Raw genomic sequence first — 112,810 nt, 5'->3', positions numbered from 1 at the left:
GATATCGCCAGGCTGCAACAGCGCACCAAACAGGAGCGTATTGCGGCTATTCACGGCCGTTCTGATCTTAATCCAAAATGGACATTCGCTAATCTGGTTGAAGACAGTGAAGATGTGATCGAAGCCGTGTCGATAGCGCAGTCGTTTATTGCTGCCCATGACGATCCGGCGTGGCGTCAGAGTGGATCGCACATGATGCTGTTTTACGGCGATTACGGGCGCGGAAAATCTCATATTGCCGGCGCCATTGCCCATCAGCTGATTGAACAATACGAAATTTCTGTGCTGTACCGTCAGCTGTCTACACTACTGGAAATGCGCTACTTCTCATACGACTACAGCGCAAAAGACAACATCGGCCAGAAGTTTCGCGAAGCCAATCAGGAATTACTGGATGTCGACTTACTGATTCTGGACGAAGTCTGTGTCAATGAGACGATGCTCAAGAAGAATACGCAGAGCTGGCTGGGAAATCTGTTACGTCAGCGCCTGGTCAACAAGAAAAACTGCATTCTGATCACCAATCATAACCTGGCTGAGCTGGAAACAGCCGTGGGCCGATACTGTTTCGAGTCAATAAAGGAATATGACACCTATAAAGTGCGCTTTTCCGGACCCAGCAGACGCACCGGTATTAGTGCCGATCCCACCGAATCCAGTGCGCCGGTGTCAGGCTATCAGCCTAATCAGGTAAAATAATTCCGCCCGTTTAAACCCTTTTCACTGCATTTGCGACATAGTCAGTAATACTGTTATTACACCCTAACAAGGAACACACTATGTCAGCATTTAAACACACGACCGGCCTGCTTTTGCTGGCAGGCTTACTGATTACCCCTGCCGCCCTGGCCAAACGTATTGAACGAAGCTTTTCAGCAACGCCCGGCGATCAACTGGTTATCCGCACCCAGGTCGGGAGTATCGATGTCGAAACCCATAACAGCGATGAAATCCTGGTGGATATCAGGCTGGAAGGTGACGGCGAGGACGACATTACCGTACGGTTCGAAGAAGGCAGTGACGGTCTGACAATCATTGGAGAGCGCAATGACGACGCCGGCTGGTGGAATGGCAACTGGACAAAGGCAGAGTTCACTGTCACCGTGCCCGCCCAGTACAACGTCGATGTCGACACCGCCGGCGGCAGCATCAGTGTCGCGGACCTGACAGGTAACATTGACGCAAGAACATCAGGCGGCTCTATCCGTGTTGGCAACGTTACCGGTGATGTGGATCTGCAAACCTCCGGCGGCTCGATACGCACAGATGACATCTACGGGGAAATTGATGCGCATACCTCAGGTGGCAGCATTAACGTGACGTTCGCCAGACAACCAGAACAGGATGCGACGCTGAAAACATCCGGCGGAACGATCCGTGCCCGTTTTCCTGCCGATGTACGAATGGATTTGGACGCCTCAACCAGTGGTGGTCGGGTATCGACTGAATTTGATATTGATGGCAACGTAAAAAAACGCAGTATTCGCGGACGAGTGAACGGCGGCGGTCCTGAGATCACGCTGCGGACCTCTGGTGGCAGTGTCAGTGTGGATAAGATCTAATCCACAGTCAGATCGGCGATCAAGCCCGTGAACAGCGGGCTTTTTTGCGATCCTGCGATCACTATCGCGAACAAGTTATCCCCATCACGATCACATCTTGATCAGTCCTGTGAATAAGATCCCCCAGAGCACTGTGTATAAGCTCTGATCAGTCATAGCATGAAAATTTCGGCATGTTCCAATGTGGATAACCCAGGCGGTTATACACAAGATCCGATCGCGGTTATGGATCGGGGTATACAGAAGTTATTGATCTCCCAGTGGCATGAAAAATAAAGGGAAATTGCTGTTATCAACAGATCTTCGCGATCCTAATAATGATAAATATAAAAGATCTAAAAGAGATCTTAAGATCGTTATTCCCGATCGCCCTGTCCAATTGAGGAAAATTTAACCGTTTTCATCAGTCAATAAGTCAGATAAAATACGCGCCCTTTTTCTTCAGCCCTGATGAAGAAACAGCGCGTTTAAGTGTTTAACGAGGTTAACTATGTTTTATCAGCAAGCCTTTGATGTGATTGTTGTCGGTGGTGGTCACGCTGGTACCGAAGCGGCACTGGCATCGGCCAGGATGGGCGTAAATACACTATTGCTCACCCACAACATTGACACGATCGGGCAGATGTCCTGTAACCCCGCGATCGGCGGTATTGGTAAAGGTCACCTGGTAAAAGAAATTGATGCACTCGGCGGAGCGATGGCACTGGCAGCCGATCAGGGCGGGATCCAGTTCCGTACACTGAATGCAAGTAAAGGTCCGGCGGTAAGAGCAACGCGCGCGCAGGCAGACCGTACCCTGTATAAAAATGCGATTCGTAAAATTGTTGAGTCACAGCCGAATCTGACGTTGTTTCAGCAAAGTGTCGACGATCTGATCGTTGAGAACGATCGTGTTACTGGTGTGGTGACACAAATGGGGCTGAAATTCCGTGCAAAAGCAGTGGTACTGACCGTAGGGACGTTTCTTGGCGGTACTATTCACATTGGCCTGGAAAACTTTTCTGGCGGCCGTGCCGGCGATCCGCCAGCGATTGCGCTGGCCAAACGTCTTCGCGAGTTACCTTTCCGTGTTGACAGGCTGAAAACCGGTACACCAGCGCGACTGGATGCACGCTCACTGAACTTTGATGTGATGCAGGCTCAGCCTGGTGATGATCCCACGCCTGTATTTTCATTTATGGGCAGCCGCGACATGCAGCCACGGCAGATCCCTTGTTACATTACGCATACCAACGAGCAAACCCATGAGATCATCCGGAATGGATTGGACCGCTCACCCATGTATACCGGCGTGATTGAAGGGGTTGGACCGCGTTACTGTCCGAGTATTGAAGACAAAATTACCCGTTTCGCTGATAAAACATCACACCAGATCTTTGTTGAGCCTGAGGGGCTGAACAGCATGGAGGTATACCCAAATGGTATCTCCACCAGTCTGCCGTTTGATGTACAGATGGCATTGGTTCGTTCAATCCGTGGTTTTGAAAACGCGCATATCGTGCGACCCGGTTATGCGATTGAGTATGACTTTTTTGATCCGCGCGATCTGAAACAAACGCTGGAAACGAAATTTATCGACGGTCTGTTCTTTGCTGGCCAGATTAATGGCACCACAGGCTATGAAGAGGCTGGTGCACAAGGGCTGGTCGCCGGTGCCAATGCTGCGCTTCAGGTGCAGGATAAATCGCCGCTCATCTTACGTCGTGATCAGGCATACGCAGGTGTTCTGATAGACGATCTGGCCACCATGGGGACCAAAGAGCCTTACCGGATGTTTACCAGCCGGGCTGAATACCGGCTGTTACTGCGTGAAGATAACGCTGACATGCGGCTGACGGCACTGGGCCGGGAGATCGGCCTGGTTGATGATGCGCGCTGGCAGGCGTTTAACACCAAAATGGAGCTGGTTGAGCAGGAAACGCAGCGTCTGCGCGCTGAATGGATCCACCCGGACCATACCGCGACAGCCAGCCTCAATGACATGCTGAAAACACCAGTCAGCCGCGAGCATTCTCTCGAAGAGCTTATTCGTCGTCCGGAAATGACGTACGAGAAGTTGATGTCGATTGAAGGGATCGGACCGGGTCTGGCAGATCCCGTTGCCGCGCAACAGGTGGAAATCCAGATCAAGTATGCGGGGTATATTGCGCGACAACTGGATGAAATAGCCAAAGCGCAGCGACATGAAAATACCCTGCTGCCGGCGGATATGGATTACAGCAAAATCTCCGGGCTGTCGAACGAAGTGGTGAATAAACTTACCGACGCGCGACCGGAAACGATTGGCAAGGCGTCGCGTATCTCCGGTATCACACCCGCTGCGATATCGCTGTTGCTGGTGTATCTGAAAAAGCATGGCATGCTGAGAAAACAGGAGTCACTGAGCGCGTGAGTAGTCCAACCGCTATGAACTCTGAGTTACGACGTTTACTGGATGAGGGCTGTGAAGCCCTCGCCCTGTCGCTAAGCGACACCCAGAAGCAGCAACTGACAGACTATGTGCTGCTTATCGATAAGTGGAACAAGGCATATAATCTGACATCGGTCCGCGATCCAAAGGACATGATGGTAAAACACATTCTTGACTCACTCGCAGTCGTCCCCTTCATCGACGGTCAGCGTGTTATTGACGTTGGCACCGGTCCGGGTTTGCCGGGCATTCCGCTGGCGATTGCCTTGCCTGATCGTGACTTTACTTTGCTCGATAGCCTGGGAAAACGGGTACGTTTTCTTAAGCAGACGGTATTCAGTCTGGGTATTAAAAACGTCACGCCGGTGCAGGCGCGTGTTGAGCAGCACCCGGCAACCCCACCCTACGACATTGTGATCAGTCGCGCTTTCGCTTCGCTAAAAGATATGTTGCACTGGTGTGAGCATCTGGTAGATTCAAAAGGGCAGTTTTTCGCGCTGAAAGGTCAGTTTCCGCAGGAAGAAATTGACGAAGTGAGCGATCACTTTCGGATCAACGGCACAGAAGATTTGAAAGTCCCTGGACTCGAAGGGGAAAGACACCTGGTTTTTATCAGTAAAGCGTAACGGGATTCAACGTGGCAAAGGTAATCGCAATTGCGAATCAGAAAGGTGGCGTGGGAAAAACCACGACGGCAGTCAACGTTGCCGCATCGATGGCAGCGACCAAGCGAAAAGTCCTGCTGATTGATCTGGACCCACAGGGTAATGCAACCATGGGAAGCGGCGTTGACAAGTATGACGTAGACGCCACCGCGTACGAGTTGCTGATAGAAGAAATGCCGGTCAAGGACGTGGTCGTGTCCGGCACGACCGGAAAATATGATCTTATCCCCGCGAATGGCGATGTGACCGCCGCAGAAATCAAGCTGATGGAAATGTTCGCCCGCGAGGTCCGGCTGCGAAACGCATTACAGCCTGTGCTTGATTATTACGATTTTATTTTTATCGACTGCCCGCCGTCGCTGAACCAGCTCACTGTAAATGCACTGGCCGCAGCCGATTCGGTCATGGTGCCTATGCAATGTGAATACTACGCGCTGGAAGGACTGACCGCGCTGATGGATACTATCCAGAAACTGGCTTCTGTGGTGAACCCGCAATTGAAGATAGAAGGCGTGCTGCGAACCATGTATGATCCACGCAATCGCCTTGCCAACGATGTCTCAGAGCAACTTAAACGGCATTTTGGTGAACAGGTCTACCGCACGGTAATTCCGCGTAATGTGAGACTGGCCGAAGCGCCAAGTTTTGGTGCACCCGCCATGTACTACGACAAGTCATCAACCGGTGCCAAAGCGTATCTGTCCCTGGCAGGTGAAATATTACGGCGGCGTGACAAAGCGTCACCTCCGCCAGCCAAAGCCAGCTAATAACAAAAATCACGAGCAGCCGACGCTAACGTCAGTGTCATAGAGGAAACGATGTCAGCAAAAAAACGTGGATTAGGACGGGGTCTGGACGCGCTTCTGGCCACCAGTCAGTCATCATCACGGGCAGACGGCGATACCGCCGGTGACAGTCGCAGTGAACTGAGCAAGCTGCCTATTGAGTATCTGGTTCCCGGTAAATACCAGCCGCGAAAGGATATGTCCCCGGAAGCCCTTGAGGAACTGGCATCATCGATTCGCTCTCAAGGTGTGATTCAGCCCATCGTAGTGCGTCAGACAGACCACCACCGGTATGAAATTATCGCTGGTGAGCGTCGCTGGCGTGCTGCTCAGCTTGCCCAGCTCGATGATGTCCCGTGTCTGATTAAGAACGTCGCGGATGAAGCGGCGGTGGCCATTGCGCTGATAGAAAACATTCAGCGTGAAGACCTTAATGCGATGGAAGAAGCCACCGCACTGGACCGCCTGATGAACGAGTTCGAACTCACTCACGCCCAGGTGGCTGAGGCGGTGGGGAAATCCCGCACCACGGTAACCAACCTGCTGCGTCTGAATAACCTCAACGATGACGTAAAGCTGCTGGTTGAGCATGGTGATATTGAAATGGGTCATGCGCGAGCACTGCTTGCCCTGGAAGGTGATTTGCAGTCACAGGCAGCACAAACAGTATCCGGCAAGGGACTGACCGTGCGTGACACCGAAAAATTGGTAAAAAAGCTGCTTGAGCCGCCAAAAGAAAAGCCTGAAAAACACATCGACCCGGATGTAAAAAGTCTGATTAACCGTTTGTCAGAAACGCTGGGCGCACAGGTCACTATTGACCATAATGCAAAAGGCAAAGGCAAAATGGTCATCAGCTTCAATGACCTCGACCAACTGGATGGAATTATTTCTAAAATTCAGTAGGTTACAATCTTCCTCATCGACCGCTAAGGCGTGTCCTTCTTATGGTTACAGGGCACGCTTTTTCAGGTACACTAGCGCAGACTTAATTCGTTATCAGAACAGAAAATTTTCAGGATAACTTTCAAAAAGCGTTGGGTTGTTGAAAATAATCGGTAAAACAGTATACTTCTGACGCTTTTTATTGGACGAGAATACGCAGTGATCCACCGTGAATAATAAGTTAGCTCAGCCGGGGCGAAACCTTGCTAAAAAATGCCTTATTATTCAAGTTTTTACAGCTGTATTTCTTGTTCTGGTGGCCGCAGGTTCAGGGTCCTGGCACAGTGCGACGTCGGTCGCTGCCGGGGCGGTAATCAGCATACTGCCGTCATTTATTTTTGCAGGCTTCGCGTTTCGCTATGCCGGTGCAACACAAAATAACCTGGTCAACAAGAGTTTCGGCCAGGGCGTCAGGGTAAAACTGGCGCTGACAATCGTATTATTTATCATCGCGTTTGCCGGATTAAAAGCATCGCCGGTCGAGGTATTTATTGCATTCGCGCTGACAACCGCAAGCCAGGTGTTTGCGCTGTTCCGGTATGGTTCCGACAGAACGGAATAAAACCATAGCGCCAAAAAGGCACGACACAAACGTTGCGTCGCCGGAACAAAAAACGAATTACACTTTACAACTTGGGTTTAACAATGGCATCTGAATACACTACCTCAGAATATATCAAGCACCACTTGACCAATGCCACGATGTGCTCAACCGACAGCGGCGTTGCGTTTAACAGCAACTGTGCTGATGCCGGTTTCTGGGCATTACACATCGATACACTGGGCTGGTCTGTGGGTTTAGGCATTCTTTTCCTGTGGCTGTTCGGGCGTGTTGCTAAAAAAGCAACCACCGGCGTACCGGGTAAAATGCAGGCGTTTGTCGAAATGATCATTGAGTTCGTTGACGACAACGTTAAAAGTACCTATCACGGCAAGAGCGGACTGATTGCGCCGCTGGCACTGACCATTTTCATGTGGGTGCTGCTGATGAACCTGATGGATTTGGTTCCTGTCGATTTGATCCCATGGATTTCTGGCCAGATTGGATCGCTGGCATTTGGTATGGATCCGCATGATGTTTATAACAAAGCGGTACCTACTACTGACCTGAACCTGACATTTGCTCTGGCTGCAGGCGTATTTATTCTGATCCTGTACTATTCAATCAAGATGAAAGGCATTGGCGGTTTCACCAAAGAACTGACCATGCAGCCTTTCGGTCACCCGGTATTTATCCCGGTCAACTTTATTCTGGAAACGGTTACGTTACTGGCTCGCCCGTTGTCTCTTGCACTGCGTTTGTTCGGTAACCTGTACGCCAGTGAACTGATTTTTATTCTGATTGCGACAATCGGACTGGCGCAGCTGCCACTGCATTTCATGTGGGCTGTGTTCCATATTCTGGTTCTGCCGCTGCAGGCGTTCATTTTCATGATGCTGACCATCGTGTATCTGAGCCTGGCCAGCGAGGACCATTAAGAAGTACTGGCAGCGTAAGTCAGACCTGGAAATGACCTACGCTGCTTTTTAACGAGTTACCCTTTTAACTTTAACTATTAATAACTTAAATCGGAGACGTAAATGTTATACATCGCTGCTGCACTACTGATTGGTCTGGGTGCCCTGGGTACCGCTATTGGTTTCGGTCTGCTGGGTGGTAAATTCCTGGAATCTGCTGCTCGTCAACCAGAACTGGCCCCTCAACTGCAAGTTAAAATGTTCATCGTAGCGGGTCTGATCGACGCCATCGCGATGATCGGTGTTGGTATCGCTCTGTACCTCTTGTTCGCTGTTGGTGCATAAACCTGACAACCATAACTGCGAACTTTATTGAGGAGGGGCGATTGTGAACTTCAATGCCACTTTTATAGGTCAATTGATCGCCTTCGTTGTTTTCGTGGTGTTCTGCATGAAATATGTGTGGCCACCGCTGATTGCAGCGATTGAAGAACGTCAGAAGAAAATCGCCGATGGGCTGGAAGCTTCTGAACGTGCTGAGAAAGATCTTGAGCTCGCACAGGCGAAAGCCACCGAGCAACTGAAAGATGCGAAAGCGCAAGCAGCTGAAATTATCGAGCAGGCCAAAAAGCGCGCCAACCAACTGGTTGACGAAGAAACGCAGAAAGGCCATGCGGAACGCGAGAAAATTATCGCGTCCGGTTATGCCGAGATTGAAGCTGAACGCAATCGTGCCAAAGAAGAACTGCGTAAGCAGGTTGCCGCTCTGGCGGTGGCTGGTGCACAGCAGATTCTTCAGCGCGAAATCGATGCCAATGCACAAAACGACATTGTTGAAAAACTTGTCGCTGAGCTTTAATAAAGGAGATGAGCCATGTCTGAACTGACAACCGTCGCTCGTCCCTATGCTAAAGCTGCTTTCGATTTTGCCGTCGAGCACAGCGCCGTAGACAAATGGCAGCACATGCTGACCTTCGCCGGCGCTGTCGCAAGCAATGAGGAAATCCATAACCTACTGACCGGTGCAATTGCCGCTGAGTCACTGGCTGAGATTTTCATCAAAGTTTGTGGTGAAGAACTCGATGAACATGGTCAGAACCTGATTAAGGTACTGGCTGAAAATAAACGTTTAGCCGCACTGCCCGCTATTTGCTCGTTGTTTGACGCCTTCAAGGCCGACTACGACAAAACAGTGGATGTCACAGTGACGTCAGCGTCAGCGCTGACCGACGCGCAGCAAAATGAACTGAGCAGCGCGCTGGAAAAACGTTTGGCACGTAAAGTGAAGCTTAATTGTAACGTGGATCCTGACCTGATTGCCGGCATGATTGTCAAAGCCGGTGACACAGTGATTGATGGTTCCGTGAAGTCGAAACTGAACCGTCTATCAGACGCGTTGCAAGCATAACGGGGATAAGAGCATGCAACTTAATTCCACTGAAATTGCAGAACTGATCAAAAAGAGAATTGAACAGTTCAATGTAACCAGTGAAGCACGCAACGAAGGTACCATTGTCGCAGTAACCGACGGTATTATTCGTATTCATGGCCTTGCAGATGTCATGCAGGGTGAGATGATTGAGCTTCCTGGCGGACGCTACGCAATTGCACTGAACCTCGAGCGTGACTCGGTTGGTGCGGTTGTAATGGGTCCTTACGCTGACCTGCAGGAAGGCGTAAAAGTACAATCTACAGGCCGTATTCTTGAAGTACCGGTTGGTCGTGCCCTGCTTGGTCGTGTTGTTAACACGCTGGGTGAGCCGATTGACGGTAAAGGCGCGATTGACGCGGACGGCTTTGAGCCGGTTGAGAAAATTGCCCCTGGCGTAATCGAGCGTCAGTCAGTTGATCAGCCAGTGCAGACCGGTTACAAGTCGGTTGATTCGATGATTCCAATCGGCCGTGGCCAGCGTGAGCTGATCATCGGTGACCGTCAGACCGGTAAAACCGCTATGGCTGTTGACGCCATCATCAACCAGAAAGGTACAGGCATTAAGTGTGTGTACGTAGCAGTTGGTCAGAAAGCGTCAACCATTTCTAACGTAGTACGTAAGCTGGAAGAGCACGGCGCAATGGAACATACCATTGTGGTTGCGGCTTCTGCGTCTGAATCTGCTGCACTGCAGTACCTGGCGCCTTACTCTGGCTGTACCATGGGTGAATACTTCCGTGACCGCGGTGAAGATGCCCTGATCGTGTACGATGACCTGTCTAAGCAGGCTGTTGCATACCGTCAGATTTCACTGCTGCTGCGTCGTCCGCCGGGCCGTGAAGCCTATCCTGGTGACGTATTCTACCTCCACTCACGCCTGCTTGAGCGTGCTGCCCGTGTAAACGAACAGTACGTTGAGAACTACACCAAAGGCGAAGTGAAAGGACAAACGGGTTCACTGACTGCACTGCCAATCATTGAAACTCAGGCAGGTGACGTTTCTGCGTTCGTTCCGACCAACGTAATTTCGATTACTGACGGTCAGATCTTCCTGGAAACTGACCTGTTTAACGCCGGTATCCGTCCAGCGGTTAACGCTGGTATCTCGGTATCGCGTGTTGGTGGTGCTGCACAGACCAAGATCATCAAAAAGCTGGGTGGTGGTATCCGTCTTGCGCTTGCACAGTATCGTGAACTGGCAGCGTTCTCGCAGTTTGCTTCTGACCTGGATGAAGCAACGCGTGAACAGCTTGAGCACGGTCAGACGGTAACCGAGCTGATGAAACAGAAACAGTATACGCCACTGTCTATTGCAGACATGGGTGTATCCCTGTTCGCAGTTGAAAAAGGCTTCCTGAAAGGTGTTGAGCTGAACAAGGTTCTCGACTTTGAATCAGCACTGCACGCTTACATGAACAGCGAACACGCTGACCTGATGAAGACTATCAACGAAACAGGTAATTACAACGACGAGATTGCTGCGCAACTGAACGACGCTCTGACGAAGTTCAAAGAAACGCAAACGTGGTAATCGATGGGCCGGCATTGTCTTAGACACTGCCGGCATCAACGTATGTAATTGGAGAGATAGTCATGGCCAGCGGTAAAGAAATAAAAGGTAAGATTGGGAGTATTAAAAATACTCAAAAGATTACCAGTGCGATGGAAATGGTTGCTGCGTCCAAAATGAAAAAGGCGCAGGAACGCATGGCTTCTGGCCGTCCGTACGCACAAAATATGCTTAAAGTGATTGGTCACATTGCCAACGGTAACCTCGAATACCGCCATCCTTATCTGGAAGAGCGTGAGGTAAAACGTGTTGGTTATATCGTGATTTCCACTGACCGGGGCTTATGTGGTGGTTTAAACACAAACGAGTTCAAACTGGTAACCCAGGACGTCAAAAAATGGCGCGACCAGGGTGTAGAAGTGGATTTCGCCGCACTGGGAGCGAAAGCATGTGCCTTCTTTAATCGTTTTGGCGGTAAGTTACTTGCTGCTGAATCGGGATTAGGTGATGCGCCTTCAGTGAGCGATGTGGTCGGGGTTGTTCGCGTTATGCTGAAAGCATACGACGAAGGTCAGCTGGATCGGGTTTTCCTGGTCTATAACGACTTTGTGAACACCATGACACAGTCACCGGTGATCAATCAGTTATTGCCTTTGCCAAAGTCAGAAGACGAAGACTATCAGCATCGCTGGGACTACATATACGAGCCAGACCCGAAAGAAATTCTCGAGTCACTGATGGTTCGTTACATTGAGTCTCAGGTGTACCAGGGTGTTGTAGAAAATGCGGCTGCAGAACAGGCAGCGCGAATGGTTGCCATGAAGGCAGCAACCGATAACGCCGGCAACCTTATTGATGAGTTGCAACTGGTTTACAACAAAGCACGTCAGGCCGCAATCACACAGGAAATCAGTGAGATTGTTGGTGGTGCCGCAGCGGTGTAGGCAAAGGTTTAAAAGAGATAACGAGGACAAATTATGAGTCAAGGTAAGGTCGTCCAAATCATTGGCGCCGTTGTGGACATCGAGTTTCCACAGGATGCGGTACCAAAAGTTTACGACGCACTGAAAGTTACCGAAGGTGACTTGGCCGGGTTGACCCTGGAAGTGCAACAGCAATTAGGTGGTGGCGTTGTTCGTGCCATTGCTCTGGGTACTACTGATGGTCTGCGTCGCGGTCTGACAGTAGAAAATACTGGTGAGCCTATTATGGTTCCGGTCGGTACAGCAACGCTGGGCCGTATCATGGACGTACTGGGTAACCCGATTGATGAAGCAGGCCCGATTGGTGAAGAAGAGCGTATGTCTATTCACCGTGAGGCGCCAAGCTATGAAGATCAGTCTAACGCCGTTGAGCTGCTGGAAACCGGCATCAAGGTTATCGACCTGATCTGCCCGTTCGCGAAGGGTGGTAAAGTTGGTCTGTTCGGTGGTGCCGGTGTTGGTAAAACCGTAAACATGATGGAGCTTATCCGTAACATCGCTATCGAGCACAGCGGTTATTCAGTATTCGCAGGTGTTGGTGAGCGTACTCGTGAGGGTAACGACTTCTATCACGAAATGAACGAATCAAACGTTCTGGATAAAGTATCTCTGGTTTATGGTCAGATGAACGAACCACCGGGTAACCGTCTGCGTGTTGCTCTGACCGGTCTGACCATGGCTGAGAAGTTCCGTGATGAAGGCCGTGACGTACTGTTCTTCGTCGATAACATTTATCGTTATACGCTGGCAGGTACCGAAGTATCGGCACTGCTTGGTCGTATGCCATCAGCGGTAGGTTATCAGCCTACTCTGGCTGAAGAGATGGGTGTACTTCAGGAACGTATTACCTCAACCAAGACAGGTTCTATCACGTCAATCCAGGCCGTATACGTACCTGCGGACGACCTGACTGACCCGTCACCAGCAACCACGTTTGCTCACCTTGATGCAACGGTTGTACTGTCACGTGATATCGCGTCTCTGGGTATCTACCCTGCGGTAGATCCACTGGACTCTACATCACGTCAGCTTGATCCGCTGGTAATTGGTCAGGAACACTATGACGTTGCACGTGGCGTGCAAACCGTGCTTCAGCGCTATAAAGAGCTGAAAGACATTATTGCTATCCTGGGTATGGACGAGCTGTCAGAAGACGATAAGCTGATCGTATCCCGTGCACGTAAGATCCAGCGCTTCCTGTCTCAGCCGTTCTTCGTTGCTGAAGTATTTACCGGTGCACCTGGTAAGTACGTATCGCTGAAAGACACCATTGGTGGCTTTAAAGCAATTCTGGACGGTGAGTACGATCACCTGCCAGAGCAGGCCTTCTACATGGTTGGCTCAATCGACGAAGCCGTGGAAAAAGCCAAGAAAGCGTAAGTGTGAAGCGGCTGGTGTAACGCCAGCCTTTTCCCTCGCTTAGGTACCTAATCAGGAGGTTCTTATGGCAGCAATGACAGTACATCTGGATGTGGTAAGCGCAGAGAAGCAGATCTTCTCTGGTCGCGTAGAGCATATTCAGGTGACGGGCAGCGAAGGTGAACTGGGTATCTACCCGGGCCACGCGCCACTTATCTCTGCTATCAAGCCTGGTATGGTGCGTTTGGTAAAACAGTTTGGTGACGAAGAGTTAATCTATGTTGCTGGCGGACTTTTAGAAGTTCAGCCTGGCACCGTTACCGTGCTGGCTGATACGGCAGTCAGGGCAGATGACCTTGACGAGCAGGCCGCGGAAGAAGCCAAACGTCGTGCCGAAGAGCACATCGCCAATCCAGGCGCTGACTTTAACTATGCTGAAGCCGCTCAGGAGCTGGCCGAAGCAATTGCCCAGCTTCGTCTTATTAAAAAGCTGCGCGGTTAAGCGTCAGATAGCCACGAAAAAGCCCGCCTTCAGGCGGGTTTTTTATTGCAATGACAGACTTTGTTACAACTCTCTTTCCCACGCCTCCTTCGGCCGGCTTGGTTTTCTGATAGTGTCACACTACACTCGGTAACATTATCGGCCTGATTCAGACGATTACACGACGCACTATGCTCGATAACAAAACATCGATGAGTATCAGTAACTACAACGGTCGCCTGACCCCCGGGAATATCTGGCTGTTCCCCGTTTGTTTTATGCTGCTGGCGTTCTGCTTTCACCTGTGGACAGATGCTATTCGCTGGCCAGTCGAAAATGAAGCTCAACAGCGCGACATGAATACTGCTATCGCGATGACGCTGCTGACCGGCGTCTTCTGGGCCGGCGTGCGGGCAGTTCACCAGAACATTGCGAGTACGCTGCTACATATTCTGACGCTACAAAAACAGAGCGGGGAATTTGAGCATCACCGAATAACCTTAAGCCGAAAATTTGTTTCTCAACTGCTGGTGGTGGGATTTATCGCGCCGTTGATGCCGTTGTTTTACATCATCAGCGAAGGCCTGTTTACCCGTATGGACGAGGCGGCCGTTTTTGGCATAACACTGGTGGCAATTCCTTTCTGGCTGTTTTTTCTTTTATTTATTACACAGGTGACCACCAATACAAACTACGTCTTTTCTGTGGCATTTAAAGGCAGTCGTCAGGCCCCCGAAGACGTGCCGATATACAACGCGGTATTCGATATGGCACTGAGAAACACGCACTTTGCGTTGATTGTCATCGCGATTATTCCGATATTCTGGTTCAACCGCACTATCACCCCCCTCGACTCTATGCTGGTGGTGATGACCGCTGGCGTGCTGGTGCTTTATCTGTTTATTCCGGTAATCCGTAGTTACGTTAAAATACGGGCGCTGGGACGCCTGGCACGCGCCGCCATCGATGAAAAAGTCAATACCCTGATCCGCCATGAGGGACAGGGTTTTAGCGCTTCCAAACGGCTTGAGTTGCTGCAGTGTCAGCGTGAGCAGACTAAACACGTGATAAAGCGACGGCAGAAGCGCACCTTAGTATTCAGCCTCAGTCTGTTGCCACTGTCATTGTTTTTGATTTTCCTGCTTGAAAAGCTTGGTTAATTGGCAAACTGCCGGTAACGTTCAGAAACGACACTCTCACAGTGGAACCTGACAATGCGGATATACGGCGACCGGCGCTCCGGTAACTGTTACAAGCTGGTACTACTGCTGCATCTGTTGCAGCGTGAGTATGAGTGGACAGACGTCGACATCATGAAGGGCGAAACCCAGAACCCGGCGTTCCTGGCGCTGTCAGCAAACGGCAAGATACCCATTATTGAGCTGCCCGACGGCCGGGTACTCGCTGAATCTAACGCGATCCTCTATTTCCTCGACGACAAGGCCATATTTACCCCGGCATCGCGGTATGATTTTGCCAAAATGCTGGAGTGGCAGAACTTCGAACAATACAGTCATGAACCGGCTATAGCGGTAGCCCGTTTTATCAAAGTTTACCTCGGGCTGCCGGCGTCCCGCCGAGATGAATATGAAAAGAAAGTTGCCGCGGGTTACCGGGCACTGGAAGTGATGGAGCAGCATCTTACCAGCCATCGTTTCTTCGTCTCGGACCGCCCCACACTTGCCGATATTTCGCTATTTGCCTATACCAGCGTGGCGCATGAGGGAGGCTTTGATTTGGCTGCCTTTCCTGCTGTACGTCACTGGCTGGAACGTATCTCGGCGCTTCCTGGCTTTGTCCCGCTTGGTCATTAACGACGGTGTGCAGCGGGGCCCTGCCAGTTCTTTATCATGGCGTTCTGTAGCTGTATCAGTGGTGCCGTATCCACGGAGAAAAGCTGCTCAAGGCTGTAGGCAACCGCCTCCAGCGTAGACAGGCTGTCGTCGCGTGCCGTATGACGGATGCTGTACTGTGAGGAAGGTGCGGTTGTAAAGTGATAGCCAGGCAGGGCCGCCAGCCATGGATGCTGCTGAAAAATGGCATAGGCCTGTCGCCAGCTGCCATCGATGAGGACCAGATGAGTAAGCTGGCGGGATGTTTCATGTGAAACGCTTTCAATAGGACGACTGTCGTCCGACGGATAAATCAGTACACTGTTACCAGCGGTCAGTTGCCCGGCGAATTCGGCTAACGTCTCGCTGTCGTCGCTGGCAATAAGGTGAGCCTGCGGTAAAGCAAGGGGCAGAAGCCGTGCGGTATTTTTCGCGTGCTGCTGCTCTTTAGGGTGTTGAATGACCACAATGTCTATCGGGCTGTGCTGCGGCAGGACGGCATCACAGACACAGGTAGAAAGCGGGTATTCACAATGTGAACAATAACGTCGCATAGGCACTTAACTCGTTAAAACAGGAGCAGTATGCCCAAGCAGGACCCCTGTTATCAAATAAAACAAACACTGAAACTGGTACCTGCAGGCCATGTGGTGGGGTACGGACAACTGGCCGATTACGCCGGGTTGCCCGGCCGCGCACGTCTGGTTGGGCGGTGCCTAAGGCAAGCCGGTGAGCCTGATCTTCCCTGGCACCGGGTCGTGCGTGCTAACGGTCAGATTGCCTTTGCCCCAGGCAGTAATGCGGCCGAAGAACAGCGAGCGCGTCTGACCGCAGAAGGTGTGGTCGTGATGCACTATCGTGTAGCAATGTCACGCTTTGCCTGGCAGCCCCGTCTGGATGAATTGTTGGGCGTACTACGTTACTAAACTATTTGCCTGCCGGGATATTTTTGGGTAGCTTAGCCTGAGTAGTTTAGGTTTAATTAATATGACGGACACTTCACTTAAAGTCATCACCATTGATGAACTCGAACCCGGTATGTATGTTCAGGAGATCCTTGAGCAGTCGGGTCAGCTCAAGGTGAAAAGCAAAGGACGCGTTACCCGACAGGCTATCGTTGCCGGATTAAAAGCCAAAGGGGTGAAATCCGTAGTGATTGACCCCTCCAGGGCGTTTGTCCCTGACGAAGAGCCCGCCCCGGTTGTCGCTCAGGCTGAACCTGCTCAGGCAGAGCCTGAAGAGCCAAGCCCGCCACTTGAAGAAGAGCTTACGCGCGCGAAAAAACTGCATTCGCAGGGCAAGAATATTCAGAAACAACTGCTTCGGGCGGTACAAAATGGCCTGCCATTTGATGACACTATTCCCCGTGAGTTTTCGCAGAATCTGGTGGCTTCGATTGATCGCAATCCTGATGCCCTGCTCTGCCTGACTAAAATTCGGGAAAAAGACGACTATCTGCTGGAACATTCACTGAATGTAGCTATTTTATTGGCGAATTTCGGGCGTCATCTCGGAATGAGTGACCAGGAGGTCGAAGATCTCGCCTATTCCGGTTTTTTACATGATATCGGCAAAATTCAGATCCCGGATGAAATTCTGCATAAGCCGGGCCGGCTGACGGATGAAGAGATGCAGGTCATGAAAGACCACGTCAGACATGGTGTCGAATTTCTTAAAGAGATGGACATTGATGCCGCGCTGGTCAGAACTGTAAGCGAGCACCATGAACGTCTGGATGGTCTGGGTTATCCGGCAGGCGTTAAGGGCGATAATATCAGCCGACAGGGCCGTATGCTGGCGGTTGCTGACATGTATGACGCGCTGACCGCAGATCGTTGTTACAAGGCCGGTATGCCCAGTCAGAAAGCGTTTGCCATTCTGATGGCCGACAGCCCCGAACGGCTCGATAAAGAACTCGTTCAGCAGTTTATTAAGTGCATGGGGGTTTATCCTGTCGGTAGCCTGGTGCTGCTTAATAATGAGCGTCTGGCGATGGTGATTGAACAGACCGCATCTGCGCTTGCACCGATCGTTCGCGTATTTTATTCGGTGAGAAACGGGCACTTTCTGGAGCCCAAAGACGTCGATTTGTCGTCAGACACTGCGCTTCGTATCGTCAAAGCGGCACTGGGCAGTGATTACCGCATCGATGTTAACGCCTTCTTCAACCGCGCGGTGGCGGTAGCGTAACCTGTCTCTTTTTGGCAACATGCCAGTGGTTCCACTGGCATCCATTTCCCGCACAAAAACGCTGGCTGTTTAACTTACGTTCAGCTTTGCTGGACTATGCTAAGGATAGTGTTATCAATGCGATGACATGGAATGACAATTGCTGGTCGTGGTGAACAACTCGTAGGAATAAAGAGGTATTTATGAAATCAACATTACTCGTCGGCGCGCTTGCTTCTGCCCTGGTACTGGGCGGCTGCGCAAATAACCCGTCCAACACACAAAAAGGCGTTGCTATTGGCGCGGTAGTGGGAGCGATTCTGGGTAAGGCAACCGGCGATCATGATAAGAGTCGCTACGTCTGGGGTGCCGCGGTCGGTGCCATTGCGGGTGGTGCCATTGGCAGTTACATGGACAAACAGGAAGAAGCGCTGCGCGAAGAACTGGCCGATACCGGTGTGGATATTGTCCGCGAGGGCGACAATCTGCGTCTGATCATGCCGGGCGACATTACCTTTGCCACCGACAGCGCAGCCGTCAGCCCGAATTTCAACCCGGTGCTTAACGATGTGGCGACCGTTGTGAACCGATATGAAAAGACCATCCTGATGATCAAAGGACACACGGATGATACCGGCAGTGAGCAGTACAACCAGGCACTGTCAGAGCGCCGTGCCAAAGCCGTTGAGAGTGTGCTTATCACTTACAGTGTGAATCCACAGCGCATTACGTCTGTGGGGATGGGTGAATACCAGCCCAAGGTGCCAAATGACACGCCGGCCAACCGGCAAATGAACCGTCGGGTGGAGCTTGAGATCCAGCCTATTCGTGAAAGCGATGTCTGAATCAAAACGTAAAAAAAGGGCATCCTGTGATGCCCTTTTTTATTACCAGTCGTAATTCAGGCTAATCATTATCCGGCGGGGTAATCCCGGAAAATAACGGTCACCGGTAAAGCCCGTAAAGTCAGCGCGTTCTGCATAGCGGGTATCGGTCAGGTTCAGAACCCTCGCGTACACGGTCAGTGCATCGGTCAGACTGGCTGAGGTGCGCAGGTTGAAGACATCGTGGCCGGCATAGCGATGCAGGTTTTCAGGATCCGTGTAGTAGTTACCCACATGCTGCCATTCCAGTTCAGCCCGTGAGGTGCTGGTGATGTTCCAGCCGACACGCAGATTGGCAAGGTTACGCGGGGCCGTGTCAATATCATTGCCACGAATGTTGATACCGTTCAGCACGTCGTCATAGTCGTAGGTATGCCTGGCGTGGGTAGCGGCAACGGTGAGATCCCAGGCCGCTGACATCTGGTAGCGGGCTTCCACCTCAATGCCGCGATGGCGGCTCTTGCCGTTGTCTACATTGAAAAAGTCACTGTCACGGAAAATCACATTGTCTTTATACATGCTGTACAGGGCAATGCCGTAACGCAGCGCCGCATGGTGTCCTTTCAGGCCAATCTCCAGGTTGGTCGCTTTCTCACTGTCTAAGTCCGCCACCTGCTGTTCGCGTTGCAGACGATATAATTCGGTGGCCTGTGGCGCCCGGTACCCCTTTGAAAGATTGGCATAGAGACGGGTCGAGGCTGAATAGCGGTAAGACACACCCAGCTTGGGACTCAGGTTATGGTAACGATTTTCACCGCTCGGCGGTCTGGAATAGCGACAGCCCCCAAAACCACATGCCGAACCGTCATCGCGGGTGCGACCGTCCAGCATATTATTGGTGTAGTCATAGTGCATGGTCTCATAACGTGCACCGACGGTGACCGTCCAGGCCGACTGCTGCCAGGCAAGTGATGCAAAGGGCGCAATCTGTGTTGCATCGACATCGTAATCATACTGCAACCCCTGTGGCACCGTCTCGGCAAGGAAGGCTGACCCGCTGACCGGGTTTTCCTGAAACTGCCGAAGACCGCCACGGGTCATTTCTGCATCCAGCCCCACCTCAAGTTGCCAGTGTTGTGACAACTGCTGTTGGTATTGCGACTGAATCCCTACCCCGTGCTGGTCATTGGTTTCCAGCGGGGTACCGGGTAAAAAGTGCATCAGAAAGGTCATATCCTGATTGCGATAATATGGCGTGACCGACAGCTGCTGGGTGTCGCTCAGCGTCCACGCAATGTTGCTCCACAGTCGCAGCGCACGGTTTTTCCTGAAGGCCTCCGGGTTTTCGTTACCCTGTGCAAGCTGTTCATCTTTATAGCTCTCAAAGCCGGTAATATAGCCCGCGGTATCCTGATCAAGGTGTGTATAGGTGAGCCCGCTGGTTACCGACACATTGTCAGCGTCATAGCGGTAACGCAGATTCACCTTTTCCTGATCAACGCCCTCATCCACGCGGTAACCGTTGTCGCGGGTGATACTGGCATTGATGCCGATCCCCTGGTTGCCAAAATCTTTGCCCTGGCGGAACTTTGCCCGGGTGTACCCGTACGATCCATAGTCAATGCCGGCAAAGCCGCTGTCGCGGGTGGTGTCAGGCGTTACCACATTAATCACACCATGGACGGCGTTTGAGCCATAAAGTACCGTGCCGGGGCCTTTCAGAACGTCTATCCGCTGGGCCATTTCACTATGGGCTTCAAACAGTTCGTTAATGTTACAGAAGCCGGCAGCCCGCAGCGGGATCCCGTCTTCTGCTGTCAGCAAGCCGCCACAGGCACCAGCGCCGGTGAACACCTGTGAACGTAACGCGGGTAAATATTCCTGCCCGTTACCCCGCTGCACGCCGGCGCCGGCAATAAACTTCAGGACTTCTTCAATGTGTGCCGGTGATACACGAACAATGTCGTCTTCGTCAATCTCACTGATAGTCAGCGGTATGCTGGTGGCGGACGCCTCAAGCCGGGATCCTATAGTGGTAATACGCTCAATGTCGCTGACATCGGATTGTGCTGTTGCTGAACCGGACAGGCAGGCATACAGACTGATGCTGCTTATCGCCGTGATGAGTGAAAGTGAAGAACAACGAAGATGGCGGTCATCACGCAATGTCATGGAGTCCTCTTTACTACGGAGCGGGCCTGTCGCTTGCGGCAGACAGACACAGAGTGAACAGATGGTTTAGCGGTATTATACGGATGAATGTGCGATCAGGACGTCACGGCATCGCATTTCTATAGGCATTAATCTCAGCGCTGATATCGCGCGCCAGCGCATTAGGAATGGGAATGGTCAGATGATACTGCACCAGCTTCCAGTTACCCTGCTGACGCAGCAGGACACCGGTACCCCGGGTTATTCCGTAGGTAGCATGTTCGAGCACTTCATCAAACCAGGCTGTGAGTCCGTCGTCAGAAAAGTAGATGTGCCGGGTTTTCGGATGGTATGTCCAGCCTTTGCCCTGCTCAAAATACGGCATCGCGTAGGCTTTAAATTCCTCTACCGACCACACCTCACTGACATCAGTACCGATGAAGGTGGCATTCTTCGCAAACAGCGAAAAATACTGGCTTGCGTCAGCCCTGGCAGCGGCCTCATGCAGCGTATCCAGCACCTGACCGACTTGCTCTGACTGTGCCTGCGCGGGCATTCCGGCCAGACAGGCTAACGCCACCAGCACCCGGCATACGCCGGACAAAGGATTACTCAATATTCTGAATTTGTTCACGCATTTGCTCTATGAGTACTTTAAGCTCCACCGCTGACTGGGTGATCTCCGGGTTAATCGACTTTGACCCCAGCGTATTCGACTCGCGATTAAACTCCTGCATCATGAAATCCAGCCGACGTCCGCACGCGCCACCTTTATTGAGGATGTTACGGGTTTCTTTGACGTGGGTGGTCAGACGGTCCAGTTCTTCCGCCACGTCCACCTTTTGTGCCAGCAAAATCATTTCCTGCTCGAAGCGACCCGGATCCAGTTCAACCCTGGCTTCTTCAAAGCGAGCCTGAATTTTCTCTCGTTGCCAGGTGAGCACGTCCGGCATCAGCGCGGAGACTTTGTCTACTTCGGCCACGATGGCGTCAAGGCGCTGCTCAATCAGTGTTTTCAGTGATGCCCCTTCGCTGGCGCGGGCACTGATGAAATCGGTCAGTGCTTTATCAAAAGCCTCCAGCATGTCGGCCTGGATCGCATCCATATCGGTTTCTTCGGCAGCAATGACCCCCGGCCAGCGCAATACATCCAGCGGGTTCACGCCGGTAGACTGGCCATGCGACTGAACCCAGTCAGCGGCATGCAAAACCTGCTTAGCCAGTGCTTCATTCAGGTTCAGTTTGGTCACCGCGCCTTCATTGGTGGTAAAGCGCAGCGCACATTCCACTTTGCCCCGGGTCAGCCGCTTTTTAAACCGCTCGCGTAATACCGGCTCAAGCGCACGGAACTGCTCTGGCAGGCGGAAATAGGTTTCCAAAAAGCGCTGGTTAACTGACCTGACTTCCCAGGTGACGGTGCCCCATTGGTGTTTTTCTTCGTGGCGGGCAAAGGCTGTCATGCTATGGATCATGTGCGTTTCCGAATTAACTGACTGGACGGTTAAGACTACCATAACCTGGCTAACAGTGTGCATGGGAGACGAAAAAACTCGTGCTGTCGCACAGTAGTGGTTTTTTCTGTTTATTTTATGATTTAATGCTATCGGGACATGGAGCCCACACCAATAATGAAAAATGTTATAGGGATATAATAATGATGCGCGCTGCATTTATTGTACTTTTCTTGTTTGTTAGTCACTGCGTTAACGCAGATGTCGCTCTCAATCCTGCCGATCTGGCAAAAACCAGCCTTTATAGTGAAGCCAAACTGTCACCTGACGGTAAGAAACTGGCGGTTGGTGTGATGGTTGAAGGTGTCCGTAAACTGGTCATTTTCGATGTAAATACCTTTAAAAATATCGGTGGCGTCAGTCTGGGCGACAGAAATGAAGTCGGCAATTACTACTGGGCGACCAATGAACGTCTGGTAATGGAAATGCTGGTCCGGCGTCCATGGAAAGAAGAACCGGAAGATTATGGCGAGCTGTTTGCTGTCGACTATGATGGCGGGCGCCCTGAGATTATCTATGGCGCCAGGGCTGGCCGGGACGAAATGCAAACGGGGTCACTGACGAAAAAGACCGTTGCAGAGTATGGCTGGGGCGACATTATTCACGTTCTGCCTGATGATCCTGATCATATCCTGATTTCCTCTACGCCCATGAGCGAAGATCATTCGAACCTTCCGCGCGTTCATCGTCTGAATATTTATAACGGCCGCATGTCGCGCAAAATTACTACGGCCCCTATTCAGGACGCCGCTTTTATTACCGACCGTGCCGGCGAGCTTAAAATGGCAACCGGTGAAGATGAGAATAACCAGCAACGTACCTATCGCTATACTGGTGATACCTGGGAAGAAGTGTCTGCTGACTTCGGCAGCCGTTTTTCGCCACTGGCGTTAAATGATGACGAGACCAGGTTATATTTCCTCGATAACAAAGACAGTGACAAGCTTGGCCTGTATACGCTCGATTTGACCTCCGGCGAACGTAAGGAAATTTACACCGACAAAAATGTCGATATTTCCGGTATCAACTTCACGCCGGATAAGAGCTCGGTGTATGCACTGCGGGTGGATGACGGCTATCCGTCGTACATGATGTTCAATGACAGTGGCAAAGAAGCCGGGCTGTTCAAAGCGCTCCTGTCGACCTTTGAAGGATATCGGGTCAGTCTGACGAGCAGCTCAGATGACGGTGACAAGTGGATTGTGTATGTCAGCAACGACATTGATGCCGGCAGCTTCTACCTGTTTGACAGTAAAAAGCAGCACCTGACACAACTGTTTGCCAATCTGCAGCACCTTGATATCAACCTGATGGCTGAGTCCGTGCCGGTGAGCTTTGAAGCGCGTGATGGCATGATGATTCATGGTTATATCACCTATCCGGTTGATATGACTGAAACTGACAAAGTGCCGCTGGTGACGCTGGTACACGGTGGTCCGCACGGTCAGCGTGACTACTGGTTGTTTGATCGTGAGGTGCAACTGCTGGCATCACAGGGCTACGCCGTACTGCGCGTGAATTACCGCGGCTCTGCAGGCTACGGTGATAATTACCAGCGTGCCGGTTATCAGCACTGGGGCGATACCATGCAGTTCGACGTGATCGATGGCACGCGCTGGGCGGCCGCTCAGCCAAACATCGACGCTGATAAGGTTTGCATCATGGGTGGCAGCTACGGTGGCTATGCCTCGGTCATGTCTGCCACACTGGCCCCTGACCTGTACAAATGCGTCATTGCCAATGTCGGCGTGTATGACCTGGCGCTGATGAAGCGTCTTGGTGACATTCCTGACATGCTGTATGGGCCGGCGTATCTGAACAAGGTGCTGGGTGACGATGATGAACGCCTGAATGCGTTTTCACCGGTAAACCGCGTAAGCAGTCTCAAGGCGCCGGTACTGATAGCCCATGGTAAGCAGGATCGCCGGGTGCCTTTTGAGCAGGCACAGCGACTGGAGCAGGCGCTCCAGGCCGCAGACAAACGGTATGAAACCTTTTACAAGGAAACCGAATCTCACGGTTTTCGGGATGAAGCTAATCGTGCGGCCTATTATGATCGGGTTGCCAGCTTCCTGTCTGCGCATCTGAAGTAACCTTTCTTTCTCTGCTGCAATCTGGCTATCAGGCCGGTTGCAGCAGGCTATTTTCACACATTCCCTTCTACCCGTCCTGTCTGGTGCGTTATACTTGCCGCTGAACTGCAGGCAAATACTGTCCAAACCAACTTTCAGGAGATTACTATGCGTCCAAGCGGCAGAACCGCAAGCCAGATCCGTCCGGTCACCCTAACCCGTCAATACACCTGTCATGCAGAAGGGTCCGTACTGGTTGAATTCGGCAATACCAAGGTGCTGTGTAATGCGACAGTAGAAGAAGGCGTGCCACGTTTTATGAAAGGCCAGGGTAAAGGCTGGATCACGGCGGAATACAGCATGCTTCCGCGTTCTACCCACACCCGCAGCGCGCGCGAAGCAGCGCGGGGCAAGCAGGGCGGACGTACGCTTGAAATTCAGCGTCTTATCGCGCGCTCACTGCGTGCGGCAGTTGACCTGAAATTATTGGGTGAAAACACCATTACGCTGGACTGTGATGTGCTGCAGGCGGATGGCGGTACGCGCACGGCGTCAATTACCGGAGCCTGTGTCGCGCTGGTAGATGCGCTGACACACATGCGCAGCAAGGGCATGATCAAAGCAAATCCGCTGAAACATATGATTGCCGCGCTGTCGGTAGGTATTTACAAAGGTACGCCGATTGCTGACCTGGAATACCTTGAAGATTCGGACGCCGAGACTGACATGAACATCGTGATGACCGAAACCGGCCACCTGATTGAAGTGCAGGGTACGGCAGAGGGTGAACCGTTCTCGTTTGATGAAATGCAGGAAATGCTGGAACTCGGCAAACACGGCCTGCGCGAGCTGTTTGATATCCAGAAAGCCGCACTGGCATAAGGAGCAGACATGAAAGCGTACCAACGCGAGTTTATCGAATTTGCGATTGCACGGGGTGTACTGAAATTTGGCGAATTCACCCTGAAATCAGGACGTAAGAGCCCGTACTTTTTCAATGCCGGCTTGTTTAACACAGGGGCTGATCTGGCCAAACTCGGCCGTTTTTATGCCAGTGCTCTGGCTGATGCTGGCGTGGCATTCGACGTCTTATTCGGTCCGGCATACAAAGGGATCCCGATTGCCACGACAACGGCAGTGGCGCTGGCGGATCATCACAACAGAGACGTGCCCTACTGCTTCAACCGCAAAGAAGCCAAAACGCATGGTGAGGGGGGCAACCTGGTAGGCAGCCCGCTTACCGGTAACGTGATGCTGGTGGATGATGTAATCACCGCAGGCACAGCCATCCGAGAGTCAATGCAGCTGATTGAAAGTAACGGCGCAACGTTGTCCGGAGTACTGATTGCGCTTGACCGACAGGAGCGGGGCCAGGGCGAATTGTCGGCCATTCAGGAAGTTGAGCGGGATTTTTCGACCACCGTGATTGCCATTGTGACATTAACGGATGTGCTTACCTATCTGGAGGAGCAAGGCGAACATCAGGACGCGATAGACGCAATTCGTGCATATCGTGAGCAATATGGCATCTGACACGTCGTTTACCGAGGCCTACGATAACGCCTCCCAGCATCTCGACGCGACGGGGCTGCGCTGTCCGGAGCCTGTGATGATGGTGCGCCTGGCGATTCGTAAAATGGACGATGGCGATACGCTGAGTATCGCCGCCGATGACCCGTCAACCGAACGTGACATCCCGGCGTTCTGTCGGTTTATGGAGCATACCCTGGTGGCGTCGCAGACAGACCACCTGCCCTATCAGTTCGTTATTCAGAAAGGTCGCTGAGTCAGGCCTTACACTTACACAGGGCCTGCATCAGCAGTGTTTGCAGCTGCTTCTTGGTTTCTGCACAGTCACACTGAATGTCGCTGACATGCAGCATTTCACTGGCCAGCGTTTTTCTGAGTGCTGAGCGTCGTACATTTACCCAGATATAGTCAGAGCCATGGGCATGTTGCTTTTGCTGCATAACGGCCTCCCTGATGTCGGTTGTGTGAGTCACTGGAAGAGATAAAGTACATTCTCATCATCACAATAGTGAAAATGAGAATTATTATCAATAAAGTGCTAGATGGTCAACATATTACTCAGCCACCACAACATCACAACCAGCGCGGTCACAGCAAATACGACGCGGCTACGATAACGTTTTATCAGTGCTTCTGCGCGATTACCCGCCAGCCAGACCACCAGCGCCAGCCCGAAATAACAAATTGCACGCGCGATGACCGTGGCGATAACAAACAAACCAAGGGAATATTTTGTGGCGCCGGCTGCCAGCATAGCCACCTGAAACGGAATGGGGGCAATACCCAGCGTGATGACAAACCAAAAGCCCTGGGTTTCCATGCTGTGCCTGACCTGTTCATACTGTGCGTCAGAGAAAAACGTGCTTATCAGCCAGTCACCAACAAGATCAAACAGGTACTAGCCAAACGCATAGCCAAAAACCGCCCCCAGCAGGCACCCGAGTGTTGCCATTAGCGCGAGTTGCCACAGCACATCCCGGCGAGCCTGCATTAACGGGATAAGGACGGCTTCAAGGGGAACCGGGACAATCGTCGATTCAAGAAATGAGGCCAGCGTGAGGCCAGAGAGCATGTGATCTGACGCGACCCACCGCCTGGTGGAACGCGTCAGCTTTTTGCGGAGGGACACAGGCTACTGTGCTTTAAACACCTGGCCATCTTTCATGACAAAGCGGACCGACTTCATTACGCTGATGTCTTCAAGCGGGTTGCCTTGTACAGCAACAATGTCTGCCAGCTTGCCCGGTTCGAGCGTGCCCAGCTTATCGTCAATATGCAGCAAGCGTGCGGTATTGACCATTGCGCTTTTAAGCGCGTCTGCAGCAGGCATTCCCGCTTCCACCATCAGTTCAAATTCGCGTGCATTGTCACCATGGGCCGATACACCGCTGTCGGTACCAAACGCGATGTTGACCCCAGCCTGATGGGCACGGGCAAAGGTCTGCTGGATCAAAGGGCCAATTTGCGCCGCTTTCGGTCTGACAACCTCTGGGAAGTAGCCGTCAATTTTTGCCTTCTCGGCAACAAACTCACCGGCCATGATGGTGGGGACATAGTAGGTACCATGCTGCTTCATCAGTGCCATGATGTCCTCGTCCATATAGGTGCCATGCTCGATGGAGTCGACACCCGCTTCGATCGCGCGTTTCATCCCTTCTTTGCCATGGGCGTGCACGGCAACGGTCAGGCCATAATCATTGGCGGTATCCACAATCGCGGTCAGCTCATCGTCCATAAACTGTGGGTTCTGGCCACTTTTGGCGACGCTCAGGACCCCTCCGGTAGCCGTGATTTTAATCACATCCACGCCTTCCTGATAGCGTGAGCGGATAGCCTCACGGGCTTCAATCGGGCCATTTACCACACCGCCGCGCGGATCTACCTGCGGGCGCAACAGGTGCGACAGGCCGTTGCTGGGATCGGCATGGCCACCAGTGGTAGCAATGGATTTGCCTGCGGTATAAATACGGGGACCAACTGCAAAGCCGCGGGCTATCGCATCACGCAGGGCAAGGGTCTCGTAAAAATTATCACCTAAGTTTCTGACTGTGGTGAAACCGGCATTCAGGGTTTTCTCGGCATAATAGGCTGCGCGGATAGCCATGTCTGCTTCATTCAGCGAATAGCGTTCCATGTAGGATTTGGTGCCGCCCTGCTGGTAGGACAAATGCACATGCATGTCCATCAGCCCTGGCATCACCGTGGCATTTTTCAGGTCGATAACGGTGTCGTCACTGCCAGGCGTCATATAGCCTGACTGGATACGGGTAATGGTATTGCCTTCGACAACCACGGTCATTTTGCTTTCGAGGGTGTCGTCTTTTCCGGTGAATAAGTTACCGGCATGGATGAGTGTCGCAGCAGCAGCCTGTGTGCTGACCAGGGCTGAAAAGGTCAGGGCCGCGAGGGTAGTTATTCTCATTGTGTGTTTTCCTGCGTAGTCGACGAACAATTACTGTAGGGCAGGACAGCAGGCTTAGCAAAGGTTGTTTGCCGCGGTGACCGGGGAAGTGGTCGGAAAGATCAGGCTGACAACCGGCCTACCGTAAATGTCGTGCCAGCGCTGTCGATACTCAGCGAGATGTCACCTGACGCCGATTCATGCTGCGTTGCGGCATCAATCAGGCGGTAGTAGGCGCTCTGATTAAGCCTGCCCCACAAATTACGCCGGACTCGGATATACGGAATGGGTGTGGCATCCTCGTCAGCCAGGTCGGCCGGCGGTGGTCTGAGGGTGAACTGGTCGGTGTCGGTCAGAACCACTTCATCGCCGGTCTGAGTGGTAAAAGTAAGGGTGTCACCTTCACGTCGCCAGTCAGTAAACACAAACGGCACATCGGCAACACGCAGGCCGACTTTCTCGACCGGTGTTACCAGAAAATACTTGTCGCCTTCTTTTTTTAGTACAGTGGAGAAAAGCCTTACCAGCGAGGCGCGGCCAATCGGAGAATTTTCATAGTACCAGCGGCCATCCAGGGCAATCTCCATATTGAGGTCGCCACAAAACGGCGGATCCCATTTTTCCACCGGCGGTAACGCCGACTGGGCGGTGCCGCTTAGTTGCTGGCTGAGTTTATTCAGATCCATCGGCTTCGAGCAGGGCTTTTAACTCGCGCAGCTTGGCTTTGATTCGGCGCATGTTGTCCGGGCCGGTGCGCAGTAACTGTTTCTGCGGGCCGCTCAGGTTTTCAAGGCGGCTGTCGGCGTACTTGTAGGTTACCGAGTCGGTATACACCTCTACCGGCACAGGAACCTCCGGCGTATCGAGCAGCTGATTAATGGCGTCAACCATGACACGTTCAAACGGACGATCCGGATCGCCAATTTCTGCATACTTTTGCTGAATGTCCGTGCGGTAGGTTGCGTACACGTCAAGCAGTGCTTTGTTGTCAAAGGACTCCAGCATGTCTACGTAAGGTGTATAACGCTTGTAACTGGCTGCATCAATCCACTGTTTCCCTGCCTGGGTGTAAACCCGGAATGACTGGTCAGGAGGTGTCACCAGGCGATGATTAGGCGCAATTTCATCGTTCGCCAGATTGGTTACCGTGACAACAAAGCGCTGTAGCAGGCCGTCATTGACCAGAATACGGTTTACCTCCTGACTGGCGCCAGAGATATCTGTCAGCGCTGCCTTAACTGCGGTATCACTGATATCCAATGGCTCAGGCTCTGGTTCCGGCATCGGCTCGGGCATGGGTTCAGGCTCTGCAGCAGGATCAATCTCAACGGCCTCCGGGGTCGGTGCAGGCTGGAATTCTTCCGGTTCAGTCATCGCCGGTTCTTCAATTACCGTTTCTTCCACAGCGGGCTGAACAGGCTGCGGCGGCGCAGGTTCTTCTTCCGGCCACATAACCACTGCCACAATCACCACAACAATGGCAGCAATAATGATGATGTGAGGAGTTAATGATTTCTTTTCCGGCGCTTCGCTCATAATGTTTAACCTGTCTGTCTAACCGCATGACTTTAATACTATCAGAGATAACACCTTTATCCGCAATTTCAATAGTACTTAGTGCATTGATGTAGCAGTAAATAACCTGCCGGTGTCACGTCATGGTTACGCACTGGCCTCTGGTTCTGATCGCTTCGCAGCAACAAACAGATTGCGCATAACCATTTCTTCAGTGCGCAAATTGTGCTATTTGTACGGGTTGTTAATCATCTGTTAATTGTTGGAACACCCCATGGAAGTCATTTTGTATGCAATTCCGATTTTTCTGGTGCTGATTGCACTGGAATTGCTGACTGACTGGCGCAAAGGAACCGGCTACTATCGCACTAATGATGCGATTACCAGTCTGAACATCGGTATTCTGTCCCGCCTGATGACTATCGTGCATCAGCTCATTCCTTTTACGTTTTACGCGCTGGTGTACGACAAGCTGGCGATGTTTACCCTGCCTGAAAGCCCGTGGGTGTGGGTTGGGGCGTTCATCATCTATGACTTCTTTTACTACTGGAAACACCGTATGGGTCACGAGATGAGTGTCCTGTGGGCATCACACGTCGTGCATCATTCCAGCGAAGACTACAACCTGACCACCGCACTGCGCCAGACCAGCGGGGCTGTGTTCACCTGGATCTTCTTCCTGCCCATGGCCGTGATGGGGGTTGAGCCTGTAATGCTGGTTACGGTGGCCGCGCTTAATCTGGTTTATCAGTTCTGGGTACACACCCGCCATATCAAAACGCTGGGCTGGATGGAGGCAATTTTTGTTACGCCGTCGAACCACCGGGTTCACCATGCGCAAAACCGCGTTTACATTGATAAAAATTACGGTGGGGTTTTCATCATCTGGGATCGCTTGTTTGGTACGTTTATGCCCGAGCTGGATGAAGAGCCTGTGGTGTTTGGGATTCGCGGGGCACTGAAGAGCTTTAATCCGGTGTGGGCAAATCTGCAGGTCTACTCTCAGTTGGCCAAAGACAGTTATCACACGGCGTCCTGGAAAGATAAGTTTAAGGTCTGGTTTGGACGTACAGGATGGCGCCCCGCTGATGTGACCGAAAAGTTTCCGCTGAACAAACGTCCGCTTTCCGAATTTACCCGCTTTGACCCGAAGCTGTCACCCTGGTTGTCGCGTTATTGTCTGATACAACATATTGGCCTGCTGGGGATGACACTGTATCTGCTGGTCCGCCAGGCTGAATTATCGGGGGTATCACAGGCCATATTATCCGTTGCTATCCTGGTCACGGCTGTCCAGACCGGGCTGATTCTGCAGCAGGTGAAACTGGCTATCGCACTGGAGGCGCCGCGGCTGCTGTCGATGCCCGTTTTGTTTCTTACTGCCGGCTTTGAGAAAAACATCGTACTTACGCTGGCGGTGGCCAGTGTTATCAGCCTGATTTTTCTGACGCTGGCGGTTCGTCAGGCGTTTCCGTCCAAGGCATTACTGCTGCCGGAAGAGCCTGGTGCAGAGAGTGAACCAGGGGCAACCCCGTCGCGTAACTAGTGCAGTCAAACAGCACGGGTTGTAAGTCAATGCATAAGTTCTACTTTGACGACGTCACTGAGTTGTCAATGCACATCGAATACCTCGAAGTGCAGTCTTATGAAATGAATGTTTATCTGGTTTACCTGTCATCCGGTGGCAAAAGCGGGATGGTCTACGACAGAAAAAAATATGTGCCAAAGCGCTTTAACAGTACCGGTCAGATACGGGAAGTGTTTGCACACTGTCAGGTTGATAAAGCGGTGATGAAACATGACTCACCGTATGATGAGATGATTGGTAACCCGCCAAAAAGCAAAGAGCAGATGGCCCTGCCTTTCACCATGGATTTGCCGTACTAAGCGAGGCGCTGTTGCGCGCCGTCGGTGGCCTTGCACACCGCGCTCGGTTTTAGGTCTGGTCGAGCCAGGGGCGCGCTGTGTCCCGCATATTAATCCGTGCCCGGAAACGTTTGGCTAACAGAAAAAGCCCGCCCAGTTTACGGTGAATAAACAACGCATCGGCAGGTGGCGTGTGCCAGAAGTCGAGGTCAAAGGTTAGCGCCATGCCCATGGGCTGCAGCCGGGAAATCAGCGTGCTTTGACCAAAATCATAGACGCCCTCCTGCCGGATTGACTCGCAGGCCAGCATACCAATATCAAGCACGGCTTCCTGTTGGGCCTCACTGTGCTCATCATGGATCAGGCCAATTGCCAGTGCTGCTGAACGCATACGTTCACGATCGCTTGTGGCGGCTGCGTTCAGCAGTTCCCGGTAGCCGTTACTGATAGTATTGCTGAGCTCCCGGGTTGCGCCAAAATCAAGCAGTGCAATACGGGTGTTCTCAGTGTCCAGCCGGTAATTGGCCAGATTCGGATCGCTCTGAATCAGCCCGGCATCGAACACTTCTTTAAAGAACAGCCGCATCAGCGTGCTCATCAGGCTATCACGGTCTGCCTGGGGAAGTCCCTGCAGTACATCCAGTGGTTCACTTTTCAAAAAGCGCATGGCCAGCACGGTATCGGTCGTCAGTGTGTCATACACATCGGGCATCACCAGTGAGGGTTCATCGTCGATAAGGGCCTGATAACGGCGCAGCATCGCGGCCTCACGCAGGTAATCCGCTTCCTGCTCCAGCTGGGTTTTGGCTTCACCGAGTAAGGGGGCCAAATCGACCCGGCCGGGCACAAGCCCGCTCAGCCGGATAAGCGTTGCGACATTATCAACGTCGCTGCTGATGCTGTCCCGTACGCCCGGATACTGCACTTTGATGGCCAGAGTTTCACCGTCCATTGTAATCGCTTTGTGCACCTGACCAATGGACGCCGCCGCAATGGGCGCAAAGGAAAAATACAGCAGGTTGTCCTGCCAGCCGGCTCCCCATGCGTCATCCAGCACAGCTTGCAACTGCTCTCGTGGCATCGGGTGGGCGTCTTCGCGCAGCCGGCCTAAAATGGTGCTGAGCTCTTCTGGCAGAAAGTCGCCACTGTCCATGGAGATCAGTTGCCCCAGTTTCATGGCGGCGCCCCGCATGGTGGCAAGCTGCTCGGTAATGCGCGACAGGTTGGCGGGTGTCAGCAGTAGTGATGACCATGACGGGCGCTTGCCTTTGAGCCATTGCCCGGCGCCCTCTGTCAGCATGCTGGTGGCTACGCGTCCCGCCATTGCGCCGAGACGGCCGGCACGAACGAGACGACCTGAAGGTACAGTTTTACCGGTAGATTTTTTTGACATCCCCGTTGCCGGTGGTGTGGACCTGCTTCTTAAACCAGTTGCGAGCCAATCTGGATCACCATGCCCGCTACACTGCCGGTGAGAAAGCCGAACCAGCCACTTTTACCGGCATAGCGCGCGCAGGCGGCGCCGAACAGGCCGCACCACAGCATTGCAGCATACATTGACAGCGTGCCGGAGCCCGTACCGCTGTCAGGTAAGAACAGCATTACGACAAAGGTGAGCGCCATGGCGCCGCTCAGCAGCACCCACATGATGTTTTTCTTGTTGGCAAATGCGTTATTGCTGGTGTTTTCGCTCATGCCGGGATCCCGTTATTGATAATTCCGTGAATAGTGTGTCGTCAGCCGCGGTGCAAATCAACGGATTTAAGATAAGACTTAGGTGGTAGGCAACACGACGGCCTGAGCAGGCCGTCATGATAGGCATGATTAGTGGTGGGCGCCGTCGAATGACACTTCCAGCAGGGTGACATTGTCCGTGAAGGTGAGTGTCTTCAGTGGACCGTTACCTTCTACATTCAGGGTGTTCACCTGCGTCGGCCACAGGTCGCGCAGTGCATCATGACGAATTTTCAGGCCGTCCAGCGCCGGCGGCTGCTCGGTTTCCTGGTACACCCAGAAAAATTTACCCTCACTTTCAAACCCTACGGGCTTGAGCGACAGCGGCTCATCGCTGGCATCCAGAATAGCAAAATGTGTCGCCACATAGTCGGCAAAGGCCTGTTGAGTGGCGTTGTCTTCCAGAATGTCGGCGGACTTTTCGAACAGTGCTTTTACCGCATGCTCAGCATCATGCAGGTTAAAGCGGTGCATTACCTCAATATTTTCGGTGCGCGGGTTAAACAGCACCGTAGTAATCGCTGCTTTAATCTGATGTGCCTGAGCAACACCGGATGCGATGAACAGCAGGGCCGCCAGGCCCCACTGACACATCCGCGAATGACGATTATTTATTGTCGTCATCGTTGTCCTCATCATCGGTTTTCAGCTTGGTTTTTACATCGTGCATGATGTCACGATACTCATAGCTGTCACGCTTCTTCGACTTGTAAGCTTCGATACGCGAAGGAATGATCTGACGAGGATAATGGTTGTTTTCCACGTCAACATCGGCCGTTTCCCAGTGCGGATCAACCGTGACGCTGACCAGCTCCTCGTCTTTTTCGGTCACAATCAGCTTACTGACTGCCTTCGGCGTACGACGCCAGATCTCTGCCGGGATGCGCATTTCTCGCTTGCTGCCGTCCTTGAATTCCAGTTCAAGGATAATGGGCATGACCAGACCGCCCTTGTTTGAGAAGTCCATGACGTAATAGTTTTTATCTTCACGTACAGCACGCTCAAAGGCTTTACGTTCCCACGGCTCAAGCTTGTCGAGGAAGCTGCGGTACTTGTTGCGCTCTTTGTTGGTCACGGTGTAGCGGTCGTTCTCGTCGTAGAAGTCTTTGATGTCCTCAAAGCGCTCTACCCACAGTTTACGCCCTTCTTCACGGTTGCGAATGACGGTCAGAGACTGCGGTTTTTCCTGTTCAGCCTGGCGCTCTCGGGCAAAGTCAATGTCCGGATCTTCTGTATTCAGTCGCAGCTTGTAAACACGGTCGATGCTGATATCAACATGGTCTGTGGTGTAGAACCAGCCACGCCAGAACCAGTCCAGATCAACACCCGATGCTTCTTCCATGGTACGGAAGAAATCTGACGGCGTAGGACGCTTAAACATCCAGCGCTGTGCGTACTCTTTAAACGCAAAGTCGAACAGCTCGCGACCCAGAATGGTTTCGCGCAGGATGTTCAGCGCTACAGCCGGTTTGGTGTAGGCATTGGGACCCAGACGCAGCACCGAGTCTGACTGTGTCATTACCGGCACCTGAGTTTGTGACTTCATGTAGCCAACTACATCGCGTGGCTCAACACCCCACGGGATGTTTGGATCCCACTCACGACCGGCAACGCCGTCCAGGAAGCTGTTCAGACCCTCGTCCATCCAGGTCCACTGACGCTCATCAGAGTTAACCGTCATGGGGAAATAGATGTGACCCACTTCGTGAATAACCACGCCAATCAGGAAGCGTTTTTCGGCCAGTGAATAGGTGCGGGTACCGTCATCACGCAGCTCAGTACGCGGACCGTTGAAGGTAATCATTGGGTATTCCATGCCGCCAACCGGACCATTGACCGACTGTGCCACCGGGTACGGATAGTCAAAACTGAAACGGCTGTAGACATCCATGGTGTGGATGATGGCTTCCGTTGAATACTTCTTCCACAGATCACCGCCTTCTTTCGGGTAGAACGACATCGCCATTACCAGTGGCTGTACATCACCGCCCTGCTGGTAACCGCGAGCATCCCACATAAATTTACGTGAAGACGCCCAGGCAAAGTCGCGCACATTGTCGGCTTTAAAGTGCCAGGTTTTAACCTTGTCAGTGCCGTCTTTTTCGTTTTCCAGGGCTTCTTCCGGCGTAACGATAAAGACGGTGCGGTCAGCGGTCCTGGCTTTCTCAAGTCGCTTACGCTGCTCTGAGGTCAGCACTTTTTTCGGGTTTTGCAGCACACCGGTCGCCGACACGATGTGATCAGCCGGTACGGTGATTTCTACGTCATAGTCACCGAATTCCAGTGTGAATTCACCGCGACCAATAAACTCTTTGTTAGTCCAGGCTTCATAGTCGGTATAGGCTGCAAGGCGTGGGAACCATTGTGCCAGCAGGAAAATGTCGTTACCGCCTTCGCGCTCGTCGTCCGGGAAGTGCTCGTAGCCTGCGCGGGCGGATACGGCGTCTTCTTCAACAATGTTAAAGGCGAAGTCGATATCGAAGGTAACCTTGTCACCCGGCTTCAGCGCTTTGGCCAGGTCTACACGCATGAGGGTGCCGACAATCACATGATGCAAATCGTTACCACTGGCGTCTTCAACGCGGGAAATGGTGTAACCGAGTTCATGATCGTCAACAAACTGCTGACGGCGCAGTGCACCCATGCTTAAACGGGCGGGCTTGTCGCCATCGGCTGACTGGGTTGCAGGACCGCGGTTGCCGATGCCACCAAACGTGGTGGTCAGGGCAGACATTGAGTCATCACGGAATTTGTTCTGGTCCAGCTGGATCCACAGGTATTTCAGGGTATCCGGCGAATTGTTGTGGTACGTGATGGTTTCACTGGCTTCGATGCGACGGGTATCTTCAATCAGCGTGACATCAATATCGTAATCCACTTTCTGCTGCCAGTACTGATGACCCGGCTCACCGGCGGCATTGCGGTAAACATTGGGCGTGGGCAGTACTTCATCGAGCTGTCTGAATTTATCTTCAAAATCGCCTTTTGTCTGCTTGATGGCGGCATTGGCAACCGGCAGTGTCGCCATCAGGGTGACAACCGGTAAAGCAATGACTGAGGCCAGCCAGCCGGAGCGGCGTTTGTGCATCGTCATGGGCAGTCCTTGTAGTAGTGTAATAAAGTTTTCGATTCTATCGCTGGGTATTACGTTAATTCCAGCGTTTTGGGCGCAAATTGCCCAGTATTGACCGCAAATATGCGGTGTTTTGACGATGATCAACGTGTCGATTTAGCCGCGCTAATTGCGCGTTTGTCATGTGATTTGCCTTTTGTTTCAGGCAGAAGCTGTAATATGCTAGCCAGCATCCATAGTCTGTTGCTGTATCTTCATGCAAACCATCGAATGGCAACGTGCCGTTATTAAAGTAGGCAGTGCGCTTATTGCGCCTGACGGAGTAACGTGCAGTGCCACGTACCTGTTGGCGCTTGCCCGGTTTATCACAGCCAGCCGCGAGGCGGGGAAAGAAATTATTGTGGTCTCCTCGGGCAGTGTGGCAGCCGGGCGGCGTGCCATCGCTCACAAACAGCGCGCCTCAATAGCAGAGAAACAGGCAATGGCCGCCATTGGTCAAATGCAAATGATGGCAAACTGGCAGCGCTTCTTTGACTTTCCATGCGCACAAATTCTGCTGACGTCTGACGATTTGCGAGACCGCAAACGCTATGTGAACATCAAAAATACCTTACGTGAGTTGCTCAGCAACCAGGCGCTGCCGGTGGTGAATGAAAATGACACCGTCGCGGTAGACGAGCTGAAAGTGGGCGATAACGACAATCTTGCCGCCTACACGGCGCTGGTGGCGCAGGCCGATACCCTGATTATCTGTTCAGACATTGATGGTCTTTACACCGCCGATCCGCGTCGGGATCCCAACGCCACACTTATCCCTCATGTACCGGAAATCAGCGACCAGACCTTTGCACTGGCCGGCGGCGCCGGCACTGCGATGGGAACAGGTGGTATGCGCACCAAGATAGAGGCAGCGAAAACCTGCACCCACAGCGGTATTCAGACAGTGATCGTCAACGGCAGGCGCAGTGAGGTTTTTGATGCGCTGTTAACCGGTGAGGTGAAAGGTACGGTCTTTTCCGCTACCGGCTCTGCTACCCGGGCCCGGCGACTGTGGCTGACACATACGCTGAAAACCCGCGGCGCCGTTGAGATTGATGACGGCGCAAAACTGGCGCTGACTCAAAAGGGTGCATCACTTTTGCCCGGTGGTGTAGTGTCAGTAAGTGGTCACTTCACATCGGGCGATGCGATTGAGATACGGCATCAGGGGCAGGTCATTGCCAAAGGGCTGTCCCAGTACGACGATCGCGAACTGGCACAGATCAAAGGGCACAAATCCGGTGAAGTGCGCGACATACTGGGATATGTCAATGGCGACGAAGTGGTACACCGGGACGATCTTGTCATTCTGAATGGCTGATCAGGCGGGTTTGCTGACATAGAAAACCTCAGTAAACACGCGTATGCTGGACATCCTTTAAATGCTGTTAACCTGTAATTGCTATGACTGAACTTATCCCTTCATTAAAAGATTATCCCTACACGGTTGAGATTGCCACGCGATGGGAAGATAACGACGCGTACGGCCATATCAACAATGTGGTGTATTACAGCTTCTTCGATACCGCGGTGAATCGCTTTTTGATTGAAGAGGGCAAACTCGATATTCATCAGGGACAGGTTGTAGCCTATGTGGTCAGTTCACAATGCCAGTACGTGGCGCCCGCCGCTTATCCGGAGATCATCTATGTGGGCCTGCGGGTGGTGAAAATGGGCAGAAGCTCTGTGACCTATGGGTTGTCTGTGTTCGCCGGTGAAGATCGCCGCCGCGTTGCCCACGGAACATTTGTGCATGTGTTTGTTGACCGCAAAACCGACCGTGCGGTGGAAATTCCTGCGGCGCTGCGTGACACGCTGACGACCATCGCGGACACCGAACTATAATGCAGGCCGTGTTTCTCGATGCGGGGTCACTGAACCCGGACGATCTGGACACGGCTTCTCTTTACGCATTGCCGGTTGCGCTGACCTGTTATGACGACACGCCTCCTGCTGAGGTTGCAGCCCGGATAAACCATGCTGACATCGTCATTACCAATAAAGTGATGCTGACTGAAGCGGTACTGCGTCAGGCGCCGCGCTGCCGGTATATTGGTATTACTGCAACGGGCATGAACAACGTTGACCTTGCCTGGTGCCGGCGTGCCGGGGTTAGTGTGACGAATGTCGCGGGCTACGGCACCGATGCGGTTGCCCAGCACACCCTGATGTTGTTACTTAACCTTGCCGCCCGCTATGACGCCTACCGGCGCGATGTGAAGGCCGGCGCATGGAGCAGCTCGCCACACTTTTGCCTGCTTGGTCATCCGGTCACCGAACTGGCCGGCAAGCAGGCGGTGATTGTCGGCTATGGCACACTTGGACAGCGTGTCGCAGCGCTTTATCAGGCACTGGGAATGACGGTGACAGTGGCGGCTCGTCCCGGAAAACGTGATGATCCGCGTCCGGCGCTGGAGGCCCTGCTGCCTGATGCCGATGTTGTCAGCCTGCACTGCCAGTTGAGCGAGGATACTGCGCAGATGATGAACGCAGAGCGCTTTGCGCTGATGAAGTCCGGCTGTTTACTGATTAATACGGCGCGTGGCGGGCTGATTGATGAATCGGCGCTGCTCGATGCCCTGCATCATGGCCTTCTGGGCGGGGCCGCGCTGGACGTGCTTTCTCAGGAGCCGCCACCGGCATCTCACCCGCTGCTTCAGTATGACAACGATAATCTGATCATTACCCCTCACAATGCCTGGGTAGCACGGGCATCGCGACAGCGCTTACTTGATGGGGTAGTCAGCAATCTGGCTGACTGGCTGGCGCAGCAGCATGACTAATGCGGTGTTGTTTGGCATTTGTTGTCTGATCTGGGGCTCGACCTGGATAGCGATTACGTTTCAGGTCGGGCACGCACCTGAACTGGTTGCAGTAGCCTGGCGCTTTACCCTGGCGGCCGTGACGCTGGGGCTCTATTGTCTTGTCCGCCGCCTGCCGATGCGGCTGCCGCTGCATATTCATATCAAAATGGCAGCGGTGGGGCTGGCGCTGTACACCCTGGACTACACCCTGCTGTATGTTGCTCAGCAACATATTGTTAGTGCGCTGCTGGCGCTCATGAGCTCCTGTATTATCTACTTCAATGTGGTACTTCGCCGGCTCTGGCTGAAGCAGCCTGTGCGGCTTGAGGTCGTCGTTGGTGCAACACTTGGTACCGCAGGAATTTGTTGTATCTTTATTCCGGAATTCTCGAAAGTCAGGGTAGACAGTGCGCTGGCGATTGGTCTGGCGATAGCCATGGTCTCGTTTTTGTGTGCCGCTATCGGCAATGTGATTTCGGAACGCATTCTCACTTCTGGCACGCCGGTTGTGCAGATGAACTTTTATGCGATGAGCTACGGTATTGGTTTTCTGTACCTTGCCGCCCTGATCCAGGGCGCGTCATTTACCCTGCCGACCGACGTTTCCTTTTATCTGGCACTTGGCTATCTGGGCATTGTTGGCTCGGTGCTCGCATTTGGTGCCTACATGAAACTGGTCATGCAAATGGGGGCCGATAAAGCGGCCTATGTGGTGCTGGTATATCCCATCGTAGCGCTGGCTATTTCCACGTTCTTTGAAGGCTACACTTGGACCGTACTGTCTGCTGTGGGGGTGGCTATTGTGCTGGTTGGCAATGCAGTTGCCATGGGCAAGCTGCCGATCCCTGGCAGTCGTGCCCATCGTGCATCGTCAGTACGTGGCTAACGCAGCCGGTCTATTTGCTGCTTAATATCATACGCAGGCTCGGTGACAATCGCTTCGAGGGCTGCCACCCGTTCCTTCAGTGCAGCTATTTCGCTGTCACGCTCCACTGCTCTGGTGACGCCTGATGCGGGTTGTGCCGGGATAAACGGATTGGTGCAACGTCCGTTCAGCCAGTCAGCAAGACGCCAGTGAAAGCGGGCATCCAGATAGCTGACAATAAGACCACCCACCACCAGCGCGATAATCAGTAATGTAATATTTAAGGTTTCCATGACATATCCTCTTTGATTGTGACCCGTGGTTACCTGCTGTAGTCTGACGAAAAAGAAAAAACTTACAGCCCACTGTAATATTTTTCAGAGCAGGCAGACTACCTGTCATATTCACCCTAACTGAGACACCCTGTGACCCAGGACTTTGACGCGGTATTCAGCGAGTACAGTGGCTTACTGAGCCGTGTGGCCAGCGCCTATGAAGCCAATGACGCACTACGGCAGGAGTTACTGCAGGATATTGCCGTGGCGGTTTGGCAGGGGCTGGCACGGTTCAACGGTAATGCCAGTCTGAAAACCTATATTCTCAAAATTGCGCATAACCGTGGCGTCAGCCACGTTGCCACCCAGGTGCGGCATCAGCAGGTGACGGTGAACGACGCGCTAACGGCCGACGCCCCTGATCTGAGTGCATCACCCGAACAGGCGTCAGTTCACTCGCAGGCCCTCGACGCCCTGCTGATGGCGGTGCGTGACCTGCCACTGCCACAGCGACAGGTACTAACGCTGTCTTTAGAAGGGTTGAGCTATGACGAGATTGCCACGGTATGCGGTATTAACAAAAACCATGTCGGGGTGTTGCTGAACCGCGCGAAAGCTGCAGTAACCGGAGGGAAGACCTATGACGAAGCCTGAAAATGATCTGGGAGCACTGTGGCAGTCGCAACCCGTAGCTACCCTTGACCTTAATGAGATTAAGCGGGCATACCGGCGCCAGACCCGTCAGCAGCGTCTGTATCTTGCGATAGATTTGCTCAGCGCGCTGCCGGCCATCATCCTTGTATGGCTTGGCTGGGATGAGTTTTCTCCGCTTGCCGCCGGCTTGCTGGTGGGGCTTGGTGTAGTGTTGCTGCCGTGTCTGGGTTATCTGGTCTGGCTACGCCGTATTGCGGCGTTTTCCCGTTCTGAACACACCCGGGATCACCTTAATCAGCTGGTGCGGCAAATGAAAAATAATGTACGTATTGCCTGGCTGACCCGACACTCAGCGTGGGTTACACCGGTATTTATCGCCGTATTCTATGTGCTGCTGTATGCAAATGGTGAAATCGCGGCGCAAAAAGTGTCGTCGGTGATGACGTCGTTTGTGGTTATTTGCCTGTCGATGGCTGGCTTTTATGTCTGGGCAGGCAGGCGGGAAAAACGGTTCAGCCGCCGCTATGAAGAACTAAAACGACTTGCCGAGCAGGTGCATGATGACGGACACTCATCGGCGGACTAGTCGTCATCGTCTGCCGCGGCCTGTTCCCGGGGTTTGCCAAGGAAAAATTCATAATACAAATCGATGGCAAATTCTGACTGATCCTCAATGGTTGTTTGTACGGCTTCCAGGAACAGTTTAGGGAGCAGCTTGTAACGCACAGCAAGATCAGGCGGTTCCTGACGACGGCGCAGATTGCGGCTGGTGGCATCATTGTTACTCAGCCCGACATCGACATTATATTGTACTGACAGTCGCTCATTAATTTGTCCACTGACAGACAGGCGGGACTCGTTGGTGCTCAGGGTAAAGTCATCAATACCCAGCGCATCGCCAACCTGACCGGTCAGCGACTTGGTATTCGACAAGCCGAAGCCCAGCAGTATGGCCTCGTAATTCGGTGCCTGGGTATCGCTGTTGGGGCCTTTGCCGGTAAGCAGGTAAGACAGCACCGCCTGCTGATCCATGGCGGGCTCGGAAAACAAATTCACCGACGGATAATCTGCCGGCCCTTCAATCCGGATCCCGGCAATGACGCCGTTATCGGTTTTTTCCGGCGCACGGACGGCTTCCACCAGCAGGAATGGCTGGTCAAGCGGTCCGTTAAACTGCACTTCGCCGGTTTTAATCACCAGGTTCTGACCGTACGCGGCGTAGGTCCCATCCATGATCTGGAGGTCGCCATAGCCGACCAGCGCAGGCTGTGTATTGACGTGAATGCCGCCATGCAGATTGGCTTTCAGGCCAAAGGCGGTCAGCCGGACTTCACCGTGTTTATTTTTATCAATATTCACCAGAATGGCGGCGTTGACCTTATCCAGCGGATCCTGAGGCGGTGGTTCACCGCGCAGGTGCACATCCTTAGATGGCGACACAGCACTTTCCGGCAACTGTTCAATTTCAATGCGGGCCCACGGTACGCCAATCGAACCGGTTGCGATTAACGCCTCCTGACTGGCCTGTACCTCAAGATCGGGCGACACCTGGAAGCGCATATTGGGTTGTCTGACTTCAAACCGTTTGCCCTTCAGTTTCAGCATGACCTCAGGACTGTCTGCCCAGTTTGCCGAGCCTGACAGGGTGCCGTCCCCACCCCCTAGTTTAAACGCGCCATCAAAGGTGGCGTGCCTGTCATTAAACAGCAGAGTCTGGTGCCAGTCTCCCAGTGCCAGCGGTGTATCCTTGATGTCGGCAGCCCCGTTTTCTACACGTAACTGACCAAACAGCGAGGGCTTACCCTGCTGGTAGGCAAAACGCAGGTCGCCATTGAGGGTCCCACTGAGTTCGCGTATCGCCGGCGACAGCGGTTTGAGTGGCGCAACATCGATGTCGGTCAGACGAATGTGCCCGTTGATATCTCCCTGCTCTGCCAGCGGTGCGGTAACCAGTCTGACCGTTGCCAGTCCCAGCTCCGGACTGTGAATTCGGGAGGTGGCGTCGAGCGTATTGTTTTTAAACGTTCCGGTCACCGACACATCATCAAGGTTTACGGTGATTGGCGTCGTGTTACCTACCGACCAGGCTGCCGGAGTAAGCTGTGCCTGAAAACTCGCGCTGACTGGCTTACCGGCTTCATACGCGCCCTGACTGCGCAAAGTCAGGGTGGCATCTGACGCTGCTGCAATCTGGCCGGGGAGACGTTCACGCGCCCATAAGCCAACCGGTAACTGTCTGGCTTCAATATCCCAGTCTGCCCGCTTGCCGGTATAGGTGAGATCCTGTATGCACAGTTCGCCCTCGCGACGCGACAACCAGCAGTGTGCCTCTGCCCGGGCCGCACCGGTCTGTGAATTCAGGCTTAGCGCGAAGGGGGCGACCTGGCTCCATTGGGTATTTTGCACAACCAGATGCGTATTTCTCACTGTGCCCTGCCAGCGTGGCGACGTGAAATTACCCTCCGCTGTGAGGGTGGCCTGATACTGCGGTAGCGTCAGTGTGGTGTTCAGCGTGTGCTGCTCGAGCGTGCCGGCGATATCCAGTGATCCGTTCAGCGGCCCCTGTGCGGCGAGTTCCTGACTGACCGTCTCGTCCACGGCAAGATCCGACAGCGTGAGCGTGCCCTTGGCCGTTGGATTTTGCCATGGCCCCGTGACCTTAATTGTACCGCTGGTCTGGCCGCTTATGCCGGGATACAGCAAGGCTGCGTCATTGACGCTGGTGCGGATATCGGCATTCAGGTAACGCTGGTTAAACACTTGTCCGGCCACGATGATGCGGTTAGTGCTTTGCTCCAGCGTCAGATTACCCACCACAATGTTGCTGGGTTGTGAGTACACCAGGGCGCCTTTGACACTGAGCGGTACCGACTGCAGCATGCCGCTAATCTCCATGTCGGTGACACTGACATCCGGCCCTTTATCGGTCAGCTGCATGATGCTGGTGAAGCCGCCCTTCAGGTCTGTAGGAGCCAGTGTATGAAAAGCCGTGCCGGTAATGCCTGCGAGCTCTGTGCGCCCCGTCCAGGATATGCGCTCATTCAGGTAAAGGGTACCGTGATTGGTGATCTCACCCTGCAGTATGCGGGCGGTAAGGCTGTTCACTTCAATCGCATTACGATGCAGGGTCACTTGCCCGGCCACCGGGACATCGCCAATATCGGGCAGTGAGGCACCGCCATCCAGGGTCAGCAGGTAGTCGCCCATCTGACCGCTGAGATTGAGCGTGCCGGGATCCAGGCGGCCCTGTGCCACACCATAAAGCGACTGAGACGGCCACTCGGCAGACACTGTCAGAGGCAACGAATCGTCAAGCAGGTTGACGTGGATCCCGGCCTGAAGCGCGGCGATGCCTTCGCCACGTAATGACAGCGTCAGGTCATCCAGCGCCCCGTCTGCATCCAGACTCAGGGTCTGGGAAATGTTGTCCACGTCGGCGCGGGCCTGAAGACGGGCAGACAAGGGGTAGTTATCTTGCAGGGAAAGCGACGCCGAACCACTCAGCTCACCCTGAGCATGTACCACATCCAGTCCATTAATCTCGAACGCACTGCGTTTTGTACTGAATTCTGTAAAGGCCAGTCGGGCCAGCGACTGCGACTCTGTACCCTGGTTCAGCACGCTGTTTTCAAGCAGAAAATCTTTGATTGTGAGTGCCAGTGGGACGCTGACTGCGGGCAGTTTCGGGGCTGTGTACGACAGCGCATAGCGGTTGGGTAATGCGGCTTCAGTACGCGGCGACTGGCTGGCTGGCAGGGTAATGTCCAAACCTTTAAGCCGGGGTGACAACAAATAGATATGCTTGTAGGCATTTGCTGACAGGGTTGCCTGCGCCAGCGTTATCGTCTGCTCAGGCAGGGTGACAGCCAGGTTCGAAAGACGGACATCATCGACAATCACAGGCACCGGCAGGGTGATCAGCGTATCGTCTGCCGGGGTTTCTTCCGGGGCATCGTCGCCTGCTTTCTGCGTTACGCTGACCCCGTCCAGATGGACTTTCTCCAGACACACGCGCGAGGCCACCAGGCAGCGCCAGGAGATATTAACGCTGGCCCGCTCTGCATTGACGGTCAGCCGGTCCTGTTGCCAGTGAACGCCATGCACGGTGAGGTCGTGGGCGAGGCTGCCACTGACATCGTTAATGGTCAGCCCCGGTATCAGTTTAACGGCGGCGAATCGAAGTGCCGGCGTCCCCAGTGGCGTAAACAGCAGACCCACCAGCAGAGTAACCAAAATAAACGGGAACACTACCCACAGTGACAGGATCCGTTTTCTCATAGTATCTCCGGACCCAGGATCAGGTGTAGTCGCCAGGTTTTGTCGCCGTCAGCCGGAAAGCCCCGTGCAATATAAATGCGCACCGGTCCAATCGGTGATAACCAGTGGACGCCTGTTCCTACACCGTAACTAAAATCGGCCGACAGGCTGTCGCTGGCCGTCCCCGCGTCGGTAAACGCCGCAATGCGCCAGTTGTCGGCAAAGCGGTAGGCGTATTCGATGCTTGCCGTTGTCAGGTACTTGCCGCCGATAGGATCCAGACTCGTCTCCCCGGTTGCCGGATTAATAATGGTATCCTTGGGGGCAATGTCGCGGTACGCGAACCCCCTGATACTGCGATCACCGCCGGCAAAAAAGCGTATGGAAGCGGGTACCCTGTCAAAGTCACTGGTTTTTATTGCACCGAGCTCCCCGCGCAGGGAAATGCGATGAACGTCGTTAAACGTGCGGATAAATGCACCTTCTGCTACCCCTTTAAGGATGTTAATGTCAGATCCCAGGTTGTCGCGACCTACCTGCGCCAGCAGCGCAATGTACTCGCCGTTATCAATACTCAGGTCATTGTCTTTCTGACGGTAGCGAATACCGTAACCGGGCATGATCAGGGTCGTTGTGGTGCGCGGGTTAAGCCCCTGTAAATAGTCTTCACGCAGGTAGGTCACCGACGCGTCCTGCTGCCACGGTGAGGCCTGCTTTTGCCAGTAGCGGTGTGCAGACAGCGACAGGGTTTCACTTTCTGTTGCGGTATTACTGTATTCAACAAACTGATAACCAGCCTGGAAACTCAGGTAGTCGTGGGTAATGTTTTTCATCGGAATACGGTAATCTGCGGCAACCGACTGTTCCGGCGCAGACAGAAACAGGTCGGCACTGACCGAATGTCCGCGCGAGTTTACCCATGGTCGGTCCCAGCCAAGCCGGATACGCGGACCAGTATCGGTTGCCGCGCCGACACCCACATCGAACGTGTCGCGTGGACGATGCTGAACGGACACTTCAATGGGAACATTCAGACCATCGGCATCGCTGACCACAGGGCGGGCAATAACCCGCGTAAAATAGCCTGATTGGTTGAGTTCACGGTTAAACGCGGTAAGTTTGGCGGCGGTATACGGCTCACCTTCTTCAAACGTGCGCAGCCGCTCCAGAATAGGCAGTGATTTGTCTTCCCCGATAATGCGCAATTTGCCAAAGCGATAGCGTGGACCGCTTTGGGCAATCAGCAGAATATTGGCTTCACGCTGCTCCCTGACCAGGTCAAGGCGGGTGGCCTGCCAGTAGTAGTCAAAATAGCCATTTGACAGCGCGTAATTGAACATGGCTGACTTGAACGTCTCGTAGACCGGTTGCACCAGCACATCGCCTTTGCTCAGCGGAAACGCATTAAATTTGGCCCGAAATGCCGGGTCGTCACGACCTGCACCAATGATTTCGCGGGTTACATGAGAGACCGTTAAGGGCGTGTCCAGACTCACCGCCAACACCACGTTTTCGCCGTCAACTACTGAGATATCGGTGTTGGAATTGTAATAGCCGTAGGGTTCAACCGCTTTGGACACCACGGCTTTGAGTTCATCCTGCCAGAACGGATCAACCAGCAGCGCGGGCTCCACTTTGAGGTTATTCAGGTGCAGCCGGATGTTTTCTTTTATGCGAGTCTCGTCCACCCCGTTAATGGTGAACGTCACAGACCAGGCCGGTGCTGCCAGCACGATAAGCAGTAGCGCGATGGCGCAGGACCATCGGGTCAGGCTATGAAACATGGCAGGAAAAAAACAACGCATTCAGTATCGACTTCTCTGTCCTGGTAAAGTGAACCCTTCCAACATCGCCGTCAAAAAGCCGGCCGGGGTCATATGCTGCAGCAACAACTATACCACACAGCACGTAGAGTGAGGGCTGAAGAATATCACGCTATATGGATGTTTAACGCAAAAGCGAAGCCATAGCTCCGGCAGTGACAACGGGGGGAAATGCTGATTAAGCAGGACAGGCAGCGACAGTCAGTTCACGCCATGGTGTAAAACTACAGTATACTAAGCGGCTGACCCCGCTGTAGCGGCTATCAGGTCAGTACTGACAAGACCTGGCGTTGAATAGCCGCTGATATCGATTTTTTCAGGAGTGACATGGACCCCGAACACGCAGTTTCCCCGCTGGCAGAAAAACGCCTTGGTCTGGTTGAGTTTGTGGCGCTGATGGCGACCATGACGTCGCTGGTTGCGTTAAGTATCGATGCGATGCTGCCTGCGCTGACAGACATCGGGCTTGCACTGCATGCCAGCGATCCTAACGATGTTCACCTGATAGTCACCTATTTCTTTATTGGCATGGCGTTTGGTCAGATGTTTTTTGGTCCGTTCGCTGATGCGCGGGGACGTCGTCTTGCGATACTGGTGGGACTGATCATTTTTATTGGCGGTACGCTGGTGTGTATGCTCGCCGACTCGATGGAAGTGATGCTGGCCGGGCGCATTATTCAGGCATTCGGGGTGTCCGGCCCGCGCATTGCTGCCATGGCGATTATTCGCGATTTGCATGTCGGCGATGCTATGGCCAAAGTCATGTCTTTTATCATGATGGTATTCATCCTGGTGCCCATGCTGGCACCCATCATTGGGCAGACCGTCATGCTCATGTTTTCCTGGCAGCATATTTTTACGTTATTTCTGCTGGTCGCGCTGTTGTCCGGCAGCTGGTTTTTTGCCAGACAGGCTGAAACCCTGCCGCGCGCGCGTCGTCGCCGGTTTACCTTTCGTGCCTTTTTTAAATCAGCCGGCTACATCCTGACCCACGTTGAGGTAATGGGATACACGCTGGCCATGGGCTGTATCTTTGGCGGTTTCCTGGCATACCTGAGCGCCTCGCAAACGATTTTTGAAGGCTTCTATGATGCCGGGGCGCTGTTCCCGCTCATCTTTGCCACGCTGGCTTTTTCTATCGGCCTGGCGTCTTTTTTCAACGGCAAAATGGTCATGCGGTTCGGGATGCGTAAATTGTGTCGCGTGGCGCTGGTGGGCACCATCGCGTTTTCACTGGTTTACAACGCGCTGTTACTGGCATTTGATGGTCTGCCGCCGCTGTGGCTGACGGTGTCGACCATGTTCACCGGCTTTTTCTTTATCGGTATCTTGTTTGGCAATCTGAACGCCATGGCGATGCAGCCCTTAGGTGACATGGCGGGACTTGGCGCCGCGATCATCGGTTCCTTGTCTAGCCTGTTTTCAGTGCCTATTGCGCTGTTTGTCGACAGCTTCCTGACCAACAACCTTTACCCTATCGGGCTGGGGTTTTTGGTATTTTTCTCGCTGGCTACCGGCTTCGTATACCTGGCGGAGCGCCGCTAATTTTTCACGTGGGCCGGCCCGCCTGTCAGGCGGGTATCAGCGGATACGATGAATGGTGGCGCGCTGCGGCCCGGCCGGAGCGATGTCTACGACGCGCGGAATTCGAATACCCTGACTGATTTTGTCATAGTGCACCTGTTTGAGCTCCAGTTGCTGACAAAACTGATAAAACGTCATGAAATCCTTGCGGTTAAATTCCGCGTCCTGACGAGACATCTGGGTATCAATATAGGCATGCTCGCCATTAACGGTGAGCATCGCAACCGACGCATAGGGGTCTCCGAAATGAGAAGCTTTGAGCGCCCTCACCATTTTTACCTCAAACAACCAGTCACCTATTTTTGTCAGTCTCGACGTCGGGTTTTGCATGCTGCTGCCTCACATTGATTCGTTAAAAACACACCCGTCCTGGTAGCGTTGTCCTTAGCTCGCGCTTGATTATTCCGTTATCAAACAATGTGCCAATTTACATTTTTCAATAATTACAGTGAGTTATGTTTTCAGGCGCAACGCAGGTGTCGTGAATGAGCAACGGAACTGCCTGGAAAGAGAAAAATAGGACGTAAAAAAGCGGCGGGTGTGGAGATTGACGTAATATCGGCGGAAAAACGGCGCGTTATTGCGGAAAAATGCCGGTAGGGCCAGAGAGGATGAGCGGAAGTGATGGGTAATCTGTTGCTAATCGACGTCAGTGGTTCACTGCCATAAAAAAGCCCGGTCAAACTGACCGGGCAAAAGGGCTTAGTTTTAAGCACCTAACGACAGAAAGGGACACACACAAATTAATTAATGATGGCTTTCATATCTGTCATATAGCCACGCAGTACTTCACCTATTTGCTCTACACCATGAGAGCGAATGGCTTTATTCACCTCAACCAGTCGCTTGTTTTCGACCTTATTGGAGGGTGCAGCCAGACCTTTGCCAATGACCTGGGTATCCACAAGCGGCATGAATTTCTCACGCAGCAGCGGGATAGCCGCATTCGCGAACAGGTAGTTGCCGTATTCTGCAGTATCAGAAATAACCACATTCATTTCATACAGGCGCTTTCTGGCAATCGTGTTAGAAATTAATGGCGTTTCATGCAGCGATTCATAATACGCTGACTCTGGCAGGATGCCGGCCTCAACCATCACATCAAATGCCAGCTCAACACCACATTTGATCATGGCAACCAGCAAAATACCGTGATCGAAAAATTCCTGTTCATCAATCGTGCCGTCAAATACCGGCGCATTTTCAAAGGCGGTCTGGGCAGTTTCTTCACGCCATTTGAGCAGGTTGGCATCACCGTTTGCCCAGTCTTCCATCATGGTGCGCGAAAATTCGCCGCTGATGATGTCATCCTGATGCTTCTCAAACAGCGGTCGTAACAGTGCTGTTAACTGTTCGGACAGCTCAAATGCTTTAAGTTTGGCCGGGTTTGACAGCCGGTCCATCATATTGGTCACGCCGCCGATTTTCAGCGCTTCGGTAATGGTTTCCAGGCCATACTGAATCAATGCGCCGGCATATGCTTCATCAATACCGTCGGCGACCATTTTTTCGTACGCCAGGACTGCCGCCACCTGCTGCATACCACACAGGATGGTTTGCTCGCCCATCAGATCCGATTTCACTTCGGCGACGAACGACGACGCAAGCACGCCGGCGCGATCACCACCTGTCGCACTGGCCAGGGCTTTGGCTATCTCCCAGCCTTTTTGCTCGGGATCATTCTCAGGGTGCACGGCAATCAGTGTGGGTACACCAAAACCGCGTTTATATTCTTCACGCACCTCGGTACCCGGACACTTCGGCGCACACATCACAACCGTAATGTCGGCACGAATTTGCTGACCTTCCTCGACAATATTGAAGCCGTGGGAATAGCCCAGCGTGGCACCCTTTTTCATCAGTGGCATCACCGCTTCAACCACACTGGCATGCTGCTTATCCGGTGTCAGGTTGTAGACCAGATCGGCATCCGGGATCAGTTCCTGATAGGTGCCAACAGTAAAACCATTGCCGGTAGCGCGCTGATAAGAATCCCGCTTTTCATCGATGGCAGCCTGTCGCAACGCGTAGGTGACATCCAGACCGGAGTCACGCATGTTGAGGCCCTGGTTGAGGCCCTGTGCGCCACAGCCGACAATGACGATTTTTTTCCCTTTCAGTGCGTTGCAGCCGTCAGCGAATTCATCGCGACTCATAAACCGGCAGCGACCTAACTGGTCAAGCTGCTGGCGAAGTGAAAGGGTATTGAAATAATTAGCCATAAAAATTTCCGAACTACACATTGTCAGGTATCACAACCGCGTGACACCGACGTCGTCTCACAATTTGCATTGATGACGTTTTCAATGAGACTAGAAGATTTCTTTTATTTTGGAAAATGATATATTTGCAAGAGAATATTTCATTTTGTGAAACGTTATGGATTTCAGAAGCCTCCAGCTCTTCAATCACCTTGCCAACAGCCTTCATTTTGGCGTTACGGCCGACGCTATGTACGTGTCTCCTTCTACCCTAAGTCGCGTTATCCAGCGTCTGGAAGAGGAGTGCGGGTGCGTTCTGTTCAAGCGTGATAACCGAAAGGTTGCACTCACGCATGCAGGACACAAGTTACTTGCTTTCAGCACCGATGTGCTGAAGCAATGGCAACTGCTGAAGGACGAATTGCGCGAAGACAGCGAAACGCTGCAGGGCGAACTCAGTCTGTTTTGCTCGGTCACGGCAAGTCAGAGCCACCTGCCAGCCCTGTTGCGTCGATTCCGTCAGCATTATCCGGGAGTGGATATCCGGCTGCTGACCGGTGATCCCGCGCTCGCGATAGAAAAAGTGAAACAGGGTGAGTGTGACCTGTCGATTGCCATTCATACGCCGGACTTTCCGACAGACTTGCACTTTACGCCCATGGAGCCGGTACCACTGGTGCTGATTGCTCCGAAGGACTGGCGTATTACCCAGCTCTCGCAGATTGACTGGACGCGTCATCAGGTGATCATGCCGGAGCATGGTCCGACCCGCCGGACGGTGTATCACTGGTTTGCCGAGCACGGCATTCGTCCCAATGTTTATGCCTATGTGGGCGGGAACGAGGCGATTGTCAGCATGGTCGCGCTGGAATGTGGTGTCGGCTTTGTGCCGCGGGTGGTGCTGGATCACTCGACCATGTCACCTCAGGTGTCGCAAATTCAGGTGGATGACATTGAGCCTTATGCGCTGGGTGTCTGCTGTCAGCAGGCTACGCGACAAAACCCGCTGGTGAATGCGTTTCTTCAGGTTGCGCTCAGCTGACGAATAAGTGTATCCAGCGCGCGATAGCCAAGCGCCTCTGCAAGGTGGGCGCGCGCAATCGTGTCAGTGTCGTCAAGGTCGGCCAGTGTGCGTGCAACTTTAAGCACACGGTGGAACACGCGCATCGACAGGTTCAGCTTTTTGGCGGCCTGCTGCAAAAAACACAGGTCGTCCGGCGCAAGCGAACACACTGCGGTGAGTTCGGACACGCTAAGGTGGGCGTTGGCTTTTCCCTGTCTCTCATGTTGTCGGGACCTGGCACGGGTTACCGTGTCTCTGGCGGTCACCATCGAGTCGGTATGACTGACCGGAGACGACGTCAGGGCGTAATCGCGCAGGCGGGGTACATCAATCTGAATATCAATTCTGTCGAGCAGCGGCCCGGATAGCCGGTTCAGGTAGTGTAACTGCTGTTGGGGTGACAGGCGCCGGTCATCAATGTCACCGGTCGGGCTTGGATTCATGGCCGCAATAAGCTGAAAGCGCGCAGGAAATCGGGCCTGCCCTTGTGCCCGTGACAGGTGCACATCACCGGTTTCCAGCGGTTCACGCAATACATCCAGCGCCCGGCGGCCAAATTCCGGCAGTTCATCCAGAAACAGCACGCCATGGTGGGCCAGTGACACTTCGCCGGGCAGCGGCACGCTGCCGCCACCGGTCAGCGCAACGGCCGAACTGGTGTGATGCGGGCTTCTGAACGGTCGTGACAAAAAGCGGGCAGGATCAACCGGTTCACCGCGGACCGAATGAATCGCTGCGACTTCGAGTGCCTCATGTCGCGAGAGGGGCGGCATCAGCATATGCAGGCGTGAGGCAAGCAGACTTTTACCGGTGCCCTGAGGCCCAACCATCAGCAGGTTATGCGAGCCGGCTGCTGCAATCTGCAGTGCCCGCTTAGCCTGGTCCTGACCTAGGATGTCATCCCAGTGTGGCGCTGGCAACTGCGCATAGCCGGGCGGCATTGCGCGCCCCGGCGGTATCAAATGCTCTTTATTAAGGTGCTGAAACACGCTGCCCAGATCAAAAGCCGGGTAGCGTGTGGCCTCCTCTACCAGCGACGCCTCAATGTCATTGTCACCGGGATAAATCAGTGCGGTGGACTGGTGTTTTGCGCTCAGCAACGCCGGGATCAGCCCGGTTACCGGCTTGATATCACCATTCAGGCCAAGTTCGCCAACAAAAGCCAGGTTATCGAGTGCATTCTCGTCAAGGTAGCCCGCTGCCGACAGGATGCCGACGGCAATCGGGAGATCAAACCGTCCGCCGGCTTTCGGAATATCCGCCGGTGCCAGGCTGACCGTGATCCGTTTGGCCGGAAACTCAAAGCCGCTCATGATCAGCGCACTGCGCACCCTTTCTCGTGCCGCCTTTGCGCTGGCCTCGGCCATGCCGACCATCTGAAATGCCGGTAAACCGTTAGCCAGATGCACTTCTACCGTTACCGGTGTGGCGTCTATGCCCTGCCCGGCAAACGTGTTAACTACGGCCAGTCCCATGCTTCCTCCTGCATCATTGCCGGTAATCTTACCGGCGTTAGATGCGAGGGACGACTGGCCGGACGACGTGTTTATGCGCTGGCGGTAAGATGAGAGGGAGAAGCGTGACGGCGCACCAGCCAGTCTCTAAGCAGGTTATGTCTGCTCATTATCGAATACCGGCAGATGCCAGTGCCAGCGCAACGCGCCCAGGCGCAGAAGGACGGTCGTGACCAGTGCTGCCAGACCACACATTTCAGTGGTGAGACCTGTATTCACGCCGATGCCATAAACAATGCCGCCTGCGATGCAGGTAATGGCATAGAGTTCGCCGTTAAGCACCAATGGTACTTCGCGACAAATGACATCGCGCAGCAGGCCGCCGAACACGCCGGTAATGGTACCCATGGCAATGGCAACAGCCATCGAGGTATCACCGGCAAGGGCTTTTTCGATACCGACAACATTAAACAGCGCAAGTCCGAACGCATCGGCAACCAGCAGATAATGGTACGGGAAACGTGGACTGATACGCAGCCAGATAACCGGGATCAGGGCGGCAATCAGTGTGGTATACAGGTAGTCTGTGTCAGCAATCCAGAAAACCGGCACATCCAGCATTACATCACGCAGCGTACCGCCGCCAATGGCGGTCGCGCTGGCCAGTACCACCACACCAAACCCGTCCATGCGCTTCTGATACGCCATCAGGGTGCCGGATATTGCACAGACTGCCACACCTGCAAGGTTCAGCCAGTGAAACCAATCAATCATGTAGACTCCTTAATGCCCCTGTCCTGCCGTTCTGCCAATGCAAATTACTTGATCCTGCGCCGAGTTTCATGCTATTTCTCTGTCCGTTGGCCGGTGGAGTAGCCACCACCGCCGATATGAGCCTGTGCTCACTACCGAACTTACAATGTCAGCACCACGGGTGGTGCCCACGTCTTCTCACACTGTATTGGTCCTGCAGACGAATGCACGTGTGTCGTTACATCTACTGTAAAGTATTGTGTCCGTCACGCTGATTGGACCGCCATTAAGTTGGGCGGTTTGTCGCGGTCATGTATTATTCGTCTCAGCAAATGACTGCATCGTGCGGTCTTTGGGTAAAAAATCCCTACAAGAAAGGAATAAACATGGCTAAGCAACCTGCACAATACATTTGGTTTAACGGTGACATTATTGACTGGAAAGACGCAACGGTTCACGTAATGACCCATGCGATCCACTACGGGTCATCGGTATTTGAAGGTGTACGTGCATATAATACGCCGGATAAAGGTACCTGCGTATTCCGTCTTCACGAACACAATCGTCGCCTGTTCGACTCAGCAAAAATCTATCGCATGACCATTCCTTACACACTGGAACAGGTTAATCAGGCAACGCTGGATATCATTCGTAAAAATAATCTGCAGTCTGCCTATATTCGTCCGATTGCTTACTACGGTGACATCGGTATGGGTCTGCAGGTGCCGTTTGGCACGGAGACCGAACTTGCGATTGCCGCGTTTGAGTGGGGGGCCTATCTCGGTGAGGAAGCCCTTCAGAATGGCGTGGATGCCGGAATTTCTTCATGGAACCGTCTGGCGGCCAATACCATGCCAACCGGCGCGAAGGCGGGCGGTAACTACCTGTCATCACAGCTGATTTCTATGGAAGCCCGTCGTCATGGTTATGGCGAAGGTATCGCGCTGGATCGTAACGGCTACATCAGTGAAGGTGCCGGTGAGAACATCTTTGTTATCCGTAATGGCGTGGTCAGCACGACCCCGCGCACAGCGGCCATTCTGCCAGGGATTACCCGCGATACCTGTATGACACTGCTGCGTGAAATGGGCTACGAAGTGCGCGAGGAAAATATTCCGCGTGAAGCCATGTACCTGGCGGATGAAGTGTTTATGTGTGGTACGGCCGCAGAAGTCACCCCGGTACGCAGTGTGGATGGCATCGATGTGGGTAATGGCGGCCGCGGCCCAATCACCAAGCAGGTTCAGGATATGTTCTTCGGCCTGTTCAACGGCAGCACAGAAGATAAATGGAACTGGTTAACGCCAGTGTATGAATAACCTTTAAACAAACAGGTCAGAGATTATGCCCAAGTTACGTTCTGCAACCACAACACAGGGAAGAAATATGGCAGGGGCGCGTGCCCTCTGGCGCGCCACCGGTATGAAAGATGCCGACTTTGGTAAGCCGATTATTGCCGTTGCCAACTCTTTCACGCAGTTCGTTCCCGGGCATGTTCATCTTAAAGACCTCGGTCAACTGGTGGCCCGCAGCATTGAAGACGCCGGTGGTGTGGCCAAAGAGTTCAACACCATTGCGGTGGACGACGGTATCGCCATGGGGCACAGCGGCATGCTGTACAGTCTGCCGTCGCGCGAAATTATCGCCGACTCGGTTGAATATATGGTGAATGCCCACTGCGCGGATGCGCTGGTGTGTATTTCCAACTGCGACAAAATCACCCCGGGCATGCTGATGGCGGCAATGCGCCTGAACATTCCTGTGGTGTTTGTCTCAGGCGGGCCAATGGAAGCCGGCAAAACCAAACTGTCAGATAAGCTGATTAAACTCGATCTGGTCGATGCCATGGTGGCTGCCGCCGACGATAAAGTCAGCGAAAGTGACAGTAATGAAATTGAACGTTCAGCCTGCCCGACCTGCGGCTCGTGCTCAGGGATGTTCACGGCGAATTCCATGAACTGTCTGACGGAAGCGCTCGGGCTGTCGCTGCCGGGTAACGGCTCGTTGCTGGCGACCCACGCGGACCGTGAGCAGTTGTTTATTCAGGCTGGTAAGGTGATTGTTGACCTGTGTCAGCGCTGGTATGGCAATGATGACGCCTCTGCCCTGCCCCGTAATATTGCCAGCTTCGAGGCATTTGAAAATGCCATGAGTCTGGATATCGCCATGGGCGGTTCGACCAATACCATTTTGCACCTGCTGGCAGCTGCCATGGAAGGGGATGTGCCGTTCTCAATGAGCGATATTGATCGACTCTCGCGCAAGGTGCCGCATCTGTGTAAGGTGGCGCCGTCGACGCCGCAGTATCACATGGAAGATGTGCACCGGGCGGGCGGCGTGCTTGGGATCTTAAGTGAACTGCGTAAAGGCGGGTTGCTTAACGAGTCAGTACATCATGTGCTGGGTAAGCCGCTGGTCGATGTGATTGCGGCATGGGATGTGACTCGCAAGGATAATGAACGTGCGCGTGAGTTTTATCGCGCCGGTCCGGCGGGGATCCGCACCACCCAGGCATTCAGTCAGGACTGTCGCTGGGACACCGTAGACGATGATCGTCAAACAGGCTGTATTCGCGATATGGCTCATGCTTACAGCCAGGACGGCGGGCTGGCAGTGCTGTACGGTAACCTGGCTGAAAACGGATGTATCGTTAAAACGGCGGGTGTTGATGCCTCCATTCTGACCTTTAGTGGCCGGGCACGTATTTATGAAAGCCAGGATGACGCGGTTGCCGCAATCCTGGGTGATGAGGTGCAGGCCGGTGACGTGGTCATCATTCGTTATGAAGGGCCCAAAGGCGGTCCCGGCATGCAGGAAATGCTGTATCCCACCTCGTACTTAAAATCCAAAGGGCTGGGTAAGGCCTGTGCGCTGGTCACCGACGGCCGCTTCTCGGGCGGAACCAGCGGATTGTCAATTGGTCACTGCTCACCCGAAGCGGCCAGTGGCGGTGGTATCGCGCTGGTGGAGGATGGCGACCGGATTGATATCGATATTCCGAATCGTACGATTAATATTGCGATCAGCGATGCCGAGCTGGCCGCGCGTCGCGAGGCGATGGAACGTTCTGCCAGACCATGGCAGCCCAAACAACGTGACCGCCAGGTATCGCTGGCCCTGAAAACCTTTGCGGCGCTGGCCACCAGTGCAGATAAAGGCGCGGTACGTGACGCATCTAAGCTGGATGCACTATGACCATCAGTGATCACGATTACCTGAAAAAGATCCTGCTTGCGCCGGTCTATGACGTTGCTGTGAACAGTGATCTGGTGACGCTGTCGCGTTTGTCAGCCGAGCTGGGTAACGAGATTTTTCTGAAACGGGAAGATCAGCAACCGGTTAAGTCGTTTAAATTACGTGGTGCCTATAACCGTATCTGTTCGTTGAGCGACGAGCAGCTGGCTGCTGGTGTGATTGCGGCATCGGCGGGTAACCACGCGCAGGGACTGGCCTACAGTGCTCATATGCGGGGCATCAACGCCACCATCGTCATGCCGGAAACCACCCCGGACATTAAAGTCGAAGCGGTACGCCGGTTTGGCGGCAACCACGTCACTATCGTACTGCATGGCACCAGTTTTGATGCCGCTAACGATCATGCCAAAGCCTTGTGTGACACCCACGGTTATACCTATGTACCACCGTTTGATAATCCCGACGTGATTGCGGGTCAGGGTACGGTGGCACGTGAACTGCTCGAGCAGAACCCGCATATCGACACGTTGTTTGTGGCTGTCGGAGGCGGAGGACTGGCAGCTGGTATCGCGGTGTATCTGAAGCAATTAAAGCCGGATATTAAGATCATTGCTGTTGAGTCGGACGAATCAGCCTGCTTTAAGGCTGCGCGCGAGGCCGGCAAACCGGTGACCCTGCCCACCGTGGGTATTTTCGCCGATGGCGTGGCAGTGCGGACCATGGGAGAAGAAACGTTTCGCCTGTGCAACCGCCTTATTGATGACATCATTACTGTCAATAACGACGAGATTTGTGGTGCTATCAAGGATATTTTCGACGATACCCGGGTGATCGCAGAGCCGGCCGGGGCACTGTCGGTGGCCGCCATCAGAAAGTATGTGAAAACCCATAATGTGCAGGGCAGAAAACTGGCCGGTATATTGTGCGGGGCCAATATTAATTTCCATACCCTGCGCTATGTGTCTGAACGCTGTGAACTGGGCGAGCAGAAAGAAGCGGTGTTTGCCGTGAAAATCCCGGAACGGCCGGGGGCGTTTAAACAGTTTTGTGAGTGCGTGGGGAACAAAGCCATCACCGAATTCAATTATCGCTACGCCAACGAAAGTGAAGCGCATATTTTTGTTGGCGTGAAGCTGAAGGGCGGTCAGGCCGAGTTTGCCGAATTACAGGCCGACCTGGAGTCACGCGGCTATGCCTGTTTCAACCTGTCTGACAATGAACTGGCGAAGCTGCACGTACGACACATGGTAGGTGGGCGCCCACCCACTATCCTGAACGAACAGGTGTTTGCGTTTGAGTTTCCGGAGCGTCCCGGGGCGCTGCTTAACTTCCTTAACACGCTGGGTGAGCACTGGAACATTACCCTGTTCCATTACCGTAATCACGGGGCCGCCGAGGGACTGGTGCTGGCCGGGTTTGATATACCGCCTGACAGCCGGGCTGATTTTGATGATCATCTGGCACGACTGGAATACACGTTTGTTGACGTGACCAGCGACCCGGCCTACCGTTTCTTCCTGTCACACTGAAGACGATGACAACGGCCACCGTTATCAGGACTATGCGGCCGCCATTTTTGCTGCTGGTGGCCAGTTGTTTGTCATTGCCTGTGGCCTATGCGCACTATACCGGCAGCGACTGGTCCCCGCTGTCCCTGCTACTGATTGTACTGGCATCGCTAAGTGCACATATCGCTGTCAATATGCTCAACGAGTACCAGGATTTCTGCAGTCAGCTTGACATACATACCATCAAAACGCCGTTCAGCGGAGGCAGTGGTGCACTGATTGATGCGCCCGGCCGATTGCGTACCGTGTGGTGGACGGCATGGCTGTTTGTCTCGCTGACTGTCATATGCGGCCTGATCCTGATAGCGCTGCAGCCCGGTCAAAGCCTGATGTTATCGCTGCTTGGCCTGGCGGGCGTGGGAATTGTGGTGACCTATACCCCGTACATTAACCGCTCGCCCCTGTTGTGTCTGATGGCGCCCGGGCTGGGGTTCGGTCTGATAATGGGGTTTGGCGCTTATCTGGCGCTGACGGGCATGGCGGACCAGACCATGCTGGCAGTGTCGGTCATCCCTGCACTGCTGGTCAATAACCTGCTGCTGCTCAATCAGTTTCCTGACCGCGAGGCCGACAAACAGCATGGCCGGCGTCACGCTGTGGTGGTGTATGGTTACCGCGGTGCGGCAGTTATCTATGCGCTGCAGTGGGTCGTCCTGATTGCCATGCTGTTTATGCTGACGACGCAGGGCGGACTACCACTCAGTCTGCAGCTGGCCGCGCTTGCCGGCGTCCCTGCCGCCGTTATTTTTATGCGGGCATTGCGTTTCGAAGAGACCACGCCGCACTTTTTGACGGCGATGGGGATGAATGTACTGCTGACGCTGACACTGCCTGTCTTGCTCGCCGTCTGTCTCTGGGCTGGCTGAACCTTATACCGTGCGGGTAGCCAGTGCCGGTGGTGTCTGTGCGGCGCGCCAGGCGGGCGCAAGTACCGCCGTCTGTCCAATCACCAGTAATACGGCGATACCAACCGGAATGTAGTACCAGTCCAGCGCGTTCTGGCTGAACAGTTCCACCATCGCCATGTTAAGTGCAATCGTCAGGGCGCTGCCCACGGTAATGCCGGCGACACAGATAATCAGGTTCTCCAGCATAAAATACCGCATGATAGCCTGTCGGCTCGCGCCAAGCGCCCTGCGCGTGCCAATCTGCTTTCTGCGACGGTTGACGTTAAAGCTCGTCAGACCGACGATCCCCAGTGCGGTAATGGTGCACAGCAGAACCATCACAATCGTCAGCAGGTTAATCATGGCACTGTGACGGCGATAGCTGCGTTCACGCGTATCGGTCAGTGTATGCACATTCCGGATAATGCGGTTGGGGTAAGCATCGGCCAGAGTCTGCTCCAGGCTGGCCATCAGTGTATCCCGCATACCCGGCTCGGTACGGATATAGTAACGGTACGACGGTGTGGCCATTTTCTCGGGGGTCAGCATGGCATGTTCAAGGCGATCCCAGCCGATCCACGGCGCCTGCAGTTTATCGATGATGCCAGTAATGATGACCGGTTCATCGTTACCGATATACACCGTTTTCCCAACAGCGTCGGCATACGGAATATCCTCAAACAAGGCCTCTGCCAGTGCGCGCGTGATCATTGCAACCGGTGGCCAGTCGCTTTGGTTTTGCTCGCGCCAGCGAATATCGCCAGGGGTAAAGTTTTTACCCGCAATCACCTCAACATCCAGCGCGCGCACAGCGTGATCATCGACCAGATAATTCGCGGTGCCGATGCCTTCGATGTCGTCACCGGTTTCGGTGGCAAGACTCATCGACCAGCCGCCGCCGCTGATGGGGATGGCGTTAATCTGAATCGCGTCAATCACCCCTGGCGTGCTGCGAATGAGACGTAAATCTTCCTCAATCACGGCTTTGGGCGCGAACTGACTGCCAAATCCGGTGGAGGTGAGATAGAAGCTGTTTGCTTCATCGACACCGGACGCTCTGTCCATCAGTGCGGCCCGCTCCACAATAATGAAAATGGCATTAATGACAATGGTCATAGTGATGGCAATTTGCAGCGCGATCAGCAGTGCGCCAACCTTGTTGCGCAACAGCGCACGCACGATAGGGCCAATTTCCCAGTTAGTTTTCATGCTGCACTCCTTATTGTGTTTTCAGCTGGGTGGCAGGGGCGATCAGGGTTGCCCGCCATGCCGGATAGCAACCAGCGAGAATGCTGGCGGTGATAGACAGGACAATAGCCATGACGACCATAGTGACGTCCAGATGCACCATATTTTTCACGAAGTCGCCGTACAGTACTTTAATGCCCTGCAGCCCCAGCAATGTCAGACCCAGCCCGGCAAGGCCACCGCCCAGTCCAATCAGGCCGGTTTCTACCAGATATTGTGAAAAAATGGCGCCGCGGGTGGCACCGACTGCCCGGCGAAGCGCAATGTCGCCGGTGCGCTGTGAGAACTTCGACAGCAGCAGACCAATGGTATTGAGGATGCACACCAGCAGAAACAGCAGTGCAACCCACATCATGATTTGTGCGTCGTCGGCGACAACCTGCTGGTATTCCATCCATTCCATGACATTGCTGAGGCGGTTGTTCATCGGACGCTCGAAACGGCCCAGTGCTTTTTGTTCTGTCACGTAGCTGTTCAGGAAGTCGAGATACGCCGCTCTGTCGCCATTGCCCGGCAATTCAACCCACATCTGGAAGTTCACACACTCTGACTGCAGGAATGCGGTGAAACCTTCCCCTTCGGGCGATTTCCAGCAGTTGGTGTTACCGCCGTTGGGCAGTTCGAGCTCACGTTTCATGTAAAACGGCATGAACACATCCTCGGTTTCCTGGAAGGCCCCGTTCACCACATCATAAAAACGCGGTACCAGAACCCAGTCATCCAGCACACCGACTACCCGGAATGTCTGCCCGGCTACGGTCAGTGACCGCCCGACCGAGTTTTCACCCCCGAAGACCCGATCATTGGTCGCCTTACTGAGGACCACCACATACGCGGGGTCGGCATCATCCTGACTGCCCCAGCCACTGCCATACAGAAAGGGAGCATTGAACATAGGAAAGAAGTCAGCAAAACTCAGACGAATCTGTGCCATAAACGGATTGATATCCGCATCGGCCGGCTCGACAACGGCACCGGTGGTCGCCATCGCGGTCTGACGGCTTGCGCGTCTGGCTTTCATCAGGTTAGTGGCATCCGTCCAGGTCAGCTGATCCGGTGGCTGATTCGGCTCTTCAAACGGCGAGTATGGATCCCAGTTATCTAACTGCACATAGTAAAGCTGGTCACTCTTGGTAGGGATGGGGTCGGACGCCATAACGTAATTTACCGTAATCGTGGTCATCGACGCGCCAATTCCCAGCGCAATTGCCAGCATCATCAGGGCACTCAGCCACGGATTTCGCTGCAGGCTTTTTAATGCCAGTCGCAAATAGTAGGCAAACATGGTGAGCTCCCTTTTACTGACCGGCGACAGCACGGATAGGTTGTGCGTCGTCGTCACGGCATACCTGACCGTCTCTGACAAACACATTGTGGGAGGTTTGCGCGGCCATCTCAGGGTCGTGCGTAACCATAATAATGGTGGTGCCCTGGCGGTTAATGTCTTTAAGCAGCTCCATGACGCTGGCGGCCATTTTACTGTCGAGGTTTCCGGTTGGCTCATCGGCCAGCAGGAAGCGCGGCTCACCGGCCAGCGCGCGGGCAATTGCCACGCGTTGCTGCTGTCCACCGGAGAGCTGAGACGGCAGGTGCTTCATGCGGTTCGCCAGCCCTACCTGTTCCAGGCTTTCCCTGATGCGCCGGTCCCGCTCTTTTGAGGACAGGCCACGATAGCGCAGCGGGACATCCACGTTATCGTACAGGTTCAGGTCCGGGATCAGGTTGAAGCTCTGAAAGATAAATCCGATTTTTTCATTGCGTAGCTGACTACGGGCGCTGTCCGACAGACCGGACACGTCCTGCCCGTCCAGTGTATAGGTTCCGCCGGTGTAGGTTTCCAGCAGGCCGGCTATATTCAGAAACGTGGTTTTGCCGGAACCGGACGGGCCGGTCACCGAAAGAAAGTCTCCTTCGTCCACCTGCAGATTAAAGTCGCGCAGGGCATGGGTTTCTACCAAATCAGTACGAAATACCTTGGTCAGATTGGTCATGGTTAACATGGGCGTTCCTTATCGTCGTTATTGGGTAATAGATACGGCATCAGCGCCGTCAAACTGGCCGGTTCCCGAGACGATAATGCGATCGCCGGGCTGTAAGCCTTCAGTAATTTCCACGGCGGCCAAACTGCGTGCGCCGGTTTTAATTGGGATCCGGTAGGCCATATCGCCGTCTACGCGATAAGCAATGCGCCCGGCACCACTTTCCAGAAACTGGCCGCGTTGCACCATCAGCACGCCCGGTTTGTTTTCCATCAGAATACGGGTGGTTAGCCGTTGATTCTGGCGCAGGCCCACCGGAATACTGCTGATGGCCTCGCCGTCAGCATCAAAACGTACCCGTCCGGTGACCTGATTGTTTTCAATTTCCGGAGAAATGCTGATTAGCGTCGCAGGATACAGGTCGCCGTTAAAGCTGACCTGGGCGGGCATGCCAATGGCGAGATCATCGGCGTAGCTTTCGGGGATACCCACTTCCAGTTCGAGCTCGGTCAGATCCACCACGCTCATCAGCGGTGCATTTTTGTCTACCTGGTTACGCTGCTCGACACTCAGGTTGCCGACGATGCCGGTAACCGGTGAGCGCAGCACCAGTGCATCAACCTGGCGTTGCAGCTCTTTGACTTTGAGCTCCTGGCGATTACGCTCGTGTTCACTGCTTTTAATCTCAAATAGCAGGCTTTCCTTATTGAGCTCGGCATCTTTCACCGCGTGGGCGTGAACCAGTCTGGCGTTGTGCAGATCATCCTGCGCCTTTTCAAAGTCAATGTTGCTGATGGCGTTACTGGCGTAGGCTTTGTCGGCCCGGCGCTTTTCACGATCGGCGGCGGTCAGCGTGACCTGGGCCATATCCACCGCTTTCTGATCCTCCAGCATCAGCTTTTTGGCCTGAATACGCTGACGCTCAACGGCGACGGCAAGCTGCTCGAACCGGGCCTGCTCCTGCTCCAGCTCATTGGTCAGCAGCGGACTGTCGATGACCGCCAGCACATCGCCGCGTATCACTTCCTCTCCGGCTTCCACACGTAAATCCACCACGCCCTGGGCGGGGCTGTACACGCGAGGACTGGCAGCGGCAACTACCCTGCCTTCCACCGAGAGATCACGCACCAGGTCGCCCACGATGACCTCAGCAACGCGAATGCGATCGCGGGGCACAGAGGCTTCACTGGCACTCCACTTACTCAGCGCAGGCATGACAAAAATCAGCAGCATGACCAGCACAACCGGGATCAGCCATATAACGGGTTTGCGCCAGGCAGGGCGGGGGGCGGCTAACAGCGTATCCTGGCCGCTGGTGTCAGCAATAGGCATAACAGGGTATTCCCTTAATCAGTGAGACTATGGGTATGTCGAGGGGCCGGTGAGAAAAGTTTAAATAATGTTAATAAGAAACTTGCACAATTGGATTACAGGTGTAATCTTTTATTTAGACTACAAATGTAATCTTTAATGAAAAAGGCGATGGAATGAGCAAACAAGCCACCAAAGACATCTCCAATGCGGAGTTTGAAGTGCTCGATGTACTGTGGGATGACTACCCGGCAACCTCTGCCGAGATTGTTAAGCGCCTGAAGCAGCACAAAGACTGGCACGAAAAAACCGTGAAAACCCTGCTTGGCCGGCTGGTAAAAAAAGGTGTACTGGCATATGACAAACAGCAGCGGCAATACCTTTACCATCCGCTGATTGCGCGCGAAGAGTATACCCGCGAGGAAACCGAACACTTCGTCAGCCGGTTGTTCAAGGGGAAGGTGGCGCCTATGGTGGCTGGCTTTGCCAATCGGAACAGTCTGTCTAAACAGGATGTCGACGAACTTAAGGCGCTGATTAAAGCGTGGGAGCAGGACAATGACTGACTGGCTTATTCAGCAGCAGGGCGTGCTGTCTGTTGCACTGATACTGCTGCTTGTTACAGACCGCCGGTTAACCGGGCAACTCGGGGCGGTATTCAGCTATCGGTTGTGGTTGCTGGTACCGCTAACCCTGCTGCTAAACAATCTGCACTTTTAGTGCCACGGCGCTGTCATCGGCCGGCGTGACCCGCTATGTGGTCGGTATCACCCCGACCCTGTCGGTCAGCCAAACCAGCCTGCCGATACTACTCTGGGCTGCCGGCGCACTGGTGCTGACAGCCTTCTATGCGGCGCAGTATGTACGGCTGCGGCTATCGGTTGGTGCCAGCTATTCCGAGGCTGACAACGTCTGTTATTCCTCGGCCGTTTCATCGCCCGTGCTGTTTGGTTTTGTTGCCCCAACCATTCTGGTGCCAGCTAACTTTACCTCGCTGCTCACGCCAGCCCAGCAAAAACTGGTGTTACAACATGAGCAAACGCACTATCGGCACGGCGATCATTTATGGAATACGCTGGCCCTGTGTATCACGCTCGTATTCTGGTTTAACCCACTGGTCTGGATAAGTTTGCGTGCGTTCCGCTGTAGTCAGGAAATGGCCTGCGATCACGCCGTAATGAAAAGCGCCGGCGAGGCTGACAAGCTTCGCTATGCCACCGCGCTGGTCAGCTGTGCTGAGCAGGCATCACTTTCACACCACCTGTACGCCCCGTTTGGAGAAAAAAGCACTATGTTAAAACGACTCAACACCATTAAGCGCCCGGTTACGACCCATCGTCTGGCAGGCGCCGCCACATTGCTTGTTGCCGCGCTATTCACCGTGAATACTGCCCTGGCAACACAGCCGGCAACGGCCGCTCCTCAGGCCAAAGTGAACGAAGCCACACCCGTAGTACGGGTTGACCCGACTTATCCGGAGCAGGCGGTCAGTGACAACCTGGAAGGCTCGGTGACTCTGCGATTTGATATTACCGAGACCGGCGCAACCGACAACATTGAAGTGGTGTCATCAGATCCGGCTGGCGTGTTTGATGAAAGCGCACAGGCGGCACTGGCACAATGGCAGTACAAACCGCGGATCCAGGGTGGGCAGGCACTGCGTCAGACCGGTCTGCTGGTCCAGCTGGACTTTCGTCTGGGGCCACAAGCCGCGGAATAACCTTACCGCTACAGCAAAAAGCGCGCTTCGGCGCGTTTTTTTATTGGGGCGCATGGTGAACGTCTTCCGGTCAGCCAGACGACGCTTTCCTGATGGGCAAAAAGTGACTATGGTACTAGGCATACACAAGTCTATCCGTCTGAACGGACAGACTTGTCACATGATGACAGCCAACAGGAGAAGTTATGACAGCCATAGGTACCCCTTTTTCAGCGTCGGCAACCCGCGTGATGCTGCTGGGCGCGGGCGAACTGGGTAAAGAAGTCGCCATTGAACTAAAGCGCCTGGGCTGTGAGGTCATCGCCTGTGATCGCTATGCTAACGCGCCGGCGATGCAGGTTGCCGATCGCGCGCATGTTTTTTCGATGCTGGATGCGCAAGCGTTGCGTCAGGTTGTCGAGCAGGAGCAGCCCGCACTGATTGTGCCGGAAATTGAAGCCATCGCGACGGCTGAACTGCTGGCGCTGGAACGTGAGGGGTTTAAAGTGGTACCCAGCGCCAACGCAGCACACACCACCATGAACCGGGAAGGCATACGGCGACTGGCCAGTGAAACCCTGGGCCTGACAACGTCAGACTACCGCTTTGCTGACACGCTTGACGATTTTACGCGTGCGATTGAGGACGTTGGGCTGCCCTGTTTTGTCAAACCCATCATGAGTTCCTCCGGCAAGGGCCAGTCGCGTGTTACCGATGCGTCGCAGATAGCCAGTGCCTGGGACTATGCCCAGCAGGGCGGACGCGCCGGTCGTGGCCGGGTCATTGTCGAAAAGCAGGTGGATTTTGATTTTGAAATTACTTTACTGACGGTGCAGCACCGCGATGGTGTGACCTTTTGCGATGCGATTGGGCATCGTCAGGAAGATGGAGATTACCGCGAATCATGGCAGCCTCAGGCGATGTCGCCACTGGCACTGGAAAGGGCAAAGATCATCGCAGATGAGGTGACCAAGGCGCTCGGTGGCTGGGGACTGTTTGGGGTAGAGCTGTTCGTCAAAGGTGACGAGGTGATTTTTAGCGAGGTGTCTCCGCGCCCCCATGATACCGGGCTGGTGACACTGATTTCCCAGTCGCTGTCTGAGTTTGCGCTGCATGCCCGTGCGATCCTGGGACTGCCGGTACCATCAGTTGACAGTTACGGACCGAGTGCCTCGTCGGTGCTGCTGGTGGAGGGAAAATCAACACAGGTGACTTATGATGCGCTGCCCGAGGCTCTCAGTAAGCCGGGGACCGATCTCAGGCTGTTTGGTAAACCCGAGGTGAGTGGGCGGCGACGCATGGGCGTGGCGCTGGCAACAGGCAGCAGCGTAGAGGAAGCGCGCGACAAGGCCTGTTTCGTCAGCAATACGATTAGGGTAACGTGCGGTTAAATCGGGGCTGACGCTGTCCCGGCGTAATGCCGGGACAAAGTGCACTTACTCGGCAGCGTGGTGCAGCACCACGTTTTCAAGATGCTGGGTAATTTCCGGCCACACCAGGGCCCGAACATCTTTGCGCAGTGCTTCACACTCTTCCGAATATTTCAGACTGCCGTCGGCCGCGGTATCAATCCAGTGGTTCTCACGTAGCGCATTGATAAAGCTCGACAGCACGTTTTTGTCGTAAAACTCGGGTGAATTCAGGCCAAACAGCGACGACAAACGCTCGGCAACCTGACGGCTGGTTTTTTCCAGCGTGGCCCGGCTGATCAGTTTTTCATTATCCAGGATGGTCAGAACCACCGCATATCGCTGGAAAGTTTCCTGCATACAGCGGCTTAGTAGCCAGGCGGAATGGAAGGTTCTGGCGTGCGCATCCGGCGGCGTAATGTAGCGACCGCGTTGCTGCAGCAAGCCGCGCTCTTTCAGCGCCGCAATCAGTGATTCGCTGTAGGCCAGCGCCTGATCCTGTGTCATGTGCAAAAACAGTTCACGCTGCAGCAGCGGGTACAGCGCCGCAACCAGCTGCAGGATCTGGTTTTTCTCAATGGTGCGGTGTGCAAACACCGCCGCCATCACCAGACCTGGCAGGGCAAACATGTGCAGAATATTGTTACGGTAGTACGTCAGGAACACCGCGGACTTTGCCTGCGGGCTGATGATGCTGCCATAGTCGTCTTTTTCTACGTCAAAACGGTTCAGGCGAAGCGTTTCATCGAGCATCTGCCGGGCAGACAGATCGGGTACCGTGGCGTCATCGCTGAAAGGAACAGCGCGCAGCAGATGAAGAAAATCGGCCAACGCCTGCTTTAACTCACCTTCACTCATGGTCTGGGTTTTTGATGACAACAGACACAGCGAGGTCAGCGCCATACCGTTGATGGCGGCAGAGCGGTTAATGCGGGTCATCACATTGTTGGCCAGTTCGTTGACCACCGGGGTCAGCCAGCCGGGCTTTTTGTCAGGATCTCCCTCGCGGCTGTCACGCCAGTCAGGCACCTGCTGGTCAAGAAACTGCGCCAGTGGCAACGGCTCACCAAAGTTAACGTAACCGTGGCCGTAATTTTTCAGTTTTCTGATGGCCGAAAACACCTGCCAGTTTGACTCTTTCTTTTTCACCGATCCTTTGAGTTCACTCAGGTAGCTTTTCACTTCCATCACGTTCTCATAACCAATATAGACTGGCACAATGCTGACCGGACGATGAATGCCTTTCAGCATGGCCTGGACGGTCATGGCCAGCATACCGGTTTTTGGCGGGATCAGTCGTCCGGTGCGGCTGCGTCCACCCTCAGGGTAATATTTTACCGAGTAGCCCTTATTAAACAGCAGTTCAAGGTACTCGCGAAACACTGCGGTATACAGCTTGTTGCCGGCAAAACTGCGGCGCAGGAAGAAGGCCCCGCCGCGGCGGAACATTTTGCCAACCGGCCAGAAATTCAGGTTGATGCCGGCGGCAATATGCGGTGTAACCATGCCCTCGTGGTAAATCACGTAAGTCAGCAGCAGATAGTCCATGTGGCTGCGGTGGCAGGGTACATAGACAATTTCATGTCCATTCGCCGCCAGTTCGCGCACCCGTTCTGCATGGCCCACACTGATCCCGTTATAAATTTTATTCCAGATGCGGGTGAGCAGGCGATCGCCAAAACGGATAAGGCCTTCACGGTAGTCAGCCGCAATTTCTTCAATGTATTCCTGGGCTCTTGCGCGGGCTTCGTCCTGACTGATTTTTTTGCTTCGAACCTCTTCTGCCAGCGCACGGCGAACCGCATCCGAACCCAGCACGCTGTTATTCAGTTCCTGACGTTCAAGCAAAGTGGGGCCCGTCAGACTCTGGCGTTTACGGTGAAAGTGAGTGCTTGCTACGCGTACCAGTTTGTGGGCAATTTGCTCGTCGCTACCACGTAATCTGGCCATCGTGCGTGCGGAAACGGCCTTGCTATAGCTGATAAAGTTGTCACGACCTAAAAACAGCACGATAAAGAATTTTCGTAGCCAGCTTGGGGCTGCACGGTCTGCCAGCAAATCGCCAAAACCGGGCTTGCCTTTACCGGGGGCCCGCCCCCACGAAACAAACACCGGTACCACCTGCAGCTCAAGCGACTCATTATCGCGGTGCAGGTGAAACAATTCACTGAAGATATCCTCAATCCCCGTGGTGCCGGAAGACTGTCGGAACAGTGGCTGGGTTTTACGTAAAAACAGTGTTGACGGGTACGATTTCCCCGCCAGCATCAGTGAATCGGTCGGGCTGGGGAGTCCCAGTGCTGAGGTCGACATTTTCAGTGCCAGCTGATCCGTGATCGAGTTATTCGCCAGCAAATAAATGATCGGTTTGGATTTATCGATTCCCAGTTCTGATTCAACATTCACCGGTATACTGTGGGCTCGGACCAGCCACCTGACCGGGTAATGGAACAGCGACAGCAGGGTTTTTCGCATCCACGACATGAAAGACAAATTCCTGTGCAGTTAAAACCGGCAAAGTGTAGCACACTCGGCGCCCGGATATATCATCTCGCAGCGATATGCCCACTGACAGCCAGTAATGCGGTTGCCACCGTACCCCAGGCCAAATCGACCAGTGTCATGCCCAGAGGCCAGTCACTGATGATGGCATAGCCGGTCAGGTTGTACGTGCCGTATGCTGCGGCACCAAGCAGAGCGCCACGGCCCAGGCAGGTCAGCGAGGTCTCCTGACGTTCAGGATTCACCGCCAGTCCCACGACAGCGGCGCTGTAACCCAGATAAAACACAACCCACGGCCAGGTAATAAACGGGTCGCGCAGCAGCGTACTGAACGCATCGCGGTACCAGTCCATCGCGACAACGCCAAGCCAAACGCCATCAAGCAGGGCGAACATAAACAGCACGGCCAGGTAAGCCTTAAGGTAACGTTTGCTCATAACGGGCGTCGCATTTCCAGTGTATTTCTCTGATACCCGGCGCGTTCATAGGTGCGGATGGCGGTGTCGTTGTCTGCAAAGACGTCCAGGCGCAGTTCGTCCAGGCCCATATTGCGCGCCTGGTCTGCGAGGGCGTCAAGTACGGCGCTGGCCACGCCTTGTCCGCGGAACTCGGGGCGGGTAAAGATGAAGCCCACATAGCCGTGAAACGCATGTTCCAGATAGGCTTTGGACGCACGCTTTTGCACGTAGCCCGAGCCGATCAGCGTGGCGTCATGTTCCGCAACCACAATGCGCGTGTCGGGATCGTTCAGCAGCAGTGCAAGGTCATAATACTGATAATCGGTTTGTTTCCGGCGCGGTATATAGCACTCCTCTGCTCGGATAATTCCCCGCTGAAACCCATTCAGAACGGGCAAATCTGCTTCACAGGCCAGACGACAGCGAACAGGCATAACAAATATCCTCGTTGTAATTTTTTTAGGGCTCAGTTGCGTATCAGTCAGTAAGCGAATTCGATCACTTTTTTGTCGGGTCAGAACGAGCTGAAGACAGCCCCCATTTTTGCATAATGGCATCGAAGCGGCCACTGGCCTTAATCGCTGCCAGACTGTCGGTGATGTGTTTCACCATTTGTGGTGTCGTGAGGTGACCGGTGGCCATATCCAGAGTCAGATTGAGCGGCACAACATTGTAAACTTCTCTTACCTGGTTCGGATCAAAGCCTATGGACTGGATTTCATACCGCTCGGTCATCAGATTCGCCAGCACCATGTCAATCCGGCCTGTGAACAACAATGTCCATAACTGCTCGGTGCTGTGTGCCAGGACCAGGTTGTTGTTTTCGGTGAAGCCCTGTTCCAGCAGGTAACGCGCTGAGCCATAGCCGCGAATGGTGCCAACCCGGTAGCGGCGGGCATCATCAAGATGTTGAATTATCAGATCGTGGCGTGAAGACAGAGAAATGAGCGACGCGCGAACATCCTGAATTTTACCCAGCCACTGGAACTCGGTTTCACGCAGTGGCGTGCGCAGTACCGACATCAGGATGACATTCGGATGCTGTGTTGCCTCATAATAGGCGCGTGCCCAGGGTAGATGCTCAATGGTCGCGTCCAGTCCGGCATCGGCAATCAGGGCATTGACGAGATCGATACTGGCGCCCTGTTCTCTGCCCTGCTCATCAACCCAGTAAAAGGGGGCCGACACTTCGCCATAAAAGCGCACCTTGGTTGCTGCGCCGGCCATGAAAGGCGCGCTGCAGGCAAGCAATAACAGTAATAACAACGACAACGCTCGTTTCACTGCCACTCTCACACTGATGATGTTGTGTACCTACGCTACCGCTTTGTGTGTAAGAAAGTGAATCTTAGTTTGTCAGTGACAAGCGCTTGCCATTTTCGCTGCCCTCGCTATACTGCGCAGTAACTGTATAGAAAAACAGGCTGTTTATGCGTCCACTTACCCCCCGTCAAACTGAAGTACTCGAGCTGATCAAAACCACCATGCAGGAAACTGGCATGCCGCCAACCCGTGCTGAAATTGCCCGTCAGCTTGGCTTTAAGTCAGCCAATGCTGCCGAAGAGCATCTGAAGGCGCTGGCACGCAAAGGGGTAATTGAAATGATGCCCGGTCGTTCGCGTGGTATTCGTCTGAATATGGAACTGGACACCGATGTGGAAGAAGAACAGGGGCTGCCGTTAATCGGGCGTGTTGCCGCTGGTGAACCCATCCTTGCACAGGAACACATTGAGGCGCATTACAAAGTCGATCCCGAGCTGTTCCATCCGCACGCAGATTTTCTGTTACGGGTGAACGGCATGAGCATGAAAGACATTGGCATCATGGATGGAGACCTGCTTGCGGTGCATCGCACCACTGACGTGCACAACGGTCAGGTTGTGGTGGCGCGGGTTGACGAAGATGTCACCGTGAAGCGACTTGAGAAACGCGGCCGTGAGGTGCTGCTGCATGCTGAGAATGAAGAGTTTGCTCCGATCAAAGTCGACCTGGCAACCCAGCCGTTCAACATCGAGGGCATTGCGGTTGGCGTTATCAGAAACGCTGACTGGATGTAACCTGATACGCTGCCGGCCATGATCCCCCTGCCGGCAGCGCTTTATCTCCTATATTTCCCTTTGTTTTATTAAGCCAGTACCTCCCAGGTATGAAAACAGACTGCACTGCCGTTGTGCAATGTCGCGCTACTTTCCCCCTGATTGATTAAATATTCGCCACACTGTCGGTTTTTTAACAGAAAAAGCTAGACTCACCTTTCACTTTGCGTAATTCTTAGTCAGTAGTTAACAATATAATAACAAAGGCTAAATCTAATTTTTACAAAAGCCTGACGACATTCATTTTTAGGGGATATTCGGGAGCAAGTGCGGCCGGATTACCCATCACGGAGGTGCTGAGTGAAACGACTGATAACGAGTGTTCCTAAGGGAATCATGGCCTGCTTTGCGTTACTGGCTGCACTGCCAGCTTTTGCGGCGGATACCGCAGGTGGCGACAGCGCACTGAACCTGCGCCAGGGCGCGACGGATATCAGCGGCCAGGTGTATGACCTGCACATGCTGATGTTTGCTATCTGCGTGGTTATCGCGGTCGTGGTGTTCGGCGTGATGTTCATTTCTATTTTGCTGCACCGCAAATCACGCGGGCATAAACCAGCGAATTTTCATGAAAGTGTGAAAGTGGAAATTGCCTGGACGGTGATCCCTTTCCTTATCCTTATTTTCATGGCGGTGCCTGCGGCACGCACACTGATTGCGATGGAAGACACCGAGAACCCGGATATGACCGTGCTGGTCACCGGTTCGCAGTGGAAGTGGCACTACAAGTACATGGACCGTGACGTCGAATACTACTCGTTACTGGCTACCCAGCGCGAACAGATTGAAAACAAGTTCGCCAAAGGCGAAAACTATCTGCTTGAAGTGGATCGCCCGCTGGTCATTCCAACCGGTAAAAAAGTGCGCTTCCTGATCACCTCTGACGACGTTATCCATTCCTGGTGGGTGCCTGACTTTGCCGTGAAGAAAGACGCTAACCCGGGCTTTATCAATGAAGCCTGGACCAAGGTCAATGAACCCGGTGTTTACCGTGGTCAGTGCGCAGAGTTGTGCGGAAAAGACCATGGCTTTATGCCCATTGTTGTAGTGGCGAAAGAACCGGCTGAATTTGAAGCCTGGATGGGTGAGCAGGAAGAAATTGCCCGTCAGGCGAAAGAAGAAGAACAGCGCCTGCTGGCGATGAGCATGTCAAAAGAAGAGCTGATGGAAGTGGGTGAACGGGTGTACAACGCAGCCTGCGCGGCTTGCCATATGCCGAATGGTGAAGGGTTGCCGGGCGCATTCCCGGCTCTGAAAGGCAGCAAGATCGCGACAGAAGACATTCCCGGTCACATTGATATTGTACTGCACGGCAAGTCAGGGACTGCCATGCAGGCGTTCGGCAACATGCTGAGCTTAAAAGAAATTGCCGCTGTGGTGACTTACGAAAGAAACGCCTGGGGTAACAACACCGGCGACGTTATTCAGCCTAAAGATGTGAATGCTGTAGCCACCGGAAAATAGGAGAACGTCATGAGTAAAGCGACAGATACCATTACGCCGGATACTGCGGCGCACAGTCACGATGATCACGACCATCATGATCATATTCCAAAGGGCATAACCCGATGGCTGTTTACAACCAACCATAAAGACATCGGTACACTCTACCTGTGGTTCGCCTTCATTATGTTTCTGGTGGGCGGCGCCATGGCGATGGTCATTCGCGCCGAGCTGTTCCAGCCGGGCCTGCAGATTGTCGACCCTAATTTCTTTAACCAGATGACCACGGTGCATGGTCTGATCATGGTATTTGGGGCAGTTATGCCAGCCTTTACCGGTCTGGCGAACTGGCTGGTACCTATGATGATCGGCGCGCCGGATATGGCATTGCCGCGCATGAACAACTGGAGTTTTTGGATCCTGCCATTCGCGTTTTTGATCCTATTAAGTTCGCTGTTTTTTGAAGGTGGTGGTCCGGCGTTCGGCTGGACGTTCTATGCGCCGCTGTCAACAACCTACAGTGGTGACTCCACCGCGCTGTTTGTGTTCTCGGTTCACATTATGGGTATCTCATCCATCATGGGTGCCATCAACGTGATTGTGACCATTTTCAACATGCGTGCACCGGGTATGACCTGGATGAAAATGCCGCTGTTTGTGTGGACATGGCTGATTACCGCGTTTCTGCTGATTGCGGTAATGCCGGTACTTGCTGGTGCGGTCACCATGGTGCTGACCGACAAATTCTTTGGCACCAGCTTCTTTGATGCAGCGGGTGGCGGTGATCCGGTCATGTTCCAGCATATTTTCTGGTTCTTTGGCCACCCTGAGGTTTACATCATGATTCTGCCAGCGTTTGGCATTATCTCGCATATCGTACCTACGTTTTCACGCAAGCCGCTGTTTGGGTATGCCTCAATGGTGTATGCCACCGCCTCCATCGCGCTGTTGTCATTCATTGTGTGGGCGCACCATATGTTCACTACGGGCATGCCGCTGTTTGCCGAGATGTTCTTCATGTTTGCAACCATGCTGATATCGGTGCCCACCGGCGTTAAGGTGTTTAACTGGGTAGCGACCATGTGGCGTGGCGCCTTGTCCTTTGAAGTGCCTATGCTGTTTGCCATTGCCTTTATTGTACTGTTTACCATTGGTGGCCTGTCGGGTCTGATGCTGGCGATTACGCCGGTCGACTTCCAGTACCACGATACTTACTTTGTGGTCGCGCATTTCCACTATGTGCTGGTAACCGGTGCGGTATTCTCCATTATGGCGGCGGTGTACTACTGGCTGCCAAAATGGACCGGGAAAATGTACGACGTGACGCTGGCGAAATGGCATTTCTGGTGTTCGCTGATTTCGGTCAACGTGCTGTTCTTCCCAATGCACTTCGTTGGCCTGGCCGGCATGCCACGCCGTATTCCGGATTATTCGCTGCAGTTTGCTGACTTTAACCAGTGGATTAGTCTGGGTGGTTTTGCCTTTGGCCTGTCGCAGCTGATTTTCCTGGTGCTGCTGGTCAAAGCCTGTAAGAAACAGGGTGAACCGGTGTCCGATCAGGTCTGGGAAGGTGCGCATGGTCTCGAGTGGGAAATTCCGTCTCCTGCGCCATACCATACGTTCGAAACACCGCCTGTTGTGAAATAAGCGGTCGCGTGTATGTCAGCAACGGCGAATCAAAACAATAAACTGGTCATAAAGCTACTGCTGGTGGTAGTGGGGATGTTTGGCTTCGGGTTTGCGCTGGTGCCGCTGTATGATGTCTTTTGCGACATCACCGGCATCAACGGCAAAACCGATAATCAGGCTGCCTCCTATCAGGCTGTGGAGATTGATCCGTCGCGTGAGATTACCGTTGAGTTTATTACACGCACCAACAGCGGCATGCCCTGGGAATTCCGGGCTGAAACCCAGCGGGTGAAAGTCCATCCGGGAGAGCTGAATACGGTGTCGTTTTATGTACGCAATCCGGCAAATACCGACATCATTGCACAGGCTATCCCGTCCGTTTCACCAGGGCAGGCGGCCCTCTTTCTGAACAAAACCGAGTGCTTCTGCTTTAATCAGCAACCGTTGTCTGCAGGGGATGAAGCGACATTGCCCATGCAATTTTATGTTGATCCGCAAATACCAGAAGACATTCACTACTTTACCGTACAGTACACATTATATGACGTGACCGCCCGCGCCGATAAGCTGACGCCGGGGAACAATCCGTACCTGACGCAACCGGCAACCAGCGGCAAATAATAAAGGGCAAAGGAGAACATCATGCAGCAATCTTACGAACGCTATTACGTACCTGCACAGAGCATCTGGCCAATTGTTGGTGCGGTCGCTCTGTTTCTGATCGCCGTCGGCGCAGGCAATTTTGTGATTGAGTCGACCAAAGGTGAGCCTGGCTATGGCGGGTATATTTTGTCAGCCGGTATCATCACTCTTCTGGTCATGCTGACCGGCTGGTTTAAAAACCAGATTGATGAGTCAATGAGCGGGCTTTACAGCGCGCAGCTTGGCCGCTCTTACCGCCAGGGAATGAGCTGGTTTATTTTCTCTGAAGTGATGTTTTTCGCCGCCTTCTTCGGCGCGTTGTTTTATGCCAGAGCCATTGCGGTGCCATGGCTGGGCGGGGCGTCGAATAATGCGATGACAAATGAAGTGCTGTGGCCGGGCTTTGAAGCCATGTGGCCGCTGGTTGCGACACCCGGCGGGACTGAAACCACAGCGATGAGTGCAGCAGGTCTGCCTACCATAAACACCATTATTCTGCTGGTGTCGTCGGTTACCCTGCACTTTGCTCATGTCGGGCTGGAGCAGAACAAACGCAAACAGCTGACACTGATGCTGGGCGTCACGATTTTACTGGGACTGGCATTCCTTACCCTGCAGGTTGAAGAATACATTCACGCTTACAACGAGCTGGGACTGACCCTGCAATCAGGCGTATATGGCAATACATTCTTTATGCTGACGGGCTTCCACGGCATGCACGTGACACTCGGTACGATTATTCTGATTGTGCTGTTTTTCCGTGTGCTGAAGGGGCATTTTACGCCGGACAACCACTTTGCCTTCCAGGCCGGTTCCTGGTACTGGCACTTTGTTGATGTGGTGTGGGTAATGCTTTACCTCTTTGTTTACGTGCTCTAGGGCACGTATCAGTAAGGCCGGGGGTTGGGTGTTATCAGTCCGGTACCGATTGCAATAAGAATAATCAGAACAATCAGTGCCGACGTTAATACCCTTCTGCCAATATATTTGCTCATAGGACCGTCATTCGGATCGTTTCTCATCATTACCCGCATCGCTCTGAACAAATTAAAAATCATATAAATAACCAGAGCGACCAGGATAATTTTTATAATCATATTGACCTCACTTGGAGTGCGCTGAGTTAACAATGCCGTTTCTGAATCTGAAGAAACTCATTGCTGTCATTATTATCATTGTGTGCGCCGCCACTATGATGATGCTGGGTTTCTGGCAGTTAGACCGCATGGAACAGAAACAACGGCGTCTGGACAGCATAGCGCAAAAGCAGGCTGAGGAAACCCTCGATATTACGGACGCAGTAAAATTCACCGACCCACGTGATGTTCGCATACGAATGACCGGTACGCCGGATACCGATGCCGTGCTGCTGCTGGATAATCAGATTGTTGATGGCCGTCCCGGTTACGATGTGCTGGTGCCGGTCATGACAAACGTAGGCTGGGTGCTGGCGAATTTTGGCTGGGTAGCCGGGTCTCCCTATCGCGACCAGCTTCCCGAAGTGGTGCTGCCGACCGCCATGCAGCAGTTTACCGGTGTCCTCACCAAGCCGACTGAAAACCCCATGGTGCGTGAAACGGTGGCGACGGCTGACACGTTTCCCCTGGTCATTCAGAAAATCGACAGTGCACATGTCAGCACCCTGCTGAAACGTTCTGTCTTGCCCTATGTTGTTGTACTCACTGAGCAAAGTGATGCGTTTATCAGGCGCTGGGAGCCCGTGGTTATGCCACCGGAAAAACACCTGGCCTATGCCGTGCAGTGGTTTGCACTGGCGGGGGCAGCACTGCTCATTGCTTTTTTCGCCGGAGTAAGAAGGAAATCACCGTGACTGAACATATTTCATCCCCTGACCAAGCCCAAAAAACACGGTCGCGTAAAACCCTGCTGTTGGTGCTTATGGCGTTTATTGTGCCGGTTATTCTGGCCAAACTGGCGTTGGAGCAGGACTGGTTTAACCGCGCGTCAACGAATAAGGGCACGCTACTGACACCGACACTGGACTTATCGGAACTACTCAGCGAGCGCGCCCCTAAATGGCGACTGCTGTATGTCATACCGTCTGAGTGTGATGCCGTGTGTGAGAATGCGCTGTACAGCCTGCAGCAGGTCTGGCTTGCACTGGGCCGTGAAACGGACCGTGTTGAGGCACTGACTCTGTCCCTGGACACCAGTGATCAACGTGCCGTTAAAAGCGTCGATGCCGCGCCAAATATTCAGCGCCAGCCGGTGATGAACGAAAATGTAAATAAATTGTTTAATGGTGTCGGCAGCGATGGTATTTTTATCGTAGATACGCAAAACAATGCCATGCTTCACTTCAATGTGGTTGCGGATAAGGAGCAGGCGGTCATGGAAAGCAGGGATATCCTGTCAGATATTAAAAAATTGTTAAAGCTGTCCCGTATCGGGTGAGGGATCTACATGAAAAAGCTTGTGGTATTCAGTCTGTTTCTGGCTTTTGTCGTCATTATCCTTGGTGCATACACCCGGTTGACGGATGCCGGGCTGGGCTGTCCTGACTGGCCTGGCTGTTATGGCCATCTTACCGTACCGTCTGCTGATGAACATGTCGATGCTGCAAACGCCGCCTATCCCGAGCGTCCGGTTGAAGCGCAAAAAGCCTGGAATGAAATGATTCACCGCTATTTTGCCGGTACGCTGGGCCTGTGTATTCTGGCTATTGCGGTGATTGCTGTGGTCAAACGTGCGCCAGGCAGGCCACTGAAATTGCCGCTCGCGCTGTTGGCTCTGGTTGTGTTCCAGGCTGCCCTGGGGATGTGGACGGTGACCCTGAATCTGCTGCCGGTGGTCGTCATGGGGCATTTGCTTGGCGGGTTCTCGGTGCTGACCTGCCTGTTTATTCTGTATCTGAGGTTAAGCCACCACCCGCTTCCCGGTGGCGTGCAGCTGCCAGCACTGGCACTGCTTGGTGTGGTGATTCTGGTTGGTCAGATCGCGCTGGGGGGCTGGACGTCGGCCAACTATGCAGCGCTTGCCTGTACTGAGTTTCCGGTATGTGAAGGAAACTGGCAGAACACCATGGATATTGCCGGGGCGTTCAGCGTGCCCGAGGCACAGAATTATGAATACGGCGCCCACGATTATGCCGAGCGCATGACCATGCACATCATTCATCGCTTCGGTGCAGTGGTGACGTTTGTGTATCTGTTTGTGGTCGGGCTGATGCTGATGCGCCGCCAGACGCTGTCGCTTAAACGCGCCGCCGGCATGTTGTGGTTTGTACTGGCGCTCCAGGTGGCACTTGGGGTCAGCAACGTCGTTTTCAGCTTACCGCTTTTCGTCGCAGTAGCGCACAATGCTGTTGCTGCATGTCTTCTTCTGGTGATGGTTTGGATCACCTGGAAATTATCCCGGGCACATGGAGGTTACCATGGCTAAATCTGTCTCTGTTTCGGCGCCGTCTTCACGCGCATCCCGCACGCTCTCTGCCAGTTGGAGAGACTATTATGAAATGACCAAACCGAATGTGGTGATGTTGCTGCTGCTGACTGCGCTGGTGGGCATGTGTCTGGCCACACCAGGCTGGGTTGCGTGGCAAACGCTGGTTATCGGACTGGCTGGCATTGGGCTGCTGTCGAGTGCAGCGGCGGTTGTGAACCACGTGGTTGACCATAAAATTGACAGTCAGATGGCACGGACTTACAACCGGCCGGTGGCAAAAGGAAAGGTCAGTGGGGTGAAAGCCCTGACATTTGCCTTTGTGATGGCGTTGCTTGGTACGCTGCTGCTTGCTGTTTACATCAATGTGCTGACCGCCGTGCTGACGCTGGCCAGTCTGGTGGGTTATGCGGTGGTGTATACCATGTTTCTGAAACGCGCTACGCCACAGAATATTGTGATTGGTGGTCTCGCCGGTGCAGCGCCACCGCTGCTCGGGTGGACCGCAGTGACCGGTGAAATTCATTCACATGCCCTGTTGCTGGTACTGATTGTTTTTACCTGGACCCCGCCACATTTCTGGGCTCTGGCCATTCATCGTGAAAAAGAATATGCCAAGGCAAAGGTGCCCATGTTGCCGGTGACACATGGCGTGAGTTTTACCAAAACCTCGGTCCTGCTCTATACCATCTTATTGTGCCTGGTCTGCCTGCTGCCGTACCTGACCGGTATGAGTCATCTGATTTATCTGTTTGGCTCAAGTGCCCTGAACGCCGGATTCATGTATTACGCGTGGAAACTAAAATTTGCTGCTGAGGCAAACACTGCCATGCAAACCTTTAAGTACTCTATCGTGCATCTCATGTTATTGTTTGTGGTATTGCTGGTTGACCATTACATTCCATACAGTTTATGAATCAGAAAACACTTGTCGGGCTGGTCGCGGTTGTCGCCCTTATCGTCGGTGTTGTCGGCGCTATCTATATTGCACCACCAACACCCGAAAATGCAGCATCGGCACCGCAAACGCAGCCGGATACTGACTATTTCAGCTATTATCCGGCACCGCGTGCACTCAGTGAGTTTATGCTGACAGCCCACACCGGTGAGCCTGTTAATAATGAGACGCTAAAGAATCAGTGGACGCTGATTTTTCTCGGTTACACGTTTTGCCCGGATATCTGTCCGACCACCATGGCAGAACTCAATCGCATTTATCCGCAGCTTCAGGAAATTACCAGCAAGTACCCTATCCGGGTGCTGTTTATCTCGGTCGATCCCAAGCGTGACAGTATAGAGCGGCTGGCACAGTACGTGGGCTTTTTTAATCCGGACTTTATGGCGGCCACGGGCGAGCACAGTGAATTGTTCCCACTAGCGCGTAGTCTGGGCATGATGTATGCCATCGCCGAAAGCACGGATAAGCCTGATTACCTGGTCGATCACAGTGCATCGGTTGTACTGGTTGATCCTGATGCACAGGTTGTCGGACGCTTTAAGCCGGTGCTGGCGCCGGGCAAGCTGGCCGTGGCAGACGGCGATCACATTCTTGCTGACATGCCGCAGATTGTCAGTAGCCGATAATGATCACTATCCGTCAGGCTTGTGCCAGTGATGGCGAGCAGGCTGTGTCGTTACTGATGACTGCCGCCGGGCCCTTACTAACCCGCATTTTTGGCAGCGGCAGTGACGAGCGTGCGCGCGCATTTCTGGGCGACAGTTGGAACCGTGCGACAGGGCAGTACGGGTTTGAAAATCACTGGGTGGCCGAGATTGACCATACCGTTTGCGGACTGGTGACGGCGTGGCATTCAGCACTGCCTGAGGGCTTTGACCGTGCCACCCTTGATGCGATCACCGCGCACTTTGGTCTGGATGAAGCGCTCGATGTCGTGCTGCGAAGCCAGCGCTACAGTGCGTCGCTGCAGCCACCAAAAGCTTCCGAGCTGGCTGTCGGGCATCTGGCGGTCAGTCAGGACGTGCGGCGTCAGGGGATTGCCAGCGCACTGATGCAGGCTATGGACGAGCTGGCTCGGTCACTGAAAAAACAATATCTGGTGCTGGACGTCGAGCAGCGCAACCAGACTGCGGTCGCATTTTATTGTCAGCTTGGCTTTGAACAGACCGCCCTTACCCCGCCTTTTCTCCATCTGCAAAAACGCCTTGCCTAGTTGGGGTACCGGCCGAGCTTGTCGGCAATAAAAAATGGCTGCGAATACCAGTAAAAGCGCCCGCCTGCCTGGTGGGACGGCGCCGTGCAGTTGATACGGGAACGTCCTGTCGGCAGGGTCTGGTCAAACGTGATGTGTAATGTCTTTGCTTTAACTTTAACCGGCAGCGTGTCGCCTTCATAGAAACAGGCAACGCGATCCAATGCCACATCATCGCCGGCAATGGTCAGCGTGATGGCTGAATCCAGCGTGCGGGTGGTGCGTTCGGGATCGCTAACCGAGGATGCCGACACTGGCATAGATAATGAATTCAGTTTGGTTTTCAGGGTGTCCAGCCGGGCATAGCGACCGGCCGCCGGGAAGCGCGGCAGTGCCGCGAAATCGCTCGATGTGCCGGCTGCGCCCGAGTGTTGTCCGAAACCGGTATAGCCTGCATCACTGACTTTTCTCGCCAGTGCGGCATTGTATTCGCCGAACGGATAGGCCAGATAACGCAGTGAGGTGCCGGTTTTGTCTTTCAATATGGCTTCGGCCTCGGTCACGTCGTTCCACACCCGTGTCAGCCACGCTGCGTCATTTTCACCCGGCTTTTTCTCCAGCATGTGGATATGGTCAAGCGTATGATTTGCGAATGTGGCACCATGTTCCTGCATTTCATTTACCTGCGCCCAGCTTAGCTGTGACGGTGTGCGGTCAATCACCCCCGGATTAATAAAAATGGTGTACGGGAAACCGTATTGTTTAAGAATTGGATAGGCGTTGTGATAAATATTTTCATAGCCGTCATCAAACGTGATGACCACTGCGTTATCAGGCAGCGCGGTGCCCTCGCGCAGTGCCGTAACCACCTCAGGCAGGGGTAACACGGTGTGATGCTCAGCGAGATAGGCCATATGCTGCGCAAACTGCGCTGGCGCGATGCTGGTGCTGGCTGGTGTGTCTGTTGCAACATGATGATAAAGCAGCATGGCTGCACTGGGAGGCAGTTCGCCTGCGAAGGCCGGAGACGCGAGACTCAGCAACAGCGCTGCAGCGCGCTTTATTCGTAACCAACTCATGATAGACTTCTTCCTTCTTTAACTGCGCACAGTAAGCGTCTCACCACCAAATGACAAGTACAAGTCTCACAGACCGGACGGCACATAAGCACATGCTGGCGCTCGCGCTGCCCATGATCCTGGCCAATATTACCACGCCACTGCTTGGTCTGGTTGATACGGCGGTGCTTGGCCACATGGATTCATCGGCGATGCTGGCAGGCGCGTCAGTCGGTGCGCTTATTCTTACCCAGATCTATTGGGTGTGTGGATTTTTACGCATGTCTGCCACCGGGTTAAGTGCCCAGGCTCGCGGTGCGCAGTCAGACGCCGTGACACAGTCGGCAGCGGTGCTCTATCAGTCGATGAGTATCGCCATGTTACTTGGTCTGGCAGTTTTGTTGCTGCAATGGCCGATACTGCAAACCGGGCTGCTGCTCGCGTCGCCGGCGGATGCCGTAGCCAGTCATCTGACAGCGTATTTTTCTGTCCGGGTCTGGGGTGCGCCGGCAGCCATGGCAAATCTGGTGCTGGTCGGCTGGCTGGTGGGACAGCAGCAGACCCGAACGGTACTGGCAATACAAATTGTTGGCAATGTACTAAATGCGGCGCTGGATGTGCTGCTGGTTTATGGCTTCGACATGTCGGTTGGCGGGGTGGCGCTGGCCAGTGTTACCGCAGAATACACCATGGCGGTGATGGCGCTGGTCATCGCCCTGAAAAAATGTCATGGCATTGCGCCTGATCCTGCCTGGTTTAATCGCGCGGCCCGCAAGGTACTGTTTGCATTAAACGGCAATATGCTGCTGCGAAATCTGGCATTGCAGCTGTGCCTGGCATTTCTTACCCTGAAGGGTGCCAGGCTGGGCGAGGTGCCGGCCGCGGTGAATGCGGTACTGATGCAGTTTTTTGTCCTCATAGCGCTGGGACTGGATGGTATCGCTTACGCGGTAGAGGCGCTGGTGGGCGAAGCGAAAGGGGCCAGAGATGAGCGGCTTATCACGGAGCATACCCAGCGCGGCCTTATCTGGTCATCGGGCTTCGCGGTGGCGTATTCGGCGGTATTTTTTGTGTTTGGTGATGTGATTATTGCGCTGCTCACTGAGCATAAGGCAATCCATGAGGCGGCGGGAGCGTATTTGCCTCTGATGGTGCTGTTGCCACTGGTCGGGCACTGGTGCTTTTTGTTTGATGGGGTCTTTGTTGGGCTAACCCGTTCCGCTGCAATGCGCGATACCATGCTGTTTAGCGCGCTGGTGATTTACTTTCCCGTCTGGTGGCTGACAGCGGAGCATGGCAATGTGGCGCTGTGGTATGCCCTGCTTGCTTTTCTGCTGGCACGCGGTGTGTCACTGGGTGTCGTGTTTGTCCGGCTCAAACGCCGGCACGCGCTGTGCTGATCAGCGTTTTTTTCCTGATGGTGGCTTTAATCCGCTAAAGCGGCTGATGAAAATGCCGGCGTATCCCCACATCGCCAGCACGAAGCCTACGGTGAGTAACATCAGCGAGACGACATAAAAGGCAATGTGCAGATCGCCTGCACTAAGCAATAGCAGCGCGCCGGGCGCAAATAGTAGCAGCCCGGCTTTAAAGCGCTGCCAGCTTCGTAATACATCCATGGTATGTCGGCTTAGTAGTAAGAATGCTCTCCGGCCTGGTGCTCGGTTGCATCACGTACCCCTGTCAGTTCGCCGGCAAACTGTTCCAGCATTTGCTTCTCAATGCCGTCTTTCAGGGTCACATCAACCATTGAGCAGCCATTACAACCGCCACCAAACTGCAGTACCGCAAAACCATCCTCAGTAATTTCAACCAGCATGACCTGACCACCATGATTGGCAAGCTGCGGGTTGATTTCTGTCTGAATGAGATAGTTAACACGCTCTACCAGCGGCGCATCGTCAGCCACTTTTTTGGCTTTGGCATTCGGGGCCTTCAGGGTAAGTTGTGATCCCATCTGGTCGGTTACAAAGTCAATTTCTGCTGCTTCCAAAAACGGCGCACTTTCTTCATCCACCACGGCATCGAAACCATTAAACGGAAGACGGATGTCGTTATCTTCGACAGCGTCAGGTGGACAATATGACACACCGCACTCAGCAGAGGAGGTACCCGGGTTTACGACGAACACCCGAATATTTGTGCCAGATTCTTGTTTTTCCAATAACTTAACAAAGTGAGCTTGTGCTTCTTCTGATATAGTAATCATCAACAAGTCCTACTAATTACGAATGTGGGACTATGATAACAAATTTACTTGAGTAAAGCAGTCAAGTATTACAAGGATTTCAAAATACACCGGAACGTCGACAAAACAACAAGAAACAACAGGAAGATTATGGCTCATCCACGACCCTTACGTTTACGCCGTCGCATTCTGCGATCGCTCCTCATGTCCGTTCTCTTTTTTTACAGCGCCGTGTCGCTGGCGGTTACCGTCAGTGCCGATACAGGTGGTCGCCCTACTACCGACTATCTGCCCGCTGATGTGACTTATGACCCTGCGATTCCTACCCCGGAATCTGTACTAGGGGCGCAGGTAGGCGAATGGCACGTCCGTCATGACCAACTGGTGAACTACATGTACCGGCTGGCTGAAGCATCTGACCGAGTGACCATTGAGGAAACCGGGCGTACCCATGAAAACCGTCCGCTGTTGCTGCTAACCATTACCGCGCCACAAAACCGCGACAAACTTGAGTCGCTGCGCCAGAAAAATGTAGCAGCGTTTAACGGTGAAGCCACCGTAAGTGACGATGATCCGCTGGTGTTTTACCTCGGCTACAGTATTCACGGTAACGAACCATCAGGTGCTAATGCGTCACTGCTGATTGGCTACTACCTTGCCGCTGCACAGGGTGATCGCATCGACGCCCTGCTGGATAACAACATTGTGTTGCTGGATCCTTCTTTCAACCCGGATGGCCTGTCACGGTTTGCGCAATGGGCGAACATGCATAAGGGCAAACAGCTGGTCTCAGATCCGCAAACCCGGGAGCATGAGGAAGGCTGGCCATCAGGGCGCACCAACCATTACTGGTTTGATTTAAACCGCGACTGGCTATTGCTGACTCACCCTGAGTCGCAGGCGCGCATTCATCAGTTTCATCACTGGCGTCCACATGTGCTCACTGACCATCACGAAATGGGCACAAACAGTACGTACTTTTTCCAGCCCGGGGTGCGTTCTCGTAAAAATCCGATCACGCCTGACGGTAACGTGACCCTGACCGAAGCCCTCGCGGAATATCACGCCAGGGCATTCGATAAAAACGGCAGACTGTATTACTCCGAAGAAAGCTTTGACGATTTCTACGCAGGGAAAGGGTCAACCTACCCTGATTTGCACGGCAGTATCGGCATCCTGTTTGAGCAGGCGAGCAGCCGCGGACACCTGCAGGACTCTATCAACGGTCCTTTGGCATTTGCCGATACCATTCAGAACCATGTGACAACCACCCTGAGCACCATCGAAGGGTCGCTGGCCAATAAACCTGCTATTCTGAGTTACCAGAACCGCTTTGTGAAAGACACCGCCAAAGCCGCGAAAGACGATGATACGGCGGGTTATCTGGTTAAGCGTACAGCTGACCATGGCCGCTTTGATGCGATGCTGGCGCTGCTCGAACAACACCAAATCCGTTTCGACGTGGTCAGCAGTAATACTGAGATTGACGGCTTTCGCGTCAGTGCTGGTGAGGCCGTTTATATCCCCTTACAGCAACCGCAGTATCGTCTGATCAAGTCGCTGTTCTCTACCCAGACATCGTTTGAGAACAATACGTTCTACGACGTGTCTACCTGGCATATTGGCTATGCATTTAACCTGGACTACCAGGCGGTAGACAGCCGTGACGGCCGCAAAGTGAAAACCGCCACCAATGCCATGCTGAATACCACCTCACCCAGTGGTGCAGTTGACAATACAGCCTATGCTTATGCCATCGAATGGTATGACTATCGTGCGCCCGCCGCCCTGCAGATGCTGCTGGAGCATGGCGTAACGGCACGGACTGCCGGTAAAGCCTTTACCGGAGTACTGAGCAACGGCAACACGCATGACTTTGCCCGTGGCACGGTGGTTATTCCCAGCGGGCTGGCCCAGCCGGATAACCTGGCTGAGCTGCTTGCAGATGCTGAAGCCAGCTACCAGGTTCGGGTATATTCGATGAAGACCGGTCTGACGCCATCAGGGATTGATCTTGGCAGTCGCAACATGGAGCCGGTCAGTCTGCCAAATATCATGCTGGTGGGCGGTGAAGGCACCAGCGAGTATGAAATTGGTGAGCTCTGGCATTATCTGGATACGCGGGTTGGCGTACCAGCCAGTCTTGTGGAGAAGCACCGTCTTGGTCGCGTGAACCTGTCTGATTACACGCACATTATCCTGTCATCGGGCCGGTACAACGACTTGTCCGACGAGGTCACAGATGCGTTATCAGCCTGGGTGAAAGCGGGTGGTGTACTGATTGGGCAAAAATCGGCCCTGCGCCTGTTTTCAGAAAAAGGCTGGCTGGATATTGATATTGCCGACCGCGATACCATCGACAGTGCGTTTGACACCTCCACCATGCGCTATGAGGACCGTGACGATCTGTATGCCCGTAAACTGGTCGCCGGCTCGGTTTACGAGGCGTCGATAGATACCTCACATCCGCTGTTCTTTGGCTATCAGTCAGATACGCTGCCGATGTTCAAAACCAGCAACATGATTGTGACCAGCAACAATTCACCATTTACTACGGTTGCGCGTTATACACCGACGCCTCTGATGGCTGGCTACAGCGCGCCTGAACTGCAAAAGCTGATTGGCGATACGACCGCCGTCGTTGCCGAGCGCAAAGGCCGTGGTGTGGTCATCGGTTTTACCGATAATACCCAGTTCCGCGGTTACTGGTATGGCACCAGTAAACTGATGGCCAATGCCATTTATCAGTCTGCGCTGATCCGCTGACACTACGCCGGGAGATCAGTCTGATCTCCCGGCATGTATGGCCGTTTTGCTGGTGTTATCGCCATCACCCAGACTTCAATGCGGATGTGTTTGTAAGTTTGCCTGAGCAGACCGGCAAGCACATCGGCTGTGATACCTGTGGTCATCACGTCATCGATAATGGCCACATGCCTGCCACAACAATCAAAGAATCTGCGGTCATACGCCGGATTGAGCGAGTACACCGCGCGGGTTGCGCTGAGTCGCTGATGACGGTTAAGGCTGTGCTGCGGCCGGCCCCGGGTACGCCACGCCCAGTCAGCGATAACCGGAACCCGGGTTTTTTCATTGATTGCACAAGCTATCTCGCGTGCCTGATTATACTGGCGGGAGAGATAGCGCCCCGCGTACAGCGGTACCGGCAGTAATACGTCCGGCAACGGACAGTTTCGCCTGCTCAGCATACTGTCGGCAAACCAGTGTCCAAGCAATCGCGCAATTGCCGGCTTATGCCGAAACTTCATGCTGTGTATTAACGGGATAAACGGCCATTCATACCAGCCGAGCGCATACAGCGCTTCCAGCCGGGCATGCCGGACCTGACGTGCGACCAACGGCCGTCGTAACAGGTTGATATCGCCGGGCGTGTCTGAAAACAACTGGCTATCGGCCCTGCACCAGCGGCAAAGCGGCTCAGCGCTGGCCTGATGGCACAACAGACAGGATAAACTCGGTAGTCGCCACCGACGTAATAACTGGCGCCAGGCTGTCATTTCGTCTTCGTCAGGATATTGCGCAGAGATTGCAGCATGCTACACTACCGCCGGTTTTTTATGAGGACGCTATTGTGACACCATCGCACAGCTCGTCATCCCTTGTCAGCCGGTCAATGGGTACAGGCCCGGATCTGGTTTTTCTGCACGGTTGGGGCATGAATAGCGGTGCTTTTTCCTCATTTACCCCCTTACTCGACCACGCTTACCGAATCACCCTCATCGACTTACCCGGATTTGGTAACAATGCCGCGCATGTGCCATCGCCTTACACGCTGGCGTCACTGACAGACAGTGTGTCTGCTCTTATCCCTCAGGGCAGTGTGGTTGCGGGCTGGTCACTCGGTGGCATGGTGGCGCAGGAACTGGTAAAAACGCGTCAGGATATTCGTGCGCTGGTAACCATCGCGTCCTCGCCACGGTTTGTGGCCGGCCAGTGCTGGCCCGGCATATCGCCTGATCTGCTGGCCCAGTTTGAAGACCAGTTAGAGCATGATTATAAAAAAACCATCGAGCGGTTTCTTGCGATACAGGCGATGGGCAGTGCAACCGCACGTCATGATATCAAAGCGATTCGCACTGCAATAGAAGGGTTCCCGTCGCCCAGTCCACAGGCGCTTCAGGCCGGGCTGCGCATCCTCGGACAGGCGGATCAGCGTGACTGGGTAGGCCGTCTGTCGGTGCCGACACTGCGCATTTTTGGCCGTCTGGACTCGCTGGTACCAACCAGTGCGATTGATCGTATGTGTGAACTCCACCCACAGGCAGATACCGTGGTGTTGCCTCATGCGTCCCATGCACCGTTTATCTCCCATCCCGAGCAAACCGCCAGCATCCTCGATAAGTTTATTGCCGCGCTGTAAGCGACAAACGCGGGATGACGATGCCGGCCCGATCATTCAGGGCTTTAAATTTGCCCCGATTTGATTAATAATTAAACACAAGGTATGAGGTAAGGTAGGGTAGCAGTATGCCCAGTACAATCGACAACGGTATAAACAGCGCCATTGCGTCTGGTCTGTATGGCCTGAATTCGGCCAGCAAAGGCATAGAACAGGCATCGCTTAATATCGCCCAGCGGACCACCCAGCAGAACCCGGCTGAAACTGGCCCTGCTGCGTTGCTTAAAGAGGCGTCGGCAGACGGGCTGGAAAACCTTAAGGGCACGCTGCCGCAGCCGGCAGGTAACCTGACCTCGGATTTAGTTTCTTTACAGGTGAACGGGATCAATGCCCAGGCGTCAGCGAAGGTGCTGGACACGGCGTTTGATACCGTTGGCACCATCATTGATACCCTGGCCTGAGCGAACTGATACGCGATGAACATTGTCACCCCCATCCCAACAACGCTGGTGATGCCTACCGCCAACCCGAATACGGAGTCGGCGCGGCGGGACAATGTACTGCGTGAAACTATTCCGCAATCAGCTGAAGCCGATCAAAGCTCATCACAAAAAGGGCTGGGCTCAGACACTGAGCGGGCACGCACCCCGGGGCAGCAGCCTGCGCCCCTGACCTACGAACGTCCACAGATTCAGTCTGGTGCCGGCCAGCTTAGTCAGTCGCTCGGCGGCGACGACAGCGCAGATAAAGACAATGCAAGCGACGAAAGTGCCGGTAAACAAGCCGCACAGGAGCAGCAGCGCGAGGCGGTTCAGCAGGAAGTCGAAGAACTCAAGGCGCGCGATCAGGAAGTGCGCACTCATGAACAGGCACATGCTGCTGTGGGTGGCCAGTATGCAGGTTCACCACAGTATGAATTCACGCAGGGGCCGGACGGCCGTCGTTATGTAACCGACGGTGAGGTGTCGATTGATATTTCTGAAGCACAGACGCCAGAACAGACACTTAAGAAAATGCAGCAGGTACGCTCGGCAGCACTGGCGCCGGCACAACCGTCTTCGCAGGACTTAAAAGTTGCCGCTGAGGCGGGACAAAAAGCGTTTGAGGCGCGTCTGGAAATTGCTGAAAAACGCCAGCAGGCGGTATCAGACAGCGCAACACAAACGCCCGACGCGTCAACCATTACTACTCCTTCACTGGACGACATTGTTGATCGTCAGCAGGTTTCACCGCCGACCCGCGCGCTGGATGATGCTATTCTGTCGGCGCAGGATGCCATTCGGGAAGATAACGCAGCGCAGCGTCAGGGCGGGCGCCGTTCACTGGAGATAGGTCCGGAGATGGCCGGTCGGATTTCGGTGATCCAGCGTGCGTATAATGCCGCGGTGACGCCGGCAAGCGCTGGCTTCCAGGCCAGCGCCTGAGCGCATTTCGTTTACTTGCCTTTAGCCTTGGCAAAGGCATCTGCAAACGCATTCCCCATTGCACTGTTTCCCGGTTGTGAAGACGGGCGCGCAGCATGTTTTCGGCCCGATGCTTTTTCGCCAGATGCAGAACCTCCTTTCCCTTTCTGGCCTGAACGCGGTTTTTGCTGACCGGACTGGCTACCGGGCTCATCCTGCAGGCGCATGCTGAATGAAATACGTTTGCGCGCTACATCAACCTCAATCACCTTCACCTTCACAATGTCGCCGGCTTTGACGACATCACGCGGATCAGAGATGAATTTGTCGGTCATCGCAGAAATGTGTACCAGACCGTCCTGATGGACACCAACGTCAACAAACGCGCCAAAATTCGCCACATTGCTGACAACCCCCTCCAGGATCATGCCCGGCACTAGGTCTTTAATGGTTTCTACTCCTTCTTTGAAGGCGGCAGTTTTAAACTCAGGACGCGGATCGCGACCCGGTTTATCCAGCTCTTTGAGGATATCCCGCACAGTAGGCAGACCAAACTCGTCGCTGGTGAAAGTGTCTGGCGAGAGCGTTTTCAACAGCGCGGTATTGCCGATGAGATCATTAACCGCGACCTGGGTGGTGTCGACGATTTTATCGACCACAGGATACGCTTCCGGGTGAACCGCCGAGGCGTCCAACGGGTTTGTACCATTCACGATGCGCAGGAAGCCGGCGGCCTGTTCGAAGGCTTTAGGGCCCAGGCGCTCAACACTCAGCAGGCCCTTTCTGTCTTTGAACGCACCATGGGCGTCACGAAAGGCGACGATATTATGCGCCAGCGTGCGGTTAAGTCCGGATACATAGCTAAGCAGTGCCGGCGATGCGGTATTCAGGTCAACACCGACGGCGTTTACGCAGTCCTCAATCACATGATCAAGTGACTTACCCAGCAGGCTCTGATTGACATCGTGCTGATACTGGCCAACGCCAATGGCTTTGGGCTCAATTTTTACCAGCTCAGCCAGGGGATCCTGCAGACGACGGGCAATCGACACGGCGCCTCGCAGCGAAACATCAAGATCAGGCAATTCGTTCGATGCCAGTTCGGAGGCAGAGTACACCGACGCCCCCGCTTCGCTGACCATGATTTTCTGTGCACTGATGTCGCTGTTTGCCTTCAGCATTTCTGCGACAAGCTTGTCGGTTTCACGGGATCCTGTGCCGTTCCCAATACTGATCAGCTCAACCTTATGCTGTTTGCACAGCGTTGCCAGCGTGCGCATAGATTTGTCCCACTGATTCTGCGGTGCGTGGGGATAAATCGTGTTGGTTGCTACCACTTTGCCCGTGGCATCGACAATGGCCACTTTAACGCCCGTACGCAGACCCGGGTCCAGTCCCATTGTTACCTTCGCGCCCGCGGGTGCGGCCATCAGCAGGTCATTGAGGTTCTTCGCAAACACATTGATGGCTTCTTCTTCAGCGCGTTCTCTTAGGCTGGCAAACAGCTCGGTTTCCATGTGCAGCGAAATTTTGATGCGCCATGCCCACTGTACCACCTGCGCCAGATAAGCGTCGCCCGGACGTCCCTGCTGACGAATGTCGTAGTGATCGGCAATGATTTGCTCGCACTGTGACGGGCCCGTGTTATCTTCCTGCCCGGGGTCGGCATCAATGTGGATGTGCAGCATACCTTCGTTGCGCCCCCGGAACATGGCCAGAGCCCGGTGTGACGGTACGCCCTTGTATTTTTCATTATGGTCAAAATAATCTTTGTATTTAACCGCGTCCTGCTCTTTGCCTGGTGCCACTTTACTGACGACAAAGGCATGATTAATCAGGTAGTGTCTGATTTTTGCCAACAGCCCGGCGTCCTCGGCGAAGCGTTCTATCAGAATATACCGGGCACCTTCGAGTGCCTTTTTCTCATCATCAACGCCGGCATCGGCATTAATGAAAGCCCTGGCTTCGTCTTCTGGTACCAGTGACGGATCAGCAAACAGTTTATCTGCTAGCGGCTCCAGGCCGGCTTCAATCGCTATCTGACCTTTGGTCCGACGGCGCGGTTTATACGGCAGGTAAAGATCTTCGAGCGTGGTTTTGCTGTCTGCGCCAAGCAGCTGGGATTTCAGCGTGTCGGTGAGTTTACCCTGCTCATCAATCGACTTGATGATGACCTGACGGCGATCCTCGAGTTCACGCAGATAGGTTAGCCGCTGTTCGAGCGTACGCAACTGGGTATCGTCAAGGCCCTGGGTAGCTTCTTTTCTGTAGCGGGCAATAAACGGGACTGTCGCACCTTCGTCCAGCAGAGCGACGGCAGCTTCAACCTGCGCCGGTTTAACGGCAAGTTCCTGGGCAATTTTTTCTAAAATCATAAGAGTCTGTTGAGAAAATGTCAGTGTATGTTGCTGAAACCAGCATTAGCAGAAGATGGTTACAGATGAATTGCAAACAAGTGGCCAGAGTATATCACTGTTGGCCTGCGACGGAATAAGATTAACGTCACAGGCGGTCATCTGTCTCATACCAGATGCGGTTGATGAGCCATTCATGCTGACCAGCCTCGGTTTTCACCAGTACCTCGTCATCCTGTTGTTTGCCAACCAGTGCGCGGGCCATCGGCGAGTCTATTGAAATGTAATCCTTGCGGCCGAAAATTTCGTCATAGCCTACCAGTCGCAGTGTCAGTGTCCGGCCCGTGTCGTCTTCAATTTCTACCCACGCGCCGAAAAACACCTTGCCTTCCTGCTCAGGGCTGTAATCAACCACCTTCAGGTATTCGAGGCACTTACGCAGATAACGCACACGCCGGTCAATCTCGCGCAGTTTCTTTTTGTTGTACTGATAGTCTGCATTTTCGCTGCGATCACCTAAGCTGGCCGCCCAGGTTACCTTGCGCGTGATTTCGGGGCGTTCATCCCGCCACAGCACATCCAGTTCATTACGCAGGCGGTTGTAACCGCTGCGTGTAATCAGAGGGGTTTTCACAGTGTTCGCGTCCGATAATCAGAAAAACCTATAAATAGTTGGGATTACAGGAAAAAAAGCAATATATTAGATAAAAAGTATGCAATGGCTAATGGGTTATCACCCGTGGACGATAACATGCAATGTGCCGCAGATGTACTGCGCCACAGGAATGTTTTTTATTTGGAACGAAAACCTTTTTCGTCCGGTCATAGTAAAAGCATATAGTCACCTTAAATGGCAGAGCCTGATAATGCACGACGAACTGACAAAAAACGGTGTGAGTCGCAATCGCACTGGCGCTTACGCGACCAGCGCGACGCTATTCGGCTTTCTGTTATTTTTAACCGGGGCGATTCTGGTTCTGGTGGGGATGCTGGATATTCTGGTGCGCATAGACAGTCTGCGAACGGCACTCTACCTGGTAATTGGCCTGGCGATGTATAAACTGGGCCATTCTATCCTTAATCATTTTGCTACGCTGCGAACCGAGCGTGAACGTAGAAAAAGCCACGCACGCTAAGGTATGCTGAGTGAGTGTTGATTCACTCTCGCTATATCGCACTTATTAGTTGAAACATCCCGTTCTATCCAGCGTCTGCTTATCACAAATTATTCCTAAAACGGGGCTGCCTGTCCCAGCGAATTTTTCTCGCTGAACTATACTTACAGTGATTCGGAAGAATTGCCTACGACGAATAACCCGGATAGCGATTCGGGTAACGTGCCAGACACATCGTGCGTGTCATTGCACGTAGGGAAAAGGTGAGCAGGGATTACGCTGTGCCAATAAAAAAGCCGACGTTACACCGTCGGCTTTTGCTTGTCTGAAAGACCGCTTAGTCTTCGCTGGTCTCGTCTGAACTATCCGCGTCGTTATCTACAACTTCCAGCAGCTCCACATCAAAGATCAGTGTAGAGTTAGGCGTGATAGCGCCCTGAGCGCGCATGCCATAGGCCAGGTCAGCCGGGATATGGAAGCGGTATTTCGCACCTTCTTTCATCAGCTGCACACCTTCCGTCCAGCCTGAGATAACCCGGTTAAGCGGGAATACGGCTGGTTCGCCACGAGAATAAGACGAATCGAACTCAGTGCCGTCAATCAGTGTGCCGCGATAGTGCACTTTCACCGTATCTTCTGCAGCCGGGCTGTCACCTTCACCCGCTTCAAGCACTTCATACTGAAGACCTGATTCAGTGGTCACTACGCCCTCACGCTTGGCGTTCTCAGCCAGGTAGGCTTCACCCTGGGCTTTATTCTCTTCAGCCTGCACCTGCGCCATTTCCTGTTGCTTGGCGCGCAGCGCCTGTTCGCCCTGCTGTGCAAACTGCTGAATTTCCTGCTGTGTAAATTTCAGCGTGTCATTCATGCCATCTTCAAAACCCTGTCTGAGCGCGGCCTGATCCATCGGGCTACCCAGTTGCTCTTGTTGCTGAGCGCGCTGTTGCACGAACAGGCCCATGCTGGCGCCCATCGCGTACGCTTGTTTCTGTGCGTCGGTCATTTGCTCGGCTGCCATTTCCGTGCTGGCATTATTGCCTGCTGTTTTGCTTTCAGCGTTATCAGTTTGAGGCTGGCATGCGAACAAACCCAGCGCGGCGACAGTCGATAAAGCGACTAGCGACTTTTGCATATACGTCTCCATTTGTGATTTTTGACTTCGTGCGACATTTTATAAAAGGGCCCGTTGGGGGCGTCCCGTCGCGATAGGTCAGCGTCGAATTCCATGCTATGGTAAACGCAGCAGACCTAAAGCGAAACCCATTTGATTATGTTTAAGCCGCATTTGTTCCGTTCGATAGGGTTACTCATCGTAGCGATTGGGGGACTCAGCGGGTGTACGGTGCCCGATACCACCCCCGTCAAAGTATGGCGATACGTTGAAGACGGCGCCTATGCCGCGGATATTTCCGGCGACGGCGAGCTTGTCGTTGTCAGTGGTGTGCAAAACGGCATCAATGTCTGGCAGGTGGGTCAGGAAACACCACTGTATCAGTGGGCGCATCAGGGTGAAGGCAATAATCAGGTTGTATCGCTGCATATCGCTGCCGACAAATCGGTTGTGGTGACGTCGGACCGCGAGGCCTTTGCATTATGGAGCATGGAGACCGGTGAGCCAGTCGGGTTCTGGCGCATCGACGAGTCATCGATACGGGATGTGGCCGTCAGCAATCAGGGACGGGGGATCCTGGTGGCACGTTCCTCGGGTCGGATTATGTTCTTTGAGCCGGAAACACTGCGACGCCTCGAGTTTATGGGGCATCAGGAGAAAGTGAACAGTATCGATATTTCTCCGAATGGGAAATATGCCCTGTCTGGCGGGAATGACTACACCGCCTACCTTTGGAGTACCGAAACCGGCCAGATCATTCATACCTTTACCCATCCTACCCGTGTAACAAAAGTCGCGCTGGACGATCAGGGCCGTTATGCGTTTACGGCTGGCAGTCAGGACAAATCTCAGATTTGGGATATTCAAACAGGTGAACCGGTCAGCCAGTTGCAGTATATTGCGCGCCAGAAAATTTTTACCGATGCTGTATTTTCTGAAGACGGTAAATACTTACTTACCGGCTCGCCCTCAAGACAAGTTTACTTATGGGACGTGAAAACCGGGGAAAAAGTAGAAGCCTGGCAGGTCGCTGTGCGCGAATCCTCGCCGATGCCCACGGCCGTTGTGTATGGCGTTGGTTTTGCCGGTGATGACCACATCATTACCCAGAGCAGCAGCGGACTTGCGGAATTATGGAAACGTCACAATGAGTAAACATTCAGTAACCGATTCAGATGCACTGGCCAGTGCGCTGGCTGAAATTGAAGAGCTGCAGACCAAAGTGGCTTTTCAGGAACATACTATCGACGCGCTCAACGACGCGCTGGCGGCGCAGCAAAAACAGCTGGATGATGTCACGTTTAAGCTAAAACATGTGATTGACCGGGTGAAAAGTATCCAGCCGTCGAATATCGCCAGACAGTCAGAAGAAACGCCGCCACCGCACTATTGACCGGGGGCGGTGGTTTAATCTGCCTGGTCGCGAGTGTCAGCCAATGACACAGGGCAGGCTATTCAGGTTTGAAGACACCAATCACGTTTTCATTCTGACGTGACACCTTCGCAATGCGCTCATCCGCCTGCGACTCTGCATAACCGCACGCCACACACTCCAGTTTTTCCACATTGTTCTCAAAATACAGAGAGATGGTGTCCAATGCCTTGCACTTAGGGCAGGTCGCCCCGGCGACGAAGCGTCGTTTTAACCGTTTTGACATACTGCAAAGTTACCTGTCTGAAGCGCAGAAAAGGATCTGCGGCGAATATGTTTCAGTGAATGTTAAATTATACAGATTTCACGCGGCTTTGATCAGTCTTGGATATTATTGAACCCGTGAGATTTGTTATCATAACGCCTTTGTGTGAGTTAACCCGCGGGAAGGTATGATAAAACTCAGTGAAGTGAGTCTGATGCGAGGCAGTAAATTACTGCTTGATGGCGCATCAGCGCAGGTGTTTCCGGGTCATAAAGTAGCGCTTATCGGCAGTAATGGCTGCGGGAAGTCCAGCCTGTTTGCATTACTGCGGGGAGAACTGTCTCTCGACGCCGGTGACTGCCGCGTGCCGGATGACTGGCGAATTGTCAGTGTGGCGCAGGAAACGCCCGCAACAGACCGCTGTGCCATTGACTATGTGATTGATGGTGACCGACATCTGAGAGCCCTGCAGGCTCAACTCAAAGACGCTGAATCACGCGAGGATGGAGAAGCCATTGCATTAATCCACGGTCTGCTCGACACCGCCGGCGCGTACGACGTGGACGCCCGGGCTGCCACCATTCTGGCCGGTCTGGGGTTTTCAACTGCGCAACTGTCCTCGCCGGTCTCTGACTTTTCTGGCGGCTGGCGCATGCGACTGAATCTGGCGCAGGCACTGTTGTGCCCGTCTGATTTACTGTTGCTGGATGAACCAACGAACCACCTCGATCTGGATGCTGTTATCTGGCTGGAAAAGTGGCTGCAGCGCTACACCGGCACGCTGTTGCTGATCTCCCACGATAAGGCCTTTATTGACAATACGGTGTCGACCATTATCAGCGTGGAAAACAGGCAACTGGTTTCTTACACCGGTAACTACTCGTCGTATGAAACGCAGAAGGCCGAGCGCGAGCGTCAGCAGAACATTGAGTTTGAGAAACAGCAGGCGAAAATTGCCCATCTCGAATCGTTTATTACCCGTTTCAAGGCCAAGGCCAGTAAAGCCAAGCAGGCGCAAAGCCGGATTAAACAGCTTGAACGGATGGAAACGCTGCTGCCTGCGCATGCCACCAGTCCGTTCAGTTTTGTGTTTGCTGAGCCCCCTGCGTTACCTAATCCGCTGGTGCAGATGGAACATGTGCAACTGGGCTATGGCGATCACATTGTGCTCAATGAAGTTAAGCTGAATCTGGTTCCGGGCAGCCGTATCGGTCTGCTGGGCCGCAACGGTCAGGGTAAATCGACCCTGATTAAGCTGCTGGCCGGTGAGCACGCACCCAAACAGGGGACGTTTACTACTGCGAAAGGCCTTCGGGTAGGTTATTTTGCCCAGCATCAGCTGGAAACGCTGGATCCCAAAGCGTCAGCACTGCTTCACCTTCAGCGTATTGATGGCAAAGCCACGGAACAGCAACTGCGTGATTTCCTGGGCGGCTTTGGTTTTCATGGTGATGAGGCGCTGTCGTCAGTGGCACCGATGTCAGGCGGCGAAAAAGCGCGCCTGGTACTGGCGCTGATTGTCTATCAGAAGCCCAATTTGTTGCTGTTGGACGAACCGACCAACCACCTTGACCTGGAAATGCGCCATGCCCTGAATATGGCACTGCAGGGATTCAGTGGTGCTATGGTGCTGGTGTCGCACGACCGTTTCCTGCTGAGTGCGGTGTGCGAGGACTTTTATCTGGTTGACGCAGGCCGGGTGGGACCGTTTGACGGCGATTTGGACGATTACCGTGACTGGATCCTGGCACAGCAAAATCAGGCGGTACCGGCCGCAGGCGCCGACGCTCGACCGAAAGAAGACAAAAAAGCACAAAAGCGACGTGAAGCGGAATTTCGCCAGCAGGTATCACCTATCCGAAAGGCGCTCGAGAAACACGAAAAACAAATGGACAAGCTGAATGAGCAGCTGCAGACCATTGAGCATAGCCTGTCAGACACCACATTGTACGAAGACAGTCGTAAGCAGGAATTAATGACCCTGCTGGATGAACAGGCAGCACTGCGCACACAACTTGAAGAGCATGAAGCGGCGTGGCTTGAGCAACAGGAAGCGCTCGAAGCAGCACGGGAGGCGTTCAGTGTCGAAGGTTGATTTGTCTGCCGCCGCGTTCTGGGATTACAGTGTGTCGGTGTATACCCGGTCTGATGTTGCTGCACATGCCTTAAGTCTGCAGGATAATCACGGGGTCAATGTCAATCTGCTGTTGCTGCTTTGCTGGTGCCTGGAGAACGGCGTTGTGCTCAATCTGAAGCAGTTTTCAGACCTGCGCGCAGCAATTGCAGACAGCGAGTCGGCGTTGCAGCAGCACCGTGTGCAGCGTCGTCAGGCGCACCCGGACAACGGCGGAAACCAGGCCGACTATGAGGTCTTAAAAGCGCAGGAGCTGGTGCTGGAACGTGAGCAGCAGGCTCAACTGGTCAGTGCGCTGGAGCAGCTTGATAAGGTTGTCATACCGTCGGCGTCGTCAGGCGGCATCATGAATGCCAGCGTTGCGGCCTTTATTCATTCTTATCAAATCCGGGACAGTGAGGCTGCACGGCGTCATCTGTCAGTGATTGTGTCATTGTTGTAACAGGGGAATTCCACCTACTATGAGTCAGTCATCCCGTGCCCATGGCCGCATTATTGCCAGCACCTTTCGAGCACCGAAGTGGGCATCAAACCGTCATATTCAGACTATCTGGCCGCGTTTTATCCAAAAGCGTTTGCCCTTGTCCTACCGGATGGAACGACTGACGCTGCCGGACAATGACTTTGTGGATGTGGCGTTTGGCCCTCAGCCTGACAAGCCTACCGGGGTGGTGGCAATGTTCCATGGCCTTGAGGGCAGTATCCGGTCGCACTATGCCCACGACATGATGGCGACACTGTCTCATCAGGGCTGGCAGGTTGCTATGATGCACTTTCGCGGATGTTCAGGCGAACCCAATCGCAATGCCCGCGCCTACCACAGCGGTGAAACTGAAGATCCAATTTTCTTTCTTGAGTGGCTGCAAAAACGTTACCCGGGCATTCCTAAAGTGGCGGTCGGATTTTCTTTGGGCGCCAATATGCTGCTGAAACTGCTGGGCGAAAACCCGGCGCAGCGCTGGCTTGACGCCGCGGTGGCCATTTCTGCGCCGCTCAAACTGGATGAATGTGCCCGCTCTATCAATCAGGGCTTTTCCCGGGTGTATCAGAAATACCTGCTTGGCAGTATGAAGCGCACGCTAAAAAAGAAGATGGCGTACATCGATTATCGCTCACTTATCCAGCTTAACCACGACGATGTCGATAATATAAGCAATTTTATGGAGTTCGACGACAAGGTGACGGCACCTTTGCATGGCTATGCCGATGCGCGGGACTATTATGAAAAGTGCAGTGCATTTCATTACCTGAGTGCCATACACTGTCCAACGCTGGTGCTGCACAGCATTGACGACCCGTTTATGAATCATCTGATTGTGCCGCAGGAAACCGATCTCGCGCGCGCAGTGACGATGGAGCTGAGTGAACAGGGCGGGCATGTTGGCTTTATGCAGGGATCGCTGCTCCGCCCCAGGGTGTGGCTGCATGAGCGCGTGAAGCGCTTCATCAGTGACTATCTGCCACAGGACCCCTCGCAACAACCGGAGGCAGTATGATTATTCCACTTGATGCACTGGACGCTGACACCCTGAGAAACATTGCTGAATCGTTTGTACTGCGCGAAGGTACAGACTACGGTGAGCAGGAAGTCGACTTTGAAACCAAGGTGACCGAAGTGCTCGACAGTCTGCACAAGAAAGAATCGGTACTGGTTTATTCTGAGTTGCACGAAACGGTGGATATTAAACCTGCCGGTGAAGTCAGGACATAGCTGAATAAAACGGTAAGTCGGATGCTCACGCTGAATCAGTGATAAACCACGTTTTATCCTATTGGCTAATACTATACTCAGACCATATCTGTTAACTTCATAAATACGCGTCGATAAACATGATCAGGCCGGAGTGCGCTGCATATGAACGAAAAGCTCCTGTTAAACGCAATTAGTGTCGCTCAGTCTCAGTACATAAATCAGCTCAGTGCTAACGAGCTGTTTAACGATATGCTGGTGTCGCTGCTTGAGTTGACCGAAAGTGAGTACGGGTTCATAGGCGAGATTCGACATGGAGAGGACGGCGTTCCTTTTTTGAAAACCTTTGCGCTAACCAACATTGCCTGGAATGACGAAACCCGCAAATTTTATGAAGAGAATGCGCCTTTTGGTCTTGAATTCAGAAATCTGAACACACTCTTCGGACATGTTATTTCTTCTGGACAGCGGGTTATTTCTAATCAACCCGCATCCGACCCGCGAGCGGGCGGGTTACCGCCTGGTCACCCTGATCTCAGACATTTCATGGGGCTACCGTTTTATCTTTCAGACACTTTCATTGGAATGGCTGGTATTGCCAACCGAAAGGGCGGATATACAGACGAAATTGCCGACTTTCTGGAACCTCTGATGAAGACCTGCGCACAATTGATCGCAGCGTATCAAGTCGATCAAAAAAATAAACAAATGGTGGAATCGTTGAGATTGCTTAAAGAAGAGGCAGAGCAGGCGAACCTTGCGAAAAGTGAATTTCTTGCGAATATGAACCATGAAATACGGACGCCACTGCATGGCATTCAGGGCACTGCTGAGCTGATACAAGAGTATTTCACTGCGAACTACAATGATGATCATAAACTTCAGATGTTCATCGAAAACGTAATCACATCGTCAAAACATTTAAGCAATATAGTGTCAGATACGTTAGACCTCGCCAAAATAGAGTCCGGTACGGTAACTGTTGTATGGGAAAAATTTGGTGTTGAGGAAATAATCCAGGACGCTGTCAGTATGTTGCGCAGTTTGGCGGATGAACAGAATACGCAGATTATTTTTGAGTCGCCAGACGAGCAAATTCTGCTGGAGTCAGACAAGCAAAAGTGTAAACAGATCGTTGTGAATCTGATGTCTAATGCAGTTAAGTTTACCGAAAATGGAATAGTTAACATAACTGTAGCTCGCGTGAATAAGCCGAACGGGCCGCATATTATTATCACAGTAACAGACAGTGGTATTGGTATTGAGGCGAGTCATCTTGAGGTTATATTTGAGCCGTTTCGCCAGGCCGATTCAAGCAGTACAAAAAGATATGCGGGAACAGGTTTGGGGCTTAGTATTACCAAACGGTTTGTTGAACTTCTCGGTGGCAGCATCAGTGTCGAATCACGCAAAAATCATGGCAGTAAGTTTACTGTAACGCTTCCGGTGAAAGGACAGTGAGATGGCTATTTTGTCGGTAGAAGATAATGAAATTAATCAGCTTATGCTGACGGAGCGACTTAAGCTTCGCGGTTATGATGTTATATCCGTCTCCGGTGGGCAAGCCGCACTTGCGGTGTTATCTGAGCGTAATGATATCGAGCTGATGTTATTAGACATTGGTTTGCCTGATATCGATGGTACGGAGGTCGCGAAGCGTGTCAGAGCGACGGAGTCCGCTCAAACGTTACCGATTATTTTCCTTTCGGCCCACTCGACAGAGGAGTTTAAAGAAATTGCTCAGGGAATTGCCGGGTGTGACTTCATACCAAAGCCAGTTGACTTTGATTTGCTGTTTGAACGAATCGGCACGATTACGGGATAAAGGCCAGACAGATGCATAAACTGAACGCGAATTGACGCCGATGGAAGACAAGCATGCGGATGGCATAACATTCAGGATAAACGCCCCTGTCGCTACCAGCACGTTCATACAACTGCTTTACAGCTCAACGTTAGCCGAACGCCGGCCGGTTGAAGACCGCGCGTGCATAGACAGCATGCTGACCAACAGTAACCTTGTGGTGAGCGCCTGGCAGGGTGATGAGCTGGTTGGCATTGCCCGCAGTGTGACGGACTTTCATTACGCCTGTTACTTGTCTGACCTTGCGGTTGCATCATCACAGCAAAAAGGCGGTATCGGCCGAAAGCTGCTGGCATTAACACAGCAGCAGCTTGGTCCCCACTGTAAGCTGATTCTTATCTCTGCCCCTGACGCCAACCGCTATTATCCGGCGTTGGGCTTTACCCACAACGACCGGTGCTGGGTGATGAATCCGGAGCAGGTAATTGCTGCTGAGAAGCCGGCTTAGCCTGCCTTACCAGACAAAAAACAAAATCCGGTACCGTTATGCGCTATTGACCCCGCGGTGCCAACAGATTACCGTGAAGACTGTGATCTCCGCTGGGTAACCAGATGAAAAAAATCCACCTTACTGGTATTACTGTACCTTCTTACGCTGCCGGCAAAAGGGAGAGAGTCGCTCGCTGAATTAACCCTCTATACAGAAACCTTCCCGCCCTACAGTTTTCTGGATACCGGCGTGGTGCGCGGTATCAACGCCGATATTGTTACCAGAGCATGCGACATGGCAGGCATTACCTGTCATATGAATCTGGTGCCCTGGAATCGCGGCATGTCGGAAGCGTTAAAGTCTGCCAATGTCGGGCTGTTCTCCACATCCCGCATTGATGAAAGAGAAGCGGCGTTTCTGTGGGTTGGGCCCCTGGTCTCCAGTTATTCCTGTTTTTATCGCCTAAAAGACCGTGATGATATTCAGGTGACTGATGACATCACGTTGAAACAGTATACGATTGGGATCCAGCGAGGTGACATTTATCAGAACGTGCTCAACAACATGGGGCTGACCGAAGGTGTGCACTACCTCACTTACTCGCAGAAGCACCAGGATGCCCGGATGTTTTCGCTGCGAAAGCTGGATTTGATGATTGGCTCATCAATTACGCTGGCCTCCCAGCTGGCCAGCGTCAATCTTGGCCCGGAAGATGTCGTACCGGTGCTCGCTATCAATCATGATATGTTGCGGGGTAATTATCTGGCGCTGAATAAGCTTACCAGCCCGCAACTGGCGAATGCGCTGCAGCAGGCGATACGAACCATGAAAGAGGATGGTAGCGTCGATGCACTGGTCGCGCAGTACGCCGGGTACCGCCAGCAGATGTCAGAGGCGTTACCAGACCGGCTCCGTCAGTGTGTCACTGGCACAGCGAATTATTAACCTCTCCTGCCCGGCTAAGTGTTGCAAATAACCAACACTCTTCTCGTTGCGCTCGCGTTGTTTTATCACGGCGCAGCGCTGCTTAATTCGCCGAAATTTAAATAACCTACTGTTTTATAATAACTAATCTTTTATTTCTTGCTGACTCATAAAGTTGGAACGTCCTTTGCGATGTTGCTCTTATTTTCGGTTTGTAATGCAAAAGCCGACGAACCCGGAGCAATCGAATTCTATGAAGCAAGGCAAGACCAAACAGCCGTCAGCGAATCGTCCGTCTTCTGAAAGCCTGCTTATGCAGGCATACAGGCTGATATCCGGTTTAACCATTATTGGTATTACCGTTATCGCCGTACTTACGATTACGCTGGTGCTTAGCAGTGCGCGTGAGGTGAATGCCGCCGAGCCATTGCCACAGGGAGACAGCCCGTTGCTGAACGAGCTTATCGCAGAGGCACGCCAGTCTGCCGCACACGCCTATCAGGTAAACAAGGTAGCGATGGATGAATCTGTCCGGAATATGGATTATCAGCAGTACCGGGCTATCCGCTTTAATGCCGAGCATAGTCTGTGGCGCGGATCGTCGGCCTTCGAGGCGCAGTTTTTTCACCCCGGCTTTCTCTACAACCAACCGGTGTCCGTGTTCGATGTGTCCGCGACCGGTGAGCCACGTGCGATAACCTTCCAGCCCGACTGGTTCCGGTACGAAGACAGTGCGGCGCCGCTGGCTGCACTGGCGGGTAAGCAGCCGGGCTTTGCAGGATTTCGTCTGCACTACCCGATAAACCGCCAGGATTATAAAGACGAGTTCGCGGTGTTTTTAGGCGCGTCCTATTTCCGGCTGGTTGGTCAGGGGCAGGTTTACGGGTTGTCGGCCCGCGCACTGGCCATTGATACGGGTCTGTCCTCTGGTGAGGAGTTTCCTTATTTCACCGGCTTCTGGCTTAACCGGCATCATCAGGAAGACACGCTGACCGTGTATGCGCGCGTTGAAAGTCCGTCTGTGGCGGGAACCTACGCGTTTAACATTACCCCGGGCGCACCGACCAGGGTCAGCGTAAAAAGCTGGCTGTTTGCCCGTAAGACGGTGAAAAAACTGGGCGTTGCGCCTTTCACCAGCATGTTTCTGTATGGCGAGAATACGCCACGGCAGGTTCATGATTACCGGCCGGAAGTGCATGACAGTGACGGAGTCCTGATGCACACCGGCCAGGGTGAGTGGATCTGGCGCCCCCTCACCAATCCCGCCCGACTGCAAATTACCTCGCTGAGTGATGATAAGCCACAGGGCTTTGGCATGCTGCAGCGTGACCGCGAATGGCAGCATTATCTGGACGCGGAAGCGCATTATCACAAACGCCCGGGCTTGTGGGTAACACCCGAGGCAGGCTTTACATCTGGCCGGCTTGAGCTGGTGGAAATCCCTACTACATCAGAAACCAATGACAACATTGTCGCTTACTGGGTCCCGACGGCGCCGCTTGAGCAGGGGCAGGGCCGCTACTTTGCCTACACCCTGACAACCATGGGTGACTCCCCGGCAACACACCAGCAAGCGCGGGTCATGCATACCCGGTTTGGCGACACCGTGTTGCCCGGTGACAGCAAGGACGCTGCGACTGCGCAGCAGCGCGTTGTCGTTGACTATCGCCCGGCGGATGGCGTCGTGCTGCCCGATACTGCGCGTCCTGTTGTTCATGCGATGAACGGCACTATCAGCGAAGTCAGATTGTTTCCCGTCAATGACGGTAAGGCATGGCGGGTAACGTTCCTGTTTTCACGTGAAAACGAAGGGGCTGTCGATATGCGGCTGTTTATCGATAGCGAAGGTCAGCAACTAAGTGAGGTATGGAATTATGTCTACCAGGGTCTCTGAAACCAGTGAGCATGCTGCGTCGCTGGCGTTTATTGCGACACTGCCTGCGCTGCGGCTGATCGTTATGGCGCTGCTCGTCCTACCCAGCACGGGGCTGGCGGGATGGAGTCTGTATGAAATATTTGCGCCTAATGGCCTGACCGGACTGGAGATTGCACAGCTTGTGCCCGGTGTCATTCTGTTTGCCTGGCTTACGATGGCATTTTGGACTGCGGTGATTGGCTTTGTGCTGTCAGTAACTGAACGTGATCCGCTGAGTCTGCGTTCAAGACAACATGCCCCTGCGTCTGGCAACAAGCTGATGGCACGCTATGCGGTGGTTATGCCGGTCTACAATGAGGACACCCGTCGCATTATGGTCGGGTTTGAGGCCTGCGTTCGCGAACTGCTGGAAACGGAAGAGGGGCGTCAGTTCGATTTTTATATGCTCAGCGATACTCAGGACGTCGCACTCGCAGACGCCGAGCTGAAAGCCTGGCAACGGCTTACCCGCAGACTGTCCCGCCATGCCGATCAACTGTTTTATCGTCGCCGTGAGGTTAACAGTGAACGTAAAGTGGGCAACCTGAAAGATTTCTGCCAGCGCTTTGGCAGTCATTATGAAGCCATGATTGTGCTGGATGCTGACAGTATGATGTCGGCGGAGCGCATGCTCGACCTGGCGCGCCGGATTGAGCAAAACCCCGATACGGCGCTGATCCAGACGATTCCTATGCCTGTGCGCCAGCACACAGTGTTTGGTCGTTTTGTGCAGTTCGCATCGCGTTTATACAGCCCGATGCTGGCGACCGGGCTGTCGTTCTGGCAAACCGACAGCGCCAACTACTGGGGACATAACGCGATTGTCCGGATTGCCCCGTTTATGGCGTGCTGTGGGCTGCCGTCACTACCCGGCAAAGGCGCCTTTGGTGGAGACATACTCAGCCATGACTTTGTTGAGGCCGCCTTGCTCAGACGTGCTGGCTGGCAGGTATTCTTGTTGCTGGATACCGACGGCAGTTACGAAGAGGTGCCGGCGAATCTGGTCGATTATGCAGTGCGTGACCGTCGCTGGTTACAGGGTAATATTCAGCACCTGGGGCTGTTGATGACCAAGGGACTCACCCTGCGCAGTCGTCTGCACTTCCTGTTTGGGGCGTTCGCCTACCTGTCGTCCCTGCTGCTGTTTGTCATGCTGTTGCTCGGGACAGCCGATGCGCTGGTCCGTGCGGTGACACTGCCCACGTTTTTCACGTCTGAATACCAGTTGTTTCCCGACTGGCAGGTTGCCCGTCATGACATGATGCAGCAAACCCTGTGGGGGACCGCTGCGCTGCTGACGCTGCCCAAAGTGCTGGGGGTTATTCTGGCACTTATCAAACAGCCCGAAGCCTTTGGTGGTGTGGCTACCCTGCTTAAAAATGCGTTGCTCGAAGCGATCATGGCAATGCTCATTGCCCCGCTGATGATGTTCTATCACAGCTATTTTATACTCAGTGTGCTGGTAGGGCATAAAGTCAGCTGGGAGGCTCAGGCGCGTGATGGCGCCACTGTGCCGTGGCGTGTCAGTATTCGCTATACCCAGCTTATGAGCTGCCTGGCAGTTTGCTGGGGGGTGACGACCTGGTACTTTACGCCATCCCTGTTTTACTGGCTGTTACCGGTGTTGCTGCCGATGCTGCTGGCGGCTCCCCTGATCCGTCTGACCAGCCATCGTCTGGCCGGTGCGCAGTGGATGACAACAGATAATGCCGTCAGTCCCTGCAAGGTAATTAAGCGGGTCAACGTCGCCGAGCGTTGTTTTGCGATAACCCGTGAAAAAGCAAAGATACCGGCGTTACCGGCTGAGCGCTGGCGTCCGATGCCGGTACAATCTCTGGACAGCATGCCAGCAGAAGATATCGCGCTGGCGCAGCACCTTTAAAAAAATCCCCGCTGCTACAGCGGGGATGTCTCAGGTTATTTCGAAAATACCACCGAGAAGGTCAGTGGTACCGTAGTGGTAATACTGTTAAGCCCCGCAATGTTCTGCAATGCCATCACACCGTCACTGAGTCCGAATGATTTTGCTTTAATCAGCGTAGGTGCAACCGTCGAGACGACCATGGTGGTGTCATTCAGCTTACTGGCACGGACCTGAAACGACACTGGCACAGCCTCACCATGCAGGGTCAGTGTGCCGTCTACCGTGCCCGTCTCGGTGTCGCCACTCTCCAGTGCGGTCATCGATTCAGGCAGGCTGGCAGTAAATGTCGCGTGCGGGAAGTCGGCAACCTGAAACAGCATTTCTTTCATCCGGGTATTGCGGATATCAATGGCGGTATCGACTGACGCGAGGTCAACCGACACTGTCAGGGCGCCATCATCAGTTACGCTGCCGGATAAGGAGTGAAACTGGTGCACTTCGCTGACCTGCGCATTTTTGGTAGTCATAAAGTGCAGTGCACTGGCGTCGTCATTCAGCATCCAGTCGGCGGCGGCAGGAAAGGTGGCGCCAAGTGACAAAACTGCTGTGGTGAGTAAAGACTTACTAATCAGCTTCATTGCATAACTCCAAAGTGCGAAAAAAGATAAATGGGGTCGGTTGAGCGGACTTATGGCTCATCCGGGACGTCGTTGTCGTACTGAACAATATCCTGCCAGGGCACACTTGGATCACCTAAAACGACAAAGTCCGGGTTCTCCAGGGTGTGACGCTGGTTGTAGGTAAGCGGTTCAAAGTCTACCGCGAGAATACTGCCGCCCGCTTCTGACACGATACATTGCGATGCACCGGTATCCCATTCACCGGTAACACCAATACGCATGAATACGTCGGCTTTTCCTTCGGCAATAAAGCAGGCTTTCAGCGAGCAACTGCCCAGCGGCAGGGTTTGATAGACACGCTTTGCACAAAGACGGGAAATCACTTTATGGCGTGACTGGCGACGACTGATGGCAATCATCACCACACTGTTGTGTGGATCGTCGAGCTTGCGAACATGAATACGTTTTTCCTCATCCGGACACTGTTTATAGGCACCCTGTCCTTTCGATGCGTAATACAGTGTCTGTCCGGGTGGCCAGAAAATCACGCCAATGACCGGCTCGTTGTTTTCAATAAGGGCAATATTGACTGCGAAATCGCCGCTACGGGCAATAAATTCCTGCGTGCCGTCAATCGGATCGATCAGCCAGTAGCGTTGCCAGTGTTTGCGCTCAGCCAGCGCGGCCTGCTTGTTCTCTTCGGAAAGAATGGGAATGTCTGGCGTGGCGGCATTCAGGCGTTTGTTAATGATGTCGTTGGCCAGATAATCTGCGCTGGTAACCGGCGACGCATCGGCCTTGCTGTAGGCGTCATAATCGCCGTTATCGTAAACGGTCAGTACGGCCTCACCCGCTTCGCGGGCGACATCTTTGGCCAGTGAAAGCAATTCGGAATGGGGGTCATCCGGCATGTGTTATTGTTCCTTAAACCATTTTTGCGCCAGCAGAAGCGCAGCAATACAGCGGGCCTCAATGAAATCGTCCCGGGCCAGCAGGTCGTCGGCTTTTGACAGCGGCCAGTGAATGACTTCCAGCGGCTCAGGTTCATCGCCCTGCAACTTCTGCGGGTACAAATCTTTTGCGATAACGATGGTCATGGTGGCATTGAAAAAGGTCGGTGCCATGCTGACTTTTTGCAGCGTATGGAATTCACGTGCAGCAAAGCCAGCCTCTTCCTGCAGTTCCCGGTTTGCTGCTTCTACGGCACTCTCACCCGGGTCAATCAGGCCTTTAGGAAAGCCAAGCTGATACGAATGGGTGCCGGCTGCATATTCGCGAATGAGTACCATGGTGTCATCATCCAGCATGGGAACAATCATGACCGCGCCGCGATTGCTGCCCGCCATGCGCTCAAACTGACGTACGGCCCCGTTGGAAAATTCCAAATCGACCTGTTCCACCCTGAACAGCCGGCTTTTGGCGACAATTTCACGGTGATGAATGTGAGGAAGCGGCTTGTCGGGATCGATTTTTTGCATGTCTCTGCTTACAACTTTCGTTATCATGACCACACTTACTAAGCTTACTGTAATATAAGGAGTATCGCTTGCCAATTCTGCCCTGGGCCGACATAGACACCGTGCTGCTCGACATGGACGGCACGCTCCTTGATCTGCACTTTGACAATACCTTCTGGCTTGACCATCTGCCACAAAAAGTCGCCGAGGCGCGTGGATTGCCGATAGATGAAACCCGCAAGGCTATGCATGATCATTACGCACAGGTCAGCGGGAAGATCGAATGGTATTGTCTGGACTACTGGGCGAATGAGCTGAAACTGGACATTATGGCGGCGAAACGCGAGATTGAGCACCTGATCACGCTGCGCGAAGATACCCTGCCATTTCTTGATGCACTGAAAGCCAGTCATCGTGAGGTGGTGCTGGTGACCAACGCGCACCCCGACAGCCTGTCTCTGAAAGTCGAGCACACCCGGTTAGACAGCCACATCGATACGCTGATTTCCACCCATGAATTTGGTGTCACCAAAGAATCGCAGTCGCTCTGGCAACAGCTGCAGCAGCGTCTGAAGTTTAACCCTGAACGAACCTTATTTGTGGACGACAGCCTGACCATTCTTAAGGCTGCCGGCGAATTTGGTATTGCGCACCTGTTGGCGGTCAGCAATCCCGACAGTCAGCTACCGGCACGCGAGATCACCGAATTTCCGGCGGTGACAGACTATCGCACGCTCATCGATGACATTCTGCGTCATCCTGCTACGCATCAACCCGGTTAGTGCACATGAAGTTATATGTTGGTTCGAAAAACCCGGTGAAAGTGAACGCAGTAACGCATGTACTGCAGGACGTTCTCGACTGTGAAATGGACGTGACTGCGATGTCCGTGCCCAGCGGCGTTCCCGACCAGCCAATGAATGAGGACGAAACCCGGCTCGGTGCGGTTAACCGTGTAAAAAACTGCCTGCGCGCCCATCCGCAGGACAGAGACAGCGCCTGGTTTGCCGCTATTGAGGGGGGCGTGGATGTGCTGGACGATGGCCCGGCCACGTTTGCCTACGTGGCGCTTTACCATCAGGGCCGCTGGTCGGTGACCCGCAGTGCCAGTCTGCCGTTGCCCGCACAGGTCTATCAGGCGCTGGAGAACGGTGAAGAATTAGGCCATGTGATGGATCGGTTGTTCAATACCGACAACGTCAAGCAAAAAGGCGGGGCGATTGGTTTGCTCACGCGCAACCGCGCAACCCGCCAGAGCGTGTATGAACTGGCTGTTACCATGGCGATGGCGCCGTTTCATTTTCCGGACTTGTTTTCGGGGTAGTTAGCGTGGAAATATTTAGAAGCTGTGACTTACAGACTGACAGGTATTTTCTTTCAGGAGCTAAATGACATTAAATTATATTCATTGATTAAAAGACGTAAACTGACTCTGTAGCGATGACGTACAAAAGTGACCAGTTATTCGTTTGAGGTGACTATGGTTGGCTTGTTGATTATGACTGCGGTCGTTGTTATGACCTTGAGGTATTTTTTTAAAATTGAGATACAACGCAGAGACGCAAAAAACCAGAACTCTCTCCGTTTGCAAAAATCGAGATAACGTCATGTACCCGGCGGTTTTTCGTTGCCAACTTACTAAACCTGATTTTTATTAATAAATTCAGCAACCGATTCAGAAATGTGTACACATACACCTGCGTCGGTTGCAAGTTTTTGGTAGTGGCGCACGCCGGGTAACTGGGCATCACCCTGAGGGATAACGCCAACGGTAAACGAGTCTGTCAGGGCCGCTTCTATGACGGCCAGCTTGGCAAATGCAACCACATCCGCTTCAGTAAGTCGAATGTGATCAGCTCCGGAATAGTCGTACAGCACCTGGCCGGTTCGCCTCACCGCATCCAGAAATGCTTCATCACGGTGTACTGCCATCACGTCATAGCCGTCAATATCGCCATAAAGCCTAACCACAACAACGGTATTCAGATAGTCAACGCTGGTAGCCACGGTAGTCCCACTACTGCCCAAAGTCTTCACATTACGCAATCTTTCAGGGTGGTAACATTAGACAATAGTGTAAAAAAACGTCATCACAAGGATGTCGCTTCTTATCTGTGACTTACAGGTCTATCGGGAAGTAACCATCTGCGCCGGGCTGACCGAAAAAGCGTGCGGCCTGATGCACTTCCTCGGGCAGGCTGTCGTCGGGCTTAAACTGACCGGTGACATCAATGGTTTTGAAATCGGCGGATACCACAGCATCCATGCTCAGGCCTAACAGGTTATTGCCATTAACCCGAATGCCAATGCTGTCGCCCTCACAGCGCAGTGTTGCCGTATAGCTACCAAAGTCGATCGGTCCCTGGGTGCCAGCGACGGTGGCGTTCAGCCAGTCTCCGGTACCGCGCAGTGTGTCACAGGCCGGACCGAACGCGAGTTCATCCAGACGTACGCGGAAGCGGCCGCCGGCATTGACCGGCAAGGGCAGCGGTACATTGGCCAGTACCCGGTCTGCAGGCAGATACAGTACCAGATCCTCTGACGCGATATGATCCGGGTTAAACAGGCTGACCGACACCGGCCCCTTAAACGCAATGGCGTCGGGATTTCTGAGTTCACCGGCGTTTAGCTCTGCACTGATGCGGCCCGCAAGCAGGCTCAGCGGGTTCAGCGACCAGCGCAGGTTCTCTATCGGCAGACCATTGGCGACGATTAAACGTGCTTTGCCTTCCCACAGGGTGCCACTTATACCTGACACACTCACATTTTTAGGCAGCGAAAGCCGTCCAAGCACCTGACTGGCCGGGAGATAAGCGATAAGGAATATAACAAACGCCAGTATACCACCGGCTATCCATAAACTGCGTGACTTCATGCCTTTCCTAACTGTAAACGGCGTACTTTAATGTAGCCTGCGGTGTCTGCTTCAGTAATGTCTGCCTGTAAAATCACCACGCCGATGTCTTCCATACTTTTCAGCCAGGCAACCACGTCATTAAACGGTGCATCGTTTATCCAGACTTGCAGT

At 53.5% G+C, this 112,810-nt stretch carries 115 protein-coding genes and 1 pseudogene (2 of these 116 only partly in view); 73 read left to right on the top strand and 43 right to left on the bottom strand.

Annotated features, from left to right (window positions below):
* From AB1N33_RS06840 to AB1N33_RS06760, 17 genes are all read left to right on the top strand, one after another.
* Positions 1-699: the 3' portion of an ATP-binding protein gene (locus AB1N33_RS06840; RefSeq protein ID WP_411270797.1), read on the top strand. 123 nt of this gene lie to the left of the window's left edge; the window shows 699 of its 822 coding nt (coding positions 124-822); its start codon lies off the left edge, out of view; it ends in the stop codon at positions 697-699.
* Positions 700-779: 80 nt separating this feature from the next.
* Positions 780-1,562 (top strand): DUF4097 family beta strand repeat-containing protein, encoded by a 783-nt coding sequence (locus tag AB1N33_RS06835; RefSeq protein ID WP_411270796.1) that lies wholly within the window; start codon positions 780-782, stop codon positions 1,560-1,562.
* Positions 1,563-2,052: 490 nt separating this feature from the next.
* A complete protein-coding gene (mnmG, locus tag AB1N33_RS06830; RefSeq protein ID WP_411270795.1) occupies positions 2,053-3,954 on the top strand; it encodes a tRNA uridine-5-carboxymethylaminomethyl(34) synthesis enzyme MnmG in 1,902 nt (633 codons plus the stop codon).
* Between the two features lie 14 nt (positions 3,955-3,968).
* A complete protein-coding gene (rsmG, locus tag AB1N33_RS06825) occupies positions 3,969-4,598 on the top strand; it encodes a 16S rRNA (guanine(527)-N(7))-methyltransferase RsmG (RefSeq protein WP_411270841.1) in 630 nt (209 codons plus the stop codon).
* Between the two features lie 11 nt (positions 4,599-4,609).
* Positions 4,610-5,404 carry a ParA family protein gene (locus tag AB1N33_RS06820; protein WP_411270794.1) on the top strand — a complete coding sequence of 265 codons (795 nt, stop codon included), beginning with the start codon at positions 4,610-4,612 and terminating at the stop codon, positions 5,402-5,404.
* A 51-nt stretch (positions 5,405-5,455) separates the two neighbouring features.
* Positions 5,456-6,328 carry a ParB/RepB/Spo0J family partition protein gene (locus AB1N33_RS06815; RefSeq protein ID WP_411270793.1) on the top strand — a complete coding sequence of 291 codons (873 nt, stop codon included), beginning with the start codon at positions 5,456-5,458 and terminating at the stop codon, positions 6,326-6,328.
* Positions 6,329-6,536: 208 nt separating this feature from the next.
* Complete coding sequence (locus AB1N33_RS06810; RefSeq protein ID WP_411270792.1) at positions 6,537-6,929, top strand: ATP synthase subunit I; 393 nt, start codon at positions 6,537-6,539, stop codon at positions 6,927-6,929.
* Positions 6,930-7,012: 83 nt separating this feature from the next.
* A complete protein-coding gene (gene atpB, locus AB1N33_RS06805) occupies positions 7,013-7,846 on the top strand; it encodes a F0F1 ATP synthase subunit A (RefSeq protein WP_411270791.1) in 834 nt (277 codons plus the stop codon).
* Positions 7,847-7,948: 102 nt separating this feature from the next.
* Entirely contained in the window at positions 7,949-8,170 is a 222-nt protein-coding gene (gene atpE, locus AB1N33_RS06800; protein WP_032095247.1) for a F0F1 ATP synthase subunit C, read from the top strand.
* Positions 8,171-8,213: 43 nt separating this feature from the next.
* Positions 8,214-8,684, top strand: coding sequence for a F0F1 ATP synthase subunit B (gene atpF / locus AB1N33_RS06795; protein WP_411270790.1), 471 nt, complete (start codon positions 8,214-8,216; stop codon positions 8,682-8,684).
* A 15-nt stretch (positions 8,685-8,699) separates the two neighbouring features.
* The gene (atpH, locus tag AB1N33_RS06790; protein WP_411270789.1) at positions 8,700-9,233 is read left to right on the top strand and encodes a F0F1 ATP synthase subunit delta; all 534 of its coding nucleotides are present in this window, start codon (positions 8,700-8,702) and stop codon (positions 9,231-9,233) included.
* A gap of 13 nt (positions 9,234-9,246) precedes the next feature.
* Positions 9,247-10,788 (top strand): F0F1 ATP synthase subunit alpha, encoded by a 1,542-nt coding sequence (atpA, locus tag AB1N33_RS06785; RefSeq protein ID WP_411270788.1) that lies wholly within the window; start codon positions 9,247-9,249, stop codon positions 10,786-10,788.
* Positions 10,789-10,850: 62 nt separating this feature from the next.
* Positions 10,851-11,711 carry a F0F1 ATP synthase subunit gamma gene (gene atpG / locus AB1N33_RS06780; protein ID WP_411270787.1) on the top strand — a complete coding sequence of 287 codons (861 nt, stop codon included), beginning with the start codon at positions 10,851-10,853 and terminating at the stop codon, positions 11,709-11,711.
* Positions 11,712-11,744: 33 nt separating this feature from the next.
* Positions 11,745-13,130: a F0F1 ATP synthase subunit beta gene (gene atpD, locus AB1N33_RS06775; protein ID WP_411270786.1), complete on the top strand. Its 1,386-nt coding sequence runs from the start codon at positions 11,745-11,747 to the stop codon at positions 13,128-13,130.
* Positions 13,131-13,194: 64 nt separating this feature from the next.
* The gene (locus AB1N33_RS06770; RefSeq protein WP_411270785.1) at positions 13,195-13,611 is read left to right on the top strand and encodes a F0F1 ATP synthase subunit epsilon; all 417 of its coding nucleotides are present in this window, start codon (positions 13,195-13,197) and stop codon (positions 13,609-13,611) included.
* A gap of 170 nt (positions 13,612-13,781) precedes the next feature.
* Positions 13,782-14,750, top strand: coding sequence for a hypothetical protein (locus AB1N33_RS06765; RefSeq protein WP_411270784.1), 969 nt, complete (start codon positions 13,782-13,784; stop codon positions 14,748-14,750).
* A 54-nt stretch (positions 14,751-14,804) separates the two neighbouring features.
* Positions 14,805-15,404, top strand: coding sequence for a glutathione S-transferase family protein (locus AB1N33_RS06760; protein WP_411270783.1), 600 nt, complete (start codon positions 14,805-14,807; stop codon positions 15,402-15,404).
* Here the strand turns inward: AB1N33_RS06760 and AB1N33_RS06755 are convergent.
* Positions 15,401-15,976 carry a tRNA-uridine aminocarboxypropyltransferase gene (locus AB1N33_RS06755; RefSeq protein ID WP_411270782.1) on the bottom strand — a complete coding sequence of 192 codons (576 nt, stop codon included), beginning with the start codon at positions 15,974-15,976 and terminating at the stop codon, positions 15,401-15,403. The genes AB1N33_RS06760 and AB1N33_RS06755 overlap by 4 nt on opposite strands.
* Positions 15,977-16,006: 30 nt before the next feature.
* On the opposite strand from AB1N33_RS06755, the gene AB1N33_RS06750 reads away from it, so the two are divergent.
* The 3 genes from AB1N33_RS06750 (at position 16,007) to AB1N33_RS06740 (ending at position 18,436) form a co-directional block, all read left to right on the top strand.
* Positions 16,007-16,348, top strand: a complete 342-nt coding sequence (locus AB1N33_RS06750) for an MGMT family protein (protein WP_411270781.1) — start codon at positions 16,007-16,009, stop codon at positions 16,346-16,348.
* A gap of 61 nt (positions 16,349-16,409) precedes the next feature.
* On the top strand, positions 16,410-17,612 hold the full coding sequence (locus AB1N33_RS06745) for a cyclic di-GMP phosphodiesterase (RefSeq protein WP_411270780.1): 1,203 nt from the start codon (positions 16,410-16,412) through the stop codon (positions 17,610-17,612).
* Positions 17,613-17,794: 182 nt separating this feature from the next.
* Positions 17,795-18,436, top strand: coding sequence for a YiaD family glycine zipper/OmpA-like lipoprotein (locus AB1N33_RS06740; protein ID WP_411270779.1), 642 nt, complete (start codon positions 17,795-17,797; stop codon positions 18,434-18,436).
* A 42-nt stretch (positions 18,437-18,478) separates the two neighbouring features.
* Here the strand turns inward: AB1N33_RS06740 and AB1N33_RS06735 are convergent, their stop codons facing one another.
* The 3 genes from AB1N33_RS06735 to AB1N33_RS06725 form a co-directional block, all read right to left on the bottom strand.
* Positions 18,479-20,587 (bottom strand): TonB-dependent receptor family protein, encoded by a 2,109-nt coding sequence (locus AB1N33_RS06735; RefSeq protein ID WP_411270778.1) that lies wholly within the window; start codon positions 20,585-20,587, stop codon positions 18,479-18,481.
* Positions 20,588-20,690: 103 nt separating this feature from the next.
* Positions 20,691-21,200, bottom strand: coding sequence for a nuclear transport factor 2 family protein (locus AB1N33_RS06730; RefSeq protein WP_411270777.1), 510 nt, complete (start codon positions 21,198-21,200; stop codon positions 20,691-20,693).
* Complete coding sequence (locus AB1N33_RS06725; RefSeq protein WP_411270776.1) at positions 21,175-22,038, bottom strand: YicC/YloC family endoribonuclease; 864 nt, start codon at positions 22,036-22,038, stop codon at positions 21,175-21,177. The genes AB1N33_RS06730 and AB1N33_RS06725 overlap by 26 nt, the downstream gene beginning before the upstream one ends.
* Before the next feature lie 182 nt (positions 22,039-22,220).
* Between AB1N33_RS06725 and AB1N33_RS06720 the strand changes: the two genes are divergently transcribed.
* The 4 genes from AB1N33_RS06720 to tusA all read left to right on the top strand — a co-directional run bounded on the left by AB1N33_RS06720 (position 22,221) and on the right by tusA (position 25,935).
* Positions 22,221-24,170, top strand: coding sequence for a S9 family peptidase (locus AB1N33_RS06720; RefSeq protein WP_411270775.1), 1,950 nt, complete (start codon positions 22,221-22,223; stop codon positions 24,168-24,170).
* A 147-nt stretch (positions 24,171-24,317) separates the two neighbouring features.
* The gene (gene rph, locus AB1N33_RS06715) at positions 24,318-25,031 is read left to right on the top strand and encodes a ribonuclease PH (protein WP_411270774.1); all 714 of its coding nucleotides are present in this window, start codon (positions 24,318-24,320) and stop codon (positions 25,029-25,031) included.
* Positions 25,032-25,040: 9 nt separating this feature from the next.
* Positions 25,041-25,682: an orotate phosphoribosyltransferase gene (gene pyrE, locus AB1N33_RS06710; RefSeq protein ID WP_411270773.1), complete on the top strand. Its 642-nt coding sequence runs from the start codon at positions 25,041-25,043 to the stop codon at positions 25,680-25,682.
* Complete coding sequence (gene tusA / locus AB1N33_RS06705; protein ID WP_411270772.1) at positions 25,672-25,935, top strand: sulfurtransferase TusA; 264 nt, start codon at positions 25,672-25,674, stop codon at positions 25,933-25,935. The genes pyrE and tusA overlap by 11 nt, the downstream gene beginning before the upstream one ends.
* Position 25,936: 1 nt before the next feature.
* On the opposite strand, the gene AB1N33_RS06700 is transcribed toward tusA, so the two are convergent.
* From AB1N33_RS06700 to AB1N33_RS06680, 5 genes and pseudogenes are all read right to left on the bottom strand, one after another.
* Entirely contained in the window at positions 25,937-26,119 is a 183-nt protein-coding gene (locus AB1N33_RS06700) for a hypothetical protein (RefSeq protein WP_411270771.1), read from the bottom strand.
* A 98-nt stretch (positions 26,120-26,217) separates the two neighbouring features.
* Positions 26,218-26,808, bottom strand: a pseudogene (locus AB1N33_RS06695) (YqaA family protein).
* A 3-nt stretch (positions 26,809-26,811) separates the two neighbouring features.
* Complete coding sequence (locus AB1N33_RS06690; RefSeq protein ID WP_411270770.1) at positions 26,812-28,101, bottom strand: metal-dependent hydrolase family protein; 1,290 nt, start codon at positions 28,099-28,101, stop codon at positions 26,812-26,814.
* 101 nt (positions 28,102-28,202) lie between these two features.
* Entirely contained in the window at positions 28,203-28,766 is a 564-nt protein-coding gene (locus AB1N33_RS06685) for a DUF1285 domain-containing protein (protein WP_411270769.1), read from the bottom strand.
* Positions 28,753-29,616: a DUF3014 domain-containing protein gene (locus tag AB1N33_RS06680; protein WP_411270768.1), complete on the bottom strand. Its 864-nt coding sequence runs from the start codon at positions 29,614-29,616 to the stop codon at positions 28,753-28,755. Before AB1N33_RS06680 ends, AB1N33_RS06685 begins: the two co-directional genes overlap by 14 nt.
* Positions 29,617-29,869: 253 nt before the next feature.
* Here AB1N33_RS06680 and AB1N33_RS06675 point away from each other — a divergent pair, with 253 nt between their 5' ends.
* Together AB1N33_RS06675 and AB1N33_RS06670 are read left to right on the top strand one after the other, a co-directional pair.
* Positions 29,870-31,141, top strand: coding sequence for a sterol desaturase family protein (locus AB1N33_RS06675; RefSeq protein ID WP_411270767.1), 1,272 nt, complete (start codon positions 29,870-29,872; stop codon positions 31,139-31,141).
* 29 nt (positions 31,142-31,170) lie between these two features.
* Positions 31,171-31,482 carry a DUF6482 family protein gene (locus AB1N33_RS06670; RefSeq protein ID WP_411270766.1) on the top strand — a complete coding sequence of 104 codons (312 nt, stop codon included), beginning with the start codon at positions 31,171-31,173 and terminating at the stop codon, positions 31,480-31,482.
* Positions 31,483-31,531: 49 nt separating this feature from the next.
* Here the strand turns inward: AB1N33_RS06670 and AB1N33_RS06665 are convergent, their stop codons facing one another.
* The 4 genes from AB1N33_RS06665 to AB1N33_RS06650 all read right to left on the bottom strand — a co-directional run bounded on the left by AB1N33_RS06665 (position 31,532) and on the right by AB1N33_RS06650 (position 36,223).
* Positions 31,532-32,854 (bottom strand): ABC1 kinase family protein, encoded by a 1,323-nt coding sequence (locus AB1N33_RS06665; RefSeq protein WP_411270765.1) that lies wholly within the window; start codon positions 32,852-32,854, stop codon positions 31,532-31,534.
* 29 nt (positions 32,855-32,883) lie between these two features.
* Positions 32,884-33,156, bottom strand: coding sequence for a hypothetical protein (locus AB1N33_RS06660; RefSeq protein ID WP_411270764.1), 273 nt, complete (start codon positions 33,154-33,156; stop codon positions 32,884-32,886).
* A gap of 129 nt (positions 33,157-33,285) precedes the next feature.
* Positions 33,286-33,789 (bottom strand): DUF6702 family protein, encoded by a 504-nt coding sequence (locus tag AB1N33_RS06655; RefSeq protein WP_411270840.1) that lies wholly within the window; start codon positions 33,787-33,789, stop codon positions 33,286-33,288.
* 13 nt (positions 33,790-33,802) lie between these two features.
* Entirely contained in the window at positions 33,803-36,223 is a 2,421-nt protein-coding gene (locus AB1N33_RS06650) for a M1 family metallopeptidase (protein WP_411270839.1), read from the bottom strand.
* A gap of 301 nt (positions 36,224-36,524) precedes the next feature.
* Between AB1N33_RS06650 and proB the strand changes: the two genes are divergently transcribed.
* From proB to AB1N33_RS06630, 4 genes are all read left to right on the top strand, one after another.
* Positions 36,525-37,628, top strand: coding sequence for a glutamate 5-kinase (gene proB, locus AB1N33_RS06645; protein WP_411270763.1), 1,104 nt, complete (start codon positions 36,525-36,527; stop codon positions 37,626-37,628).
* A gap of 83 nt (positions 37,629-37,711) precedes the next feature.
* Positions 37,712-38,152: an acyl-CoA thioesterase gene (locus tag AB1N33_RS06640; RefSeq protein ID WP_411270762.1), complete on the top strand. Its 441-nt coding sequence runs from the start codon at positions 37,712-37,714 to the stop codon at positions 38,150-38,152.
* Positions 38,152-39,090 carry a D-2-hydroxyacid dehydrogenase gene (locus tag AB1N33_RS06635; protein ID WP_411270761.1) on the top strand — a complete coding sequence of 313 codons (939 nt, stop codon included), beginning with the start codon at positions 38,152-38,154 and terminating at the stop codon, positions 39,088-39,090. The genes AB1N33_RS06640 and AB1N33_RS06635 overlap by 1 nt, the downstream gene beginning before the upstream one ends.
* On the top strand, positions 39,083-39,997 hold the full coding sequence (locus tag AB1N33_RS06630; RefSeq protein ID WP_411270760.1) for a DMT family transporter: 915 nt from the start codon (positions 39,083-39,085) through the stop codon (positions 39,995-39,997). Before AB1N33_RS06635 ends, AB1N33_RS06630 begins: the two co-directional genes overlap by 8 nt.
* Here the strand turns inward: AB1N33_RS06630 and AB1N33_RS06625 are convergent.
* Positions 39,994-40,269 (bottom strand): hypothetical protein, encoded by a 276-nt coding sequence (locus AB1N33_RS06625; protein WP_411270759.1) that lies wholly within the window; start codon positions 40,267-40,269, stop codon positions 39,994-39,996. The genes AB1N33_RS06630 and AB1N33_RS06625 overlap by 4 nt on opposite strands.
* A 132-nt stretch (positions 40,270-40,401) precedes the next feature.
* On the opposite strand from AB1N33_RS06625, the gene AB1N33_RS06620 reads away from it, so the two are divergent.
* On the top strand, positions 40,402-40,905 hold the full coding sequence (locus AB1N33_RS06620; RefSeq protein WP_411270758.1) for an RNA polymerase sigma factor: 504 nt from the start codon (positions 40,402-40,404) through the stop codon (positions 40,903-40,905).
* Complete coding sequence (locus AB1N33_RS06615; RefSeq protein ID WP_411270757.1) at positions 40,892-41,491, top strand: hypothetical protein; 600 nt, start codon at positions 40,892-40,894, stop codon at positions 41,489-41,491. Before AB1N33_RS06620 ends, AB1N33_RS06615 begins: the two co-directional genes overlap by 14 nt.
* Here the strand turns inward: AB1N33_RS06615 and AB1N33_RS06610 are convergent.
* Entirely contained in the window at positions 41,488-45,183 is a 3,696-nt protein-coding gene (locus AB1N33_RS06610; protein WP_411270756.1) for a translocation/assembly module TamB domain-containing protein, read from the bottom strand. The two genes, AB1N33_RS06615 and AB1N33_RS06610, sit on opposite strands and share 4 nt — an antisense overlap.
* The gene (locus AB1N33_RS06605; RefSeq protein ID WP_411270755.1) at positions 45,180-46,967 is read right to left on the bottom strand and encodes an autotransporter assembly complex protein TamA; all 1,788 of its coding nucleotides are present in this window, start codon (positions 46,965-46,967) and stop codon (positions 45,180-45,182) included. Before AB1N33_RS06605 ends, AB1N33_RS06610 begins: the two co-directional genes overlap by 4 nt.
* A gap of 345 nt (positions 46,968-47,312) precedes the next feature.
* On the opposite strand from AB1N33_RS06605, the gene AB1N33_RS06600 reads away from it, so the two are divergent.
* Positions 47,313-48,530 (top strand): multidrug effflux MFS transporter, encoded by a 1,218-nt coding sequence (locus AB1N33_RS06600; protein WP_411270754.1) that lies wholly within the window; start codon positions 47,313-47,315, stop codon positions 48,528-48,530.
* 36 nt (positions 48,531-48,566) lie between these two features.
* Here AB1N33_RS06600 and AB1N33_RS06595 read toward each other — a convergent pair whose 3' ends face one another.
* Together AB1N33_RS06595 and ilvC are read right to left on the bottom strand one after the other, a co-directional pair.
* On the bottom strand, positions 48,567-48,899 hold the full coding sequence (locus AB1N33_RS06595) for a hypothetical protein (protein ID WP_411270753.1): 333 nt from the start codon (positions 48,897-48,899) through the stop codon (positions 48,567-48,569).
* 413 nt (positions 48,900-49,312) lie between these two features.
* Positions 49,313-50,791 carry a ketol-acid reductoisomerase gene (gene ilvC / locus AB1N33_RS06590; protein ID WP_411270752.1) on the bottom strand — a complete coding sequence of 493 codons (1,479 nt, stop codon included), beginning with the start codon at positions 50,789-50,791 and terminating at the stop codon, positions 49,313-49,315.
* A 157-nt stretch (positions 50,792-50,948) separates the two neighbouring features.
* Between ilvC and ilvY the strand changes: the two genes are divergently transcribed.
* The gene (gene ilvY / locus AB1N33_RS06585; protein ID WP_411270751.1) at positions 50,949-51,812 is read left to right on the top strand and encodes an HTH-type transcriptional activator IlvY; all 864 of its coding nucleotides are present in this window, start codon (positions 50,949-50,951) and stop codon (positions 51,810-51,812) included.
* Here ilvY and AB1N33_RS06580 read toward each other — a convergent pair.
* Positions 51,794-53,308, bottom strand: coding sequence for a YifB family Mg chelatase-like AAA ATPase (locus AB1N33_RS06580; protein ID WP_411270750.1), 1,515 nt, complete (start codon positions 53,306-53,308; stop codon positions 51,794-51,796). The two genes, ilvY and AB1N33_RS06580, sit on opposite strands and share 19 nt — an antisense overlap.
* Positions 53,309-53,443: 135 nt before the next feature.
* On the bottom strand, positions 53,444-54,061 hold the full coding sequence (locus AB1N33_RS06575; protein ID WP_411270749.1) for a trimeric intracellular cation channel family protein: 618 nt from the start codon (positions 54,059-54,061) through the stop codon (positions 53,444-53,446).
* 365 nt (positions 54,062-54,426) lie between these two features.
* Here AB1N33_RS06575 and AB1N33_RS06570 point away from each other — a divergent pair, with 365 nt between their 5' ends.
* Genes AB1N33_RS06570 through AB1N33_RS06555 form a run of 4 tightly spaced genes read left to right on the top strand, consistent with a single transcriptional unit; the run spans position 54,427 to position 59,669 of the window.
* A complete protein-coding gene (locus AB1N33_RS06570; RefSeq protein WP_411270748.1) occupies positions 54,427-55,359 on the top strand; it encodes a branched-chain amino acid transaminase in 933 nt (310 codons plus the stop codon).
* A gap of 25 nt (positions 55,360-55,384) precedes the next feature.
* Positions 55,385-57,235 carry a dihydroxy-acid dehydratase gene (ilvD, locus tag AB1N33_RS06565; protein ID WP_411270747.1) on the top strand — a complete coding sequence of 617 codons (1,851 nt, stop codon included), beginning with the start codon at positions 55,385-55,387 and terminating at the stop codon, positions 57,233-57,235.
* Complete coding sequence (gene ilvA / locus AB1N33_RS06560; RefSeq protein WP_411270746.1) at positions 57,232-58,764, top strand: threonine ammonia-lyase, biosynthetic; 1,533 nt, start codon at positions 57,232-57,234, stop codon at positions 58,762-58,764. The genes ilvD and ilvA overlap by 4 nt, the downstream gene beginning before the upstream one ends.
* Positions 58,765-58,796: 32 nt before the next feature.
* On the top strand, positions 58,797-59,669 hold the full coding sequence (locus AB1N33_RS06555; RefSeq protein ID WP_411270745.1) for a prenyltransferase: 873 nt from the start codon (positions 58,797-58,799) through the stop codon (positions 59,667-59,669).
* Between the two features lie 3 nt (positions 59,670-59,672).
* On the opposite strand, the gene AB1N33_RS06550 is transcribed toward AB1N33_RS06555, so the two are convergent.
* Genes AB1N33_RS06550 through AB1N33_RS06535 form a run of 4 tightly spaced genes read right to left on the bottom strand, consistent with a single transcriptional unit; the run spans position 59,673 to position 64,249 of the window.
* Positions 59,673-60,899, bottom strand: coding sequence for an ABC transporter permease (locus tag AB1N33_RS06550; protein ID WP_411270744.1), 1,227 nt, complete (start codon positions 60,897-60,899; stop codon positions 59,673-59,675).
* Between the two features lie 10 nt (positions 60,900-60,909).
* Positions 60,910-62,223 (bottom strand): ABC transporter permease, encoded by a 1,314-nt coding sequence (locus AB1N33_RS06545; protein ID WP_411270743.1) that lies wholly within the window; start codon positions 62,221-62,223, stop codon positions 60,910-60,912.
* 13 nt (positions 62,224-62,236) lie between these two features.
* A complete protein-coding gene (locus AB1N33_RS06540; protein ID WP_411270742.1) occupies positions 62,237-62,938 on the bottom strand; it encodes an ABC transporter ATP-binding protein in 702 nt (233 codons plus the stop codon).
* An 18-nt stretch (positions 62,939-62,956) separates the two neighbouring features.
* The gene (locus AB1N33_RS06535) at positions 62,957-64,249 is read right to left on the bottom strand and encodes an efflux RND transporter periplasmic adaptor subunit (RefSeq protein WP_411270741.1); all 1,293 of its coding nucleotides are present in this window, start codon (positions 64,247-64,249) and stop codon (positions 62,957-62,959) included.
* A gap of 155 nt (positions 64,250-64,404) precedes the next feature.
* Between AB1N33_RS06535 and AB1N33_RS06530 the strand changes: the two genes are divergently transcribed.
* The 4 genes from AB1N33_RS06530 to purT all read left to right on the top strand — a co-directional run bounded on the left by AB1N33_RS06530 (position 64,405) and on the right by purT (position 67,318).
* Positions 64,405-64,794 (top strand): BlaI/MecI/CopY family transcriptional regulator, encoded by a 390-nt coding sequence (locus AB1N33_RS06530; RefSeq protein ID WP_411270740.1) that lies wholly within the window; start codon positions 64,405-64,407, stop codon positions 64,792-64,794.
* Positions 64,787-64,948 (top strand): hypothetical protein, encoded by a 162-nt coding sequence (locus AB1N33_RS06525; protein WP_411270739.1) that lies wholly within the window; start codon positions 64,787-64,789, stop codon positions 64,946-64,948. Before AB1N33_RS06530 ends, AB1N33_RS06525 begins: the two co-directional genes overlap by 8 nt.
* A 25-nt stretch (positions 64,949-64,973) precedes the next feature.
* A complete protein-coding gene (locus tag AB1N33_RS06520; protein ID WP_411270738.1) occupies positions 64,974-65,948 on the top strand; it encodes a TonB family protein in 975 nt (324 codons plus the stop codon).
* A 185-nt stretch (positions 65,949-66,133) separates the two neighbouring features.
* Positions 66,134-67,318 carry a formate-dependent phosphoribosylglycinamide formyltransferase gene (gene purT / locus AB1N33_RS06515; protein ID WP_411270737.1) on the top strand — a complete coding sequence of 395 codons (1,185 nt, stop codon included), beginning with the start codon at positions 66,134-66,136 and terminating at the stop codon, positions 67,316-67,318.
* A gap of 45 nt (positions 67,319-67,363) precedes the next feature.
* Here the strand turns inward: purT and plsB are convergent, their stop codons facing one another.
* The 4 genes from plsB to AB1N33_RS06495 form a co-directional block, all read right to left on the bottom strand.
* Positions 67,364-69,820: a glycerol-3-phosphate 1-O-acyltransferase PlsB gene (plsB, locus tag AB1N33_RS06510; protein WP_411270736.1), complete on the bottom strand. Its 2,457-nt coding sequence runs from the start codon at positions 69,818-69,820 to the stop codon at positions 67,364-67,366.
* Between the two features lie 62 nt (positions 69,821-69,882).
* Positions 69,883-70,275: a DUF2177 family protein gene (locus AB1N33_RS06505; protein ID WP_411270735.1), complete on the bottom strand. Its 393-nt coding sequence runs from the start codon at positions 70,273-70,275 to the stop codon at positions 69,883-69,885.
* The gene (locus AB1N33_RS06500) at positions 70,272-70,730 is read right to left on the bottom strand and encodes a GNAT family N-acetyltransferase (RefSeq protein WP_411270734.1); all 459 of its coding nucleotides are present in this window, start codon (positions 70,728-70,730) and stop codon (positions 70,272-70,274) included. The genes AB1N33_RS06505 and AB1N33_RS06500 overlap by 4 nt, the downstream gene beginning before the upstream one ends.
* Positions 70,731-70,794: 64 nt before the next feature.
* Positions 70,795-71,586 (bottom strand): substrate-binding periplasmic protein, encoded by a 792-nt coding sequence (locus tag AB1N33_RS06495; RefSeq protein WP_411270733.1) that lies wholly within the window; start codon positions 71,584-71,586, stop codon positions 70,795-70,797.
* Positions 71,587-71,726: 140 nt separating this feature from the next.
* Here AB1N33_RS06495 and lexA point away from each other — a divergent pair, with 140 nt between their 5' ends.
* The 5 genes from lexA (at position 71,727) to AB1N33_RS06470 (ending at position 76,985) form a co-directional block, all read left to right on the top strand.
* Positions 71,727-72,353 carry a transcriptional repressor LexA gene (gene lexA, locus AB1N33_RS06490; RefSeq protein ID WP_411270732.1) on the top strand — a complete coding sequence of 209 codons (627 nt, stop codon included), beginning with the start codon at positions 71,727-71,729 and terminating at the stop codon, positions 72,351-72,353.
* A 375-nt stretch (positions 72,354-72,728) separates the two neighbouring features.
* Positions 72,729-73,856, top strand: a complete 1,128-nt coding sequence (coxB, locus tag AB1N33_RS06485; protein WP_443983617.1) for a cytochrome c oxidase subunit II — start codon at positions 72,729-72,731, stop codon at positions 73,854-73,856.
* 9 nt (positions 73,857-73,865) lie between these two features.
* Positions 73,866-75,482: a cytochrome c oxidase subunit I gene (gene ctaD / locus AB1N33_RS06480; protein WP_411270731.1), complete on the top strand. Its 1,617-nt coding sequence runs from the start codon at positions 73,866-73,868 to the stop codon at positions 75,480-75,482.
* Positions 75,483-75,494: 12 nt separating this feature from the next.
* A complete protein-coding gene (locus AB1N33_RS06475; RefSeq protein WP_411270730.1) occupies positions 75,495-76,085 on the top strand; it encodes a cytochrome c oxidase assembly protein in 591 nt (196 codons plus the stop codon).
* Positions 76,086-76,106: 21 nt separating this feature from the next.
* Positions 76,107-76,985: a cytochrome c oxidase subunit 3 gene (locus AB1N33_RS06470; protein WP_411270729.1), complete on the top strand. Its 879-nt coding sequence runs from the start codon at positions 76,107-76,109 to the stop codon at positions 76,983-76,985.
* Between the two features lie 8 nt (positions 76,986-76,993).
* Here the strand turns inward: AB1N33_RS06470 and AB1N33_RS06465 are convergent, their stop codons facing one another.
* A complete protein-coding gene (locus tag AB1N33_RS06465) occupies positions 76,994-77,203 on the bottom strand; it encodes a DUF2909 domain-containing protein (RefSeq protein WP_411270728.1) in 210 nt (69 codons plus the stop codon).
* Between the two features lie 32 nt (positions 77,204-77,235).
* Between AB1N33_RS06465 and AB1N33_RS06460 the strand changes: the two genes are divergently transcribed.
* The 6 genes from AB1N33_RS06460 to AB1N33_RS06435 are packed head-to-tail and all read left to right on the top strand — an operon-like array spanning position 77,236 to position 81,679.
* Positions 77,236-77,937 (top strand): SURF1 family protein, encoded by a 702-nt coding sequence (locus tag AB1N33_RS06460; RefSeq protein ID WP_411270727.1) that lies wholly within the window; start codon positions 77,236-77,238, stop codon positions 77,935-77,937.
* The gene (locus AB1N33_RS06455; RefSeq protein ID WP_411270726.1) at positions 77,934-78,521 is read left to right on the top strand and encodes a redox-active disulfide-containing membrane protein; all 588 of its coding nucleotides are present in this window, start codon (positions 77,934-77,936) and stop codon (positions 78,519-78,521) included. Before AB1N33_RS06460 ends, AB1N33_RS06455 begins: the two co-directional genes overlap by 4 nt.
* Positions 78,522-78,530: 9 nt before the next feature.
* The gene (locus AB1N33_RS06450; protein ID WP_411270725.1) at positions 78,531-79,508 is read left to right on the top strand and encodes a COX15/CtaA family protein; all 978 of its coding nucleotides are present in this window, start codon (positions 78,531-78,533) and stop codon (positions 79,506-79,508) included.
* The gene (cyoE, locus tag AB1N33_RS06445) at positions 79,501-80,424 is read left to right on the top strand and encodes a heme o synthase (protein WP_411270724.1); all 924 of its coding nucleotides are present in this window, start codon (positions 79,501-79,503) and stop codon (positions 80,422-80,424) included. Before AB1N33_RS06450 ends, cyoE begins: the two co-directional genes overlap by 8 nt.
* The gene (locus AB1N33_RS06440; RefSeq protein ID WP_411270723.1) at positions 80,421-81,092 is read left to right on the top strand and encodes an SCO family protein; all 672 of its coding nucleotides are present in this window, start codon (positions 80,421-80,423) and stop codon (positions 81,090-81,092) included. The genes cyoE and AB1N33_RS06440 overlap by 4 nt, the downstream gene beginning before the upstream one ends.
* Entirely contained in the window at positions 81,092-81,679 is a 588-nt protein-coding gene (locus AB1N33_RS06435) for a GNAT family N-acetyltransferase (protein ID WP_411270722.1), read from the top strand. Before AB1N33_RS06440 ends, AB1N33_RS06435 begins: the two co-directional genes overlap by 1 nt.
* Here the strand turns inward: AB1N33_RS06435 and AB1N33_RS06430 are convergent.
* Complete coding sequence (locus AB1N33_RS06430) at positions 81,676-82,737, bottom strand: polysaccharide deacetylase family protein (RefSeq protein WP_411270721.1); 1,062 nt, start codon at positions 82,735-82,737, stop codon at positions 81,676-81,678. The genes AB1N33_RS06435 and AB1N33_RS06430 overlap by 4 nt on opposite strands.
* 50 nt (positions 82,738-82,787) lie before the next feature.
* Between AB1N33_RS06430 and AB1N33_RS06425 the strand changes: the two genes are divergently transcribed.
* Complete coding sequence (locus AB1N33_RS06425) at positions 82,788-84,116, top strand: MATE family efflux transporter (protein ID WP_411270720.1); 1,329 nt, start codon at positions 82,788-82,790, stop codon at positions 84,114-84,116.
* Here AB1N33_RS06425 and AB1N33_RS06420 read toward each other — a convergent pair whose 3' ends face one another.
* Positions 84,117-84,335 carry a hypothetical protein gene (locus AB1N33_RS06420; RefSeq protein WP_411270719.1) on the bottom strand — a complete coding sequence of 73 codons (219 nt, stop codon included), beginning with the start codon at positions 84,333-84,335 and terminating at the stop codon, positions 84,117-84,119. It abuts the gene before it with no gap.
* A gap of 11 nt (positions 84,336-84,346) precedes the next feature.
* Complete coding sequence (gene nfuA / locus AB1N33_RS06415; protein ID WP_411270718.1) at positions 84,347-84,925, bottom strand: Fe-S biogenesis protein NfuA; 579 nt, start codon at positions 84,923-84,925, stop codon at positions 84,347-84,349.
* Between the two features lie 183 nt (positions 84,926-85,108).
* On the opposite strand from nfuA, the gene AB1N33_RS06410 reads away from it, so the two are divergent.
* Positions 85,109-87,670, top strand: a complete 2,562-nt coding sequence (locus AB1N33_RS06410) for a M14 metallopeptidase family protein (RefSeq protein ID WP_411270717.1) — start codon at positions 85,109-85,111, stop codon at positions 87,668-87,670.
* A gap of 2 nt (positions 87,671-87,672) precedes the next feature.
* Here AB1N33_RS06410 and AB1N33_RS06405 read toward each other — a convergent pair whose 3' ends face one another.
* Positions 87,673-88,422, bottom strand: a complete 750-nt coding sequence (locus AB1N33_RS06405; RefSeq protein ID WP_411270716.1) for a ComF family protein — start codon at positions 88,420-88,422, stop codon at positions 87,673-87,675.
* A gap of 74 nt (positions 88,423-88,496) precedes the next feature.
* Here AB1N33_RS06405 and bioH point away from each other — a divergent pair, with 74 nt between their 5' ends.
* From bioH to AB1N33_RS06390, 3 genes are all read left to right on the top strand, one after another.
* The gene (gene bioH / locus AB1N33_RS06400) at positions 88,497-89,285 is read left to right on the top strand and encodes a pimeloyl-ACP methyl ester esterase BioH (RefSeq protein ID WP_411270715.1); all 789 of its coding nucleotides are present in this window, start codon (positions 88,497-88,499) and stop codon (positions 89,283-89,285) included.
* Positions 89,286-89,392: 107 nt separating this feature from the next.
* A complete protein-coding gene (locus AB1N33_RS06395) occupies positions 89,393-89,725 on the top strand; it encodes a hypothetical protein (RefSeq protein WP_411270714.1) in 333 nt (110 codons plus the stop codon).
* Between the two features lie 15 nt (positions 89,726-89,740).
* Positions 89,741-90,688 (top strand): putative metalloprotease CJM1_0395 family protein, encoded by a 948-nt coding sequence (locus tag AB1N33_RS06390; protein WP_411270713.1) that lies wholly within the window; start codon positions 89,741-89,743, stop codon positions 90,686-90,688.
* 11 nt (positions 90,689-90,699) lie between these two features.
* Here the strand turns inward: AB1N33_RS06390 and AB1N33_RS06385 are convergent, their stop codons facing one another.
* Both AB1N33_RS06385 and greB read right to left on the bottom strand, forming a co-directional pair.
* On the bottom strand, positions 90,700-93,042 hold the full coding sequence (locus tag AB1N33_RS06385; protein WP_411270712.1) for a Tex family protein: 2,343 nt from the start codon (positions 93,040-93,042) through the stop codon (positions 90,700-90,702).
* 127 nt (positions 93,043-93,169) lie between these two features.
* Positions 93,170-93,655, bottom strand: coding sequence for a transcription elongation factor GreB (greB, locus tag AB1N33_RS06380; protein ID WP_411270711.1), 486 nt, complete (start codon positions 93,653-93,655; stop codon positions 93,170-93,172).
* A gap of 232 nt (positions 93,656-93,887) precedes the next feature.
* Between greB and AB1N33_RS06375 the strand changes: the two genes are divergently transcribed.
* Entirely contained in the window at positions 93,888-94,157 is a 270-nt protein-coding gene (locus AB1N33_RS06375) for a hypothetical protein (RefSeq protein ID WP_411270710.1), read from the top strand.
* A 316-nt stretch (positions 94,158-94,473) separates the two neighbouring features.
* Here AB1N33_RS06375 and fkpA read toward each other — a convergent pair whose 3' ends face one another.
* Positions 94,474-95,268, bottom strand: coding sequence for an FKBP-type peptidyl-prolyl cis-trans isomerase (gene fkpA / locus AB1N33_RS06370; RefSeq protein ID WP_411270709.1), 795 nt, complete (start codon positions 95,266-95,268; stop codon positions 94,474-94,476).
* Between the two features lie 138 nt (positions 95,269-95,406).
* On the opposite strand from fkpA, the gene AB1N33_RS06365 reads away from it, so the two are divergent.
* Both AB1N33_RS06365 and AB1N33_RS06360 read left to right on the top strand, forming a co-directional pair.
* Entirely contained in the window at positions 95,407-96,402 is a 996-nt protein-coding gene (locus AB1N33_RS06365) for a WD40 repeat domain-containing protein (protein ID WP_411270708.1), read from the top strand.
* Positions 96,395-96,640: a SlyX family protein gene (locus AB1N33_RS06360; protein WP_411270707.1), complete on the top strand. Its 246-nt coding sequence runs from the start codon at positions 96,395-96,397 to the stop codon at positions 96,638-96,640. Before AB1N33_RS06365 ends, AB1N33_RS06360 begins: the two co-directional genes overlap by 8 nt.
* 58 nt (positions 96,641-96,698) lie before the next feature.
* On the opposite strand, the gene AB1N33_RS06355 is transcribed toward AB1N33_RS06360, so the two are convergent.
* A complete protein-coding gene (locus AB1N33_RS06355; RefSeq protein ID WP_411270706.1) occupies positions 96,699-96,905 on the bottom strand; it encodes a YheV family putative zinc ribbon protein in 207 nt (68 codons plus the stop codon).
* Between the two features lie 166 nt (positions 96,906-97,071).
* Between AB1N33_RS06355 and AB1N33_RS06350 the strand changes: the two genes are divergently transcribed.
* The 10 genes from AB1N33_RS06350 to mdoH all read left to right on the top strand — a co-directional run bounded on the left by AB1N33_RS06350 (position 97,072) and on the right by mdoH (position 107,723).
* Positions 97,072-98,979 carry an ATP-binding cassette domain-containing protein gene (locus AB1N33_RS06350; protein WP_411270705.1) on the top strand — a complete coding sequence of 636 codons (1,908 nt, stop codon included), beginning with the start codon at positions 97,072-97,074 and terminating at the stop codon, positions 98,977-98,979.
* Complete coding sequence (locus AB1N33_RS06345; protein ID WP_411270704.1) at positions 98,966-99,460, top strand: TIGR02444 family protein; 495 nt, start codon at positions 98,966-98,968, stop codon at positions 99,458-99,460. Before AB1N33_RS06350 ends, AB1N33_RS06345 begins: the two co-directional genes overlap by 14 nt.
* Positions 99,461-99,479: 19 nt before the next feature.
* Positions 99,480-100,514 carry a hydrolase gene (locus AB1N33_RS06340; RefSeq protein WP_411270703.1) on the top strand — a complete coding sequence of 345 codons (1,035 nt, stop codon included), beginning with the start codon at positions 99,480-99,482 and terminating at the stop codon, positions 100,512-100,514.
* A complete protein-coding gene (locus AB1N33_RS06335; protein ID WP_411270702.1) occupies positions 100,511-100,729 on the top strand; it encodes a YheU family protein in 219 nt (72 codons plus the stop codon). The genes AB1N33_RS06340 and AB1N33_RS06335 overlap by 4 nt, the downstream gene beginning before the upstream one ends.
* 144 nt (positions 100,730-100,873) lie before the next feature.
* Positions 100,874-102,169, top strand: a complete 1,296-nt coding sequence (locus AB1N33_RS06330) for a sensor histidine kinase (protein ID WP_411270701.1) — start codon at positions 100,874-100,876, stop codon at positions 102,167-102,169.
* A 1-nt stretch (position 102,170) separates the two neighbouring features.
* Positions 102,171-102,533: a response regulator gene (locus AB1N33_RS06325; protein ID WP_411270700.1), complete on the top strand. Its 363-nt coding sequence runs from the start codon at positions 102,171-102,173 to the stop codon at positions 102,531-102,533.
* Positions 102,534-102,573: 40 nt separating this feature from the next.
* Complete coding sequence (locus tag AB1N33_RS06320) at positions 102,574-103,020, top strand: GNAT family N-acetyltransferase (protein WP_411270699.1); 447 nt, start codon at positions 102,574-102,576, stop codon at positions 103,018-103,020.
* Positions 103,021-103,143: 123 nt separating this feature from the next.
* Complete coding sequence (locus tag AB1N33_RS06315) at positions 103,144-103,947, top strand: substrate-binding periplasmic protein (protein ID WP_411270837.1); 804 nt, start codon at positions 103,144-103,146, stop codon at positions 103,945-103,947.
* A gap of 232 nt (positions 103,948-104,179) precedes the next feature.
* Positions 104,180-105,820 (top strand): OpgD/OpgG family glucan biosynthesis protein, encoded by a 1,641-nt coding sequence (locus tag AB1N33_RS06310; RefSeq protein WP_411270698.1) that lies wholly within the window; start codon positions 104,180-104,182, stop codon positions 105,818-105,820.
* Positions 105,801-107,723: a glucans biosynthesis glucosyltransferase MdoH gene (gene mdoH, locus AB1N33_RS06305; protein ID WP_411270697.1), complete on the top strand. Its 1,923-nt coding sequence runs from the start codon at positions 105,801-105,803 to the stop codon at positions 107,721-107,723. Before AB1N33_RS06310 ends, mdoH begins: the two co-directional genes overlap by 20 nt.
* A 35-nt stretch (positions 107,724-107,758) precedes the next feature.
* Here the strand turns inward: mdoH and AB1N33_RS06300 are convergent, their stop codons facing one another.
* Genes AB1N33_RS06300 through nudE form a run of 3 tightly spaced genes read right to left on the bottom strand, consistent with a single transcriptional unit; the run spans position 107,759 to position 109,803 of the window.
* Positions 107,759-108,343: a YceI family protein gene (locus AB1N33_RS06300; RefSeq protein WP_411270696.1), complete on the bottom strand. Its 585-nt coding sequence runs from the start codon at positions 108,341-108,343 to the stop codon at positions 107,759-107,761.
* A gap of 50 nt (positions 108,344-108,393) precedes the next feature.
* Positions 108,394-109,236, bottom strand: coding sequence for a 3'(2'),5'-bisphosphate nucleotidase CysQ (gene cysQ / locus AB1N33_RS06295; protein WP_411270695.1), 843 nt, complete (start codon positions 109,234-109,236; stop codon positions 108,394-108,396).
* 3 nt (positions 109,237-109,239) lie between these two features.
* On the bottom strand, positions 109,240-109,803 hold the full coding sequence (gene nudE / locus AB1N33_RS06290) for an ADP compounds hydrolase NudE (protein ID WP_411270694.1): 564 nt from the start codon (positions 109,801-109,803) through the stop codon (positions 109,240-109,242).
* Positions 109,804-109,871: 68 nt separating this feature from the next.
* Here nudE and yrfG point away from each other — a divergent pair, with 68 nt between their 5' ends.
* Together yrfG and yjjX are read left to right on the top strand one after the other, a co-directional pair.
* Positions 109,872-110,564: a GMP/IMP nucleotidase gene (gene yrfG / locus AB1N33_RS06285; protein ID WP_411270693.1), complete on the top strand. Its 693-nt coding sequence runs from the start codon at positions 109,872-109,874 to the stop codon at positions 110,562-110,564.
* Between the two features lie 5 nt (positions 110,565-110,569).
* A complete protein-coding gene (yjjX, locus tag AB1N33_RS06280) occupies positions 110,570-111,106 on the top strand; it encodes an inosine/xanthosine triphosphatase (RefSeq protein ID WP_411270692.1) in 537 nt (178 codons plus the stop codon).
* 314 nt (positions 111,107-111,420) lie between these two features.
* Here the strand turns inward: yjjX and AB1N33_RS06275 are convergent, their stop codons facing one another.
* The 3 genes from AB1N33_RS06275 to AB1N33_RS06265 form a co-directional block, all read right to left on the bottom strand.
* Positions 111,421-111,789: a hypothetical protein gene (locus AB1N33_RS06275; protein WP_411270691.1), complete on the bottom strand. Its 369-nt coding sequence runs from the start codon at positions 111,787-111,789 to the stop codon at positions 111,421-111,423.
* 112 nt (positions 111,790-111,901) lie between these two features.
* Positions 111,902-112,657, bottom strand: coding sequence for a type II secretion system protein N (locus AB1N33_RS06270; RefSeq protein ID WP_411270690.1), 756 nt, complete (start codon positions 112,655-112,657; stop codon positions 111,902-111,904).
* Positions 112,654-112,810, bottom strand: partial view of a type II secretion system protein M gene (locus AB1N33_RS06265; protein WP_411270689.1) — the final stretch only. Its footprint extends 323 nt past the window's final position; only the last 157 of its 480 coding nucleotides appear in the window; its start codon lies off the right edge, out of view; its stop codon occupies positions 112,654-112,656. Before AB1N33_RS06265 ends, AB1N33_RS06270 begins: the two co-directional genes overlap by 4 nt.

The organism is Alteromonas nitratireducens (assembly GCF_040812025.1).
Classification (GTDB): Bacteria; Pseudomonadota; Gammaproteobacteria; order Enterobacterales; family Alteromonadaceae; genus Alteromonas; species Alteromonas nitratireducens.
The sequence above is the reverse complement of the archived record's forward strand: the minus strand, read 5'-3'. Positions and strand labels throughout refer to the sequence as shown.

Bases quoted from the DNA above. Each gene is read 5' to 3' on its own strand.
- AB1N33_RS06835 (WP_411270796.1), top strand. From the start codon at position 780: ATGTCAGCATTTAAACACACGACCGGCCTGCTTTTGCTGGCAGGCTTA.
- mnmG (WP_411270795.1), top strand. From the start codon at position 2,053: ATGTTTTATCAGCAAGCCTTTGATGTGATTGTTGTCGGTGGTGGTCAC.
- rsmG (WP_411270841.1), top strand. From the start codon at position 3,969: ATGAACTCTGAGTTACGACGTTTACTGGATGAGGGCTGTGAAGCCCTC.
- AB1N33_RS06815 (WP_411270793.1), top strand. From the start codon at position 5,456: ATGTCAGCAAAAAAACGTGGATTAGGACGGGGTCTGGACGCGCTTCTG.
- atpB (WP_411270791.1), top strand. From the start codon at position 7,013: ATGGCATCTGAATACACTACCTCAGAATATATCAAGCACCACTTGACC.
- atpE (WP_032095247.1), top strand. From the start codon at position 7,949: ATGTTATACATCGCTGCTGCACTACTGATTGGTCTGGGTGCCCTGGGT.
- atpH (WP_411270789.1), top strand. From the start codon at position 8,700: ATGTCTGAACTGACAACCGTCGCTCGTCCCTATGCTAAAGCTGCTTTC.
- atpA (WP_411270788.1), top strand. From the start codon at position 9,247: ATGCAACTTAATTCCACTGAAATTGCAGAACTGATCAAAAAGAGAATT.
- atpG (WP_411270787.1), top strand. From the start codon at position 10,851: ATGGCCAGCGGTAAAGAAATAAAAGGTAAGATTGGGAGTATTAAAAAT.
- atpD (WP_411270786.1), top strand. From the start codon at position 11,745: ATGAGTCAAGGTAAGGTCGTCCAAATCATTGGCGCCGTTGTGGACATC.
- AB1N33_RS06770 (WP_411270785.1), top strand. From the start codon at position 13,195: ATGGCAGCAATGACAGTACATCTGGATGTGGTAAGCGCAGAGAAGCAG.
- AB1N33_RS06765 (WP_411270784.1), top strand. From the start codon at position 13,782: ATGCTCGATAACAAAACATCGATGAGTATCAGTAACTACAACGGTCGC.
- AB1N33_RS06760 (WP_411270783.1), top strand. From the start codon at position 14,805: ATGCGGATATACGGCGACCGGCGCTCCGGTAACTGTTACAAGCTGGTA.
- AB1N33_RS06755 (WP_411270782.1), bottom strand. From the start codon at position 15,976: ATGCGACGTTATTGTTCACATTGTGAATACCCGCTTTCTACCTGTGTC.
- AB1N33_RS06750 (WP_411270781.1), top strand. From the start codon at position 16,007: ATGCCCAAGCAGGACCCCTGTTATCAAATAAAACAAACACTGAAACTG.
- AB1N33_RS06745 (WP_411270780.1), top strand. From the start codon at position 16,410: ATGACGGACACTTCACTTAAAGTCATCACCATTGATGAACTCGAACCC.
- AB1N33_RS06740 (WP_411270779.1), top strand. From the start codon at position 17,795: ATGAAATCAACATTACTCGTCGGCGCGCTTGCTTCTGCCCTGGTACTG.
- AB1N33_RS06735 (WP_411270778.1), bottom strand. From the start codon at position 20,587: ATGACATTGCGTGATGACCGCCATCTTCGTTGTTCTTCACTTTCACTC.
- AB1N33_RS06725 (WP_411270776.1), bottom strand. From the start codon at position 22,038: ATGATCCATAGCATGACAGCCTTTGCCCGCCACGAAGAAAAACACCAA.
- AB1N33_RS06720 (WP_411270775.1), top strand. From the start codon at position 22,221: ATGATGCGCGCTGCATTTATTGTACTTTTCTTGTTTGTTAGTCACTGC.
- rph (WP_411270774.1), top strand. From the start codon at position 24,318: ATGCGTCCAAGCGGCAGAACCGCAAGCCAGATCCGTCCGGTCACCCTA.
- pyrE (WP_411270773.1), top strand. From the start codon at position 25,041: ATGAAAGCGTACCAACGCGAGTTTATCGAATTTGCGATTGCACGGGGT.
- tusA (WP_411270772.1), top strand. From the start codon at position 25,672: ATGGCATCTGACACGTCGTTTACCGAGGCCTACGATAACGCCTCCCAG.
- AB1N33_RS06700 (WP_411270771.1), bottom strand. From the start codon at position 26,119: ATGCAGCAAAAGCAACATGCCCATGGCTCTGACTATATCTGGGTAAAT.
- AB1N33_RS06690 (WP_411270770.1), bottom strand. From the start codon at position 28,101: ATGAGAATAACTACCCTCGCGGCCCTGACCTTTTCAGCCCTGGTCAGC.
- AB1N33_RS06685 (WP_411270769.1), bottom strand. From the start codon at position 28,766: ATGGATCTGAATAAACTCAGCCAGCAACTAAGCGGCACCGCCCAGTCG.
- AB1N33_RS06680 (WP_411270768.1), bottom strand. From the start codon at position 29,616: ATGAGCGAAGCGCCGGAAAAGAAATCATTAACTCCTCACATCATCATT.
- AB1N33_RS06675 (WP_411270767.1), top strand. From the start codon at position 29,870: ATGGAAGTCATTTTGTATGCAATTCCGATTTTTCTGGTGCTGATTGCA.
- AB1N33_RS06670 (WP_411270766.1), top strand. From the start codon at position 31,171: ATGCATAAGTTCTACTTTGACGACGTCACTGAGTTGTCAATGCACATC.
- AB1N33_RS06665 (WP_411270765.1), bottom strand. From the start codon at position 32,854: ATGTCAAAAAAATCTACCGGTAAAACTGTACCTTCAGGTCGTCTCGTT.
- AB1N33_RS06660 (WP_411270764.1), bottom strand. From the start codon at position 33,156: ATGAGCGAAAACACCAGCAATAACGCATTTGCCAACAAGAAAAACATC.
- AB1N33_RS06655 (WP_411270840.1), bottom strand. From the start codon at position 33,789: ATGTGTCAGTGGGGCCTGGCGGCCCTGCTGTTCATCGCATCCGGTGTT.
- AB1N33_RS06650 (WP_411270839.1), bottom strand. From the start codon at position 36,223: ATGGCGACACTGCCGGTTGCCAATGCCGCCATCAAGCAGACAAAAGGC.
- proB (WP_411270763.1), top strand. From the start codon at position 36,525: ATGCAAACCATCGAATGGCAACGTGCCGTTATTAAAGTAGGCAGTGCG.
- AB1N33_RS06640 (WP_411270762.1), top strand. From the start codon at position 37,712: ATGACTGAACTTATCCCTTCATTAAAAGATTATCCCTACACGGTTGAG.
- AB1N33_RS06635 (WP_411270761.1), top strand. From the start codon at position 38,152: ATGCAGGCCGTGTTTCTCGATGCGGGGTCACTGAACCCGGACGATCTG.
- AB1N33_RS06630 (WP_411270760.1), top strand. From the start codon at position 39,083: ATGACTAATGCGGTGTTGTTTGGCATTTGTTGTCTGATCTGGGGCTCG.
- AB1N33_RS06625 (WP_411270759.1), bottom strand. From the start codon at position 40,269: ATGGAAACCTTAAATATTACATTACTGATTATCGCGCTGGTGGTGGGT.
- AB1N33_RS06615 (WP_411270757.1), top strand. From the start codon at position 40,892: ATGACGAAGCCTGAAAATGATCTGGGAGCACTGTGGCAGTCGCAACCC.
- AB1N33_RS06610 (WP_411270756.1), bottom strand. From the start codon at position 45,183: ATGAGAAAACGGATCCTGTCACTGTGGGTAGTGTTCCCGTTTATTTTG.
- AB1N33_RS06605 (WP_411270755.1), bottom strand. From the start codon at position 46,967: ATGCGTTGTTTTTTTCCTGCCATGTTTCATAGCCTGACCCGATGGTCC.
- AB1N33_RS06600 (WP_411270754.1), top strand. From the start codon at position 47,313: ATGGACCCCGAACACGCAGTTTCCCCGCTGGCAGAAAAACGCCTTGGT.
- AB1N33_RS06595 (WP_411270753.1), bottom strand. From the start codon at position 48,899: ATGCAAAACCCGACGTCGAGACTGACAAAAATAGGTGACTGGTTGTTT.
- ilvC (WP_411270752.1), bottom strand. From the start codon at position 50,791: ATGGCTAATTATTTCAATACCCTTTCACTTCGCCAGCAGCTTGACCAG.
- ilvY (WP_411270751.1), top strand. From the start codon at position 50,949: ATGGATTTCAGAAGCCTCCAGCTCTTCAATCACCTTGCCAACAGCCTT.
- AB1N33_RS06580 (WP_411270750.1), bottom strand. From the start codon at position 53,308: ATGGGACTGGCCGTAGTTAACACGTTTGCCGGGCAGGGCATAGACGCC.
- AB1N33_RS06575 (WP_411270749.1), bottom strand. From the start codon at position 54,061: ATGATTGATTGGTTTCACTGGCTGAACCTTGCAGGTGTGGCAGTCTGT.
- AB1N33_RS06570 (WP_411270748.1), top strand. From the start codon at position 54,427: ATGGCTAAGCAACCTGCACAATACATTTGGTTTAACGGTGACATTATT.
- ilvD (WP_411270747.1), top strand. From the start codon at position 55,385: ATGCCCAAGTTACGTTCTGCAACCACAACACAGGGAAGAAATATGGCA.
- ilvA (WP_411270746.1), top strand. From the start codon at position 57,232: ATGACCATCAGTGATCACGATTACCTGAAAAAGATCCTGCTTGCGCCG.
- AB1N33_RS06555 (WP_411270745.1), top strand. From the start codon at position 58,797: ATGCGGCCGCCATTTTTGCTGCTGGTGGCCAGTTGTTTGTCATTGCCT.
- AB1N33_RS06550 (WP_411270744.1), bottom strand. From the start codon at position 60,899: ATGAAAACTAACTGGGAAATTGGCCCTATCGTGCGTGCGCTGTTGCGC.
- AB1N33_RS06545 (WP_411270743.1), bottom strand. From the start codon at position 62,223: ATGTTTGCCTACTATTTGCGACTGGCATTAAAAAGCCTGCAGCGAAAT.
- AB1N33_RS06540 (WP_411270742.1), bottom strand. From the start codon at position 62,938: ATGTTAACCATGACCAATCTGACCAAGGTATTTCGTACTGATTTGGTA.
- AB1N33_RS06535 (WP_411270741.1), bottom strand. From the start codon at position 64,249: ATGCCTATTGCTGACACCAGCGGCCAGGATACGCTGTTAGCCGCCCCC.
- AB1N33_RS06530 (WP_411270740.1), top strand. From the start codon at position 64,405: ATGAGCAAACAAGCCACCAAAGACATCTCCAATGCGGAGTTTGAAGTG.
- AB1N33_RS06525 (WP_411270739.1), top strand. From the start codon at position 64,787: ATGACTGACTGGCTTATTCAGCAGCAGGGCGTGCTGTCTGTTGCACTG.
- purT (WP_411270737.1), top strand. From the start codon at position 66,134: ATGACAGCCATAGGTACCCCTTTTTCAGCGTCGGCAACCCGCGTGATG.
- plsB (WP_411270736.1), bottom strand. From the start codon at position 69,820: ATGTCGTGGATGCGAAAAACCCTGCTGTCGCTGTTCCATTACCCGGTC.
- AB1N33_RS06505 (WP_411270735.1), bottom strand. From the start codon at position 70,275: ATGAGCAAACGTTACCTTAAGGCTTACCTGGCCGTGCTGTTTATGTTC.
- AB1N33_RS06500 (WP_411270734.1), bottom strand. From the start codon at position 70,730: ATGCCTGTTCGCTGTCGTCTGGCCTGTGAAGCAGATTTGCCCGTTCTG.
- lexA (WP_411270732.1), top strand. From the start codon at position 71,727: ATGCGTCCACTTACCCCCCGTCAAACTGAAGTACTCGAGCTGATCAAA.
- coxB (WP_443983617.1), top strand. From the start codon at position 72,729: ATGGCCTGCTTTGCGTTACTGGCTGCACTGCCAGCTTTTGCGGCGGAT.
- ctaD (WP_411270731.1), top strand. From the start codon at position 73,866: ATGAGTAAAGCGACAGATACCATTACGCCGGATACTGCGGCGCACAGT.
- AB1N33_RS06475 (WP_411270730.1), top strand. From the start codon at position 75,495: ATGTCAGCAACGGCGAATCAAAACAATAAACTGGTCATAAAGCTACTG.
- AB1N33_RS06470 (WP_411270729.1), top strand. From the start codon at position 76,107: ATGCAGCAATCTTACGAACGCTATTACGTACCTGCACAGAGCATCTGG.
- AB1N33_RS06465 (WP_411270728.1), bottom strand. From the start codon at position 77,203: ATGATTATAAAAATTATCCTGGTCGCTCTGGTTATTTATATGATTTTT.
- AB1N33_RS06460 (WP_411270727.1), top strand. From the start codon at position 77,236: ATGCCGTTTCTGAATCTGAAGAAACTCATTGCTGTCATTATTATCATT.
- AB1N33_RS06450 (WP_411270725.1), top strand. From the start codon at position 78,531: ATGAAAAAGCTTGTGGTATTCAGTCTGTTTCTGGCTTTTGTCGTCATT.
- cyoE (WP_411270724.1), top strand. From the start codon at position 79,501: ATGGCTAAATCTGTCTCTGTTTCGGCGCCGTCTTCACGCGCATCCCGC.
- AB1N33_RS06440 (WP_411270723.1), top strand. From the start codon at position 80,421: ATGAATCAGAAAACACTTGTCGGGCTGGTCGCGGTTGTCGCCCTTATC.
- AB1N33_RS06435 (WP_411270722.1), top strand. From the start codon at position 81,092: ATGATCACTATCCGTCAGGCTTGTGCCAGTGATGGCGAGCAGGCTGTG.
- AB1N33_RS06430 (WP_411270721.1), bottom strand. From the start codon at position 82,737: ATGAGTTGGTTACGAATAAAGCGCGCTGCAGCGCTGTTGCTGAGTCTC.
- AB1N33_RS06425 (WP_411270720.1), top strand. From the start codon at position 82,788: ATGACAAGTACAAGTCTCACAGACCGGACGGCACATAAGCACATGCTG.
- AB1N33_RS06420 (WP_411270719.1), bottom strand. From the start codon at position 84,335: ATGGATGTATTACGAAGCTGGCAGCGCTTTAAAGCCGGGCTGCTACTA.
- nfuA (WP_411270718.1), bottom strand. From the start codon at position 84,925: ATGATTACTATATCAGAAGAAGCACAAGCTCACTTTGTTAAGTTATTG.
- AB1N33_RS06410 (WP_411270717.1), top strand. From the start codon at position 85,109: ATGTCCGTTCTCTTTTTTTACAGCGCCGTGTCGCTGGCGGTTACCGTC.
- AB1N33_RS06405 (WP_411270716.1), bottom strand. From the start codon at position 88,422: ATGACAGCCTGGCGCCAGTTATTACGTCGGTGGCGACTACCGAGTTTA.
- AB1N33_RS06395 (WP_411270714.1), top strand. From the start codon at position 89,393: ATGCCCAGTACAATCGACAACGGTATAAACAGCGCCATTGCGTCTGGT.
- AB1N33_RS06390 (WP_411270713.1), top strand. From the start codon at position 89,741: ATGAACATTGTCACCCCCATCCCAACAACGCTGGTGATGCCTACCGCC.
- AB1N33_RS06385 (WP_411270712.1), bottom strand. From the start codon at position 93,042: ATGATTTTAGAAAAAATTGCCCAGGAACTTGCCGTTAAACCGGCGCAG.
- AB1N33_RS06375 (WP_411270710.1), top strand. From the start codon at position 93,888: ATGCACGACGAACTGACAAAAAACGGTGTGAGTCGCAATCGCACTGGC.
- fkpA (WP_411270709.1), bottom strand. From the start codon at position 95,268: ATGCAAAAGTCGCTAGTCGCTTTATCGACTGTCGCCGCGCTGGGTTTG.
- AB1N33_RS06365 (WP_411270708.1), top strand. From the start codon at position 95,407: ATGTTTAAGCCGCATTTGTTCCGTTCGATAGGGTTACTCATCGTAGCG.
- AB1N33_RS06360 (WP_411270707.1), top strand. From the start codon at position 96,395: ATGAGTAAACATTCAGTAACCGATTCAGATGCACTGGCCAGTGCGCTG.
- AB1N33_RS06355 (WP_411270706.1), bottom strand. From the start codon at position 96,905: ATGTCAAAACGGTTAAAACGACGCTTCGTCGCCGGGGCGACCTGCCCT.
- AB1N33_RS06350 (WP_411270705.1), top strand. From the start codon at position 97,072: ATGATAAAACTCAGTGAAGTGAGTCTGATGCGAGGCAGTAAATTACTG.
- AB1N33_RS06340 (WP_411270703.1), top strand. From the start codon at position 99,480: ATGAGTCAGTCATCCCGTGCCCATGGCCGCATTATTGCCAGCACCTTT.
- AB1N33_RS06335 (WP_411270702.1), top strand. From the start codon at position 100,511: ATGATTATTCCACTTGATGCACTGGACGCTGACACCCTGAGAAACATT.
- AB1N33_RS06330 (WP_411270701.1), top strand. From the start codon at position 100,874: ATGAACGAAAAGCTCCTGTTAAACGCAATTAGTGTCGCTCAGTCTCAG.
- AB1N33_RS06325 (WP_411270700.1), top strand. From the start codon at position 102,171: ATGGCTATTTTGTCGGTAGAAGATAATGAAATTAATCAGCTTATGCTG.
- AB1N33_RS06320 (WP_411270699.1), top strand. From the start codon at position 102,574: ATGGAAGACAAGCATGCGGATGGCATAACATTCAGGATAAACGCCCCT.
- AB1N33_RS06310 (WP_411270698.1), top strand. From the start codon at position 104,180: ATGAAGCAAGGCAAGACCAAACAGCCGTCAGCGAATCGTCCGTCTTCT.
- mdoH (WP_411270697.1), top strand. From the start codon at position 105,801: ATGTCTACCAGGGTCTCTGAAACCAGTGAGCATGCTGCGTCGCTGGCG.
- AB1N33_RS06300 (WP_411270696.1), bottom strand. From the start codon at position 108,343: ATGAAGCTGATTAGTAAGTCTTTACTCACCACAGCAGTTTTGTCACTT.
- cysQ (WP_411270695.1), bottom strand. From the start codon at position 109,236: ATGCCGGATGACCCCCATTCCGAATTGCTTTCACTGGCCAAAGATGTC.
- nudE (WP_411270694.1), bottom strand. From the start codon at position 109,803: ATGCAAAAAATCGATCCCGACAAGCCGCTTCCTCACATTCATCACCGT.
- yjjX (WP_411270692.1), top strand. From the start codon at position 110,570: ATGAAGTTATATGTTGGTTCGAAAAACCCGGTGAAAGTGAACGCAGTA.
- AB1N33_RS06270 (WP_411270690.1), bottom strand. From the start codon at position 112,657: ATGAAGTCACGCAGTTTATGGATAGCCGGTGGTATACTGGCGTTTGTT.